Annotated in this window: 74 protein-coding genes; 46 read left to right on the top strand and 28 right to left on the bottom strand. The window is 66.3% G+C overall.

From position 1 onward, the window contains the following. From BS38_RS0117935 to BS38_RS0117945, 3 genes are all read left to right on the top strand, one after another. The coding region (locus tag BS38_RS0117935) for an ATP-binding cassette domain-containing protein (protein WP_028272050.1) at window positions 1-533 on the top strand (533 nt) is incomplete at its 5' end. Window positions 534-644: 111 nt separating this feature from the next. Further along, window positions 645-1760: a Gfo/Idh/MocA family oxidoreductase gene (locus BS38_RS0117940; protein WP_028272051.1), complete on the top strand. Its 1116-nt coding sequence runs from the start codon at window positions 645-647 to the stop codon at window positions 1758-1760. Beyond that, window positions 1757-2791 carry a Gfo/Idh/MocA family oxidoreductase gene (locus BS38_RS0117945; RefSeq protein ID WP_028272052.1) on the top strand — a complete coding sequence of 345 codons (1035 nt, stop codon included), beginning with the start codon at window positions 1757-1759 and terminating at the stop codon, window positions 2789-2791. The genes BS38_RS0117940 and BS38_RS0117945 overlap by 4 nt, the downstream gene beginning before the upstream one ends. 85 nt (window positions 2792-2876) lie before the next feature. Here BS38_RS0117945 and iolB read toward each other — a convergent pair whose 3' ends face one another. Genes iolB through BS38_RS25595 form a run of 3 tightly spaced genes read right to left on the bottom strand, consistent with a single transcriptional unit; the run spans window position 2877 to window position 5505 of the window. Next, window positions 2877-3782 (bottom strand): 5-deoxy-glucuronate isomerase, encoded by a 906-nt coding sequence (iolB, locus tag BS38_RS0117950; RefSeq protein WP_028272053.1) that lies wholly within the window; start codon window positions 3780-3782, stop codon window positions 2877-2879. 53 nt (window positions 3783-3835) lie between these two features. Further along, a complete protein-coding gene (locus BS38_RS0117955; RefSeq protein WP_028272054.1) occupies window positions 3836-4576 on the bottom strand; it encodes a GntR family transcriptional regulator in 741 nt (246 codons plus the stop codon). 53 nt (window positions 4577-4629) lie between these two features. Beyond that, window positions 4630-5505 (bottom strand): gamma-glutamyl-gamma-aminobutyrate hydrolase family protein, encoded by an 876-nt coding sequence (locus BS38_RS25595; protein WP_051629007.1) that lies wholly within the window; start codon window positions 5503-5505, stop codon window positions 4630-4632. A gap of 40 nt (window positions 5506-5545) precedes the next feature. On the opposite strand from BS38_RS25595, the gene BS38_RS0117965 reads away from it, so the two are divergent. From BS38_RS0117965 to BS38_RS0117985, 5 genes are all read left to right on the top strand, one after another. Next, window positions 5546-6034 (top strand): hypothetical protein, encoded by a 489-nt coding sequence (locus tag BS38_RS0117965; RefSeq protein ID WP_028272055.1) that lies wholly within the window; start codon window positions 5546-5548, stop codon window positions 6032-6034. A 48-nt stretch (window positions 6035-6082) separates the two neighbouring features. Beyond that, window positions 6083-6790, top strand: coding sequence for a FadR/GntR family transcriptional regulator (locus BS38_RS0117970; protein ID WP_028272056.1), 708 nt, complete (start codon window positions 6083-6085; stop codon window positions 6788-6790). 178 nt (window positions 6791-6968) lie between these two features. Continuing rightward, window positions 6969-8342, top strand: a complete 1374-nt coding sequence (locus tag BS38_RS0117975; RefSeq protein WP_043439188.1) for an MFS transporter — start codon at window positions 6969-6971, stop codon at window positions 8340-8342. Between the two features lie 40 nt (window positions 8343-8382). Beyond that, window positions 8383-9156, top strand: a complete 774-nt coding sequence (locus tag BS38_RS0117980) for an SDR family NAD(P)-dependent oxidoreductase (protein WP_028272058.1) — start codon at window positions 8383-8385, stop codon at window positions 9154-9156. Window positions 9157-9245: 89 nt separating this feature from the next. After that, window positions 9246-10379, top strand: coding sequence for an LOG family protein (locus BS38_RS0117985; RefSeq protein WP_028272059.1), 1134 nt, complete (start codon window positions 9246-9248; stop codon window positions 10377-10379). Window positions 10380-10404: 25 nt separating this feature from the next. Here BS38_RS0117985 and BS38_RS0117990 read toward each other — a convergent pair whose 3' ends face one another. After that, window positions 10405-11259 carry a matrixin family metalloprotease gene (locus tag BS38_RS0117990; RefSeq protein ID WP_043439172.1) on the bottom strand — a complete coding sequence of 285 codons (855 nt, stop codon included), beginning with the start codon at window positions 11257-11259 and terminating at the stop codon, window positions 10405-10407. Between the two features lie 56 nt (window positions 11260-11315). Continuing rightward, on the bottom strand, window positions 11316-12509 hold the full coding sequence (locus BS38_RS0117995; RefSeq protein WP_028272061.1) for a VIT1/CCC1 transporter family protein: 1194 nt from the start codon (window positions 12507-12509) through the stop codon (window positions 11316-11318). A gap of 281 nt (window positions 12510-12790) precedes the next feature. Between BS38_RS0117995 and BS38_RS0118000 the strand changes: the two genes are divergently transcribed. Then, window positions 12791-13027 (top strand): hypothetical protein, encoded by a 237-nt coding sequence (locus tag BS38_RS0118000; protein ID WP_028272062.1) that lies wholly within the window; start codon window positions 12791-12793, stop codon window positions 13025-13027. 91 nt (window positions 13028-13118) lie between these two features. Here BS38_RS0118000 and BS38_RS0118005 read toward each other — a convergent pair whose 3' ends face one another. After that, on the bottom strand, window positions 13119-14642 hold the full coding sequence (locus BS38_RS0118005) for a sodium:solute symporter (protein ID WP_028272063.1): 1524 nt from the start codon (window positions 14640-14642) through the stop codon (window positions 13119-13121). A 308-nt stretch (window positions 14643-14950) separates the two neighbouring features. Between BS38_RS0118005 and BS38_RS0118010 the strand changes: the two genes are divergently transcribed. Then, the gene (locus tag BS38_RS0118010; RefSeq protein WP_028272064.1) at window positions 14951-15526 is read left to right on the top strand and encodes a helix-turn-helix domain-containing protein; all 576 of its coding nucleotides are present in this window, start codon (window positions 14951-14953) and stop codon (window positions 15524-15526) included. A gap of 86 nt (window positions 15527-15612) precedes the next feature. Here the strand turns inward: BS38_RS0118010 and BS38_RS0118015 are convergent, their stop codons facing one another. Next, window positions 15613-17589, bottom strand: a complete 1977-nt coding sequence (locus tag BS38_RS0118015) for an APC family permease (protein ID WP_028272065.1) — start codon at window positions 17587-17589, stop codon at window positions 15613-15615. A 393-nt stretch (window positions 17590-17982) separates the two neighbouring features. Between BS38_RS0118015 and BS38_RS0118020 the strand changes: the two genes are divergently transcribed. From BS38_RS0118020 to BS38_RS0118045, 6 genes are all read left to right on the top strand, one after another. Then, complete coding sequence (locus tag BS38_RS0118020; protein ID WP_028272066.1) at window positions 17983-19416, top strand: ammonium transporter; 1434 nt, start codon at window positions 17983-17985, stop codon at window positions 19414-19416. Further along, a complete protein-coding gene (locus tag BS38_RS0118025; protein ID WP_028272067.1) occupies window positions 19413-19754 on the top strand; it encodes a P-II family nitrogen regulator in 342 nt (113 codons plus the stop codon). Before BS38_RS0118020 ends, BS38_RS0118025 begins: the two co-directional genes overlap by 4 nt. A 99-nt stretch (window positions 19755-19853) precedes the next feature. Then, window positions 19854-20957: an agmatinase gene (gene speB / locus BS38_RS25600; RefSeq protein WP_043439174.1), complete on the top strand. Its 1104-nt coding sequence runs from the start codon at window positions 19854-19856 to the stop codon at window positions 20955-20957. After that, window positions 20954-22648 carry a thiamine pyrophosphate-binding protein gene (locus BS38_RS0118035; RefSeq protein WP_028272068.1) on the top strand — a complete coding sequence of 565 codons (1695 nt, stop codon included), beginning with the start codon at window positions 20954-20956 and terminating at the stop codon, window positions 22646-22648. The genes speB and BS38_RS0118035 overlap by 4 nt, the downstream gene beginning before the upstream one ends. A gap of 231 nt (window positions 22649-22879) precedes the next feature. Next, window positions 22880-23359, top strand: coding sequence for a MarR family winged helix-turn-helix transcriptional regulator (locus BS38_RS0118040; RefSeq protein ID WP_028272069.1), 480 nt, complete (start codon window positions 22880-22882; stop codon window positions 23357-23359). A gap of 103 nt (window positions 23360-23462) precedes the next feature. Further along, window positions 23463-25511, top strand: coding sequence for an MFS transporter (locus BS38_RS0118045; protein ID WP_231511325.1), 2049 nt, complete (start codon window positions 23463-23465; stop codon window positions 25509-25511). Window positions 25512-25624: 113 nt separating this feature from the next. Here BS38_RS0118045 and BS38_RS0118050 read toward each other — a convergent pair whose 3' ends face one another. Together BS38_RS0118050 and BS38_RS25605 are read right to left on the bottom strand one after the other, a co-directional pair. Further along, entirely contained in the window at window positions 25625-26533 is a 909-nt protein-coding gene (locus BS38_RS0118050; RefSeq protein ID WP_081818962.1) for a class F sortase, read from the bottom strand. Between the two features lie 79 nt (window positions 26534-26612). Further along, entirely contained in the window at window positions 26613-27380 is a 768-nt protein-coding gene (locus tag BS38_RS25605) for a hypothetical protein (protein WP_051629008.1), read from the bottom strand. Window positions 27381-27886: 506 nt separating this feature from the next. On the opposite strand from BS38_RS25605, the gene BS38_RS0118060 reads away from it, so the two are divergent. From BS38_RS0118060 to BS38_RS0118075, 4 genes are all read left to right on the top strand, one after another. Next, window positions 27887-29620 (top strand): ABC transporter ATP-binding protein, encoded by a 1734-nt coding sequence (locus BS38_RS0118060; protein WP_028272072.1) that lies wholly within the window; start codon window positions 27887-27889, stop codon window positions 29618-29620. Further along, window positions 29617-31659 (top strand): ABC transporter ATP-binding protein, encoded by a 2043-nt coding sequence (locus BS38_RS0118065; protein WP_028272073.1) that lies wholly within the window; start codon window positions 29617-29619, stop codon window positions 31657-31659. The genes BS38_RS0118060 and BS38_RS0118065 overlap by 4 nt, the downstream gene beginning before the upstream one ends. A 53-nt stretch (window positions 31660-31712) precedes the next feature. Then, a complete protein-coding gene (locus BS38_RS0118070) occupies window positions 31713-32129 on the top strand; it encodes an acyl-CoA thioesterase (RefSeq protein WP_028272074.1) in 417 nt (138 codons plus the stop codon). A gap of 151 nt (window positions 32130-32280) precedes the next feature. Beyond that, window positions 32281-32529, top strand: a complete 249-nt coding sequence (locus BS38_RS0118075) for a membrane protein (RefSeq protein WP_028272075.1) — start codon at window positions 32281-32283, stop codon at window positions 32527-32529. Between the two features lie 94 nt (window positions 32530-32623). On the opposite strand, the gene BS38_RS0118080 is transcribed toward BS38_RS0118075, so the two are convergent. Beyond that, window positions 32624-32896 (bottom strand): PspC domain-containing protein, encoded by a 273-nt coding sequence (locus BS38_RS0118080; RefSeq protein ID WP_028272076.1) that lies wholly within the window; start codon window positions 32894-32896, stop codon window positions 32624-32626. Window positions 32897-33110: 214 nt separating this feature from the next. Between BS38_RS0118080 and BS38_RS0118085 the strand changes: the two genes are divergently transcribed. The 3 genes from BS38_RS0118085 (at window position 33111) to BS38_RS0118100 (ending at window position 37665) form a co-directional block, all read left to right on the top strand. Next, window positions 33111-35342 carry an McrB family protein gene (locus BS38_RS0118085; RefSeq protein WP_028272077.1) on the top strand — a complete coding sequence of 744 codons (2232 nt, stop codon included), beginning with the start codon at window positions 33111-33113 and terminating at the stop codon, window positions 35340-35342. A gap of 100 nt (window positions 35343-35442) precedes the next feature. Beyond that, window positions 35443-36639: an McrC family protein gene (locus BS38_RS0118090; RefSeq protein WP_043439192.1), complete on the top strand. Its 1197-nt coding sequence runs from the start codon at window positions 35443-35445 to the stop codon at window positions 36637-36639. Between the two features lie 462 nt (window positions 36640-37101). Continuing rightward, window positions 37102-37665, top strand: a complete 564-nt coding sequence (locus BS38_RS0118100) for a TetR/AcrR family transcriptional regulator (protein ID WP_043439195.1) — start codon at window positions 37102-37104, stop codon at window positions 37663-37665. Window positions 37666-37739: 74 nt separating this feature from the next. Here BS38_RS0118100 and BS38_RS0118105 read toward each other — a convergent pair whose 3' ends face one another. Next, complete coding sequence (locus tag BS38_RS0118105; protein WP_028272081.1) at window positions 37740-39407, bottom strand: sensor histidine kinase; 1668 nt, start codon at window positions 39405-39407, stop codon at window positions 37740-37742. 101 nt (window positions 39408-39508) lie between these two features. Here BS38_RS0118105 and BS38_RS0118110 point away from each other — a divergent pair, with 101 nt between their 5' ends. Next, window positions 39509-40264, top strand: a complete 756-nt coding sequence (locus tag BS38_RS0118110; RefSeq protein WP_028272082.1) for a response regulator transcription factor — start codon at window positions 39509-39511, stop codon at window positions 40262-40264. A gap of 91 nt (window positions 40265-40355) precedes the next feature. Here the strand turns inward: BS38_RS0118110 and BS38_RS0118115 are convergent, their stop codons facing one another. Beyond that, window positions 40356-40757, bottom strand: a complete 402-nt coding sequence (locus tag BS38_RS0118115) for an Hpt domain-containing protein (RefSeq protein ID WP_028272083.1) — start codon at window positions 40755-40757, stop codon at window positions 40356-40358. Between the two features lie 242 nt (window positions 40758-40999). Here BS38_RS0118115 and BS38_RS0118120 point away from each other — a divergent pair, with 242 nt between their 5' ends. Beyond that, entirely contained in the window at window positions 41000-42208 is a 1209-nt protein-coding gene (locus BS38_RS0118120; RefSeq protein WP_043439180.1) for a glycosyl hydrolase, read from the top strand. 30 nt (window positions 42209-42238) lie between these two features. Here the strand turns inward: BS38_RS0118120 and BS38_RS0118125 are convergent, their stop codons facing one another. From BS38_RS0118125 to bioB, 4 genes are read right to left on the bottom strand one after another with little or no spacing between them, the layout of a single operon-like run. Then, the gene (locus tag BS38_RS0118125) at window positions 42239-42658 is read right to left on the bottom strand and encodes a very short patch repair endonuclease (protein WP_028272085.1); all 420 of its coding nucleotides are present in this window, start codon (window positions 42656-42658) and stop codon (window positions 42239-42241) included. Window positions 42659-42684: 26 nt separating this feature from the next. Then, a complete protein-coding gene (locus BS38_RS0118130) occupies window positions 42685-43119 on the bottom strand; it encodes a pyridoxamine 5'-phosphate oxidase family protein (protein ID WP_028272086.1) in 435 nt (144 codons plus the stop codon). A gap of 41 nt (window positions 43120-43160) precedes the next feature. Next, window positions 43161-43430, bottom strand: a complete 270-nt coding sequence (gene bsaP / locus BS38_RS0118135; protein WP_028272087.1) for a biotin synthase auxiliary protein BsaP — start codon at window positions 43428-43430, stop codon at window positions 43161-43163. Continuing rightward, entirely contained in the window at window positions 43427-44461 is a 1035-nt protein-coding gene (gene bioB, locus BS38_RS0118140) for a biotin synthase BioB (RefSeq protein ID WP_028272088.1), read from the bottom strand. Before bioB ends, bsaP begins: the two co-directional genes overlap by 4 nt. A gap of 282 nt (window positions 44462-44743) precedes the next feature. On the opposite strand from bioB, the gene BS38_RS27200 reads away from it, so the two are divergent. Both BS38_RS27200 and BS38_RS27205 read left to right on the top strand, forming a co-directional pair. Further along, a complete protein-coding gene (locus tag BS38_RS27200; RefSeq protein ID WP_028272089.1) occupies window positions 44744-45406 on the top strand; it encodes a DUF6318 family protein in 663 nt (220 codons plus the stop codon). Window positions 45407-45714: 308 nt separating this feature from the next. Continuing rightward, a complete protein-coding gene (locus BS38_RS27205; protein WP_231511323.1) occupies window positions 45715-46371 on the top strand; it encodes a hypothetical protein in 657 nt (218 codons plus the stop codon). Window positions 46372-46423: 52 nt separating this feature from the next. Here the strand turns inward: BS38_RS27205 and BS38_RS0118155 are convergent, their stop codons facing one another. Beyond that, a complete protein-coding gene (locus BS38_RS0118155) occupies window positions 46424-47734 on the bottom strand; it encodes a helix-turn-helix domain-containing protein (protein ID WP_028272090.1) in 1311 nt (436 codons plus the stop codon). A gap of 172 nt (window positions 47735-47906) precedes the next feature. On the opposite strand from BS38_RS0118155, the gene BS38_RS0118160 reads away from it, so the two are divergent. From BS38_RS0118160 to BS38_RS0118215, 12 genes are all read left to right on the top strand, one after another. Further along, entirely contained in the window at window positions 47907-49697 is a 1791-nt protein-coding gene (locus BS38_RS0118160; RefSeq protein WP_028272091.1) for an NAD(P)/FAD-dependent oxidoreductase, read from the top strand. Window positions 49698-49840: 143 nt separating this feature from the next. Beyond that, window positions 49841-50896 carry a 2,3-butanediol dehydrogenase gene (locus BS38_RS0118165; protein ID WP_028272092.1) on the top strand — a complete coding sequence of 352 codons (1056 nt, stop codon included), beginning with the start codon at window positions 49841-49843 and terminating at the stop codon, window positions 50894-50896. Between the two features lie 82 nt (window positions 50897-50978). Next, window positions 50979-52058, top strand: a complete 1080-nt coding sequence (locus tag BS38_RS0118170) for an alkene reductase (RefSeq protein WP_028272093.1) — start codon at window positions 50979-50981, stop codon at window positions 52056-52058. Window positions 52059-52199: 141 nt separating this feature from the next. Beyond that, window positions 52200-52907: a GntR family transcriptional regulator gene (locus BS38_RS0118175; protein ID WP_028272094.1), complete on the top strand. Its 708-nt coding sequence runs from the start codon at window positions 52200-52202 to the stop codon at window positions 52905-52907. Window positions 52908-53070: 163 nt separating this feature from the next. Beyond that, window positions 53071-54072 (top strand): sugar phosphate isomerase/epimerase family protein, encoded by a 1002-nt coding sequence (locus tag BS38_RS0118180; protein WP_028272095.1) that lies wholly within the window; start codon window positions 53071-53073, stop codon window positions 54070-54072. 69 nt (window positions 54073-54141) lie between these two features. Beyond that, window positions 54142-55920: a dihydroxyacetone kinase subunit DhaL gene (gene dhaL / locus BS38_RS0118185; RefSeq protein WP_028272096.1), complete on the top strand. Its 1779-nt coding sequence runs from the start codon at window positions 54142-54144 to the stop codon at window positions 55918-55920. Then, window positions 55917-56438, top strand: a complete 522-nt coding sequence (locus BS38_RS0118190) for a ribose-5-phosphate isomerase (protein WP_051629010.1) — start codon at window positions 55917-55919, stop codon at window positions 56436-56438. The genes dhaL and BS38_RS0118190 overlap by 4 nt, the downstream gene beginning before the upstream one ends. Before the next feature lie 2 nt (window positions 56439-56440). Beyond that, window positions 56441-57433, top strand: a complete 993-nt coding sequence (locus BS38_RS0118195) for a 3-hydroxyacyl-CoA dehydrogenase family protein (protein WP_028272098.1) — start codon at window positions 56441-56443, stop codon at window positions 57431-57433. Between the two features lie 34 nt (window positions 57434-57467). Then, on the top strand, window positions 57468-58235 hold the full coding sequence (locus BS38_RS0118200) for an SDR family NAD(P)-dependent oxidoreductase (RefSeq protein WP_028272099.1): 768 nt from the start codon (window positions 57468-57470) through the stop codon (window positions 58233-58235). A gap of 12 nt (window positions 58236-58247) precedes the next feature. Next, the gene (locus BS38_RS27210) at window positions 58248-58412 is read left to right on the top strand and encodes a hypothetical protein (protein ID WP_156037175.1); all 165 of its coding nucleotides are present in this window, start codon (window positions 58248-58250) and stop codon (window positions 58410-58412) included. Window positions 58413-58463: 51 nt separating this feature from the next. Continuing rightward, window positions 58464-59813, top strand: a complete 1350-nt coding sequence (locus BS38_RS0118210) for an MFS transporter (RefSeq protein WP_028272100.1) — start codon at window positions 58464-58466, stop codon at window positions 59811-59813. A gap of 28 nt (window positions 59814-59841) precedes the next feature. After that, window positions 59842-60588, top strand: a complete 747-nt coding sequence (locus BS38_RS0118215; protein WP_331280061.1) for a triose-phosphate isomerase family protein — start codon at window positions 59842-59844, stop codon at window positions 60586-60588. 18 nt (window positions 60589-60606) lie between these two features. On the opposite strand, the gene BS38_RS0118220 is transcribed toward BS38_RS0118215, so the two are convergent. Next, window positions 60607-64419 (bottom strand): TM0106 family RecB-like putative nuclease, encoded by a 3813-nt coding sequence (locus BS38_RS0118220; RefSeq protein WP_028272102.1) that lies wholly within the window; start codon window positions 64417-64419, stop codon window positions 60607-60609. 189 nt (window positions 64420-64608) lie between these two features. Between BS38_RS0118220 and BS38_RS0118225 the strand changes: the two genes are divergently transcribed. The 3 genes from BS38_RS0118225 to BS38_RS0118235 are packed head-to-tail and all read left to right on the top strand — an operon-like array spanning window position 64609 to window position 66108. Further along, a complete protein-coding gene (locus BS38_RS0118225; RefSeq protein ID WP_028272103.1) occupies window positions 64609-65208 on the top strand; it encodes an SOUL family heme-binding protein in 600 nt (199 codons plus the stop codon). After that, on the top strand, window positions 65205-65690 hold the full coding sequence (locus BS38_RS0118230) for a nucleoside deaminase (RefSeq protein WP_028272104.1): 486 nt from the start codon (window positions 65205-65207) through the stop codon (window positions 65688-65690). Before BS38_RS0118225 ends, BS38_RS0118230 begins: the two co-directional genes overlap by 4 nt. A 28-nt stretch (window positions 65691-65718) precedes the next feature. After that, on the top strand, window positions 65719-66108 hold the full coding sequence (locus tag BS38_RS0118235; RefSeq protein ID WP_028272105.1) for a hypothetical protein: 390 nt from the start codon (window positions 65719-65721) through the stop codon (window positions 66106-66108). Between the two features lie 45 nt (window positions 66109-66153). On the opposite strand, the gene BS38_RS0118240 is transcribed toward BS38_RS0118235, so the two are convergent. Beyond that, window positions 66154-66450: a hypothetical protein gene (locus BS38_RS0118240; protein ID WP_028272106.1), complete on the bottom strand. Its 297-nt coding sequence runs from the start codon at window positions 66448-66450 to the stop codon at window positions 66154-66156. Between the two features lie 142 nt (window positions 66451-66592). On the opposite strand from BS38_RS0118240, the gene BS38_RS0118245 reads away from it, so the two are divergent. Together BS38_RS0118245 and BS38_RS0118250 are read left to right on the top strand one after the other, a co-directional pair. Next, window positions 66593-69172: a Tex family protein gene (locus BS38_RS0118245; RefSeq protein WP_442853352.1), complete on the top strand. Its 2580-nt coding sequence runs from the start codon at window positions 66593-66595 to the stop codon at window positions 69170-69172. 63 nt (window positions 69173-69235) lie between these two features. Next, window positions 69236-71071, top strand: coding sequence for a gamma-glutamyltransferase family protein (locus BS38_RS0118250; protein ID WP_028272108.1), 1836 nt, complete (start codon window positions 69236-69238; stop codon window positions 71069-71071). Between the two features lie 34 nt (window positions 71072-71105). On the opposite strand, the gene BS38_RS0118255 is transcribed toward BS38_RS0118250, so the two are convergent. From BS38_RS0118255 to BS38_RS0118275, 5 genes are all read right to left on the bottom strand, one after another. Further along, window positions 71106-71450 (bottom strand): cupin domain-containing protein, encoded by a 345-nt coding sequence (locus tag BS38_RS0118255; protein WP_028272109.1) that lies wholly within the window; start codon window positions 71448-71450, stop codon window positions 71106-71108. A 290-nt stretch (window positions 71451-71740) separates the two neighbouring features. Next, a complete protein-coding gene (locus tag BS38_RS0118260) occupies window positions 71741-72418 on the bottom strand; it encodes a DUF2071 domain-containing protein (RefSeq protein ID WP_028272110.1) in 678 nt (225 codons plus the stop codon). Window positions 72419-72486: 68 nt separating this feature from the next. Next, window positions 72487-72894, bottom strand: coding sequence for a DUF1622 domain-containing protein (locus BS38_RS0118265; RefSeq protein ID WP_028272111.1), 408 nt, complete (start codon window positions 72892-72894; stop codon window positions 72487-72489). 61 nt (window positions 72895-72955) lie between these two features. Next, on the bottom strand, window positions 72956-73861 hold the full coding sequence (locus BS38_RS0118270) for an NAD-dependent epimerase/dehydratase family protein (RefSeq protein ID WP_028272112.1): 906 nt from the start codon (window positions 73859-73861) through the stop codon (window positions 72956-72958). 50 nt (window positions 73862-73911) lie between these two features. After that, window positions 73912-74817 carry an MSMEG_6728 family protein gene (locus tag BS38_RS0118275; protein WP_028272113.1) on the bottom strand — a complete coding sequence of 302 codons (906 nt, stop codon included), beginning with the start codon at window positions 74815-74817 and terminating at the stop codon, window positions 73912-73914. A 219-nt stretch (window positions 74818-75036) separates the two neighbouring features. On the opposite strand from BS38_RS0118275, the gene BS38_RS0118280 reads away from it, so the two are divergent. Continuing rightward, complete coding sequence (locus BS38_RS0118280; protein WP_028272114.1) at window positions 75037-75624, top strand: hypothetical protein; 588 nt, start codon at window positions 75037-75039, stop codon at window positions 75622-75624. A gap of 98 nt (window positions 75625-75722) precedes the next feature. Here BS38_RS0118280 and BS38_RS0118285 read toward each other — a convergent pair whose 3' ends face one another. Together BS38_RS0118285 and BS38_RS0118290 are read right to left on the bottom strand one after the other, a co-directional pair. Then, window positions 75723-76406: a LysM peptidoglycan-binding domain-containing protein gene (locus tag BS38_RS0118285; protein WP_156037176.1), complete on the bottom strand. Its 684-nt coding sequence runs from the start codon at window positions 76404-76406 to the stop codon at window positions 75723-75725. Window positions 76407-76659: 253 nt separating this feature from the next. Further along, entirely contained in the window at window positions 76660-79233 is a 2574-nt protein-coding gene (locus BS38_RS0118290; RefSeq protein ID WP_028272116.1) for an excinuclease ABC subunit UvrA, read from the bottom strand. Between the two features lie 48 nt (window positions 79234-79281). Here BS38_RS0118290 and BS38_RS0118295 point away from each other — a divergent pair, with 48 nt between their 5' ends. Next, window positions 79282-80430 carry an adenosine deaminase gene (locus BS38_RS0118295; protein ID WP_231511324.1) on the top strand — a complete coding sequence of 383 codons (1149 nt, stop codon included), beginning with the start codon at window positions 79282-79284 and terminating at the stop codon, window positions 80428-80430. Between the two features lie 21 nt (window positions 80431-80451). Here the strand turns inward: BS38_RS0118295 and BS38_RS0118300 are convergent, their stop codons facing one another. Both BS38_RS0118300 and BS38_RS26520 read right to left on the bottom strand, forming a co-directional pair. Further along, on the bottom strand, window positions 80452-81066 hold the full coding sequence (locus BS38_RS0118300) for a hypothetical protein (protein WP_028272118.1): 615 nt from the start codon (window positions 81064-81066) through the stop codon (window positions 80452-80454). 40 nt (window positions 81067-81106) lie between these two features. Next, window positions 81107-81685: CPBP family intramembrane glutamic endopeptidase (locus tag BS38_RS26520; protein ID WP_028272119.1), on the bottom strand; the 579-nt coding region annotated here is incomplete at its 5' end.

The raw sequence follows: 81685 nt of genomic DNA on the forward strand, positions 1-81685 counted from the left end.
CCTCCGGGTTCGGGCCGTTCAAGAGCCTGGATGTGCAGCAGATGAAGGACATCACCAAGCATGAACTGGCCGAGATGGGCATCGACCTCCGGGACGTGGAGCAGCCCATCGGCCAGCTCTCCGGCGGTGAACGCCAGTGCGTCGCGATCGCCCGCGCCGTGTACTTCGGCGCGAAGGTCCTGATCCTGGACGAACCCACCGCGGCCCTGGGCGTGAAGCAGTCCGGCGTGGTGCTCCGCTACATCCTGCAGGCCCGCGACCGCGGCCTGGGCGTCATCTTCATCACCCACAACCCGCACCACGCCTTTCCCGTCGGTGACCGGTTCCTGCTCCTCAAACGCGGCAAGTCCATCGGCTACTACGACAAGAAGGACATCACCCTCGACGAGCTCACCGCGCAGATGGCCGGCGGCGCGGAACTGGCCGAACTCGCCCACGAACTCGAACAACTCGGCGGCCACAGCGAGGTTGTCAAGGAAGTCAAGAGCGAAGTGGCCGACGTCGCCCAGACCACCGGCAAAGCGTACAGCTGACCCAACGCCACGGGCAGGGCCCGCCCACCCGGGCCGGCCCTGCTCAGCCATGCAATGGCCAGGCAGCAGCCGGGCAGAAGCATCTTCGGACCAATTGAAAGGACCGGCCACTTGGCCTACATCACTCAACACTCTGCCGGAGTCCCGGCGCCGGTGCGGATCGGACTCATCGGCTCGGGCTGGATGGGGGCATTCCACGCCGACAGCATCGCCCGCCGCGTTCCGGGCGCCGTCCTTGCGGCCATCGCCGACCCCAACGTGGAATCCGCGGAAGCCCTGGCCCGGTCCCTGGGCGCCGCCAAGGTCACCCCCAACGCCGAGGACATCCTGGCGGATCCCGAGATTGACGCAGTGATCATCGCGAGCCCGGCGCGTTTCCATTCCTCCCTCATCGCCCAGGCAGCCGCCGCCGGCAAGCACGTGTTCTGCGAGAAGCCCGCCGGCCAGGGGCTTGAGGAGCTGGACGCCGCCCTCGCCGCGGTGCAAGCATCGGGGGTCCACTTCCAGGTCGGTTTCAACCGCCGGTACGCGGAGGATTTCCTGGCCGCCAAGAAGGACCTTTCCGCCGGCGTGGCCGGAACACCGCAGCTCCTGCGGTCGCTGACCAGGGATCCCGGGAACGGAAGCATCCCGAACGCAGCCAGGGTCCCGGCCTGGACCATTTTCCTTGAAACCCTCATCCACGATTTCGACACGCTCAACTGGTTCAACGAAGGCGCCGAGCCCGTGGAGGTCTACGCCGTTGCCGACGCCCTCGTGGAGCCAGGGCTGCGGGACCAGGGCTTCCTGGATACAGCCGTTGTGACCATCCGCTACAGCAACGGCGCCATCGCCGTGGCTGAGGCAAACTTCAGCGCACTGTACGGGTACGACATCCGCGGCGAGGTCTTCGGCTCAAAGGGGATGGTGCAGGCCGGCCGTGCCACGGAAACGGCGGCCCGCCGCTTCACGTCCGAGGGAATGTCCGCCGACACGCCGCGGCTCAACGTTGAACTGTTCCGGCAGGCCTACACGGATGAACTAGCTGACTTCGCTGCTGCGGTGCGTGCCAGGCGCGACGGCCTGCCGCCGTCGTCGTCCGACGTCACCCTCACACCCGGTGCATCGGACGCGAGGCGTGCGCTGGCGATGGCGCTGGCCTGCATCGAATCGGTCAAACACGGCGCCCCGGCGCCCGTGCCGGCTCCGGCAGCATCAACCGTCGCATATGCAGGGGAGAAATCATGAAGGACGTCATTCTTGGCCTGGTCGGAGTGGGCCGGATCGGCGTTATGCACGCCAACAACATCGCCGCGCTGAACGGCGTCCTCAATCCGGGCGGCATCAACGTGAGGCTCCGGCTCACCGACGTGGCCGAAGACCACGCGCGGACCGTTGCAGCAGGGCTGGGCGCCGAGTTCCTGCCCTCGGTGGAAGCGCTTTTGTCCTCCGGGCTGGACGGCCTGGTCATTGCCACGGGAACGGCCACGCACCCTGAGCTGATCAAGGCGGGCGTGGATGCCGGGATTCCGGTCTTCTGCGAGAAACCGGTGGCATTGAACGTGGCGGATGCCGTATCGGTACTCGACTACGTCCGCGACAACAACGGCGTGGTCCAGATCGGCCACCAGCGCCGCTTCGACGCCGGCTACCTGGAGGCGCGGCGCGCCTTCCAGGCCGGCGAGCTGGGCTGGATCCATTCGCTGCGCGCCGTCACCTGCGATATGGCACCCCCGCCGGTGGAGTTCCTGGCCAGCTCCGGCGGCCTCTTCCGGGACTGCTCGGTCCACGACTTCGACATCCTGCGCTGGCTGACCGGCCGCGAAATCGTCGAGGTGTATGCCAGGGGATCGAACAACGGCGACCCCGCCATCGGGGAGGTGGGGGACGTGGACACCGCCCTCGCGCTGGTGACGTTCGACGACGGCACGGTGGGGACCGTCTCTGCCACCCGGTACAACGGGGCAGGCCATGACGTCCGCCTCGAAATCCAGGGTTCGCGCCGTTCGCTGATGGTGGGGCTGGACGACAAGACCGCGATCGCCTCGGCCGAACCCGGCGTCGGTTTCCCGGCGGGTGAGCCGCACAAGACCTTCGCCGAACGCTTCGACCAGGCATACCGGTCCGAGATGGAAGCCTTCGTGGAGCTGATCCTGGGCCGCCGGGAGAACCCGTGCACCCCGGAAGACGCCGTCGCGGCCTCACGAGTGGCCGACGCCGCCCAGGAGTCGCTGGCAACGGGCGTCCCGGTCCGCGTGGCGCAGAAAGTCGCCAGCTGAGCCGTGCCGGCTGCGCCAACAGGCCGCGCCAGACAACTGATGCCCCCACCGCGTGCGGTGGGGGCATCAGTAGTTTTGCCGGAACCTAGGCGCCGAAGGGAAGCCGCGGGTCCACGTCCTGGCCGTCCCAGGTCTGGCGAATCCAGCCGTGGTGGGGGTCGTCGCTGATGAGCCATTCCCGGACCGGGCCGGGGCCGGCCATCACGTTCAGGTAGTACAGGTCGTACCCCGGGGCGGCCATCGCGGGCCCGTGCCAGCCGTAGGGAACCAGGACGACGTCGCCCGTGCGGACCTCCGCCGAGACGTCGATGGGCCGTTCGTCGGAGGCGTACACGCGCTGGTAGCCGATCGCGTCGCCCTGCACGCCTGAGCCGGCGGCGGCCGGTCCGTCCGGCGCCACACGGGTCTCGAAGTAATAGATTTCCTCGAGGTTGGTCTCGCCGTCCTTTTCCTCGTCGTGCTTGTGCGGGGGATAGGAGGACCAGTTACCGGCCGGAGTGAGGACTTCGCAGACGATAAAGCGGTCGGCCTCCAGTGCGGCGGGGGTGCCGAAGTTGTGCACCTGGCGGGAGCAGTTGCCGGCGCCCCTTAGCTCCACCGGCGTCTCGGAGGCTGTGACGAGGCGGGTGGGGTAGGAGGCCTTTGCCGGTGCCGTGGCCACGGCAACCCTGCCGCCGGCGTCCGAGCTGATGGTGACTGCCGTGTCTGTGCCCGTGTACAGGACGTCGCTGGGACCGTGGAAGACGCTCGCCCTGCCGGCCAGCCGGTAGTCCTGGCCGTCGACGGTGGCGGTGAAGGATCCGCTGAGCGGAACCACGATGCGCTCCTCGCCGGCAGCGGGGAGTTCGACGGCGGCACCTGGTGCCAGCGTCGCGACTTTGATTCCGGTGTGGGCCCAGCCGTCCACCTCAAGGGCGGAATCGGAGGTTCCCAGGGAGACGTCCCACTTGCCGTCGGCGGCGGAACCCAGCGGATATACCCAGTTGGCCATAGATTTTGTTCTTTCGTTTAAGTGCTTGCTGCCGCAGCGGTTAGCGCTGGCGCCTATCGCTGGACAAGGGTCATTTCAAAGCTGTACGAGTCTGCCCGGTAGACGTGGTGGCCGGTTTCCACCATGCGCCCCGTATCGTCCACGGCCGTGCGTTCCATGGTGACCAAGGCCAGCCCGGGTTCGGTGTCCAGCAGCGGTGCCTGGTAGTCGTTCGCCACCATGGCGCCGATGCGCTGCGAGGCCAGGCGGAAGTTCACTCCGCCGTTGCGCAGGATCGCGTACAGGCCCTGGGCGGCGAGCTGGGCTTCATCGATGGTGGTGATGTCGTCGCGGACCCAGTTTTCCATCAGGGCCAGCGGCTTGCCGCCCACTTTGCGCAGGCGCGTGAAGTGGTAGACCTTCGCACCGGCCGGGAGCTGCAGGGCTGTGCGTGTGGCGGCGTCGGCCTCGATGTGGGAGAAGCTGAGCACCTCGGTGGTGGGCTTGCTCCCGTTGTTGGTGAGGTCGTCGTAAAGGCTGGAGAGTTCCAGCGGCCGCCGGACCTGGCTGGAAACCACCTGTGTTCCCACCCCGCGCTTGCGCACCAGGAGCCCGGAACGCACCAGCTCGTCCATGGCCTTGCGCATGGTGGGCCGGGACAGGTTGAGCTGGGCGGCGAGGTCGATCTCGTTGTCCAGCCGGCTGCCCGGCGGGAGGAGTCCGGTGTGGATGGCGGCCTCGATGCCCTGAACCACCTGATGGTAGAGGGGCACCGGCGAAGAGCGGTCGATGCTGAGATTAAGTTGATTCGCCACTGAGCGCTCCCTTGTGCTCCGCGGCCTCCGAGGGTGCCCGGGTGCCGCGTATGTCAGCCTATGTTCTCTTGATAGGACATACTGCCGTTTTGACGATAATAGCAGGCATCCACGAATGCCCGGAAGGGTGCAACACGTTCCTCGGCCGGGAGTTCCAGGACTTCGGGGTGCCACTGAACGGATGCCACCCAGCGGGCGGGATCCTCCAATGCTTCCACGGTGCCGTCGCCGGCGACCGCCGTGACGATCAGCCCGTCGGCCACCCGCGCCACGGCCTGGTGGTGGCCGGAGGCGATCCTGACCGTCAGGCCGTGCGCCGTGCCTTGCGATGCGTAGAGGCGTCCCACCTTGGACCCGGGAATAATGTCCACGTCGTGCCAGGCCCACGCTCCCGCGCCCCCGCCTTCACCGCCGCCGACCGCCGCGTCACCCGCCGCCGGCTCGTGGTGCGTTACGGGACCGTCCGCCATGTCCTGCACCAGGGTGCCGCCGTAGAGGACGTTGAGGAGCTGGTGGCCGCGGCAGATCCCGAGCAGGGGCAGGCCGGCATCGATGGTTCCCCGCGCCACCGCCACATCCAGCGCGTCCTGTGCGACGTTGACGTCATAGCAGGCGGCGCCCGGCTCTTCCCCGTAAAGTCGCGGGTCCAGGTCCCCGCCGCCGGGAAGTACGACGCCGTCCAGCTCCTTGAGCTGTTCGGCCAGCCCGCCGCCGTCGGAACCGCCGTGGTCTGAACCGCCGTCGGAACCGCCGTCGGAATCGGGGGTGAGCAGCACAGGCTCCCCGCCGCCGTCACGGACCAGATCCACGATGTAAGCGAACAGCTCGTTGGCCTCCCCGACCCGCGGGTCGGCGTCCCGGGAATTGCTCAGGCGGACCGGGATTCCGATCCGGGTACGGCCGGGCGGGGGCGGGGGAGGAGTGCGCATGACTCATTCTGCAACAGCCTGGAACGGTTAGGCTTGCCGGATGAACAACAGATACCTTGTGTCCCGCCAGCGCTTCGTTGCGGCCTCACCCGAGGCCATTTTCGAAGTGCTGGCAACGCCCGCGCTGCACAGCGTGATCGACGGGTCGGACACGGTGAAGGCGGCGCAGCCTCGCGGTCCGGAGCGGCTGTCCGCCGGGGCCAGGTTCGGCATGGAGATGAACGTGATGGTGGACTACAAGATCCTCAACACCGTCTGTGAGTTCGAGGAAGGCAAACGCATTGCCTGGCGGCATTTCTTCGGGCATGTGTGGCGCTATGTGCTTGAGCCCGCCACCAACGCCGCCGGCACTCCGGGCACGCTGGTCACCGAGCAATGGGACGCGCGGAACGTCCGCGGAAAGCTGTTCCTCCGGCTGGCCGGCTACCTGCGCCGCCACCCCGCCAACCTGGAGGCAACCTTGGCGAAGCTGGACCAGTATGTCGCCGGTTCAGGCCATGATGCTGATCAGGACCGCATCCGACAGTAATGTTGAAGGGACCCGAACCGCGGGACAAAACCGAGGGCAGGAGCCAGGATGGGCCGCAGGACACTCGTTGACGACCTCGTCGACGGCCTGCTCGATGACATCCTCGACGGCAAGCTGAAGCCACACGATGCCATCCCTCCGGAAGCTGACATTGCGAAGGCCTACGACGTCAGCAGGCTGACCGTCCGCGAGGCCCTTAAGGCCCTGAGGGCGCAGAACATCCTCTACGTCAAGGCCGGCCGCGGAACATTCGTCAATCCCTCGGACAACTGGACCGGGCTGGACGCGATCTTCAAGGCCGCCTCGCATGGAAACGGTGCGGACCAGGTTTCCGTGGGGCTGATCGAAATGCGGCGCATGGTGGAAACCGGTGCCGCTTCCCTGGCCGCCAGGCGGCATACTCCCGAGCATGCAGAACAGATGCGCGGGTGCATCGCGGACATGAAGCGCTTCCATGAGGCCGGGGACCTGGACCGCTTCGTCGAAGCTGACATCGCGTTCCACGACGTGGTGCTGAAGGCCTCGGGGAACCCCTTCGTCCGGGCGCTGTTCGCCCAGCTGGGACAGTTGCTCTATATGACCCGGCGGGAAACGTCCGCCGTCCCCGAAATCCAGCTCCACGCCATCGAGTACCACCAGAAGGTCATGGACAGCATCCTCAGCGGAGACGCCGAATTGTCCCGGCGAACCATGGATGAACACATGGAGCAGACGTACCGCGACTACGAACGCTACGTCCACCACTCCCAGCCCTGACGCCGCAGCCCCCGCGGGCTTGACGTAACCCAGATCACGCTTCTATGATCTTTTTCATGTTCTTCCGTCAGATGTCAGACATCAGACTTAGCTAGTCGCCCGACGGATTCCCCCCACATTTCCATCGGACCGCGCCGCCCGTACCCGGGTGCCGCCTCCGTCAAACAGAAGGTCGATGATGACTTCACTCTCCATGCAGTCCGCAGGGCTCGGCGAGCTCGGTGAGCGCACGCTCCGCAAGGTCCGCCGCCGCGTTATGCCGCTGATCGTCCTGCTCTACTTCGTTGCCTACCTTGACCGTAACAACGTGGGCTTCGCCAAACTCACCATGAGCGAGGACATCGGCCTCAGCGCTGCGGCCTACGGGCTTGGCGCCGGCATCTTCTTCCTCGGCTACGCCCTGCTGGAGGTTCCGAGCAATGCCGGCATGTACCGCTTCGGCGCTCGCAAATGGCTCGCCCGGATCCTGATCACCTGGGGCATCTTCGCCACGGCCATGTGCCTGGTCAACGGGGAAAGCACCTACTACATCATCCGGTTCCTGCTGGGTGCGGCCGAGGCCGGGTTCTTCCCCGCCATCCTGTTCTACCTGACGCTGTGGTTCCCGGCCGCGCAGCGCGTCACCGTCCTGGGTATCTTCATCCTGGCCCAGCCCGTGTCCAACGCACTCGGCGCTCCGGTGTCCGGACTGCTGCTGCAGATGGAGGGAATTCTTGGCCTGCACGGCTGGCAGTGGCTCTACATCATCGAAGGCATCCCCGCGATCCTGCTGGGCCTGCTGACCCCGATCCTCATGACCGACCGACCGCGCGACGCCAAGTGGCTCAATACTGACGAGCGCGAATGGCTCGCCACCACCATGGATGCCGAACTGGCCGCCAAGTCCAAGGGCGGAAACCACAACTTCCTGGCCGGCCTCAAGGACAAGCGCACGCTGGTCTACTCGGCCCTGTACTTCGGCCTGGTCTGCGGCATCTACGGCCTCGGCCTCTGGATGCCCACCATTGTTGCCGCCCTGGGCAAGTTCTCCACCGCCGAAGTGGGATTCATTGTCTTCATTCCCTACGCCATCGCCGCGGTCTTTGTGTACTTCTGGAGCAAGCGAGCGGACCGGACCGGAAAGCGCGCCTGGCACACCGCCGTCAGCATGATCCTCGCCGGCATGGGCCTGCTTGCTGCCGGGTACCTCCTCCCGGTCAACCCTGTCCTGGCCCTGATCGCACTGACCGCGTCAGCAATGGGGATCTACGGCGCCATCGCCCCCTTCCTGTCGATGCCGTCCGCGGCGCTCACCGGCGCAGCAGCTGCGTCCGGGCTGGCCCTGGTCAACTCGCTCGGCAACCTGGGCGGATTCGTGGCTCCCTACGCCGTCGGCATGCTCAAGGACGCCACGGGCAACAACCAGAGCGGCCTGCTGTTCCTGTCCTTCTGCCTGTGCGTCACCGCGGTGGCCACGTACCTCTACGCCCGGAAGCGGCCTGAAGGTGATGCCGCCCTGGATCCCGCAGTGGCTGCCGCAGCGGCCGTGAACGCAGCAAAAGCCCGCTCCTGACCGACCGACCATCGACCTGACACCCGACGAAAGACACATCATGACAATCACCCCGTTTCCCGCTGAACGCACCGTTGTACTGACCGGGGCGGCGTCAGCCCGCGGCATTGGCCGGGCGGCAGCAGACCGGATGGCCAGCGAAGGCTGGTCCATCGCCATCCTGGACATCAACGCCGAGGACGCCAAGGCCGCCGCCGCCGAAATCGGCTCCAACCGTGCCGTCAAGGCCATCGGCGTCGGCGCCGACGTTTCCGACGCCGCCTCTGTGGACCGTGCCATCAGCGAAATCGAAGAGTCCCTGCCGCCGATCGTCGCCCTCGCGAACCTGGCGGGAATCAGCTCGCCGACGACGTTCATGGAGACCACCGTGGAGGAATGGGACAAGGTTTTCGCCATCAACATGCGCGGCACCTTCATCGTCTCCCAGCGCGTGCTCAAGGGCATGATCGAACGCAAGCTCGGACGCATCGTGAGCATCTCCTCAATTTCCGCCCAGCGCGGCGGCGGTACGTACTCCAAGGTTGCGTACAGCGCATCGAAGGCCGGAATCATCGGCTTCACCCGTGCGCTGGCCCGGGAAGTGGGCGAGTTCGGCGTCACCGTCAACGCGATCGCACCGGGCCCCATCGACACCGACATCATGGGCGGTACCCTGTCCGACGAACGCAAGGCCCAGATGTCCGAGGGCATCATGATGGGGCGCGTGGGTAGCCGTGAGGAAGTCGCGGCACTGATCTCCTTCCTGCTCGGCCAGGATTCCGGCTACATCACCGCTGCCACATACGACATCAACGGCGGCCTGCAGGTCTCCTGATCCGCAGCTGAAAATGTCCGCACAGGAGTGCCCCCGGTGAATTTCACCGGGGGCACTCCTGTGTGTTTGTTGCGGACTAGGCTGGCAGCATGAACGCCGCCCGCAGCCTCAGTCCCAGCCCCAGAACGCTTGAGGTTGAAAGCCTGGACAGCTTCGACCTGCTGGTGAAGGCGGGAGTCCGCAGCATGCAGGGCTGGCACGCCCAGTCCCTGGACCTTCGCGGCCGCTCCGCGCCGCTGCAAGCCATGGACGCGCAGGGCGCCATCTTCCTCGGCTGCACGTTCGACGACGGTGTGGAGGACACGCTCCGCGGCCGGGGTGCGCTCATCTTCCCCAAGCTGGCCAGCGTGCCGTTCAATCCGTACCGCGGGCAGCTCTATTCGCCGCAGGAGCTCTACTCCGGTCCCGCCGGCGGGCGGTACGAATCAACACTGGACGCCCGGATCTACCAGTGGAGCATCCGGCCCGGCCAGCGGCATCGGCTGGATGCCACGCTCGCCGCAGCCCTGCATGACCACTCGGTCGGTGACGCCCTGGATGAGCTGACCCGCTCGGAGCTATGCCGCGGCCGCCCGATGGTGGGCGTGATGGGCGGCCACACCGCAAGGCGCGGGACACCGGCCTTCGAGGAGGCCGCCATCGCAGGCCGGCTCCTTGCCGCAAGCGGCAGGGTAGTGGCCACCGGCGGCGGGCCAGGTGCCATGGAGGCCGCCAACATGGGCGCCTACCTCAGCGAACTGCCGGACGCGGACTTCCACGCAGCGCTGGCGCAGCTCGAAGCCGTACCCGGGTTCCGCCCCTCGGTGTCGGCGTGGGCGCGGACTGCGGCCGCCGTCGTCGAACGCTATCCGGACGGGACGCCGTCGCTGGGGGTTCCCACCTGGTACTACGGCCACGAGCCGCCCAACTTTTTCGCCACCCATATCGCCAAGTATTTCGCCAACGCCATCCGGGAGGCGGTCCTGCTGGAGCTGTGCAACGGCGGTGTGATCTTCCTGCCGGGGTCCGCCGGCACCCTGCAGGAAATCTTCCAGGACGCCTGCGAAAACTACTACGGTGCCTCCGAAACCATCACGCCCATGGTCCTCGTGGGCGTCGAGCACTGGCAGCGCCGGTATCCCGCCTGGCCGCTGCTGCAAAGCCTGGCCGCGGGCAAGGCAATGGCAGGCCGGATCTTCCTGGTGGAGACGGTAGAGGAAGCGCTCGAGGTCGTGTCAGGCTAGCAGCGGCCGGCCGGCAGCGGCGGGCTTACAGGTCTTTACGGCAGGTGGTCTTGCCCAGCTGGTAGAGGCCATTGAGGTCGCCCGCGGCAAGCCCGTCCGGGGTGCCGATCTCCGGGTACATCAGCTGCCGGGGGTCATCGACATGTTCGAGCCCCATGACGTGGGACAGCTCGTGCAGGATCACGGCGGTGGCGTACGCGGAGCCTTGCGGCCGCTCGAGTTCCCCGGTGATTTGCGGGGCGTCGAGGTCCAGGCTGCCGGTGACGAAGGTCTTCGCGCCGCCGTCGAAACTGTAGTGGGTGCTGCCGCCGGTGCCGATCACCTGGCCCTTCAGCTTGGGGGAGGCCTCCGGAGTGGTCCATGCGATGAGGAGCGGCGCCCATCGCTCGCCGTACCTCTCAGGCTGGTAGGGGTCCCGGTCCTCGGAGGGGGCTTCGGTGGAGGGGCCGTCGTTGATGAACCTGATCCCTGTGGCACGGGAAATCGTGCCGACGGCATCTTCCACCAGGTTTTCCGCGCCCGCCGGAGCCAGCGCGGCATTGACAACATAGTGCAGCGGGCGGCATGGCGAATAGCCCACCGGTGTGCCGTCGTCGTTCGTGGCCAGGAACTCAAAGGAATCGCTCGGCGCGGGAGGCTCCTCCGCGACCAGAAGCGGCGAGTCCGCTTCTTCCAGTCCCGGGGGAGGCGCGTCCGAACTGACTCCCTCGGCGGCGGCGGTTCCGGGCTGCTGGGCGGCCGCCTGTCCGTTGGGGACCGTGCTGTTCCGGAGCTGGAAGAGCCCCACGAAACGGGGGTCGCCGTAGAACAGGCCGGCAGCCGTGAAGGCAGCGGCGGCGATCACGGCCGTGAGCGCCGCTGTTCGAAGGATGCGGGCCACCGTGCCCGGCCCGCCGGCATGCCGTGGCCGTCGTTGTTCCGGCCGCGGACCCTCCACTAGGCGACCACCGCGCCAAAGGCCATCCCGAGGAGGTAGGTGACAGCGGCCGCGCCAATGCCGATGGCGAGTTGCCGGAAACCGCGGCTGGTGGGCGACGTCCCGGACAGCAGGCCGACGACGCCGCCCGTCACGAGGAGCGCGATGCCCACAAGGACCGCCGAAACCGCCAGTGCCGCGACGCCGGTCATGCCGAGAAGGAAGGGAATGATGGGAATGATGGCGCCGGAGGCGAAGAAGCAGAAGCTTGAGGCGGCCGCACTCCACGCGGTGCCCACGGCTTCGTGCTGGTCCTGCGCCTCAGGGAGTTCGGGCTGCAGCGACAGGCTGGGATCGCAGTCGCAGCTCAGCAGGCCCATGCGTTCAGCGACGCGGTGTTCGGCGGCTTCCCGGGACATCCCGCGGGCCAGGTACACCAGCAGCAGTTCGTTGTGCTCAATGTCCAGCCGTGGAGCGGCGGACAGGGTGATCTGGGTGGGCCGCGTTGCGGCCAGCAGTTCCCGCTGGGAACGGACGGAAATGAATTCGCCCGCCCCCATGGACAGGGCGCCGGCAAGGAGGCCCGCCACGCCGCTCAGGAGTACCACCTGGCTGCCGACGCCGGACGCGGCCATGCCCATCACCAGGGAAAGGTTGCTGACCAGGCCGTCGTTGGCTCCGAACACGGCGGCCCGGAAGGAACCGGCCAGCCGGTTCCGGCCGCGGGTGGCGAGTCCGCGGACAACTTCCTCGTGGATCTGTTCGTCGGCCACCATGGCAGGCGTCGCCGTGGGGTCCGAGGCATACGGGGAGCGGCCCTCCGCGCGCTGGGCCAGCGCCAGGACGAACACCGAGCCGAAGTGGCGCGCCAGGAATCCCAGGAGCTGGCTGCGCAGGGACGCCTGCCGCGGCTTCCCGGCGTGGTCGCCGAGGAGCCGGAGCCAGTGGGCTTCGTGGCGTCCCTCGGCCTCGGCGAGGGCAAGGAGGATGTCCCGTTCCTCGCCGCGGCGGTTCTGGGCGAGGTCGCGGTAGACGCGGGCCTCGGCGCGTTCGTCGGCGAGGTACTGGCGCCACCGCTTAATGTCGGCCGGGCTGGCGCTGGTCCCTGCGGGTCCGGCTGCTGCGGCTCCTGCTGCGGTGGTTTCGGGGATGCCTGCTGCCGGCTTGTCGGCGGGAAGGGCATGGCTGCGGTCAGATTTAGCGTGCTGAGACACGAACACTCCTGGGCTTGATAGGGCATGAATCGGCCCCATTGCAGCTCCAGCCTACCGCGTATTTCCGCGGATTTTCGGCTGGTATTCCTCACCGGCAGGTTTAGGCGGACCTCAAACCGGGCCCGGTCCGGCGCCTCCGGCCGCGGGCACTGGAGGCGTTGCGCAGGCCGGCAACGGACCGCCTATTGACCGCGGCGGATGCCGGTGTTGTGATGATTGCCAGGGCAGGTGCTTCCGTAGCCCGGCACCTGGCCGCACAACCAGACACGGAGGTTTGCACCATGGACACCACCGGATCACACCCCACCCAGCCGGAACGGGACACCCTCGAATCCGATCCCGCCTACGACTTTGCCGAGGACGCTCCCGTCGACGACGCCGGGGAGAGCGAGGAAGAGGAACTGTTCGAAGAGGCCGACCGGCTGGTTCCCCTGGGCGCGGAGGATTTCCTCGGCGACGAGAAGCCCGTGGTGCCGTTGGCGGAGGAAGAATTTCGTGAGCCCGGGGAAGCCGAATAGGTAGCTTCCGTTCCCAACGCACGACGGCGGTGCCTCCCCGCGCCGGGAGGCACCGCCGTCGTGCGTTTTTCTGCAGTACTGGTTGGCCGTATTAGTTGGCCGGAACCGGAACCTGTTCTTCTTCGGGGACGTTTCCGGCCACGCGGTCCTGCCAGTTCTTCATGACCTTGGGGTCGGTGGGCTTGGTAGCGACGGACACCACGAGGTACACCAGCGCCGAGGCAATGAGGCCGTAGTAGATGGGCTCGTTTGCGTAGATGCCGTCCAGTGGCGCCGCGGCGTTGATCTCAAGGTAGATCATGGTGCCGAGCGTGATGACCGAACCGACGGCCATCGAAGCTGCCGCGGCTGCGCCCGTGCCCCGCTTCCAGACGAGGCCGCCGAGGATCGCGACCAGGAGCCCGCCCACCAGGATGTCGTAGGCGATGGTCAGGGCCGCCACGACGTCCTTGGTGATGATCGCGATGAGGATGGCCACGATGCCCAGGCCCAGGACCCACATGCGGTTGGCCTTGACGTCGTGCTCGGGGTTGTCGGTGTCGTCAGTGTTGATGTCCTTGCCGAACCAGCTGGCCACGAAGGGCAGGACGTCGGCGCGGGCAACTGTTGCAGCGGCGATCAGGGCGCCGGAAGCGGTGGACATCATGGCCGCGACGGCCGCTGCGAGCACCAGGCCGCCGATGCCGATGGGCAGCAGGTTCTGGGCCACTTCAGCGTAGACAACGTCCTTGCCTGCAGTGGCCACGTCGATTTCCGGGAGCGCCACGCGTGCGCCCAGGCCGATCAGGGCGCCGGCCGCGCCGTACAGGATGCAGTAGATGCCGGCAGTTGCGCCGCCCCAGCGTGCAACGGTGGGGGTCTTGGCGGTGAACACGCGCTGCCAGATGTCCTGGCCGATCAGCAGGCCCAGGGTGTAGACCACGAAGTAGGTGATGATGGTCTGGATCCCGATGCCGTCGATCTGGAAGAAGCTGTCCTCCACGCGGCTGCGGATCCCGTCCAGGCCGCCCGCGGCGTTGAGCGTGAACGGCAGCATCAGGAAGAAGATTCCCACCGTCTTGATGACGAACTGGACCTGGTCGGCGAGCGTGATGGACCACATGCCGCCGATGGTGGAGTACACCAGGACGATGGCGCCGCCGATGGCGATGGCCAGGGCCCGGTCCCACCCGAACAGCACCACGAAAATGGTGGCGTAGGCGCCGGTGGAGGTGGCGCACAGCATCAGCGTGTAGGCCAGCATGACGATGCCGGATGTCTGGGTGGCGCGGCTGCCGTAACGAAGCGTCAGCATCTGGGACACCGTGTAGATCTTCAGTTTCTGGATGGTGCCGGCAAACAGCAGGCTCAGGAGCAGCACGCCGGCGCCGATGGCCACCACGAGCCACATGCCGGAGATGCCGAACTTGTAGCCGAGGCCCACGCCGCCCACCGTTGAGGCTCCGCCAAGCACGACGGCCGCCATGGTTCCGGTGTAAAGGAAGGGGCCCAGCCTGCGGCCGGCCACCAGGAAGTCGCTGTTGTTCTTTGTGCGGGATTTGCCCCACCAGCCGAAGGCCAGCATGGCGATCAGGTACACCACCACAATGGCGATGTTGACGAAGTTTGCGTCCATTTAATGGGCTCCTTGGAGCGAGTCGGCAGCAGGGCGGGAATTCGCGGCAAGTACGTGGGCCACGCCGGAATTCCGCTGCTATAGAGCGGGGATGCAGGGGGAGATCCCTGATGATGACAGGCTGACTGTCGTAGTGTTTACCTAGGGGATTGCCTATTAGACAACACTTGTTGCCTCAAAGGTTATGCTGTGATCCGGGTAACAGTCAAGCGGATGACACCATGGTCCGTTCCGGCGTCACAAGGTAGGTATCCCGCTAGGATGGCTCCAGCAATGGGGCCGTGCGGCCGGCTGTGAAAGGTTCGTAAATGAAGGCTCTACCAGTTGAACCGAGCAACATCCCGGTTGCCATCGGTTCGCGCATCCGCGCTGCCCGCCAGTCACAGCGGCTCACCATTGAACAGGTTGCAGACGCGACGGGCCTCACCAAGGGATTCCTCAGCAGGGTGGAACGCGACCTGACGTCACCGTCGGTGGCTTCCCTGGTGACCCTCTGCCAGGTCCTGTCGATCTCGATCGGAGACCTGTTTGCCGCACCGGAAACCCACCTTACGAAGAAGGACGAGGGGCCCCGGATTTCGCTGGGCGGCGAAGGCATCATCGAGCGCCTCCTGACCGCCCGCTCGGAACGCCGCGTCCAGATCATCCAGGCCGTGATCGAACCGCGCGGCCGCGGCGAATCCGAACTCTACGCCGTGGACTGCGACGTCGACGTCCTCCATGTCATCAAGGGCCGGATCCGGCTGATCCTCACCAACGAGGAATACGAGCTCAGCACCGGCGACACCGTCACGTTCCCCGGCCGGGAGCCGCACACCTGGATCAATCCCACCGACGACGCCGTCGAGGTGCTCTGGGTGCTGGTCCCCGCCGCCAGCCGCTGACGTAGCCGGGTTCGCGAGGCAGTCGGGGTCCGCGGACAGGCGGGGTCCGTGGACAGGCGCGGCAGGCGGGCCGGGCGCGCCGGGCCTCAGCCCACGTGGACCCAGGGCCGGCGGGTGACGTCAGGCTCCGCCTCGCGCAGCACTTCCCGGGTGACGGGGGCGATCTCACCCTCGCCGAAGAGCAGGAAACGCGTCAGGTTGGTGAGCGGGTTGCCCTCGGTCCAGCGGAAGTAGATGTGCGGCATCAGGCCGGTGACATCGCGGAGGTGCAGCAGGACGGCCGCCAGCGTGTTGGGCACGTTGTTGCTGTGGACTTCCAGAATGCGGAAGCCGTGCCGGATCTTCCCGGTGACCAGGAGCTCCTGTTCGAAGTCCGAGCTGTCGTCCACCAGGATCTCGATGAAGATCGCGTCGCTGTCCGCGGGAAGGTGGTTGGCCAGCTCGGCGTGCTCCAGCTTGGCCCGGTATCGCGCGGCGCTAAGGCGTTTGGGCTCGTGCGCGATCAGCCGGATGGGCCCCTCTTCGCTGGCGGCCATGAATTCCAGGGCACGTTCGTCCAGCCGGATGTGCGTGGCGCGCAGTTCGAAGGACCGCCGGACGCGGGACGCGAAGCTGACCATCACAATGCCCAGGATGAACAGGGCCGCGATCTTCAGGCCGTCGGGACGCTCCACCACATTCGCCACCGTGGTGTAAAGGAAGACGACGGCGATCGCGCAGAAAGCGGCCGTGCGGCCGCGTTGCTGCTTGCGCCGCGCGGACAACGTGACGGCGATCGACGCGGACGTCATCAGCACCAGGACGCCGGTGGCGTAGGCGCCGCCCTGGGCCTCGACGTCGGCCTCGAACACCACCGTGATGAGGAAGGCGACGGCGGTGAACACCAGTACCAGCGGCCGCACGGCCCGGGTCCATGCCGGCGCCATGCCAAAGCGCGGAAGGTAGCGCGGCACCAGGTTGAGCAGGCCGGCCATGGCGGAGGCCCCGGCGAACCAGAGGATGGCGATCGTGCTGAGGTCGTACACGGTCCCGAATCCGTCGCCCAGGTACTGGTGCGCCAGGAATGCCAGGGCCCGGCCGTTGGCCTTGCCTCCCGGCTGGAACTCGGCTGCCGGGATGAGGAAGGTGGTGATGAAGCTGGACGCGATGAGGAATGCGCTCATGATCAGGGCGGCCGTTGTCAGGAGTTTGTGCGCGCCGCGGATCCGGCCGGCCGGCTTGGCCTCAGTGTCGTCGGGGCTGCCCTGGATCTGCGGCATGACGGCCACACCCGTTTCGAAGCCGGAGAGTCCCAGGGCGAGTTTGGGGAAGACCAGCAGGGCGATGCCGATCATCACCAGCGGGTTGCCGTGCTGCTGGTTGAGGGCGGTCCACCAGTCCGTCACCACGTGGGCTTCGCTGTACACATGCGCGAGGCCCACCAGCACCACCACCGCGTTGAGGAGGAGGAACACTGCCACCAGGACAACGGCCACGTTGATGGCTTCCTTGAAGCCGCGGAGGAACACAATGCCCAGGCCCGCAATCAACGCCAGCGTAATGGCCACTTCCTGGCCATGGAGGAACTCCGGCGCAAACGGGTTTTCGATGGCGTGCGCGCTGGCATCGGCGGCGGAGAGCGTAATGGTGATCATGAAGTCCGTTGCCGCGAACCCCAGGAGAGCAAGGACGAACAGTTTGCCGCCCCAGCGCGGCAGGAGCCGTTCGAGCATGGCGATGGAGCCTTCGCCGCGCGGGCTTTCCGAAGCCACCCTGCGATACACCGGAAGGGCGCCGAGGAGCGTGACTGCCACCAGGACAACGGTGGCCAGCGGCGAGACCATGCCTGCGGCGAGCGCGGCGATGGCCGGCTGGTATCCCAGCGTGGAAAAATAGTCCACGCCCGTCAGGCACATGACCTTCCACCAGGGCTGGGGCGTATGGTTCGCCTGCGGCTGGCCGTGCGGCCCCTGGCGCTTCCCGGATCCTTCGGGCATGCCCTCCAGCAGCCAGCTCTTCAGGCTGTGGGGCTTGCGGTTGTACCTGTCCGAAGGGTCGGCGGGCGGCCTGGTCAGCGTGGTCACGGTTTCCTTTCGCGCAGCGTTCCCTGCGGCCGTGCGGGCCCGGTGTGCTGCTCCTGTTGGGAGCGTAGGCCCGGAAAAGGGTGCGGAACGGCGGCTTTAACGAAACCTTTACGCAACCCGTGACGGCCATCACCAGCCGGTGAGATGTACGTCACATTTTGGAAACCTGCCGGAAACCAGGAATTCATCCCCGGCGCCGCTGTTTAACGTGCCGGAAAAACAGCTCGGCCCTGGCGGTAACACCGCCGTTGTAGCGTCGGATAACGAGCGGCTGAGGAGCCCTGAAAGCTGTCGATGCTCAATGGCTGTCTCGTTGTGTTGAATGGTCTCGTTTTGATTGGTCTCGCCGTAGTTGGCGCCTAGGAGCGCCACTTCCAGAGGAAGGCTCCCAAAATGAACATCTCCCTACTCAGCGTGGGCATGGCAGTGGATCCCACGGCGCTGGACCCCGGCGCCACGGCGTGGATGCTGGCGGCGTCCGCCTTGGTCCTGCTGATGACTCCCGGCCTGGCGTTTTTCTACGGCGGCCTCGTGCGGATGAAATCCGTCCTGAACATCATGATGATGAGCTTCGGTGCCATGGGTGTTGTTGCCGTGGTCTGGGCACTGTGGGGCTACGGGCTGGCGTTCGGCCCTGACACGATGGCCGGACTCGTCGGGGACCCCTTTGCCAACCCCGGCCTGAGTGGCCTGACCAGCAGCATCGGCGGAAAAGCGCCGGGCCTCCCGGATATGGTGTTCATCGGTTTCCAGGCCACGTTCGCCATCATCACCGTCGCTCTGATCAGCGGAGCTGTGGCGGAGCGGGTCAGGTTCGGGCCGTGGCTGCTGTTCGCCGCCTTGTGGGTGACCCTTGTCTACGCCCCGATCGCGCACTGGGTCTGGGGCGGCGGGCTCTTCGGCGCCACCGGCATCGTGGGCAGCAAAATCTCGGCGCTCGACTTCGCCGGGGGAACCGTTGTGCACATGAATGCCGGCATCGCGGGGCTGATGCTCGCCGTCGTGCTTGGAAAGCGCCTTGGATTCATGAAGGATCCCAACATCCGTCCGCACAACCTGCCGTTCGTGATGCTCGGCGCCGGGCTCCTGTGGTTCGGCTGGTTCGGCTTCAATGCGGGCTCTGAACTCGCCGCCGATGCCACCGCGGGACTGGCCTGGACCAACACCCTGCTGGCCACGAGTGCGGCACTCCTGGGCTGGCTGCTCGTCGAGCGGCTTCGGGACGGCCATGCCACCTCCCTCGGCGCCGCCTCGGGAGCCGTGGCGGGCCTGGTTGCCGTGACGCCGGCCTGCGGCTTCGTTGACCCCGTCGGCGCCATCCTGATCGGGGCGGTGGCCGGAGTGCTCTGTGCGCTCGCGGTGGGCCTCAAGTTCCGGATCGGCCTCGACGACTCCCTTGACGTAGTGGCCGTCCACTTTGTTGGCGGGCTGTGGGGGACGCTCTCGCTGGGATTCTTCGCCGTGCCGTCGGCCAAGACCGAAGGCGGGCTCTTCTATGGCGGAGGCCTGGCGCAGTTCTGGCCCCAGTTCCTCACCGCGGTGATTGTCACAGCCTGGAGCGCCATCATGACCACGCTGATCGGTTATGCCATCCACAAGACGATGGGCATGCGCGTAACCGAAGCCAGCGAGCGGAACGGCATTGACGTCACGGAGCATGCCGAAACCGCGTACGAGCTCCTCATGGTGGGGGGCACCTTCCACCCCGGCGAACACCACGCCAAGGCCGCACCCGGTGGCGCAGACCCTGCCGCGGACATTCCGGCGGAACTCCCGGCGGGTGTCCCGGCGGCCAGCCAGGGCGATCGGGGCAAGGTGCGGACATGAAACTCATCACGGCCATCGTCCGGCCGGAAAAGGTTGAAACGGTCCGTGCCGCCCTGGAAGGGTTCGGCGTCAGTGGCATGACCGTCAGCCAGGCCAGCGGCTACGGGCAGCAGCGCGGTCATGTGGAGGTGTACCGCGGAACCGAATACAGCTCGGACCTGCTGCCGAAGGTCCGGGTGGAAGTCCTGGTGACCGAGGATGCCATGGACGGTGTCATGGCGGCCATCGAAGCGGGTGCCAGCACCGGCCGGTTCGGGGACGGCAAGATCTGGACCGTCTCCGTTTCCGATGCCGTCCGGGTGCGGACGGGGGAGCGGGGCGTGTCCGCGATCGACTGACCTGCGCGCTGGATTGGTAAACACCTGATGCACACTAGGAAACTAGCGTGTATGATGGTTGTCACACTACCGATCCATCCTCGAAGGAGAGGCGTTCCTTTGGAAGAGCTGCGCATCGAGGCCAACGGCAACCTTGGCCCCATCGATTCATCCCGCATCCCCCGCTATGCAGGGGCCGCAACCTACGCCCGCCTGCCGCGCCTGGACCAGGTGGCCAAGGCGGACATCACGGTGGTGGGAGTGCCCTTCGACTCCGGCGTCTCCTACCGCCCCGGTGCCCGCTTCGGCGCCAACCATGTGCGCGAGGCCAGCCGGCTGCTGCGCCCGTACAACCCCGCCTGGGACGTCAGCCCCTTCGAGAATGTCCAGGTGGCGGACGCCGGCGACATGGCCGTCAACCCGTTCAACATCAACGAGGCCATCGAAACCATCCAGCAGAATGCCCTGGACCTGACGGCCGGCGGCAGCAAGCTGGTCACCCTTGGCGGGGACCACACCATTGCCCTGCCGCTCCTCCGGGCCGCCGCTGAGCGCGCCGGCGAGCCAGTGGCCATGCTGCACTTCGATGCGCACCTGGACACCTGGGACACCTACTTCGGTGCCGAATACACCCACGGCACCCCGTTCCGCCGCGCTGTTGAGGAAGGAATCCTGGACACCGAAGCCATCAGCCACATCGGAACCCGCGGTCCGCTCTACGGCAAGAAGGACCTCGACGACGACCACCGCTTCGGCTTCGGCATCGTGACCTCCGCGGATGTCTACTACCAGGGTGTCCTGGAGACGGTGGCCAAGGTCCGGGACCGCATCGGCAACCGTCCGCTCTACATCTCCGTGGACATCGACGTCCTGGACCCCGCGCACGCGCCGGGTACGGGCACGCCGGAGGCCGGCGGCATCACCAGCCGTGAACTGCTGGAGATCATCCGCGGCTTCCGCGGCATGAACCTCGTCGGTGCGGACATTGTTGAAGTGGCGCCGGCCTACGACCACGCAGAAATCACCGGGGTGGCTGCCAGCCACGTCGCCTACGAGCTGGTTACCCTCATGGCGGACTCCGCCGTCGAAGGCAACAGGTTCGGCGCGGCCAACGGCTACGCCGCCCAGGCCCTCGGGCAGGAGAAGAGGCACCAGGCCGGCTTCGCCGCCGCTGCCCAGTCCGCCGGAATCATCCGACCGGCCGTCGAGGAGTTCTCCAAGTGATCGATTTTGATCCGGGCGCGGCGGCCGCCACCGGCGTCCGCAACGGCGGGGATCTCGTCGTCGAAACCCTCGAAGCGCTGGGCGCCAAGACGGTCTTCGGCATCCCGGGCCAGCACGCGCTGGGCCTCTTTGATGCCATGGGCCGGGGAAACCTGCACTTCGTCTCCTCCCGCGTGGAAAACAATTCCGCGTTCGCGGCCGACGGCTACTCCCGCGCCACGGGCGAAGTGGGCGTGCTGTTCCTGTCCACCGGTCCCGGTGCGCTGACGTCCCTGGCCGGGCTGCAGGAAGCCTATGCCACGGGTGTGCCCATGGTGGTGGTGGCCAGCCAGATTCCGCTGGACGGCCTGGGCGCACGCCGCAAGGGCATGCTGCACCAGCTCGACGACCAGAAGGCCTCGGCCGCCAACGTCACCAAGAGCCAGCGCCTGATCCAGCACGCGTCCGGCATCCCCTCGGCCATCCAGGATGCCTGGACCGAGGCGATTTCCTCCCCGCAGGGACCTGTCTGGCTGGAGATCCCGCAAAACGTGCTCCTGGATCCCATCATGGTCCCGCCGGTTGAAGACGCCCTTGCCGAAGCGGCGGACAACCCGCCGCGTGTGGAACTGGTCCGCGAGGCAGTGAAATGGCTGTCGACGGCGGAACGTCCGGCGATCATCGCCGGCGGCGGGACGCGCCGCGGCCGGGCGGAGAAGTCACTGCTGTCCATCGCGGAAAAGCTGCGCGCACCGGTGATCTGCACTCCCGGCGGCAACGGCGCCTTCCCGTGGAACCACGAGTTGTCGCTGCAGTCCTGGATCGAGGACCGGTACATGACGGACCTGCTCGAGGACGCGGACGTGCTGATTGTCATCGGCTCCTCCCTCGGCGAAGTCACGTCCAACTACTTCACGTTCGAACCGCGCGGCCGGATCATCCAGATCGACGCCGAACCCCGGGTCCTGGAGTCCAACCGGCCCGGCCTGGGCATCCGTGCCGACGCCGGACAGGCCCTCGCTGCGCTGGACGCCGCGCTGACCGAACCGCACGGGGAACGGGCCGACTGGCACGGCACCTCACCGGAAGCGCTGGTCAAGGAATCCCTGGCCAAGGTCAAGGCCCGGCTGGAGTCCCAGGACCTCGGCAAGGAACTGAAATTCATGGCCGACATCCGGGAAGCCGTCCCCGCGGACATGCAGACCTTCTGGGACATGACCATCTCCGCGTACTGGGCCTGGAGCTGCTGGGACGCCCGCGAGGGGCAGTTCCATTCCGCCCAGGGCGCCGGCGGGCTGGGCTTCGGCTTCCCCGCGGCCATCGGCGGGGCCGTGGGACTGGAGACCACGGGAAGGTCCGGCCGGTCAGCCCGTGTCCTTGCTGTTTCCGGTGACGGTTCGGCCATGTACTCCATTTCCGAACTAGCCACGGCCAAGCAGCACAACGTCCCGGTCACCTGGCTGATCGTGGACGACGGCGGATACGGCATCCTGCGCGAATACATGGTGGGCGCCTTCGGCAAGGCCACCGCAACGGAACTGGCCCGGCCCGACTTCGTCAAACTCGCCGAAGCGTTCGGTGTCCCGGCCGTCCGGGTGACCCCGGAGAACGTGGGGGACGCACTGAAGGCGGGCTTCGCCGCGGAGGGGCCCAACGTCGTCGTCGTCGAAACCCTGCTCAAGATGTTCGGCCCCACCCACCTGGGCGTCTAAGCAGCAGGCCCCAACCCAGCCAGCACCACCAGCCAGCACCACCACTAGCCAGCACCACCACATAGCGCGAACGTACAGTTGAGGCCCCAAAAGCGGGGGCCTCAACTGTACGTTCGCGCTTGGCGTTTAAGGTGCCGCTTGCCCCGGCCGCACCGGCCGCTCGCTGGTTAGTTTCCCAAAGCAACCATTTTCGGATATAGTTGCTTAGGGCAAGCAAAGGGGTTATTCGCCATGGCAGTCGCACCAGAAACCGCAGCCGATCTCGTGTACCAGATCTTCGACCTCCAACGGGCTGTCCGCTGCGTCGCCATCTCCAGCACGCGCGGGCAGGACACCGGGGTGGCGCTCCAGGGCGTCCTGCGGTTCGTGGGGGAGGGGGAGTCCCGGGCCACGAAGCTTGCCGCCAGGCTCGGCGTCAGCGCTCCCGTCCTGAGCCGGCATATCGCCGATCTGGAAGAGCAGGGCCTGGTGGTCCGCCGTCCGGATCCTGAGGACGGGCGTGCCCAGCTGGTGGCGCTCTCGGAAGCGGGGGAGGGCAAGCTGCACGAAATAGAACAGCAGCGCACGGCAACGCTTCAGGGCTACCTGCAGGACTGGAGCCAGTTCGACGCCGAGGAGACCGCGAAAATCCTGAAAAAACTTGCTGAATCCCTCAGGGACTCAGCCCGGGCAACGACGGCCGGATCCACCGAAACAATTCCAACCGTTTAAGGAGCTGCACATGGCCAGCCACGCTACAGCCACCGGTCCGTCCCGGGCCCTGTCCACGACACCAACACCATCGCAGCCGTCGGCACCGGCGCCCCAAGCGGCGATGAGCCACCGCCAGATCATGGAGGCCCTCACCGGCCTGCTGGCCGCATTCTTTACCGCCATCATCAGCAGCACCATCGTCGCGAATGCGCTGCCCACCATCATGTCCGAGCTCAAGGGCACCCAGACGGACTTCGCCTGGGTCATCACGGCGGCCCTGCTGGCCAACGCGGCCACCACACCGATCTGGGGAAAGCTCGCCGACCTCTTCGACAAGAAAGTGCTCGTCCAGCTGAGCATTGTGATCTTCGTGGCCGGTTCCGTCATGGCGGGCCTGTCCGAAACGATCCCGCTCCTCTTGACTGCCCGCGTCATCCAGGGTGTCGCCATGGGCGGCCTGACGGCTTTGGCGCAGGCCATCATCGGCTCCATCATCCCGCCCCGCGACCGCGGCAAGTACTCCGGTTACATGGGCGGCGTGATGGCCGTGGGTACCGCCGGCGGCCCGCTGCTGGGCGGATTCATCGTGGACAGTCCGCTCGGCTGGCGCTGGACCTTCTTCGTCTGCGTACCGTTGGCCGTCATCGCCCTGATACTGCTGCAGATCACGCTGAAGCTACCCCACGTCAAACGCCACGCGAAGATCGACTGGCTCGGGTCCATCCTGCTCACCTCCGGCGTCAGCCTGCTCCTGATCTGGGTGTCCTTCGCCGGCAACCCGGACTACTACGACTGGTGGTCCTGGCAGACAGCGGCCATGGTGGGCGGCGGCGTACTGCTCCTGGCCCTCCTGGTCGTCGTCGAATCCAGGGTGGAGCAGCCCATCATCCCGCTCAAGATCATCAGCGAACGCACCACGGCCCTGGCCATCCTGGCCTCCGTCGCAGTGGGCGTCGGCATGTTCGGATCCTCCGCCTTCCTGGGCCAGTACTTCCAGGTGGCCCGCGGGGCCACCCCCACCGAAGCCGGCCTGCTGACACTGCCCATGATCGCCGGCAACCTGATCGGCTCGGTACTGTCCGGCCAGCTGATCAGCCGGACCGGCAAATGGAAGCGCTACCTGATTGCCGGTTCCATCCTGTTGATCGGCGGCCTGGGACTGGCCGGCACCATCGACCACACCACCGAACTCTGGCTCACCGGCGTCTACACCGCAGTCCTTGGCCTGGGCCTCGGCCTGCTGATGCAGAACCTCGTGCTGGCGGTGCAGAACACCGTCCGCGCCACGGACATCGGCACTGCCAGCGCCTCCGTGGCATTCTTCCGCTCGGTGGGCGGCGCGATCGGCGTGTCGGTGCTCGGCGCCGTCCTGGCCAACCGTGTCAAGGAACTGGCTGCCGAAGGCCTCGCCGCCGCCGGGATTCCTGTTACGGGCGGATCAGCCGGTGCCAGCATGGACCTTCAGGACATGCCCGCCCCGGTCCGGGACATCATGCGGGCGGCCTACGGCGACGCGACGGCCGAGATCTTCCTGATCTCCGCGGCCATCGGCATCATTGCCCTGGTTGCCATCCTGTTCATCAAGGAGCAGCCGCTGCGCCGCACCGTGGACATCGTGCCGGCAGCAACCGCGGCCAACGCCGCTGGGAGCAAAGCCCCTGAGGCCAACGCCTCTGAGGCCAACGCCCCTGTTGCCAATGCCGAGCCGGGCACGGCAGGCGGGCCCGGAATCGTGGACCTGGACCGGGAGTTCATCGAGGTCCTGAGCAGGCAGCGCGCCCAGGAATCCCGGTTCCCCGACGCCGCACGCCTGGACCGAGACGTTACTCGCGACGAGCACGGCCTCCGCGGCGGCGACACCCCGGCGGCAGGCAGGGAAGGCTTCCGGGAGCGTTCCCGGACCATGGTGGCGGACCCGCGGCCTGAAGCTGCCGACGTCTTCCCGCTCCTCCTGCAGACCCAGCAGTTGCTGGCGGAGCAGCAGCTCCAGCTGGCAGAGGCATTGCGGGCCGTCCACGAGCAGTCGGCGGAGCAGCGTGAGATCGCTGCCGAACAGTCACGCATCAGCGAGCAGCTCACCACCCTGCGGCGGCAGCTTGCCAAGGAGCGGAAGCTGCAGCGGGCGGCGGCGGACTACATCGCAACGCACGGGCGGCACCGGAGCGAGTAGCAGCAGCCACTAACGTCCGACGGCGACGGCGGCTGAGTGCCGCCGTCGCCGTTGCGATGTGGTTGCCATGCCGTCGTCGTCAGGGCTCAGGATTCAGGCTCAGGGCTCAGGGCTCAGGGTTCCGGGACCGGGGACGCGACCACCACCACGTTCTTGCCCCAGGGGTCTTCCGTGTAGCAGCTGATGAGGACCAGGCGGTTGGGAAAACCGGTCCAGATGGGACTGTCCTTCAGGCTTGACTTCACGTAGGTGTCCACCGAATCCACCCGGTACCGCATGGTTCCCGTTGCTGTGGTGACTTCCAGGATGTCCCCCGGGGAACTCGATGCGCTGAGCCGGTTGAACGGGGCGTCGCGGCCCTCCCAGCTGTGTCCGAGGATGTAGGTGCTGTTGGTGGACCCGGCGCCGGGCATGCCGAAGTTAGTCACCCAGTAACCGTCCACAGTGATCGGCGGCACGATCGCCTGGGATTCCAGTTCCTCCGGCGCCGGGGTGAGCGGATGGATGGTGACGTCCAGCCCTGCAGAGGGATACACGATCCGGGTGGGCGCCGCGGCCGGTGGATAGTTGGGAACGGCCGGCGTGGGCTGCTGTGCCGCGGGCGCCGCAGCCGGTGATTTCCTGCCAGCCTGGGCCGCCGAGCCCTTGCCGCTCCAGGCGAACGTATCCGGCGGGACGGCATTCCCCGGGATGGCGGACCGTGAATACGGAGCAGCTTCCAGATGGAGTCCGGTCCCGCCAGAGGAGTTCCCGGCGCTGAGGAGGCCCGGCAGGAACGTCAGGGCGAAGAAGGCCGCAACGCCGGCAAGCAGCAACAGCCGGTCGCCACGGTTAAGTGACAGGCGTTTCAGGAAGGGCAGCTTGCGGGCAAGATGGCTGAGCCGCCAGCCTGCGGCGGATTGGCGCTCGCCGGCAGCGGGGCTAGGAATAGCCGTGGGGGATTGGCTCTCGCCCGCCTCCGGGACAGCGGTCCGGCTGCCAAGGGGCGGGCTGTCTGCGGGCTTGTTGCCGGGGAAGGACATCTGAACTCCTCCAGGGAGAGTGGTATGGACGGGCATCGCACCGCGATGGCGGATGCCCGTCCTCACCGCAGGATCGGCCCTATTTGGATCCGGGCACGTCCTGCAGGCGTCCCCGCTGCCTCAGGGCAATCAGCCCCGTCGCCCCGAGGAGCGCTGCCAGGCCGCCGAACCAGGCCGGCATTCCGGCGTCGGGCTGGCTTCCGGCCGCAGTCTGGGCGTTAAAGCCCCGGTTGACCACGGGTACCGCTGCAGCCGCCCCGACCGGTGCCGCTGCAGCTCCTGTTGGAACCTGTGCCGGCGGAGCCACTGCTGGTGGTGTCACTGCCGGTGGTGTCACTTCCGGAGGTGTTACCACCGGCGGGACTACGACGGGCGGTACAACGACCGGCGGCTTCTCTTCCTCTTCCTCTTCATCTGCGACGCAACCACCGGCCGGGACCGGGTAGATGTCGGCGCGGCCGTTGTGTCCGTCCTTGTGGCCGTGCCACCAGGCCTTTTCCGGAATCGTGATGACAACGTACGGGTTCTTCTCGGATCCCGTGGCGTGGCAGATCGTGATCTTGTCCGGACCGTGGCCCGAGTCGTCGTCGTCATCATCCTTGCCGCCCGGGCAGCCGTACGCCGGCGCCGGAATCAGGTCGCCTTCATGCGAAGCATGGCCGCCGTTTCCGTTGACCGCGTTTTCGCTGACGGTGATGTGGGCATACGGGTTCGATTCCGAGCCCGTTGCGTGGCAAATACTGACTTTTTTGTCGTTGTCATCGCCCTTGTCGCCGGCATTTGCCGGCGCCGTGACGCCAATTAACGCAATGCCGGCAACTCCGGCAGTTGCGAGGATTCTCTTCATGGGATTCTCCATCTGGATCATTTTGGACTGACCAGACTGCGGGAACGGGAGGCCCATGGAGGAGCCGACCGTTGTTCGTAGATGCCCAGATCACCTGCGACTCTCCTGCAGAGTTGTCAACTATCTGACCACTTCACGCTAAGCCTCAAACACTGCGTAATCGCGAGTGGCCGGTACTTGACTGGGCACTCGTTTTTCACAGCCAATCCCCTTTGAACCGAGGGGTGACACCCGTTTCTCCCGTAACAGGGTGCACGTGTGCACGCTGCACTGCGACTGCGACTGCGACTGCGACCGCGACTGCGCCTGGGGCTGCAGCGGCGCTGCGGCCCCTGCAAACCGGCCGACAAGACGGCCCTTGGCCGGTACGCCGTTCGGATGATATTTCCCGGGCGTTGTTTCGCCGAGGCAACGAATTTCGTAGAGTGGGAAGGCTGAGAGTGTCAGTCCCCGCTGGTATTACTTTCTTGCATACACTTCGCGCACTTTCCAAAGGACTCCCGGGCATGCTTGTCACCCTCATACGGCGCTATTCCAAGCCGTATTTGCCGTATATCGCGGCAGTCATTCTTTTCCAGCTGGCATCCACCATCGCTGCCCTCTACCTGCCCAGCCTGAACGCCCAGATCATCGATGAGGGCGTCTCCCGCGGCGACACCGACTACATCTGGAGGACGGGCGGGCTGATGCTCGGCGTTGCGCTGGTCCAGGTGGCCACCGCCATCACCGGCGTCTACTTCGGTTCCAAGGCAGCCATGGCATTCGGCCGGGACCTCCGCCGCGGTGTCTTCCGCAAAGTGACCAGCTTTTCGGCCAAGGACGTCAACGTTTTCGGCGCGCCCACCCTGATCACGCGCGGCACGAACGATGTCCAGCAAGTGCAGATGCTCGTGCTGATGGGCCTGAACTTCATGGTGGCAACGCCCATCATGTGCATCGGCGGCATCATCATGGCCCTGCGCGAGGACCTGAGCCTGTCCTGGCTGGTCTGGGTTTCCGTCCCCGTCCTGATTGCCGTGGTGGGCTACCTGGTGGTCCGCCTGATGCCGCTCTTCCGCTCCATGCAGACGAAAATCGACCGCATCAACGGCATTCTCCGCGAGCAGATCATTGGCATCCGCGTGGTCCGGGCCTTCGTCCGTGAACCGCACGAGACGGAGCGTTTCGGCGAAGCCAACCGCGATCTCACCGACGTCTCGCTGAAGATTGGCTCCCTGTTCGTCCTCATGTTCCCGGCCATCGGCATGATCCTGCACGTCTCCACCGCAGCCGTGCTGTGGTTCGGCGGCCAGCGCGTGGATGCGGGGGACATGCAGGTGGGCTCGCTGACCGCCTTCCTGCAGTACCTGCTGCAGATCCTCATGGCGGTCATGATGGGCACATTCATGGCCATGATGATTCCGCGGGCCTCGGTCTGCGCGGACCGCATCGGTGAAGTGCTCGACGTCGAGCCCTCCATCCATGAACCGGCCGTGCCCGTCGCGCCCGCCCGGCGGACGGGACGCGTGGAGTATCGCAACGTCTCCTTCGCCTACCCGGGAGCCGAGGAACCTGTCCTGAGTAACATCAGCTTCACGGCCGAGCCCGGCCAGACCGTGGCCATCGTCGGGTCAACCGGGTCGGGCAAGACCAGCCTGCTGTCGCTGCTGCCGCGGCTCTACGACGTCGAGTCGGGTGAAGTACTGCTCGACGGCGTCCCCATCACCAACCTGGAACGCTCCGAAATCACCGGCCGGGTGGCCATGGTGCCGCAGCGCCCATACCTCTTTTCCGGGACCATCGAGCACAATCTGCGGTTCGGCAAGACGGAGGCCACGGACCAGGAGCTGTGGGACGCCCTCACGGTGGCCCAGGCTGCCGACTTCGTCCGGGACAAGAAAAACGGGCTCGAATCCCGGATCGCCCAGGGCGGCACCAACGTCTCGGGCGGCCAGCGCCAGCGCCTGTGCATCGCCAGAGCCCTGGTGACCCAGCCCAAGGTGTACTTGTTCGACGACTCCTTCTCGGCGCTCGACGTCGCCACGGATGCCCGGCTGCGCCGTGCGCTCAAGGCAAAGACGGCGGACGCCACCGTCATCATTGTGGGCCAGCGCGTGTCCACCATTGCCGATGCCGACCAGATCCTGGTGCTGGACAACGGCCGGATCGTGGACCGGGGAACGCACGATGAACTGCTGCTGAGTTCCACCACCTACCAGGAAATCGTCGAGTCCCAGCTGACCGCGGAGGAAGTGGCATGAGCACCAACGAAAAACTCGCGGCCGGCCAGGACACGGTTCCCGCGGAAGAGGACGATTTCTACGAAGAGGAATACAAGCCCACGGAGGCCGACGGCGACATGTTCGGCGGGACGCCGGCGAAGAAGGCAGAGCACTTCTGGCCCTCCGCCAAGCGACTGATGGGCTTGCTGAAACCCGAGGCCGCCGGCATCGCCGTGGTCCTCGCAATGGTGACAGTCGCCGTCGTGCTGAACGTCGTTGCCCCGAAAATCCTGGGGCAGGCCATGGACGTCATCTTCGGGGGAGTGGTGGGCAAGCAACTGCCCTCCGGAGTCAGCAAGGACCAGTTTGTCGACGGTCTGCGCGCCCAGGGCGAGAACAACTTTGCGGACATGATCGCCAAGATGGAACTCGTCCCCGGTGTGGGAATCGACTTCCAGAAGCTGTCGTTCCTGATCAGCGTGGTGCTGGTGATGTACTTCGTGGCGAACATCTTCACCTGGCTGCAGGGCTACGTTTTGAACGTGCTCGTGATGCGGGTGGTCCGCAAATTGCGTGACGACACCGAGAAAAAGCTCAACCGGCTCCCGTTGAACTACTTCGACACCCGCCAGCGTGGCGACACCCTGTCCCGCGTCACCAACGACGTCGACAACATCCAGCAGGCGCTGCAGCAGGCCTTCGCGCAACTTCTCAGTTCCGCGCTGACGGTGCTCGGCATCGTGATCATGATGTTCGTTGTGTCGTGGCAGCTGGCCTTCATCGCCCTGGTCGCCCTCCCTCTGTCCGGCGTGGCCGCCGGCATCATCGGCTCGCGCAGCCAGAAGCTGTTCGCCGCGCAATGGAAGAACACCGGCCAGCTCAACGGCCAGATCGAGGAATCGTTCTCCGGCCACGACCTCGTGCGGGTCTTCGGCCGCGACGCGGACATCCTGGCAAGCTTCGACGAACGGAACGAAGCCCTCTACAAGGCCAGCTTCGGCGCCCAGTTCGTCTCCGGCATGATCATGCCGGTCATGCAGTTCGTCTCCTACCTCAGCTACGTGGGCATCGCGGTGGTCGGCGGGTTGCGGGTGGCTTCCGGCGGTATGAGCCTGGGTGACGCCACCGCCTTCATCCAGTACTCGCGGGAGTTCACGCAGCCGCTGGGCCAGATGGCAGGCATGGCCAACATGCTGCAGTCCGGCGTTGCCTCGGCGGAACGCGTCTTCGAATTCCTGGATGCGGACGAACAGGATGCCGAAACCGCCACCGAGCACCTGCCCGCCAAGACCGACGGCCACGTCGATTTCAGGCACGTGACGTTCAGCTACTCGGCGGACAAGCCCTTGATCGAGGACCTTTCGTTCACCGCCGAGCCGGGTCACACCGTGGCCATCGTCGGACCCACCGGCGCAGGCAAGACCACCCTGGTCAACCTGGTGATGCGGTTCTACGAGCTCAGTTCGGGAAGCATCACGCTGGACGGCGTGGACATCACGCACCTGAGCCGTTCCGAGCTGCGCGCCAAGGTGGGCATGGTGCTGCAGGACGCATGGCTGTTCGGCGGCAGCATCTACGACAACATCAAATACGGAAACCTCAACGCCACCGAGGACCAGGTCATGGAGGCCGCCCGGGCAACGTTCGTCGACCGGTTCGTCCGGGCACTGCCGGACGGCTACAACACGGTCATCGATGAGGAAGGCAACAACGTCAGCGCAGGTGAGAAGCAGCTCATCACCATCGCACGGGCTTTTGTGGCCAACCCGTCCCTGCTCATCCTGGACGAGGCAACCAGCTCCGTGGACACCCGTACGGAAGTCCTGGTCCAGAAAGCCATGGCAGCACTGAGGACGGACCGCACCAGCTTTGTGATTGCGCACCGACTGTCCACCATCCGCGACGCCGACACCATCCTGGTCATGGAGGCCGGGCGGATCGTGGAACAGGGCAACCACCACGACCTGCTCGAACTCAAGGGCGCCTACCACCGCCTCTACATGTCCCAGTTCGCCGGCGAGGACGCGGGCGCCGCTTTGGCGGATTCCGCGGACAACACGACGGCGGTCCGAAGCTGAGCGCCGCCGCCCGGACCGTGACAGGCGGCCGGCGCATCGAGGTCCAGGTGCCCATGCGCTGGGGAGACATGGATGCCTACGGCCATGTCAACAATGTGCAGATCGTGCGGATCCTGGAGGAAGCCCGCATCGCGGCCTTCGGACCGCCCCGCGGCGCCGGCCTGCCCGGCATCGAGCCGCAGGTGTCCCTCTTCAACGACGTGGCAGAGGGCACCATGGCTTTGGTGGTGGAGCACAAGATCCGGTACGTCAGGACGCTCGACTACCGGAATGTTCCGGCTGTGGTCCAGCTGTGGATCGGTGCCGTCAAAGGTGCCAGCTTCGACATCCACTACCTGCTGCAGGACCCGGTGACCAGGGAGGACTGCGTCAAGGCCACCACGCATCTGGCCTTCGTGGATGAGGCTACCGGCAGGGTGCTGCGGCTGACCCCGGAACAGAAGGAGCGCCTGGCCCCGTACACGGCCTGAGCCCAAAGCCCCTACCTTGGGGCGGGGCGGCGTCCCTATGATCGTCACTACAGGGGCGCCAGGACAACGCACCAAGTCCACCAACGGATCCAGTCCAACAACGCACCAAGTCCAACAACGCAACAAATCCACGAGCAAGGGAGCATCGGCCATGGCCACTCAGAAAAAGAAGAAGTCCTGGAAGGAAATGCCGCCGCTCGCACGGTTCGGGACCCTGGTGGCGGCGGCCGTGCAACTCTCCCTCCTGATCGCGGCCCAGCGGGACATTTCCCGGCGGCCCGCGGAGCAGATCCGCGGCAGCAAGGCGTTGTGGCGTGCGGTCACGCTGATCAACTTCGTCGGTCCGGGGAGCTACTTCGCGTTCGGACGCAAGAACCTGCCCGCCAGCGCTAAGCGCTGACGTCCCGGATCAACCGGCACCGCGCCGCGCCGTCAGAGTCACGCGCCGCGCCGCAGCGTCTGCGCAACCGCGCCGCAGCGCGGCTTAGGTCGGTTTACGTCCTCGAGTCGTTGCTCAGCCACGACTCGAGGTAGATGCGGTTTGTGGTGCCGTCCGGCAGGAGGATCCAGGCCCAGATGTAGAACGTGACGGCAGGGCCCGGTATCAGGGACAGCACCAGGAAAACGATCCTGGCCGCGTTGGGGTCCACGCCAAGCTTGGCTGCGATTCCGCCGCAGACGCCGCCGATCCACCTGTCCGGTCCACGGCTGAGCCCCGTTGCCCGGATCGCCGCGAATGTCTTCTGGGTCAGCTCGTTAAAAGTCATGGCACGCTCCTCGTAGTGCCGCCAGACTATGGCCGTCCCCGCCGCCCTTCCTAGGGCCGAAAGCCACGGATGCCGGGCGTGGCCAAGGACGCTAACCAGGCGCGACCCGGCGGCGCCGCCATGTAAACATACATAATGGCCAAAGCCCTACCGGGCAGTAACTTATAGTGCCCCGTGGTGCTGCCGTTCAGGTTAAGCCTGTAAATTTGAACGCATGACCCCCACCGCGAAGCCTGCCATGACCCGCGCCCCCGGAATCTCCAAGGAGATCGAGGACGCGGCGTGGTTTGTCCTCGGGGCAGGCCTGCAGGGAAAGCCGTCAGCACTGGACGGACGGACCCAGACATGGACCACCGCAGCTGCCGGCGAACTGCTGGAGCGGCTGGAGCGGGGCGTCGCGGATTCCAAGGCGCCCATGATGACCAACCTGCGGCAAAACCTCTCGGATGCCTCCCGCGCAGCCAAGCAGCTGGCGGTCGAGCTGCTGTTCCTGCAGTCGCTGCCGCTGGCGCACGAGGTCAAGTCGCTGAAGGTCAAGCGTGCCCGCGTGGCTGAAGCGGCCTCCTGGCTGGAGCCTCCGCTGGAACTCCCGGACGAGCTCTACGAAGGCATGACGGACCACGGCGTTATCCGCGACCGCACCGCCGAGTTCAACTGGACCATCTGGGACCACCTGAAGTGGCTGTGCCGCTTCGTGCAGCATGTTGACCAGCAGTCCACGAATGCCGTGACCAAGGCCTTGAAGGACCCCCTCGCATTCCATCAGCTCGCGTCCGGAACCCCGGACGACCAGCCGGCCATCCGCCGCAGCATTGAGTACCTGGCCTGGCCCAGTTACTTCGAGCCGGTGGTGGCTGACGTGGAGCGGCAGGAAATCCGGGACGCGTTCGCCTCCCTGGTGGGAGGCGCCAAGGGTGACAGCGAAGCCGAAATTACCGCTGATATCCACCGTATCCGCCTCTACCTGGACAAGCAGGCCGGCCAGCGCATCGACTGGTACGCCCGCCAGCTGGTGAGCCAGTGGCGCAAGGTGGGGGACCCGGGCCGCCGTGCCTGGCTGCTGCGCACGCACCATGACGTGAAGGACCTCCTGGCGGCGTGGCACGGGGAGGAGAAGGTGACGCTCGACGTCGAGCATCTGCGCCTCCTGGATGCCGGCGTCACTGCGGGCGTCGTGCAGCACGCCGTGGACGAGGACTACAAGCACCTCGGCTATGTGGAGCGCGAGGACAACAAGACCGCCGTCTTCGCCTTCCTCACCGTCATGAAGCCGGGCGACCTGGTCCTGTACCAGCACGCCGGTGCCGTCCGACTGGGCGGGGTGCTCGGCGAGCCCGAGCACAACGAGGACAACCGCCGGATGCGCCGCAAGGTCCGCTGGTTCGACGACGCGCACAGCATGGCGGACCTTCCCCGCCACGTCCAGCGCCAGCTGGCCACGCCCGGGGTCATCGTCGATGTCACCCGGGTAGTGCAGGCGCTGCAGGCGCTGCTGCCCGCCGAAGCGGAAGCGGAGGCCGACGACGCCGCCGAGCCGGCCGCCGTCGTCGAACCCGTCCCGGAGGGGTTCCGTCCGCTAACGGAGGAGTTCGCCGCGTCCCTGCACATGGACCTGGAACCGCTGCAGGAAATTGCCGAACTCCTGGAGGAGAACCGGCAACTGGTGCTCTACGGTCCGCCCGGAACAGGCAAGACCTACCTGGCCAAGCACCTCGCCGCCGAACTTGCCGGGGACAGCACCGACGAGCGCGTCAAGCTGGTGCAGTTCCACCCGTCATACGCCTATGAGGACTTCTTCGAAGGCTTCCGGCCGGACAAAACGGACGAGGGGCAGGTTTCCTTCAAGCTGGTGGCCGGCCCGCTGCGCCGCCTCGCGGAAGAGGCTGCCAAACCCGGCAACGAGAAGAAGCCCTACTTCCTGATCATCGATGAGATGAACCGTGCCAACCTGGCCAAGGTGTTCGGCGAGCTCTACTTCCTGCTGGAGTACCGCGACGACCGGATTTACCTGCAGTACAGCCCCAACGAGCCGTTCACGCTGCCGGACAACCTGTACATCATCGGCACCATGAACACCGCGGACCGGTCCATCGCCATGATGGATGCGGCCATCCGCCGGCGGTTCTCCTTCATTGAGCTGCACCCCAAGACTGAACCGGTGAAGGGTTCTTTGCTTCGCTTCCTGCAGGCCCGGAACCTGGACACCACCCCGGCGCTCCTCCTGGACGCCCTCAACGACGCGATTGATGAGTGGGACCGCGACCTCATGATCGGGCCGTCCTACTTCATGAAGAAGGCCGCCCAGACTCCCGCGGGCCTGCGCCGGATCTGGAAATACGAGCTCATGCCGCTCCTTGAAGAGCACTACCATGGCCAGCTGAACCGGGCCCAGCTGCAGGAGCGCTTCGGGCTGGAGCAGCTGCTGGGCCGCCTTGCGTCCCGCTAACGAGTTGCTGCCGGCTCAAGGCTTAAGGCCCGCCGTCGCGGTACCGCCACTGCCAGCGCGCCAGCCGTCCAGTGCCGGCAAGGCCGTCCGCCACATTGTCCTGGACGAGCTGTCCGGCGGCGTGGTGGACAAGCTTGACGCCGCCAGTGCCGCGTTCCTGAACGCCAGCGGCCTGGCCAAGGCGTCCCCCATGGGCATGGGCCTGTTCAGGATCGAGCCGGTGGGCATGGTGGGGTCCGTGCGGACGCCCACGGTGCAGCTGGAAGTGCGGCCCAAAGACCGCCTGGGCCTCAGCCGGCTGCTGTTCCTCCTCAGCTATGCCGGGAACCAGGGCTTCCGCGATGACCCCGTGGCCGCCGTCGAGGACTCGGACCTGTGGAGTGCGCTGGCTGAATCGCTGGCACAGTTGGCGGACCGCGCCCTGAGCCGCGGGGTCCTGCAGGGCTACCTCACAGTGGACGAATCGCTGCGGACCGTGAAGGGCAGGATCCGGATCTCGGACCAGATCTCGCGCCGCCCCGGCATGCTGGTGCCGCTGGAAGTTTCGTATGACGAATTCACCGAAGACATCGCCGAGAACCGCATCCTGCGGGCCGCCCTGGAGCGCATGGCCCAGGTTCCGCGCGTGCGGCCGGACGTCCAGAGCCGCCTGCGGCAGCTGAAGGGAAAGCTCGACGCCGTCACGCGGCTTCAGTCCGGAGCGCCCCTGCCGCCGTGGCAGGCGACGAGGATGAACGCGCGGTACCACGCGGTGCTCCGCCTCTCCGAGGTGATCCTGCGCAACGCCTCAGCCGAAGCCGGCGACGGAAAGCAGCAGACGGCGTCGTTCGTTGTGGACATGGGCCAGGTTTTCGAAGACTTTGTGGGCACTGCCCTTCGCGAAGCCATGGCTGCGTATCCCGGCGAGATGCGGCTGCAGTACAACGCCCTGCTGAACGAGGCGGTGCGCGACTCGGACCGGCTTACCGTGAATCCGGACGCAGTCCACCTCCTGGGCGGCCGCCCCGTGGTGGTCTACGACACCAAGTACCGGGCGGCCACGGACCAGGGCGCGTCATTGTCCGCTGACCACTTCCAGATGCTGGCCTACTGTACGGCCCTACGCGTGCCCACTGCCTGGCTTGTGTACGCAGGCTCGGGGGAAATGAAACTCCGCCGCATCCTTCACACGGACATCGACGTGGTGGAGTACCCGCTTGATCTGTCCCTGCCGCCGTCGGACATCCTGGCAGCTGTTGCTGACCTGGCACAACAGTCCTGGGGCGAAGTGGTGCGGCAGGCAGGACTTAATCAATGACTGCGGGCGCGGAGCGGCCCGGCATTGACATGAGGTGCATGAGCAAGGCCCTCTCAGGGTTGCCCCGGTTTTTGTTGAGGCAACGGCGCAGCTGATTGCGGTTTTCTGACCCCTCCGGGTCATTGTCCGTCAGGATTGCATTGATGATTTCCCACGATTGGTGGCGAATCGGCTCAAGATTCACGCGCCCGCGTACGGGCCCCCCAACGGCATGGATCCCGGACCGCGCCTGCCACGGATCCCCCTGATGGGACTCTGCGGCTGACAGCAATTTCTTCGGCATCTCTTACCCTCCTGTGGCACAAGCGCTCTGGCTCAAACGCCTGGGAATTCGACCGACCGGAATGTAAAGAATTTTATCTCAGACAGACAAGTCTGTCTCCCCTTTGCGCTAGACTATTTGTAGTGAACCCCACGCCAGACCACTCAGTGATTGAGCCTGCCCCGGAGGCCGAGGCTGCGATCAGCCTCGCCGACGCGAGGCAGCGGATCGTGGACACGGCATACCAGCTGTTCGCACGCCGGGGTATCCGCGATGTGGGCGTCAACGAGCTGATCAGCAGCGCGGGCGTAGCCAAGGCAACGTTCTACCGGCACTTTGCCTCCAAAGATGAACTCGTACTTGCCTTCCTGGAGCAGCGCGACCGAGTCTGGACCGTGGACATGATCGTCGCGGACGCACGGCGCCGCGGCGGCACGCCCACCGAGCAGCTACTGGCCATCTTCGACGTCTTCGGCGACTGGTTCAGTCGCGACGATTTTGAAGCATGCTCCTTCATCAACGTCCTGCTGGAAATGGGCGCCAACCATCCGCTGGGACGGGCAAGCATCGACTATCTTGCCAGGATCCGCGGCCACGTCCAGCAGCTCGCCGAGGAGGCGGGACTCCGCGACACCGAGGATTTCTCCCGCTCGTGGCACATCCTTATGAAGGGGTCCATCATCTCCGCGACGGAAGGCGATGCCGGCGCCGCCAAGCGTGCGCAGGCGATGGCCCGGACTCTGATTGAGCAGTACCGGCCGTAGGCCTGACCGCGGCCAGCAGGCCGGCGGTCGGAGCGCCGTGTCCGGCGGTCTCGGACGCCCGGGTAGGCAGGCCGCTAGACCGGCACCCTGACCGTGAACGTGGTTCCTTCTCCCAGCGTGCTCCGCAACTGGATGCTGCCGCCATGTGCTTCAACAATGGCCTTGCTGATGGACAGGCCCAGCCCCACTCCGGGGATGGACGTGTTCCGCACGTTGCCGGTCCGGAAGAACTTCGTAAACACCTCGGCCTGGTCCTTCGCGCTCATTCCCATGCCTGTATCGCTGACCCGGCACACCAGGTCCGGTCCGTCCGAGTCCAGCGACACCACAACGTCGCCACCGTTTGGCGAGTACTTGATGGCATTGGACACGAGGTTGTCCAGGACCTGTGACATGCGCCCCGAATCGACGTGGGCATCCAGCCGGTCGGGGGCGTCGGCGACGAGCCGTACCTTGGCGGCAGCGGCGCGGGGGAGGGCGGCACTGACGCTGCCGCGCACGAGCTCGGCCACATTCACGGCCTGCGGGCTGACGATGAGTTGCCCGTTCCGGCTGGACAGCAAGTCCGATACAAGCCCCAACAGCCGCTGGGAGTTGCGGCGGATGATCATGAGCGCCTCACGGTGCGAATCGGGTACACCGTCGTGGTCGTCCAGCAGGAGCTCCACGTAGCCCAGGATCGAGGTCAGCGGAGTGCGGAATTCGTGGGAAACGTTGGCCACGAAGTCGTCCTTGGCGGCAAGGGCGTTGACCAGGTCGGTGACGTCGCTGAACACGATCACCGAGCCGGCGAAGGTGCCGTCCTGGTCCCGCATGGCGCGGGCGCTGGTGGTGATGGCCCGCTGGTCACTGCCGCTGCCAAGCCACACCAGATTGTCCGTGAAACTTTCGCCCATCACGGCGCGGCGGACCGGCCGCTCGTCGACCGGGACGGTGGTGGTCCGGTCCGCTCGGAACACCAGGAGCTGGGACTCGTTGGGGTCGCCGTTTCCCGCCGGCGCGGCGAGCCGGTGGTTCTCCCGCTGTTTGCGGTTCATCAGGATGTCGTGCCCGTCGGCGTCCACAGCCAGCACGCCCAGGTGAACCGTCTCCAGCACGGAATTCAGCAGTTCTTCCTGCCGTTTGCTCTCCTTGAGTGTGACCCGCAGCTGAGCGTCCTTCTCTTCCAGGTCCCGCTGCTGCCGGACCATGCTCAGCGTCAAGACGCTCACCGAGACACCGATCCCCAGCATCATCACCGGCAGCAGCAGGGTCCGCGCCAGGTCCTGCCCGGTGACGTCGCCGCGAAGGAACAACGGCACCCAGATAATGCCCAGGGGGCCGAGGAGCGAGACCAGCAGCGAAGCCCGGGGGTACAGCCCTGAGGCGCATAGCCAGATGACGGGAAAGACCGCCAACAGGCTGATGCCCGTCAGGCTCTCTTGCCCACCCTCCCGGCCCAGCGCGATCGAGATGAAGTCAAGGATGGGAATCACCAGGAAGCTGGTAAACGGCAACCGGTCCCAGGGAGTGAAGTAGCACAGCGCAAGGATCAGGACCTGCGTGGCCAGGAACGCGAGGAACAGGGGATTACCCAGTGTGACCGGAAAAAACAACAACATCAGGACGGCCGTGAGCGCCGCCGTGATGGACAGCGGCATCTGGCTCAGGGTGACACGTCCCCGCAGGGAGTACTCGTGAAACGGCCGGCGGAAGAACAGGATCCGGCCAGACTTGATGTCCCAGGTGACGTTGCCGCTCATGGCAAGCTAAATTTCGACGTGCGGTTTACTGGACGCATACCCCCACGATATCCGGCGGGCGCTATACTTCTGACGGTATCGAGCGGACTGAGGGGGCTGCGATGAGTGAATCACGTGTGGGTCTGGTTATCGAGGATGATCACGACATCCGTGAACTGGTGCGGGTTGTGCTTGTCCAGGCCGGGTTCGATGTCCAAGTGGCCAGTAGCGGGGCGGCCGGCGTGGTTGCCGCCAAGGAGCTCAATCCCGCAGTCATCACCCTGGACCTGGGCCTCCCTGACATTGACGGCTTTGAAGTCGCCCGCCAGATCAGGGAATTCTCCGACGCCTATATTGTGATGCTGACCGCGCGGGCGGAGGAACTGGACACCCTCATCGGCCTGGAATCGGGCGCGGACGACTACCTGACGAAGCCCTTCCGTCCCCGCGAACTGCGCGCACGAGTCGCCGCCATGATGCGCCGTCCGCGTTCGACGTCGGACTCCGCCTCCGGTGGCAAGGCACCTGCCGTGGCTGCCGGCAACGGCCGGACGCTGACGCACAACGGGCTTGAGTTCAGCTACGACGCGCGGACCGTGAGTGTGGACGGACGCGAATTGCATCTGACCCGCACCGAGTTCGACCTGCTGCACGCGCTTCTTGAGGCGGGCCGGATGGTGCGGACCAAATCCGAACTGGTGAAGCGGCTGCGCGACGAACCGTACGACGTCGGAGGCTACATCTCCGAGGCGGACGAGCGGTCCGTGGAAGTGCACATGGGTAACCTCCGCAAGAAGCTGGGCGACAGTCCGCAGAACCCGCGCTGGCTGCAGACTGTGCGCGGTGTGGGTTACCGCCTGGCTCCTGCCGAGCGCTGATACGCGGAGCTGGACCCGGGTGGCCGGGACTGCGGGCTGGGCCAGGCCGCTGCGGCGGGTGCTGGGTTAGGCCGCTGCGGCAGGTGCTGGGCTAGGCCGCTGCGGCGGCCGAGAGGCCGGCCACAGTCTGGTCGGTGCACGCGTCCATGCTTTCCAGGAGCGCGAGCTGAAGCCGGGGCGGATGCTCCGGCACGGCTTCCGGATGGGATTCCAAGTGCTTGAGGATGGTTTCGAGCTCATCCGCGAGCCGGCCCAGGTACGCCGCGCCCACCATCATGCTGGACGTTTTCACGCTCAGGACGGCGTCCATGGCTGCGTCGAGGTCCATGGCTTCCACGGCGTGGCGGAGCCGGTCGAGCCGCCGGGGCAACTGCTGGATGTAGCTGTTCACGAACACGGTGCAGTACTCGGCGTCGGGCTCGAGTTCACAGCGGAGTGTTTGCAGCACGGAGGGGTCGACGTACGGCTGGCCGGCGCCATCCTGTCCATCCATTGGACACCCCTTCCCTTGGGCCTGCACAACCGGGATAACGGGTGCGGGACACATCCTTGCCTCTTTTACAGTAGGGCTCCCACGGAGCTGGAATGCGCTTTCCGGAAAAATTTGCGCCAATCTTGATCGGGGAAGGCCGGTTGAGCTTTAGGATCGGGACAAGTGTCTGCCGGCACTGAACTGACCTGTGGCTTCTCAGGCCACCAGCCGATTGCGGGGACGCTGTGTTCAGGATAGTGAAAATGCTTGTTTCGGGCCTGGCGGTGGCACTGGGCCTCAGCTTGGCGGCCATTCAGCCCGTCCAGGCAGCACCGGCTGCCGCCCAGGTGTACCTGAACCCCAATACCGGGCCCGTCGGATCGGCGGTGACAGTGAGCGGAACAGGATTCAAGGCTTCCACCACGGGAACCGTGATAATAGGCTCCACCACGTTTTCCTTCAAGACGGCGGCAGCGGGCACCTTCAGCACCTCAATCACCATCCCCGAGGCGGCCACGGGGGCGTTGACCATTACAGCGAAAACCTCCTCCATCAAGTCCTCGGCAGTGTTCACCGTGACTTCTTCGGCCCCGGCCATTCCTCCGGTGAGCACGGCGGCGCTCCGCTTTGGGGCGGCCACGCCGGGCGGCCCGCTGGCTGGAGCCGAGCTGGACGAAGTGGCGCGGATATCGGGGGAGAGCCCGTCCACCGTGTTGTTCTACAAAGACTTCCTGCAGGCACCGCCCATCGCGGAGTTGAATGCAGTGCGGTCCCGCGGAGCCGTCCCCTTGATCACGTGGGAACCGTGGGCCTGGGGCGGCGGCCTGGCGCAGCCAGCGTACGCCCTGGACAGGATCGCCGCGGGCGACTTTGACGCCTACATAACGCAGTGGGGGCAGGCGCTGGCATCGTGGGGTCAGCCGGTCCAGCTACGGTTCGCCCACGAGATGAACGGCAACTGGTACCCGTGGGCGGAGGGTGTGAACGGCAACCAGCCCGGCGACTATGTACAGGCGTGGCGGCACGTGCACGACGTCGTTGCAGCAACCGGCGCCAGCAACGTGGACTGGGTATGGAGCCCGAACGTTCCGTACTTTGGCTCGACCGATCTTGCCGGACTGTTCCCGGGCGCCGGCTACGTGAACGTTGTTGCCCTCGACGGCTATAACTGGGGGACGTCGGCGTCGTGGAGCAGTTGGATGTCGCCGCAGGATCTCTTCGCGCCAGGCATTGCGAAATTGCGGACACTTGCGCCCGGACTCCCGATCCTGATCGCAGAGGTTGCGTCGGCCGAAGCCGGCGGCTCCAAAGCGCAGTGGAATACCGACCTGGTGAGCTATCTGGCAGCCCAGGCGGACGTGGAGGGATTCGTCTGGTTCCATATGCAGAAAGAAACGGACTGGCGCATCAACAGCAGCGACGCGTCGGCGGCAGCGTTCAACGCTGCGTTGGCAGCCCGCCGCGCGTCGTAGGGCGGTTTCTGGGGCGGGGTAGGGCCCGCGTCAGGCGAGGAACTGCTCCAGCTGTTCTTCCAGGGCAGAGGCGTTCTTGAGTTCGCATTCCCAGACGGTGAGTACTTTCCAGCCGGAGGCTTCCAGGAGCCGGCGCTGTTCGGCGTCGCGGTTCCTGGTGCGGGTCCGTTTCGCCTCCCAGAACTCCGCGTTCGCCTTGGGAGCGTGTTGCCCGGCCTTGCAGTCGTGGAAATGCCAGAAACAGCCGTTGACGAAGATGACCTTATGCCGCCCCGCGAACACCAGGTCCGGATTGCCCGGGAGTTTGCCGCCGCGGGCGCTGCCGTGCAACCGGTAGCGGTAGCCCTTGGCGTGCAGGAGGCTCCGCACGAGCAGCTCCGGTTTGGTGTTCTTGCCCCGGATCCTGGACATGTTCCAGCTGCGCCGTTCGGGAGTCAGCTGGTCAGCCATGAATTAAGTTTAGGCGGCTGCCGTCCCTAGATTTCGCGCTCCGGATGTTCCCCGAACTGGAAGTGCCGTCCGCTGACCGCAACCGGCTCGATCTCAACGTAGAAGTCCTTCAGCGTGGGCACCCAAGGCTTCAAGCCGAGCGATTCCGCCACCGCGATGTCGGCCGACTGGTCCAGGACCCGCGCTGTTCCGCGAAGCACCACGGACCAGGCCTCGTCTGACATGATGCCGTCCGTCTCAAAGAGGACTTTGGCGTTGATGGTCAGCTCTGCAAGCTTGTTCCCCGGAGCTGTCCGGAGATACAGCTTGCGGCCGCCCACGGCGTAGTTGACCGGGAAGATATCCGGTTCGCCGCCCACGGTCACAACCAGCCGGCCGTGCTTGGTGCCCTCCAGGAGCTTCCACGACTGGTCATCGTCAAGGTTCAGAATGGGATTGCCGTCTTCGTGTGTGAACATCATGAGCCCTATTGTTCAGCCGGCGGCAGGCGATGGCCAGTGTCTTAAGGACGCATTCTCATTACGGTGACGCCGTGCCGGGAGCATTCTGCGGTCCAGCCGAGCGGTGTCACCTGCACCTTCATGCGGCGCCGGCAGGCGGCGCAGTAGCGCGGCGGTTCCAGCGTGAGCCGCTCACCGCAGCGGAGGTGAACGTCCGACGTCGGGCCGGCGCCGCCGTCGGACGGCTCGCCGCAGTGTCCGCAATACTGTGCCGGATCGCTGGTTGGGCTGGTGGAAACCCCGGTGGTTGAGTTCGTCTGCACGGCGGTCATAGTGTCTTTTGGAGTTCCTTGATGGGCATGTTCAGCTCCACGAGGAGGTTGAGGTCGGCGGTGGCGGGGCGGCCGAGGGTGGTGAGGTAGTTGCCGACGATGACGGCGTTGATGCCGCCGAGGAGGCCTTCGCGGGTGCCGAGGTCGCCGAGGGTCAGTTCCCGGCCGCCGGCGTAGCGCAGCACGGTGCGGGGCATGGCGAGGCGGAACGCGGCAATCGCGCGGAGGGCGTCCTTGCCGTCCATGATGCCCTGGTTTTCCAGCGGGGTGCCGGGGCGGGGGTTGAGGAAGTTCAGCGGGACTTCGTGGGGTTCGAGGGCTGCGAGCTGGGCTGCGAGTTCGGCCCGCTGTTCGAGGGTTTCGCCCATGCCGATCAGGGCGCCGCAGCACAGTTCCATGCCGGCGGCCTTGACCATGTTGCAGGTCTCGAGGCGTTCTTCGTAGCTGTGGGTGGTGACGACTTCGGGGAAGTAGCTGCGGGCGGTTTCGAGGTTGTGGTTGTAGCGGTGCACGCCCCATTCGGCGAGCTGTTCCACTTGGCGCTGGGTGAGCATGCCCAGGGAGCAGGCGATGTTGATGTCCACGGCTTCGTTGATGCGGTCGATCGCGAACTTGATCTGGTTCATGAGTTTGATGTCGGGGCCGCGGACGGCGGCGACGATGCAGAACTCGGTGGCCCCCGTCGCGGCGGTTTCCTTGGCGGCTTTGACGAGTTCGGGAATGTCGAGCCAGACGCCTCTTACCGGGCTGTCAAAGAGGCCGGACTGGCTGCAGAAGTGGCAGTCCTCGGGGCAACCGCCGGTCTTGATCGAGATGATGCCTTCCACTTCGACGTCCTCCCCGCAGTGCTTGAGGCGCACTTCGTGGGCCAGCTGCAGCGCGGCGGGAAGGGCGGCGTCCGGGAGGCGGAGGATCTCTTCGAGCTGCGGCTGGGTCAGGCCGATGCCGTCTTCGAGGACCTGACGGCGGGCGGTTTCAAGGATTTTCGCGCTTGTTTCGTCGATGGTTGGAACGGCTGCCTGAATCGTCATTGAGGGGTCCTTTTCGCGGGGACGGCTGGTCGCCTCTGACGCTAGTTTGGCTTTTTGTTGGCTTTTTTGTGGGAAGTAAACAAAGAGCAGGCGCTGAACTTGGGCAGCTGTTTTCGGGGTGGAGTCTGGGCGGTGTGACTTCCTAACGGAAGCAGCGGGTGATACACCGGAGGCTGTGGATAACTTTGAGCGCCAAAGTGTGACCTCAGTTACCCTTTAACCATCGTCCGGATTTATTGCGGGCGTTCGGACGTCTTGAAACTATCGGGGGAATAGCTGCCCATGACATCTCGTACTTTGCCTTCCGCACGGTTGCGCTATTCCGCCGCTGCAGTTTTTGTCGCTTCTGTCCTGGTTTTGTCGGCGTGCAACGGGGGCGGCACTACGCCCGGGAATGAGGGTACGTCGGCGTCCGCCTCGGCTTCCGCTTCTGCCTCGTCCACGCCAAGCCCGACGCCGACTCCCACCGCGGCCTACAAGCCCGCCGACGCCAAGGGAAAAGCCCAGAACGTTCCCGTTCCGGTGCTGCCCGAAGCCGCCAAGGCGGAGACGAAGGAAGGGCTGGAAGCTTTCGCTCACTATTGGTACTCGACGCTTAGCTATGCCTACGAGACCGGCGACACGTCTGTAATGGATGAAATTACTATGACCGGCTGCGCCAACTGCGAAGAGGCAAGAAAGGTCATAGCTAACTGGAACTCAGGTGGCCGATGGCTTGAGGGCGGCAAGATCACAACCCCGGCGATTGAAACGACCTTCAAAGTGGCTTCGGATGGAAACTATCAGGTGATAGTTCAAGTCCAGCAAACGGAAATTCGGGCTTACAAATCAGATGGCTCTCAGTCGGACAGTGTGATTCCTGCTTCGGATGTCGCTCAGATTTTTATGGCCAATAGGTCCCCTAATGGCTGGCAGCTTGCCGACGTGCAACGTCTCAACGGTTAGCCGAATCCATGACAGGGGGAGCGTGGACGAAGAGACTTATTGTTTCCGTGCTGCTAGCGGCAATGGCCCATGTCGCCACATACACGCCGCTAGCGGCGTCCGAGGGATCTGATGAGGGGCCACTAGCGGGCTTCGCCCCTGGCGGCGTTGATGTCGGAGGATCTAAGACAATCTGGGTGGTCGACCCAGAAACTGGAACCTACGTTCCATCTACGACCGGAATCGCAACTGACCCCAACCAGTACAAATACGAACTCCAGTGCCACTTAGGCGGCGCCGATTTCGATACACCCTGTTTAGCCCGGCAGTTGGAATGCAAGAACGGCCCCGATGGCAAGGACGGCATCCCCGTCGTCTGGCTCAAAGCCCCGAAGGGCGTGGAGAACCCCGCCTGGACGTTCCATTCAGGCCCCACCTGCCTTTTCGATCCGCGACCCGAGGACCTGCTTCCGCGCATTGCGGCATTGATTCAGAACGAGTTCCAGAAGCTTCCCGTGGCCGCAGGAACCGTCACGGCGCAACCGAGCCCGCATACCCTTCGCGGAGCCGAGACGAATTTCTTCACGGACTCGGCAGAGCAGACTTTCGACATCACCATCCTGGCCCAGAAGGTGCACGTCGTGGCGACCCCGGCCCAATACACCTGGAGCTACGGCGACGGAACAACACTTGGCCCCCAGCAATCCGCAGGCGGCCCGCTGCCACAGGACCGCTGGGGTGAAAGGACCCGCACCAGCCACGTCTACACGCAGACCGGCGACTTCCAAGTGGTGCTCACGACGCACTTCCAGGGAACTTACTCCGTCAACAACGGCCCGCCACTGCCAATCCCTGGTCAAGGCCAGTTCAGTTCGCCGCCTCAGACCATCAGTGTGTGGCGTTCCATCACCCGCAACTACGCCGACGACTGCATCAAAAACCCGCAAGGCCAAGGCTGCCCGGGAGCCGCGCCGCCTACCCCCTAGCCGGCCACCTCCTGGCTAGACCAACCCCTAGCCAGCCCAGTCCGCCCCCCGTCTAGGACTGCAGTTCCCGGTCGACCCGCTCCATCCGGGCCCGGACCAGCTGAAAGCGAGGATCGCCGGGCCCGATCAAGCTGGCAATGGCCGCCGCGCCTTCGGTATCTGACGCACCCATGTCGCTGGCACACCACTGCATGATGAGTTGCGCGTCGCCGCTGGAGCGGACCGACGCGCCCACGGCCTCATTCAGCTCGTCCCGCATCAGCTCGATGGACAGGTTCACCGAACGGTTGAGCAGCTTCGCAGGGTAGGCGCCCAGTGCCTGGGCCACCCGGCCTTCCCTCAGGTGGCCGGCAACGACCGATGCGTCCGTGACCACATGAACTGCCGACGAGAAGCGGTACGGGTTTGGTTCCACCACGTTGCCGAGGATCCCGCGGATTCGATGCATCTCGGTCCGGATAGCCGTGGCCGCGCCGTCCTCGCCGTGCAATCGGTACGCCAGCTCATCGGCACTCCACCCCTGGGACCTGGATGCGAGCAGGGCCAGGATCTCTGCACGGCGCAGCGTCAGCGGAAGGCGGGTGCCGCCGTCGAGCTCGGCGCTGGGAGCGTCACCCAGCAACCTCAGCATCAGCGTCGAACGTACCCCGCCCGTATGCGTGCCGCCGATCTGCTCCCGGGCCGCCGGAGCGCCGGCAGACTTCAACAACTCCTCCGCCAGCCGCACCCCGCAGCGCACCATGCGGAGGCTGTCCGGTGTCACCGATTCGAAGGGGCCGGAAACATCGAGTACTCCCACCACTTCGCCCGTGAACGGGTCGCGGATGGGTGCAGCCGTGCACGCCCAGTCGTGATGCGTGCGCACCAGGTGTTCGGCGGAGAATAACTGCGCCGGCGCGCCGGTCACGAGGGCCTCGCTGATGGCGTTGGTCCCGACGCCGGATTCGGACCAGTCGGCGCCCTCCACAAACTCGAGCGAGTCGGCCAGCCTCAGCGCTTGCCGGCTGCCCACCCGCCACAGCACCTCACCCTGCCGGTCCGTGACGATCAGCAGGTGGCGCCCCGCCGACGACTCGTCTGCCAGCAGCTGGGACAACGCCGGCATCACGGTGGCCAACCGGTGCCCGGCGCTGAGCGAGCGTGCCTCGGATACGTCGTGCCGGTGAACCGGCCTGTGTTGATCAGGGTCGATGCCCAGCGCCAGCGAACGCTGCCAGGACTTGATCAGTCCCGGAGAAATTGAGGGATCGGGGTTGCCCGAAATGGTGGCTTCGTGGGCTTTGCGCAGCGTGCGCGCATACTCCGCCGGAGCAGTAAACCGCAGGTCGCGAAGATGGGTGATCGCGCCGGTGCCCGTCCGCATCCGCAATCTCCCAACTCGTCTTCGAATCGTGCTCGGACCGCCCGAAGAAATCGGGGAGGAGGCCGTGTCACTCGATTGTAACCCTAGGGGGCTTTTACTTGTGATGCGGGTCACGGCCGGGCGGGGCGACAAAACCGGTCGCGGCCCACCGCAAGCAACGGAAAGAGGAATCATGCCTGAGACACCAAACGGCATCGTGGAGGCCTGGCTGGCGCAGTTCGATGAGGCGCTGCGCAGCAAGGACACCGACGCCGCAGTACAGCTGTTTGAAGACGAACCCTATTGGCGCGACTTTGTATCCTTCACCTGGAACCTCAAGACGCTCGAGGGCAGGGCCGAGATCAAACGCATGCTGGATGCCACGCTCGCGGACGTTCAGCCCACTAACTGGGCGCTCGCCGAGGATGCCACCGGGGACGCAGCGAACACCGAGGCCTGGGTGGACTTCGAAACCTCCCAGGCGCGGGGCTACGCCCACTTGCGTCTCCGCGACGGCAAGTGCTGGACGCTTCTCACCACCATGAAAGAGCTGAAGGGCTTCGAGGAGAAAAAGGGCCCCAACCGCGAGAAGGGTGTGGCGCACCAGATCAGCAAGGGCCGTAAATCGTGGCTGGAACTCAAGGAGGAGGAGGAAGCCCGCCTGGGATACGAAGACCAGCCATACACCGTGATCATCGGCGGAGGCCAAGGCGGCATTGGACTCGGCGCACGGCTGCGACGGCTGGGTGTGCCCACCATCATCATCGAGAAGAACGAAAAACCCGGCGACTCCTGGCGGAACCGGTACAAGTCCCTCCACCTGCACGATCCCGTCTGGTACGACCACCTTCCCTACATGAAGTTCCCTGATGACTGGCCCGTTTTCGCGGCCAAGGACAAGATCGGCGACTGGCTCGAGAACTACACCCGGATCATGGAACTCAACTACTGGTCCAAGACCGAGTGCACCAACGCCCGCTTCGATGAAGCGTCCCAGGAGTGGATCGTGCAGGTAATGCGCGACGGCGAACCGGTCACCTTGCGTCCCAAGCAGCTGGTCTTCGCCCTGGGCGTCTCCGGATATCCGAACGTTCCAACGTTCGACGGTGCCGAGTCCTTCCTGGGACAGCAGTACCACTCGTCCAAGCACCCGGGCGGCGGAGACTGGACCGGCAAGAAGGCCGTGGTGATCGGGTCCAACAACTCGGCGCACGACATCTGCGCCGACCTGTGGGAACACGGCGCGGAGGTCACCATGGTCCAGCGGTCGTCAACACACATTGCCCGGAGCGAGTCACTCATGGACCTGGCCCTTGGCGACCTGTATTCGGAGAAGGCGTTAGCCAACGGTGTCACCACGGAGAAGGCCGATCTCCTCTTCGCGTCCTTGCCGTACCGGATCCTGCCCGAAGCCCAAATCCCCGTTTACGAGGAAATGGCCAGGCGCGACGCCGACTTCTACTCGCAGCTTGAGGCTGCCGGTTTCGACCTGGACTTCGGGGTGGACGGTTCGGGCCTGTTCCTCAAGTACCTGAGGCGCGGCTCGGGCTACTACATCGACGTCGGCGCCTCCCAACTGATCATTGACGGCCGGGTCAAGCTCGCTAACGGGCAAGTCACCAAAATCACCGGGAACGCCGTGGTCATGGACAGCGGAGCGGAGCTCGAAGCCGACGTCATCATCTATGCCACCGGCTACGGATCCATGAACGGCTGGCTGGCCGACCTCGTCTCACCCGAGGTGGCTGACGCCGTCGGCAAATGCTGGGGCTTCGGCTCGGACACGCCCAAGGACCCAGGGCCGTGGGAGGGGGAGCTGCGCAACATGTGGAAGCCCACCAACGTTGAGAATCTCTGGATTCACGGCGGCAACCTGCACCAGAGCCGCCACTATTCCAACTACCTCGCCCTGCAGCTCAAGGCGCGGATGGAGGGACTGCCCACGCCGGTTTACGAGCTCCAGCCCACACACCACACGCGCTGACCAAACTGAGCAGGGGGGCCGTGACAACCACAGTTCCCCGGGACCACACTGGGGTGACGGACCCCTGCTGTGACAGTCCAACGACATGCCGTGGATGCGCCTGACCGGGTGCATCCACGGCCCCGTAAGCGAAGGAAAACACCATGAAAGCAGCACGTTTCCACGCCCGCGAAGATCTCCGGATCGAAGACGTTCCGGAGCCGGAACTGCGGCCCGGTGCCGTGAAGATCGCCGTCGCCTGGTGCGGTATCTGCGGTACGGACCTCCACGAATTCCTGGAAGGCCCCATCTTCACCCCGCCGCCCGGACACCCCCACGGGCTCTCCCACGAGGAAGCCCCGGTCACCCTGGGACATGAGTTCTCCGGAACGGTTGAGGAACTGGGCGACGGCGTTACCGGCCTGTCCGTCGGAGACAGCGTGGTGGTGGAGCCCTACTTCGTTTGTGACGAGTGCGGTCCGTGCCGGGCGGGCAACTACAACCTGTGCACCAAGCTGGGCTTCATCGGGCTTGCCGGCGGCGGCGGGGGACTCAGCGAAAAGATCGTGGTTGATACGCGCTGGGTCCACCCGGTCGGCGATATTCCGCTCGACGAAGCCGCGCTCATCGAACCCCTCGCCGTGGCCTATCACGCAGTGGGCCGAAGCGACGTCAAAGCCGGGGACGTCGCCGTCGTCGGCGGTGCGGGTCCCATCGGGCTGCTCACGGCGGCGGTCCTGAAAGGGCTGGGAGTCACCACTGTGGTGACCGAACTGTCCGCCGCGCGCAAAGAAAAAGCCACGTCATCCGGCGTCGCGGATCATGTACTCGACCCCAGCGCCGTCGACGTCAAGGCACGGGTGCTGGAACTGACCGGGGGAGCAGGGGCGGACGCAGCGTTCGAATGCGCCGGTGTGAATGCGGTGCTGGACACTATGCTCGACGTCGTGAAGCCCGCAGGTGTGGTGGTCAACGTGTCCATCTGGGGACGCCCGGCCACCGTGGACATGCAGAAGATCGTCCTCAAGGAGATCGACCTGCGCGGAACGATTGCCTACCGCGGCGACCACGCGGCCGCCATCAAACTTGTCCAGGATGGAAAAGTCGACCTCAAACCCTTCATCACGGGACGGATTGCCCTGGACGATCTCGTGGACAAGGGCTTCGACACCTTGATCCACCACAACGACACGGCGGTGAAAATCATCGTGCATCCGTAGTGATCCGAGTCTCATCCGGAATAGTTGCAGGCGCCTCGCAGTTGGGCTCAGTGGACCCAATCCGCTTTGAAAGGAACTGCGCATGCTGTTTTCCCCGTTGACTCTCGGCGAGCTCGAACTGCCCAACCGCCTGGTGATGGCCCCGCTTACCCGTCTCCGCTCCGGCGAAGCGGGGGTACCCGCCCCCATCGTTGTCGAGCACTACCGCCAGCGCGCCTCGCTTGGCCTGATCGTCAGCGAAGGCACGTACCCGAGCCCTGCAGGACGCTCCTACCCGGGGCAGCCAGGCATCGTCACGCCCGAGCAGATTGCCGGCTGGAAAACGGTCACGGACGCCGTGCATGCCGAAGGCGGTCGGATCTTCGCGCAGATCATGCACGGTGGCCGGGTTTCGCACGAGGACATCAACGGCGGCCACCAGGTGGTCGCGCCGAGTGCCATCGCCGTTGAGGCAGAGTCCCGCACGTACAAGGGCAAGCAGCCACACCCCGTGCCGCACGCCCTGACCACCGCTGAGCTGCCCGGCGTCCTCCAGGAAATTGTCCAGGGATCGCTGAACGCGATCGAGGCAGGGTTCGACGGCGTTGAGCTGCACTCCGCCAACGGTTACCTGCTGCACGAATTCCTTGCGCCGTCGTCGAACCAGCGCGACGACATCTATGGCGGCTCACCCGAGAACCGGGCGCGCTTCGTCATCGAGGTTGTGCAGGCAGTGGTTGCGGCCATCGGTGCCGACCGCGTCGGCATCCGGATCTCGCCCGAGCACAACGTCCAGGGTGCCCTCGAAACGGATGCCGCGGACGTCCGCGCAACGTACTCCCGGTTGGTGGACGCCATCTCGCCGCTGAACCTGGCCTACCTGAGCATCCTGCACAAGGAGCCCGCCGGCGACCTGGTCCAGTACCTGCGTTCCCGGTTCAACGGACCCTTCCTGGTCAACACCGGCTTCGGCGTGATCACCACCCGCGAAGAGGCCATCGCACTGGTTGCCGACGGCCATGCCGACGCCGTGGTGGTGGGCCGTCCTGCCATCGCCAACCCCGACCTTGTGCGCCGCTGGCGAGAAGACCTGCCGGTCAACGAACCGAACCAGGCCACGTTCTACGCCGACGGAGCCGAAGGCTACACGGACTACCCGTTCTACGAGGAGTCCGCGAACTAGCCACTTCGGGTCCCCGGGCCCTGGCATAACAGACTGGTACCACAGGCGGGCGCAACCCCTTTGCGCCCGCCTGTTGTGTTGTCCGCTGCTTTGTGACCGGCCGTGCAGGCCGCGTCGGAGGCTGGCCTATAGGATCTGAACATGCAGCGTCCGTCCCAAAGCACCAGTCCCGGCAGTCGAAAAGGCAAGCCCGTGAGCCGTCAGGTGCTGGCCGACCACGTCTATGAGGAACTGCTGGAATCCCTGATGGACGGCCGGCTTGAACCGGGCGCCACCGTCAGCATTGACGGCACGGCGCGTGACCTTGACGTTTCGCCCACCCCCGTTCGCGAGGCCCTGGCCCGGCTGGAACACACCGGAATGGTCCGCCGCGTTGCCCTCAAGGGCTACCGGGTGGCGCCCGTCTTCACCCGCGAGGACTTCGCCGAGCTGATGGAAGCGCGGCTCGCCATCGAGCCGGTGAATGCCCGGCTTGCCTGCGCGCGGCTGACCCCGGAAAGCCTGGCCCAGCTGGAACAGGCAGTGACTGACCTGAAAACCGCACCGCGAGGGCCGTCCTTCGCAGAATTCCGTGACTACCTGGAGGCCGACGAGCGGTTCCACCGCCTCATCGCCGAGCAGACCGGAAACCAGTTCATGGTGGCCGCCTACGCGGCGCTGGGAGGCCAGGTGCAGCGGTTCCGGCTCTTCGGCGGCGTGGGCATCACGGATGCGGAGAACGCCATCGCCGAACATCAGGCCGTCCTTGATGCGATGGCCTCGGGAGACCCCGAGTCGGCTGCGGCTGCCATGGCCGAGCACGTGAGCAAGGTCCGCGGCCGCGCCATAGCTGACGCCCCTGAGGCCTGATCCCCGCACCCCCAACTGAGTAGCAGCAGGTGTCGTTTTGGAGCGTCAAAACGACACCTGCTGCTACCTAGTTGGGCCACAACCACCAGAAATGTGACCTTGACAACTTTGTGTCGATAGTAAATCCTATAGGAAACAGGATTCGCACAAAGGAGTGAACACCATGTCCTACACCGCCGAGAACTGGCCCATTACTGCGGCCCTGCTTCAGTTCCCGGGCACCGACGCCCAGGGAACCCACATCAACGACGCCGACGCATCGGCCTGGGCCAACGTCCTCACTGAGGTCAAGGAAGCCGGCTTCGCCCACGCGGACCTCACGGACAGCTGGGTGCGCCCCGGCGATCTCAGCACGGAGCGCCTGGCCGAGTTCAAGCAGACGGCAGACGCCGTGGGCATCGGCGTACCGGTCATCTCCGCCATCCGCCGCAGCGTCATCGAAGAAGGCAACTGGGAAGCCAACCTTGCCTACAGCCACCGCACCATCGACGCCGCCGCCGAGCTGGGCTGCGAAGTCGTCTCGTTCGGACTCCACCAGGCCATTACGCCCGAGCAGCAGAAACAGCTCTGGTTCTGGACCGTCGAAGGCTACAAGGACCCGGCCGGAAACAAGGAAGCCTGGGGCAACGCCGTCAGCCGCCTCCGCGAACTTGGCCGGCACGCAGCCGAAGTCGGCGTCCTGCTCTCGCTCGAAATGTATGAAGACACCTACCTGGGCACCGCGGATTCCTCGGTGCAGCTGGTCCAGGACATCGGACTGTCCAACGTCGGCCTCAACCCGGACCTCGGCAACCTGATCCGGCTCCACCGGCCCATCGAGGACTGGCGCGAGATGGTGGCCAAGACCCTGCCGTACTCCAACTACTGGCACATGAAGAACTACATCCGGGATGAGGACGCGGCCCGCGACATGTACGTCGCCATGCCGGCGCCGATGGAAAGCGGCCTCATCAACTACCGCGAAGCCTTCAAGCTCGCGCTGTCCGTCGGGTTCCAGGGCATCCTCTGCACCGAGCACTACGGCGGCGACGGCCTCAGCGTGACGGCCAGCAACCAGGACTACCTCCGCCGCCACGTCCTCCCCAAGACGGACGGCTACGCGCTGGGCCAGAGCCAGGTGGCCCAGGGCCGGCAGCAGCCGGCCGCCGCACTCGCCGTCGTCTAAGCAGGCCTTCGTCTAAGCAGGGCGTGAGCCCGACACCGCTTTTCCCAACACGGATTCGATGAGGAAACCATGACCCAGATCTTCGACAACCCCGCTGATTTCGCGGATGAGGCACTGGAAGGCTTTGTCGCAGCCAACCGCGGCTACGTTGCCCGCGTTGACGGCGGCGTGGTCCGCTCCACCGAGGTGCCCGCCGGGCAGGTGGCCCTGGTGGTGGGCGGCGGCTCCGGCCACTACCCGGCCTTCGCCGGACTGGTGGGGCCGGGCCTCGCCACCGGCTCCGCCTGCGGCAACATGTTCGCGTCCCCGGCGGCCGGCCAGGTCTACCGGGTGGCCAAGGCGTCCAACGCCGGCGGCGGCGTGCTGCTGAGCTACGGCAACTACGCCGGCGACGTGCTCCACTTCGGCCAGGCCCAGCTGCGTCTCAACGCCGAAGGCATCGAAACCCGCACCGTCCTCGTCACGGACGACATCGCCAGCGCACCGCTGGACCAGATCGAGAAACGCCGCGGCATCGCCGGCGACCTGACGGTCTTCAAGATCGCCGGCGCCGCGGCCGAAGCGGGACTGGACCTCGACGCCGTCGAACGCCTGGCCATCCGCACCAATTACCGCACCCGTTCCCTGGGCGTGGCATTCGACGGCTGCACCCTCCCGGGAGCGGACACCCCGCTGTTCCACGTGCCCGCCGGCCAGATGTCGCTGGGCCTGGGCATCCACGGCGAACCGGGCATCTCCGAACACCCCATGCCCACCGCCTCCGAACTCGCCGAGCTGCTTGTCTCCCGGCTCCTGGCGGACAAGCCCGACGACGCCGGGAACCGCGTGGTGGCCATCGTCAACGGCCTGGGCACGGTCAAATACGATGAGCTGTTCCTGCTGTTCGGCAAGATCGACAAGCTCCTCACCGCTGCGGGCCTGACCGTGGTGGAACCGGAATGCGGCGAGCTGGTCACCAGCCTGGACATGTCCGGGCTTTCCCTGACTTTGCTCTGGCTGGACGACGAACTCGAGAAGTTCTGGGCCGCCCCGGCCGACACGCCCGCCTTCCGCAAAGGCAACCTCGCCCCGCGCGCACGCCGCGAGCTGGCCGGACCGGAAGACGCCGTGGCCGGCGAAGTGGAAAACACGACGGCGGCAGCAGCTGAGCTGGGCCGGCTGGCAGCCGCCGTGCTCGCCCAGGTGCAGGGCGTCGTCGTCGAGCATGAAGAGGAACTGGGCAACCTGGACGCCATTGCCGGCGACGGCGACCATGGCATCGGCATGCGCCGCGGCGTGGACGCGGCAGCCGCGGCAGCACAGGAAACCTCGGCAGCCGGGGCTTCGGTGGAACGCGTTCTCACCGCAGCAGGGGAGGCCTGGAGCGAACGCGCCGGCGGAACCTCAGGTGCGCTGTGGGGATCCGCGGTCATCGCTGCCGGGCTCGCCCTCGGCAACAAGGATTCGTACCGCGGAGAGGATGCGGCGGCCGCCGTCACCGCCTTCGTGGACGCCATCACCGAACTCGGCAAGGCCGAGCCGGGGGACAAGACCATGGTGGACGCGCTGCTTCCCTTCCGGGACACATTCCGCACAGCGTTCGACGGCGGAGCCCCGGCACGCGGGGCGCTCGCCTCGGCAGCGGCTGCTGCTGTAACCGCAGCCGACGCCACCGCGGCGCTCCGGCCGCTCAAGGGCCGCGCGCGTCCCCTCGCCGAAAAGAGCCTGGGCCATCCCGATCCCGGCGCCGTCTCCTTCGGGCTGATCGCCACCCGGATCTCGAACTACCTCGATCCTGAACTGAATAATTCCGCCCTGACGGATTCACAACTTGCCGCGTCCGCGGCCGGAAATGGAGCACCAGCATGAGCACCACCCCGGGCACCAGCCCCAGCAACACGACTTCCGGGAGCACCGCAGGCTGGCGGATCGTCGTCGGAAACGACGAAGCCGGCGTCGAATACAAGGAAGCGCTGAAGTCCCTGCTCGAAGCCGACAGCCGCGTCGCGTCCGTGCTGGACATCGGCGTGGGCGCCAACGACTCCACCGCGTACCCGCACGTCGCCGTCGATGCCGCCCGCAAAGTGGCCGACGGCGAAGCGGACCGTGCGCTGCTGATCTGCGGCACGGGGCTGGGGGTGGCCATCGCGGCCAACAAAGTCCCCGGGATCCGCGCCGTCACGGCCCACGACGGCTACTCCGTGGAGCGCTCGGTCCTGAGCAACAACGCCCAGGTCCTCACCATGGGCCAGCGCGTCATCGGCCTGGAGCTGGCCATGAAGCTGGTGGGCGAGTGGCTCGACTACCGTTTCGACGAGACCTCATCCTCCGCCGCCAAGGTGGACGCCATCTGCTCCTACGAGCCCGACTACACGAAGGCAGTCTGATCATGACCGAAACAGTAAGCACCCCCAACGCGGCAGCCGTAAACAGCGCCCGGAAGATCGCCGTCGTCGGCTCCGGCTACATGGGCGGCGGGATCGCGCAGGTCCTGGCGCTCGGCGGAGCCCGCGTGGCACTCGCCGATGTGTCCGCCGAAGTAGCGCAGAGCAACTACGACCGTCTCCTGACGGAATCTGACCAGTTCGTGGCCGACGGCCTGTTCCCCGCCGGTTCCACCGAAATCCTGAAGCAGAACCTATGGGCCGCCAAGGACATCGAGGAAGCCGTGGCCGACGCGGACTTCATTGAGGAAGCCGTCCCCGAAGTCATCGCCATCAAGCACCAGACGCTGGCCCGCATCAGCGCCGCGGCCAGGCCGGACGCCATCATCGGCTCCAACACCTCCACCATCTCCATCTCCGAACTGTCCGAGCCGGTCACCAACCCGGAGCGGTTCCTCGGGGTGCACTTCTCCAACCCCTCACCGTTCATCCCCGGCGTCGAGATCATCCCCCACGCCGGTACGTCGGCAACCACCGTCGGCGCGGTCCGCGACCTGGTGCACGCAGCAGGCAAGCAGACCGCCGTCGTCAAGGACGTCACCGGCTTCGTTCTCAACCGCCTGCAGTACGCGCTCTTCCACGAAGCCGCGCAGTTGGTGGAGCAGGGCATCGCCACCGCGGACGACGTGGACACCCTGGTCCGCACCACGTTCGGCTTTCGGCTGCCGTTCTTCGGTCCTTTCGCGATTGCCGACATGGCCGGGCTGGACGTTTACAACTTCTGCTACAAGTCGCTCCAGACCGACTTCCCGGAGCGGTTCGCCACCCCGAAGATCCTCACGGACCTGGTGGAAGCGGGAAAGCTGGGCACCAAGACCGGCGCGGGCTTCCTCAACGTTCCGGCAGAGCGCACGCCTGAGCTGATCGCCTACCGCAATAAGGCCTACGTGGCCATGCAGCAGCTGCTCGAAGACCTCGGCCCCGCGCCCATCAACTAACTCCGCCCCTTTACTTCACCCAGGAGCCACCCACATGAGCATCTTCCCCGCAGAACGCACGGCAATCGTCACAGGAGCCGTCTCCGAGCGCGGTATCGGCCGGGCCACTGTCAACTACCTGGCCGCGCAAGGCTGGAACATCGGCATCATCGACCTTGACGACGCACTCTGCAAAGCCACCGCCAAGGAACTCGCAGCCCAGTACGGCGTGCAGGCCCACGGCGTCGGCGCCAACGTCGGCGATGAAGCATCGGTCCGCAGCGCGATCGACGAGATCGAAGCCGAACTGCCGCAAATTGTGGCCCTCGCCAATGTGGCCGGGGTCAGTTCACCCGTTCCGTATCTGGAACTGGACGCGGCCGAATGGGACCGCGTCCTGAATATCAACCTCAACGGCGTCCACTACGCCACCCGCCGCGTAGCCGAGTCCATGGTGAAGAACCGGATCGGGCGCATCGTGAACATCTCCTCCGTGTCGGCCCAGCGCGGCGGCGGCACCTTCTCCAAGACGCCCTACTCGGTGGCGAAGGCCGGCGTGATCGGGCTGACCCGTTCCACTGCCCGGGAACTGGGGGAGTACGACATCACAGTCAACGCGATCTCCCCGGGCCCGATCGACACCGACATCATGGGCGGCACGCTCAGCCAGGAACGCAAGGACGAACTCACCAAGGACCTCGTCGTCAACCGGGTCGGGTCCACCCGCGACATCGCAGCAGCCATCGCCTTCCTCATCAGCGAGGACGCCGGCTACATCTCCGGCCAGACGCTGAATGTGGATGGCGGACTCTACATGCACTAGGGAAGGCCAGCCATGGCACAGCACAGCAACCCCGCAGGACTGTCCGCAAAAGCACGGCCGGCAACGCCACGGCCCGCAACGGGGCTCAGGTCCTGGAGCCGCGGACGCCAGATCTACCTCGCCGTGGGCATCCTCGCCTGCCTCGCCGGGATCATGATCATCGCGTTCTCCCGCTAGGACCCGAAGTACCCCTTCGTTCGCAACTGATTTACTCAAAGAGGAGTTTTGATGTCCCTAACAGCAACGTCCACGAAGGAGCTCCTGGATTCGCCGGTCCTCAAATCGGCGATTTCCAAAGCTTCGTTCCGGCTCATGCCCATGCTCGTCATCCTGTACATCGTGGCCTTCCTGGACCGCACCAACGTGGGCTTCGCCGAAGCGGCGCTCGGTGTGGACCGCGGAGTCACGGCCGGGGCCTACGCCCTTGGCGCCGGCATTTTCTTCATCGGCTACGCCCTGTTCGAAATCCCCAGCAACCTGCTCCTGACCAAGTTCGGCGCCAAAGTGTGGCTGGCCCGCATCGCCATCACCTGGGGCATCGTGTCCGCGTGCTTCGCCTTCGTCCAGGGCGAGACGTCCTTCATCATCCTGCGCTTCCTGCTCGGCGTGACTGAGGCGGGCCTGTTCCCGGGCGTCATCATGTTCCTGGCGGCCTGGTTCCCGAACAAGGTGCGCGTGAAGATGTTCGCCATCTTCTACCTCGCCCAGCCGTTCTCCCAGATGATGGGCGCCCCGCTGTCCGGCTGGCTGATCAACATCGGCGACCAGGTCCCCGGCGTGGCCGGCTGGCAGGTCATGTTCTTCGTCGAAGGCATGCTTGCAGTCGTGGCCGGCATCGCCGCATACTTCTTCCTGATCAACAGCCCGCAGGACGCAAAGTTCCTGAACCCCGGGGAAAAGAAGGCGCTGCTGGATGTCATGGCCCTGGAGGACACCGTCAAGGAAGAAACCGGTCCCCGCGGCGTGCTCGCGGCCATGAAGAACCGCAAGGTCTGGTACTTCACCGTCATCTACTTCTGCCTCCAGGTGGCGGTCTACGGCGTGACGTTCTACCTGCCGCAGCAGGTGGCCCAGCTGACCGGCCAGAAGGTGGGATTCGCCGTCGGCCTGCTGGCGGCCATCCCGTGGTTCTTCGGCATCTTCGCCTGCTACTTCATCGGCAAAGCCGCCAACACCATCGTCCGCCGCCGGGTGTGGGGCACGGGGCTGTTCATCTCCACCGGCCTCTGCATCTTCGGCTCGGCCTGGGCCGGCGCCAACCATATCCCGGCACTGGGCATCATCTTCATCACGCTGGCGGTGTGCAGCTTCCTGTCGATCGGGCCCATCGCCTGGTCCTACCCGACGGCGTTCCTCACCGGCACGGCGGCGGCTGCGGGTATCGGCCTGATCAACTCCCTGGGCAACCTGGGCGGCTTCGTGGCCCCGATCCTGCGCACCACGGTGAACCAGGTGACGGCGTCCGACACCGGAACGATGGGTGTTTACGCCCTGGGTGTGCTGCCGTTCCTGGCGGCCGCGATGATGTTCGCGACCAAGCGGTTCCAGAACAAGGCAGACGAACTGCTTGAGAAGTAGCAACAGCTTGGAAAGTAAAAACAGCTCCGTGACGTATGTCGGGGTCAGCACCAAGATGTACCTGGGTTACCGGGACAGCCTGGAATGGCTCGAGCGCCTGCGGTACGAAGTGGACTCCCGTCCGGCCCTCGCGGCCGGGCGGGTTGTCCCGTTTGTGATCCCGTCCTTCCCGGTGCTCCCTGCGGCCGCCGCCATGGTGGAGGGCTCGCCGTTGCTCCTCGGCGCGCAGAACTGCAGCTGGGCGGACGGCCCGTGGACCGGTGAAGTGGCCCCGTCGATGCTCGCCGAGCTGGGCGTCCGGCTGGTGGAGATCGGCCATGCCGAGCGCCGTGCGCACTTCGGCGAAGACGACGCCGTGGCGGCGCTCAAGGTCCGGGCAGCGGACGACGCCGGGCTGACGCCGCTGCTGTGCGTTGGCGAAGACTCCGCCGCTGCTGCCGGTGATGCGGCCGATTATGTGTTCCGTCAGATCGAGGCTGCCGTCGGGGGCGACTGGGCGCTGGCCTCGCGCATCGTCATTGCCTACGAGCCGGTCTGGGCCATCGGTGCCGCCGAGCCCGCGGACGCGGGCTACGTGTCCGACGTCGTGAGTCACCTCCGTGGCCTACTCGCCCGGCCCGGGCTTCAGGGACTCCCGGTCATTTACGGCGGTTCAGCGAAACCCGGCCTGCTTCCTAGGCTGGGCGGCGTTTCCGGACTGTTCCTGGGCCGGTTCGCACACGACGCCACGAACTTCGGCAGGGTACTGGATGAGGCCCTGCTCCCTGTTTCCTAGTTTGTGGCGGACCGCCGCCTAGCTGGTAGCCGACCGCTGGCACAATCCGATGAAACCGCCCAGCTGTTCGAGCCCTTCCGGATGGGTGGGCAGGTAGTTGGTCAGTTCCGGGGCCCGCACCACCACGGCCCGCCATTTGCCGCGGGATACCGCCACGTTGATCCGGTTCCGGGAGAGCAGGAATTCCATCCCGCGCGGAGCCTCGGCCACCGCAGAGCAGGCCATGGACACTATCACTACGGCAGCTTCCTGGCCTTGGAATTTGTCCACGGTGCCCACTCGGACCGCCGTGTGGCCGGCTGCGTCGAGGGCGTCCCTGATCAGGTTTACTTGGGCGTTGTAAGCCGCCACCACCAGGATGTCCTGCTGCCCCAGCGGGCGGCCGCCGGATTCATCGTGCCACATCAGGCCAAGGTGCCTCTCCACCTGATGAACCACTTCAGCTGCTTCCTCCGGGGAGGACGTGATGTTGCCGCCGTGCGGGACCATCACGGTTTCGATTCCGGCAGGAACGCCCTCCAGGCTCCGCAGGTCCGCCGCGTGTGCTGAGCGCAGCCTGCCCTCGTAGGAGAGCTCCGAAACGGCTTCGCACAGGGGGGACGCCATCCGCCACGAGTCGGCCAGGAAATACCCCAGCTCCGGCGGAAGCGTGGCACGGCCCGCGGAGATCCAGCCGAGCGCGGATTCGTTGACCGGCTCCGGGTGGGTGCCCTGGCTGACCTGGGGGAGCTGCTGCGGGTCTCCGAGCAGCAGCAGCCGCGGGCTCGCCTGGGCAACAGCGAGGGTATTCGCAAGGGAGAACTGCCCGGCCTCATCGATCACCAGAAGATCGAGTGAGCCGGCGGGAACCGTGGAGCCGGTCATGGTCCAGGCCGTGCCGCCCACCAGCGCTCCGCCCGGCGAACTGAGCAGCCGTTCAACGTCTGCGGCGTCCCGGTGGTGCCACGGAAGGGCACCGTCGTGTTTCACGTCCTTGGCGACACGGCGCGGGTCCACTCCGGCTTTTGCCACGGCAGTGCAGAGCAGGTTCTCCACCACTGCGTGCGACTGGGCAACCACGCCCACTTTCCAGCCGCGGGCCACGAGCCGCGCGATGACGTGCGAGCCGACGTGCGTTTTGCCGGTGCCAGGCGGCCCCTGGACCGCGAGGTACGAATGGTCGAGCGCCTCCACCGCGGAAGTGATGGCGTCAATGAAGCGGTCCGGTCCGCCAGCCGGTGCGGGGAGCGGGCCGCCTGTCACCAGCCGCGGCGGAACCCGGCGCACCAGGTCCAACGCCGGGTGCTTCCGGAAGATTGGTCTGCCCGGCGCCCCGGCCTTTGACGGTGCGGCCTTTGGTTTTGCCCCGACCTTTGACGGTGCGCCTGCTAGACCCGCGGCGTCTGCCGAGCTGTCCGGAAGGCCCGCAGCGACCTGGTCCGCCAGCAGGGCCAGCGCTTCCTCCAGGCTCTTGGTGGCGACGGGCTGGTCTTCGGTCAGGGCGATGGGCAGGCTGTTGTGCGGTTCGATTTTCCGGTGCAGCCTGTCCCGGATCACCACGGTGTCCCGCCCGTCTTCATGACCGATCTCCAGGACCTCCGTCCCGAACCATCCGTTGCGCCCCGACCCGTCGCTGCCCGTGCCCTCAAGCCCTGCCGGCAACGGACGGTCGTACATCCGGAACCACTTGCTGCCCTCGCGGAGGTCCGAGCCGGCGGTCACGTTTCCGGTCAGCTGCACCCTGCGTTCCGGGAGCCTGGTGCCCACCTTGTGCCAGTCATCGAGGATCCGGGCTTCCTCCACGAGGAAGACGTTACGGTCCTGCTGGTGGGTGTCGGGGCCGTTTTCGCAGCGGTCAAAGTGTGCCCACCAAAATGCCTTGCGCTCGCGGCGGTGGTAGCTCACGGCCGCATCCACCATGGCGACAGCCTGAATATCGGAATCGGGGCCGCTGACCCCACCCTCTGCGGCGCGTAAGTCACCTCCTGCGGCGCGTAAGTCACCTCCTGCGGTGCGTGACTCCGCCGCCCGGGCGAGGAACGCCCGGATGGCCAGTTCAGAACGCCTAAGCGCGGCACCGTCGTCGGACTCAGATGCCGCCCGCCCTAAATTTCCGGAGCGCCCCGTGCTTCCGGGTGCCCTATCACTTCCAGGTGCCCCATCGTTTCCGGCAGGCCAGTCGTTTCCCGGGGCCGGGCGGATTCCCCGCTCGGCGGCACGCCCCAGCAGCCAGTCGCGGAGCTCCAGCGTGGAGAGGCAATCGTATTGGTTGTAGTCGGAGATCCCGGCGAGGATGGCCGCGGCGTCCTCGGACAATCCGGCGTCGCGCGCTTCGCAATAATCGGCGTATGCCACCACGGACGCGCCGGCGTCCTTCACCTCCCCGGAGCGGAGGTTGCTGCCCATGTACAGCGGCTCGAGTTTCTTGATGCTGTACGAGTTCTCGGAGATGCGGATGCTGTTCCGCACGGTCTGGTACAGGTCCACGAGGAGTCCGTCCCGCAGCCAGTTGTCCACCACGTCCTCACCGGCGACATGCATCACCGACAGTTTGCGGAGCGCCGTCTTCTCGTAGGCGGCGTAGTGGTAGACGTGCATGTCCGGGTAGTGGCGCCGCCTATCTTCCACGTAGTCCAGGAAATCGAGGAAGGCCTGCTTCTCGGCAGCGCGGTTGTGGGCCCAGAAGGGCTTGAACACGGTACTGCGATCCGGTTCCAGCGGCGCTTCGATAACTCCGAACAGGTACTCGAGCCCCCAGACCCCGGTGGCGCTGTCCTGCCACAGCGGATCCCCTTCGAAGTCGAAAAAGATGTCGCCGGGGCTCGGCGGGGGCAGTTCCGCCAGCGTGTTCTCCGGGATCACCCGGTAGCTGATGCTGTGCTGTTCGCCGTCCTTGACGTAAGTTACGGAACCGTCTGCGGTGCCGGTGTTGCTTTGCATCCTGGCGTGGTCCTGCATCCGCAGCAGGGAGGGGCTGGCGCCGGGCAGCGCGGCATCGGCCAGCTGCTTGACCGTGAAGATACCTTCCGCGTGGAGCTTCTTCCGCTGCGCCGAGTTCATCCGAGCGACCTGGAGGAGGTCGTCCGTCGCTTTGACCTGTTCCTGGCAGTAATCGCACCTGCCGCAGGCAACGACGCCGGATGCACCCCAGCTGACGGCGTCGGGCTGGTTGCGGTGGCCGGTGGTCAGCGCAAGGAACCTGTCCCGGCGCTCGCGGAACACCGGGAGGATGTCGGCGAGCTTGTGGCTGCTACGGACGTAGTCGAAGCCGCCTCCCGCAGTTTCCACGGTGGCACCAAGGATGAGGGTGACCGCGGGGTCCGGCGTGATTCCGGCGTGCAGCAGCTGGTCGCCGTACGCTGCAAGCTGGAGCAACGCGGTCACCTTGGCATGGCGGGCCAGTTTGGTGTCGTACACGGCGTAGCTGCCGTCATCCTGTTTGACCAGGAAGTCGGAGCGGCCGTGGAAGCGGCCGTCGAAGAAGGCGGCCTGGAAGACGACGTCCGCCCCGGCCCGCAGCGCATCGATGGATTCGGCATGCTTGGCCTGCAGGGTGGCGCGGTCCATTGCGGTGGCGGCTGCGACGTCGTACACACCGCGGCCGGTGGCGGGATCCCACGGGCCGAACTCATCAAGGAACTTGTCCAGGACCTTGTGCTCGTGGACGTCACCAAGCTTCGCCGTGCGGGCCAGCATCTCGTCGGGCTCGAATTCGGCTTTGGGGGACCTGCCCAGTTTTTCATCGAGTTTTCGCAGCAACTGGTACTCGCAGGTGGCCGCGGTCACCAGATCGCTCGCGGAGAAGACCAGATCCTGTGCCAGATCCGGTACTTCCGGTTCAAGAAGAAACACTGCGCCTCGTTGCTGTAGATGTTGCGGTGCCGGTTGTTGTGAGTTGCCGCTGATGCCTTATTGCCAAGCTACCAAAGGGCCCTGACAATTTGGCTTGGGCTCTCCCTGTTCGGCTCCGGCGCCGACAGCTGGCCGCTGCGCGCCAGCCTCTGGCCCGGGCAGGTACGGTCGGCGTAAAGTCTGAGGAACATGACTGAACAGCAGCCTTTTGACGTCGTCCAACGGTTTCCGGATTTTGAAGTGCGCCGTTACCCGGCGCACGCCGTCGCCGAAGTAAAGGTGAACGCGACCTTCGACAGTGCGGGCAACGCTGCCTTTCGGCTTCTATTCGGGTACATCAGCGGTAACAACACCGCACGCGAGCCCGTGTCCATGACCGCCCCGGTCCTGCAAAGTCCCGCCCCATCGCGAAAACTGGCAATGACGGCGCCCGTGGTCCAGAGCGGTGCCCCCGGCGACAGCGAATTCGTTGTTGCGTTCGTTCTTCCCGCCAGCATCACCGCGGCAACAGCTCCCGTTCCGAATAATCCACAAGTGGAAATCCGGGCCGTACCCGGCTCGGTGGCTGCCGTCCTGGGATTCTCCGGCCGGGGGACCGAAGCTGCGTTCGAGAAGCGGAACAGTGTCCTGCAGGAAGCCCTGGCCCAGGCCGGCCTCAGGCCAGTCGGAACGCCGCGGTTCGCACGCTTCGACCCGCCTTTCAAACCCTGGTTCCTCAGGAAGAATGAAGTGGTCCAGGATATCGAGGAGTCGGCGGGACTTGCCGGCCAGAGGGAAGGGGCCTCATGAACGGTCAGCCCAGTGAGTACGCCGCCTACAACGAAGACGCGTTCGAAGCTGCAGTCCGGGCAGCGCAGAAGAGCCTTAGTGAAGGCGGCATCCCCATCGGCGCCGCCCTGGCGAGGGGCAACGAAGTGATCGCCAGCGGTCATAACGAGCGCGTGCAGCACGGCGATCCGATTGCACACGGCGAGATGTCCGCACTCCGCGCAGCAGGGCGCCAGCGGAGCTACCGGGACACAACCCTCTACACCACGCTTGCCCCGTGCGCCATGTGCACCGGAACGATCATCCAGTTCAAGATCCCGCGGGTTGTGGTGGGCGAGGCGCGCACCTTCCCGGGCGAATTCGAGCTGCTCCGTTCGCGCGGCGTGGAAGTGCTGGTGCTGGACGACCAGCGCAGCTTCGACATGATGCGCAGCTTCCAGCAGGATCACCCGGAGCTGTGGGCGGAGGACATCGCCGAGGACGCGCTGCCGGAACCGGCCTAGGGCCTGTAACTCTCAAGGTGGCGGAGAAATGGACCGAAATCACGCAGCGCTGAGGGCAGTGAAGGCATTCCACACGCTGGCCTGGTTCCTGATTGAAGCCTGCATGGTCTACCTCCTCTATGCCGGCGTCCGCGGGCAGACGGACAAGCGTTCCGGGGTGGCCGCGTGCGTCGTGGCCGGTGAAACGATGATCTTTGCCGCCAACGGCTTCCACTGCCCGCTGACCGCCGTGGCCAAAAACCTGGGAGACGAGACGGGGTCGGTGACTGACATTTACCTGCCCAAATGGTTCGCGAGGAACCTCCCGGCGATCCACGTTCCGTTGCTCTTGCTGGCGGTGGCGCTGCACCGCCGGAACATCATCGCCGCGCGGGCACGCAAACAGGCCGCGCTCCTGACCGGGCGGCCCGCCCGGTAACCAAGCAGCCCGGTAACCAAGCCCGTTGGTAACCAATCCCGCCGGCTACAGGAACGCCTCGCGGCCGGTCCCTTCCCGCAGCAGGAGTTTGCCGTTCTCGATGGACACAAGGAGGCTCTTGGGCCTGCCGCTGAGCTTGACGCCCCCGGACAAGCCCCGGCTGGTGACATCGACGCCGATGGTGGCACCGCGCGCCGGAACCTCGATCGCGACCTCTTCGGCGATGCCAAGCAGCGGATTCGTGGAAAGTTCGGTGTCACGCCTGGCCTGCTTGCCGTTGACGAAAACAGTGACGTTGTCCTCCTCAAAGCCGCCCTGAAGGATGATGAGCAACTCCTGCATCGTGGACCGCCTCCGTAGATCGTCGGGCTCCCCCAACTGCCACTACATCACTTCTTTTCGCCTGTGGATAGCCCCAGTTTTGGCTGTCGCGGGGAGGGCACAGAGAGGACACAGCGGCACAGTGTCGGTCCGATAAGGCAAAATGATCTGGGTGAACCACATCCCGCAGCGCCCGTCCCCTTCCCCGGCCACAACACCGGCCAGCCCGGCCGCCACCATGTCTGCCGACTCTACTGCCGAGCACATCGCAGCCCAGATTGCCGGTGAGCTGGGGGTCAAGGCTTGGCAGGTCAAGGCCGCGGTGGAACTGCTCGACGGCGGCTCGACCGTTCCCTTCATCGCCCGGTACCGCAAGGAAGCCACCGGGACGCTGGACGACACCCAGCTCCGCGACCTCGAGGAGCGGCTCCGGTACCTCCGCGAACTGGAGGACCGCCGTCGGGCCGTCCTGGAAGCGATCGCCGCCCAAGGCAAGCTGACACCGGAACTGCAGGCCGCCGTCGTCGGCGCCGACACCAAATCCCGGTTGGAAGACATCTACCTTCCCTTCAAAACCAAGCGGCGGACCAAGGCGCAGATCGCCCGTGAGGCGGGGCTCGAGCCCCTCGCGGATGCCCTCCTCAAGCGCCCGGAACTGCACCCGGAGCGCGAGGCCGCCAAGTACTTGAACACTGAACATTCCATCGAGGATGCCGCGGCAGCGCTGGCGGGTGCCCGGGCCATCCTCGTTGAGCGGGTGGCCCAGGACCCTGATCTCGCCGCGACCCTCCGCGAACGGCTCTGGACCCAGGGCCGCATGGTGTCGCGGGTGAAGAAGGGCCAGGAGGCCGAGGGGCAGAAGTTCAAGGACTACTTCGAGTTTTCGCAGGCGCCGTCGGGGATGCCGTCGCACCGGGTCCTGGCGTTGCTCCGCGGGGAAAAGGACGGGGTGCTGGAGCTGGATCTCGCCGAGGCGGAGCCGTCCGACGACGACGCCCTCGCCGCCGCCCGCGGCCGGTATGAATCCGCTGTGGCCAGGTTCCTCGGGGTTGCGGACCGCGGGCGGCCCGCCGATGAGTGGCTGCTGCAGACCGCGCAGGTGGCGTGGCGCTCGCGGGTGCTGGCCCGGCTGACGGCCGACCTGAGGGGAAAGATGTTCGCCGCGGCCGAGGACGAAGCCGTGCGGGTTTTCGCCGCCAACCTCCGCGACGTGCTGCTCGCCGCGCCGGCAGGCAACCGGGCAACGCTTGGATTGGACCCGGGGCTGCGCACCGGCGTGAAGGTGGCGGTGGTGGACGGAACCGGCAAGGTGGTGGCCACCGACACGGTCTACCCGCATGCCCCGGCGCGCAAGTGGGACGAAGCCCTGGCCACGCTGGTCCGGCTGGCGCGCCAGCACGCCGTGGAACTCGTGGCGATCGGCAACGGGACGGCGTCCCGCGAGACCGACAAGCTTGCCCTCGAACTGATCAAGAAGCTGTCCGCGTCCGGAGCCGCGGGGCCGGAAAAGCTGGTGGTGTCCGAAGCCGGTGCGTCGGTGTATTCGGCGTCGGCCCTTGCTGCGGCGGAGCTGCCCGGCATGGACGTCTCCCTGCGCGGGGCGGTCTCCATCGCCCGGCGGCTGCAGGATCCGCTGGCCGAGCTGGTGAAGATCGAGCCGAAGTCGATCGGCGTCGGGCAGTACCAGCACGACGTCACGGCGGCGAAGCTGGACCGCAGCCTGGATGCCGTGGTGGAGGACTGCGTGAATGCCGTGGGCGTGGACGTCAACACGGCGTCGCCTGCGCTGCTGAGCCGTGTGGCCGGCGTCGGGCCGCTGCTGAGCGAGAACATCGTGGCGTACCGGAACGAGCACGGACCGTTCGCCAAGCGCAGCGATCTGAAGAAGGTGCCGCGGCTGGGGGCCAAGGCGTTTGAGCAGTGCGCCGGGTTCCTCCGGATCACCGGTGGAGCGGAGCCGCTGGACGCTTCAAGCGTGCACCCGGAAGCTTATCCGGTGGCGCGGAAGATTCTGGCGGCCGCTGCCGGCGGGAAGTCAGTTGCCGGGAAGTCAGTTGCCGGGAAGGCAGCCCTTGGCGGGTCAGGTACCGGCAGCCTCGCCTCCCTCAACGCGCAGGATTTCGTGGAAGGCTCCTTCGGACTGCCCACGGTGCAGGACATCATGGCCGAACTGGAGAAGCCGGGCCGGGACCCTCGGCCGGCCTTCGCGGCGGCAAAGTTCTCGGAGGGGATCGAGAAGATCTCCGATCTCCGGCCGGGCATGATCCTGGAGGGAACCGTCACCAACGTGGCCGCATTCGGGGCGTTCGTGGATGTCGGAGTGCACCAGGACGGACTGGTGCACGTGTCCGCGCTGGCCAACCGCTTCGTCTCCGATCCGCGCGAAGTGGTGAAGTCAGGACAAGTGGTGCGCGTGAAGGTCCTCGAAGCCGATCCGGAGCGGAAGCGCATTTCGCTCACGTTGAGGCTCGACGATGAACCGGCACCTGCCAGTGGACAGGCGGCTGGAAGTGGGCGGGCGGCTGCCGGCGGCCGGCAGGGCAACAGTGAACCGCGGCAGGGGAACGACGCCCGTCCGCCGAGGACTGACGCCAGGTCGCCGCGGAGCAACGACCGCCAGCCCCGGAGCAACGACCGCCAGCCCCGGAGAGACGGCGCCGACGCCAAGCGGACGCCGCCAAAGCCCGCGCCAGTCAACACGGCCATGGCAGAGGCGCTGCGGAAGGCGGGCCTGGGCAAGTAGCCGGCAATCCGCCGTCGCGGTTCATCCGTCCCACCGCAGACGGCCGTGGCTACAGTGGTCCCCATGACCTTTACCCGGCCTGAGCCGTTCACCACGCGCCCCACCCTGCAGGGTACCTTCGGGATGTCCGCTTCGACGCACTGGCTTGCGACGGCGGCTGCCCAGGCGGTGCTGGAACGTGGCGGGAACGCGTTCGACGCCGCCACCGCCGGGGCGTTTGTACTCCACGTCGTAGAGCCGCACCTGAACGGTCCGGGCGGTGACATGACCGCGGTGTTTGTCACCGCTGCGGAACCGGGTCAACCGGTGGTCCTGATGGGGCAGGGCCCCGCCCCGGCGGGAGCGACGCCCGAACACTATCGTTCGGAGGGCCTGGAATTGGTGCCCGGTTCGGGCGCCCTGGCCGCAGCGGTGCCTGCCGCCGTCGATACCTGGCTGCTTCTGCTGCGCGACCACGGGACCTGGGAGTTGCCGGCGGTGCTGGAGTTCGCGATCGGCTACGCGCGCGACGGCCATCCGGTGCTGGGACGGGTGGGCGCAACAATTGCGGCGGTTTCCGAACTGTTCCGGGAACATTGGCCCACGTCGGCCGACCTGTGGATGCCGGGGGGACGAATCCCCTCTGAAGGGGAACTGGTCCGCAATCCGGCCTACGCGCAGACCCTTGAACGGCTGATGGAGGCGGGGGCGGCAGAGCCCGCCCGTGAGGCACGCATCGACGCCGCACGCCATGAATGGCGCGCGGGTTTCGTCGCGGCAGCGATGGTGCAGTCCGTGCAGATCCCGCACCGGCATTCGTCCGGCACCGACCATCGGGGCGTGCTGGCACTGAGTGACCTGGCGGACTTCGAGGCAGGCTACGAGGCCGCTGCGACTTGTGAATTCCGCGGGTACACCGTCGCCAAGACAGGTCCGTGGGGCCAAGGGCCGGCGCTGCTGCAGACCCTCGCGATCCTGGACGGATTCGCGGACGAGTACCTCGATCCGTCCACCGAACTCGGCGCGCACACCATCCTGGAGGCCCAGAAGCTGGCGCTCGCGGACCGGGAGGCGTACTACGGCGACTCTGAGGTTCCGCTCGACTACCTGCTGTCCGCCGAGTACGCCGCGGAGCGCAGGCAGTTGATCTCGGAGCGTGCGTCGCATGAGTTCCGGCCCGGCCGGGTTCCCGGACGAGACCCGTTTACCCCGCCGCTCCGGACGGAGTACGTGCCGCCGGCACTTGCGAACGACGACGACGGGACTCGCGTTGGCGGGCACGGCGTCGGCCCGGGAGTGGGGGAGCCGACCGTGCTCGCCACCGGCGAGACACGCGGTGACACCTGCCACCTGGACGTGGTGGACCGCTGGGGAAATATGATTTCGGCGACTCCGTCAGGCGGGTGGCTGCAGTCCTCCCCGGCGATTCCCGAGTTGGGTTTCTGCCTGGGAACGCGGTTGCAGATGACCTGGCTCGAACCTGGGACGCCGTCGACACTCACGCCCGGGAAGCGGCCGCGCACCACGCTGACGCCGACCCTGGTGCTGCGGAACGGCTCGGCTATCAGCGCGCTGGGATCACCCGGCGGCGACCAGCAGGACCAGTGGCAGTTGCCGTACCTGCTGAGGACCATCGTGGGCGGCTACTCCCCGCAACAGGCCATCGATGCGCCGACGTTCCATACGACGTCGATGCCGGGGTCGTTCTGGCCCCGCACTTGGGAACCGGGCGGCGCCGTCGTCGAGGACAGGCTGGGTGAGGACGTCATTGCGGGCCTGGAACGCCGTGGCCACCGGATCACGCGCGCCGGCGACTGGACGCTGGGACGGCTGTCCGCCGTCGTACGCGATCCACTGACGGGAGTCCTGCAGGCCGCAGCGAACCCCCGCGGCGCGCAGGGCTACGCGGCGGGGCGGTAGCCGCCAGGGTGGCCGATCCTGCGGCTGCCGTGGTTCAGCCCCGGCTGACGATATCCACCGAAATCTCCACCGCCGGAACGGTTCCCCTGTTCTCGAGCCAGTGGGTGGTGTTCCGGTCCTCGGGCCATCCCACTCCCGGCCCGTAGTCCGTGGCGACCCCGTTTCGATGGTCGGTGATGGTGCCCTGCAGGATGTAAACGGTGCCGGGCCGGCCCACGTGGTCGTGAACCGGGCCGAAGACTCCGCCTGGATCGATGGTCACCTTACGCGTTCGAAGTTGGCGCCCCTCCATGCCGTCGATCTCTCCATCAAGGTCAACCGTTGCAAGGACCTCCACGGTGACGCCTTTCGTCTCAGGTGCCACTCGATCGTTGCTCATTGTGCTCCCATCCTTGTGCGTCCATACCTAATGCTGGTGGTCCAAACCAGCGTGCGCCCTAAGACACACCGAAGCAACGGGGGTCCCTCTGCAACCGGCTCCCTCAGGTCGCTCGGCGTCAGGCCGAAAGCAAGGTTGTGAAGTAGTTGTTTCTTCGCGGCACTTCGGCCGTACGCGAAGCCGCGGAAGTTTCCTGAGCACTCGCCGCGCAGAGAAGCGCGAACGGACACTTGCGGCCCCAGGCCCCAGGCCCCAGGCTCCAGCCCCGACCCCCGCCGCCCGGCCATCCCCTATGCCCGCAGCACCCGCGGCTTGCCGAACTGGGTCCGGACGCCGGGGGAGAACAACACGGACTCGGGTGGCCCCGCCACCTCGAGGCCGGCCGCGCTGATCAGCCCGTCCTCAAGCACCGTCAGCTCAGCGCGGTACAGCGGCCAGGCTGTGTGTGTATTGGGGATGTACAGCGTGCGGCCGCGGAAGCGGGAGTGCAGCCCGAATCTCGCTGTGAGATGGATGGATAGCGGATCCGCGGCCACGTCGTCGAGCGCCGGAACAACCGCAAAGTCGCTCGTCGCCCCGCGGCGGTACCGGCGCACCGAATAGCCAGTTGACGGGTCTTCTGGACCGCCCCGGCGGAAGCGCGCGTGCGACCAGACATAGGGAATCCCGGCGGCGCGTGCGGCCAGCACTACAGCCAGCCGGTCCGCGTCCAGGCTCAGGAAGACGACGCCGCGGGTGCCGTCAGGTTCCCTCGAATAGAGCCGGACGTTGATCTCGTTGAAATCCCCGAAGAACGGCACCCCCGGGCCTCGGCCGATACCCGCCTGCTGCATGCGGAAGCCGATCAGCCCCACCCACGCTGATCCGTCGAATTCGTCCGGCACCACCCCGGGCGGCATGAACGCTGCAGCCGCCCCAACGGGGATGCGCCAGTGCAGGAACACTGCATCCGTCCACCGCTGGTCCATGATCACGGGAGAGGGCAGCTCCGGCGGCTCCGGCCAGGGGTCACGGAATTCCACGGCGGACAAGAGCTTCAGCCGTCCGTGGATGAGCTCGACGAGCCTGCGGAGGCCGCAGCACCCGCGGGCTGTTTCTGCCAGGGCCAGCGGCCCGTGATTTCGAGCTCCAGAGAGAAGCTCAGGAAGGTCCGGATGAGCACGATGATCGCCAGCACGCCCACACTCTCGAAGGTAGGCGTCACGGCCACCGTGCGGATGATGTCCGCCGCCACCAGGAGTTCGAGCCCCAGCAGGATGGAGCGGCCCAGCAACTGCCGGTAGGAACGGTAGACGGAGAGCGGTTCGGAGCCTTCCGGCAGGCGCTTCGGCTGGAAGCCGCGTAATGCCATGGGGATGGAGACGACGGCGCCGATCACCATGACGGCGACGCCGGCAAAGTCCATGAACCTGCCGACCGATTCGATGATGTGCTGGAAATCCACTGTTCCCCCTACGAGGTCTCGGACACGATCAGGGATTCGGAACCACATAAGTGCGGCTGCATCACGGGTGCCTCACGCCCTCGCCGGCGAGGATGGCCCGGTACCCTTCACGGAAGGTGGGGTACGCAAATTCGAACCCGGTGCTGCGGAGCAGTGCGTTGCTGCACCGTTTGTTCCCGCCCCGGGAAGGCTCGCCCCCGCCGGAACCAGCCGAAACGCCCGACGGCGGCAGCGGCAGTCCCAGCTCGTCGGCCAGGAAACGCTGGACCTCGCCGAGCTCCGCGGGATCGTTGTCCACGCCGAGGTAGACGGGAGCGGGCTCGGCGGCCATGGTGCACAGGTGCACGATCGCCGCGGCAGCGTCGTCCCGGTGGATGCGGTTGGTGTAGCGGGGTTCCGCCGGCGCTGTGGCCGCCGTTCCCGAGCGCACCTGATCGATCAGCCGTGTCCGCCCCGGCCCGTAAATGCCTCCCAGCCGCAGAACCACGGGAGAGATTCCGGTGCCGAGCAGCCGCTGGCGCAGCAGATCCTCCGCCTCGCGGATGATGCGGCCGGAGAATCCGCCGGGTTCCGGCGTCGTGCGTTCATCCACCCAGCCGCCTCCGGCGTCGCCGTACACGGCGGTGGACGAGACGAACAACACGCGCCGAAGCCGCGACGGTGACGCCGCGCCGTCGCGCTTCCGGTCGAGGTCCAGTGCGTCCAGGACGTTCGACAGCCCGTCCACGTAGGCGGCCCGGTAGGCCGCCTCCGTGGGGGAGTCAGCCGCGACGGCGACGACGACGGCGGTGGTGTCCGCCGGGATGGGCGGCAGCGGCGGGGGGGGCAGGTCAGCCCGGGCACCTTCGATGGCGGCCGGAAGCTTGTCGGGCGAGCGGCGCCAGCCCACCACGCGGTGTCCGGCCGCCGCGAAACGCAGCCCGGCCTCGGTACCAAGATCGCCGCAACCGGCCAAAAGAACAGTCATACCGGCCAGTCTGCCAGAGCGGCGCCGAAGGCTTAGCTACCGACGCTTGCCTACGGCGCCGGAACCGGGAAGAACAGCCGCGGGTCCTGCAGCAGGGCGGGGTAGTCGAACGACGAACGTTCCACGACCTCGGTGACCTGGAAGTTCCGGGCGAAGCGGCCGTCCACCGTAATGGGACGTCCCTGCACCTTGCCCAGAGCAAACGTGGCGCCGCCATTGAACGGGACCGCGAGGGCCGTGTTGCCGGGCAGCGTGCGGAAGGCTTCTTCCTGCTGCTGGCGTTTTTTCGTGGGCTTCTTCACGAGCTGCTTCGGGGGCCGCTTCTTGGGGTTCTTGGCCGGGCGGCGGGAGGTGTCGTCCGCGTAAACGAATTCGTAGTCGTCGGCCTGGGCCGCTGCCTTGGCGGCCCGGCCAACCTCCGGCAGGCTGACGATATCCAGCTTGTCGGGGTCGGTGTCGCCCACGTTGGCCCGCAGGATCCAGAGCCGGTCGCCTACAGGATCTTCCGGGAGGAACTCGTGCCGGGGTTCGGGCCAGACATACTCCAGGTCCGCCGGCGTTCCGGGGAACAGTTCGCTATAGAAGCGGGGTTCCTTCTGCAGCAGCCGGGAGCGGTGGCTGAGGTGCACGTCCGGCTCGCCGAGCCATGGCGGCATGGGGATCTTGGCCGCGTAGGCAGCGTGGTCCGCCTGCGGCGCGAATTCAAGGATCTTGGCGCGGGTGGTGTCTTCGCCGCCGCGGGCGATCCACTCGTCGGCCATGGCCAGGCCGTACATGGTCAGCGCGGGGACGTAGCCCATCCACATGCGGATGGCCGGGTGCGATTGCCAGCCGTACTCCGGGATCACCAGCGCACGCAGTGTTTGCAGCGCCTCGACACGCTGCTTGCCGAGCCGGACGCGGTCCAGGACCGCGGCGCTCTGCTGGAAATCTGGATAGGGAAGGAAAGTCTGCATCCTTCAAGTGTGGAGGTGCCGGGGTCCCAGACCAAATGCCGACGACGGCGGCGCACCGCCCCCGCGCCGGCCGTTGACCGGGTAGGCTGTCAGCGGCTGGCGGGAAGTGCGGCGTAGTCTACTGGACCGTATGGTGAGACGACGGAGACAACACGGTCACAATTTGACTAAGATGACCGCAATCAAAACACCCCTCAGCCACCCTCCGGAAGATACGAAATGACACTTACCCAAGCAGTTCCGTTCACGCCGAAGTTCGGACAAATGCTGAGCCCGGAAGCCAACGGCATCCTGGTGCTTGATGAATTCACGCTGGACCCGGAAGCGGCCCGCAAGGAGCAGCACGGTTTCCGCGCCGCCCTTGGTTCTGTGGCCCTCACCCTCCGCCGCATCGTTGCCCTCCGCCTGTTCATTGCGGTGGTGGCCATCGCCAACCTTCCGCTGTTCCTCCTCTCCACCGGCTGGTGGATTTACGCAGTGTCCCTGACCGTTGTGGTGGCAGTGCACGCGGCCGTTTCCTGGCTGAACAGCCATGAACCGAAGGTCCGCCAGCGGCACTCCCTGGAACTGCACATGCACCGGGAACGCAGCGACAACTACCGCAAGGTGCGCGACGCCGTGAAGTTCGTGATCGATTCGCCGGCGCGCATGAACGAGCACCTGTACCTGGAACTCCTGGCCGCCAAGCGGGTTGCCCTGCACCTGCACATCGGCACCGTGGCCGTCTTGGACACCAGCGACGACTCTGCCTGGAAAGTCCGGATCGTCCGCGAACTGCCGCAGACGGCATTTACGCAGGCCGCCTAGAAAGCAGCAGGAACCAACCAACTTAAGAAACAACGACGCCGGAGCTCCCCGCCAAGGGGAGGCTCCGGCGTCATTGTTAACGCTGTGCTGCTTGAACGCTAGGCAGGCAGCTGCAGGACCTGGCCTTCAAGCACCAGGTCGGGATCCACGATGGTGTCCGTGTTGGCGTCGGCAAGGGTCTGCCAGCCGCCGGTGATGTTGAGCTTCTCCGCGATGGTGCTCAGTGTGTCGCCGGCCTCGACCGTGTAGGTCTCGCCACTCAGCGGAACCTGCGCTGCGTGCCGGGGCTCGGCCTGGACGGGCGCGGCCTGGACGGGCGCCGGCGCGGCCTGGACCTGGACTTCGGCGGGCGCCGCCGGAGTGACCGGAACGCTCGGGGCGGGTGCTCCGCCGCCGCCGCTCAGGCCCAGCTTGGCGGCGCAGGCGGGCCAGGCGCCCCAGCCCTGGCTGGCCTGGACGTTTTCGGCGACGGCGATCTGCTGCTCGCGGGTGGCGTTTGCCGCCGATCCGGTGCCGCCGTAGGCCGCCCACGTGCTGTCCGTGAACTGCAGGCCACCACTGAAACCGTTGCCCGTATTGGTGCTCCAGTTGCCGCCGCTCTCACACTGGGCGAGGGCGTCCCAGGTGCTGCCGCTGGTGGCGGTGGGCACGGCCGCGTTGGCGGCTGTGGCGGACAATGCGAGTCCTGCCGCTGAAACGGCGGCCAGCGTGACTCCGCGGCGCGCGGCGGTCCCCAGTTTGGATTTGCCCATGGACGTGTTCATGCGAGTGGAAGTGTTCATGAAAGTGGATGCTCCTGAGGGCCACCTGCGCTCGGTCCGTCCCCGGACGTTGTCGCGCCACTGCCCGCCCCTGACGAACTAGAGGTCATTTACGGTGTCTGCCGGCCGGGCAGTTACTGGTGGTGGCAGCACCGGGCATTCGTTGTCCCGCATGGCGGGATTACGTTCCACGCTAAGACAGTGCCGCCCCGTTATCAAATCGAAATAGATACCGGGGGCCGGCTGCCAGTCTGGGCGTGAGCACCGGCGCCGGTCAGTGCTGCAGCGCCGTGGCCAGGTATGGCGCCGTCCGGCTCTGCTTGGAACGCGCGACGGCGGCCGGCGTCCCGGACGCCACGATCTCACCACCGGCATCGCCACCGGCCGGGCCGAGGTCGATGACCCAGTCCGCGGCAGCCACCACGTCCATTTCGTGCTCCACCACAATGACCGTATTTCCGGCGTCCACCAGGCAATGCAGCTGCACCATGAGCAGCTGGACGTCCGCCGGGTGGAGTCCCGTCGTGGGCTCATCCAGCAGGTACAGGGTGTGGCCGCGGCGGGCGCGCTGGAGTTCCGTGGCCAGTTTGATCCGCTGCGCCTCGCCGCCGGAGAGCTCGGTGGCGGGCTGGCCCAGCCGGAGGTAGCCCAGGCCAACGTCGCGCAGGGTCTGCAGGCTGCGGGCGGCGGCCGGAACGCCGGCCAGGAATTCAGCCGCGGCGTCCACGGTCATGGCCAGTACTTCGGCCACGTTTTTGCCGTTGTAGCTGACCTCAAGGGTCTCCGGGTTGTAGCGCGAACCCGCGCATTCGGGGCAGGGGCCGTAGCTGCCCGGAAGGAACAGGAGCTCCACGGCCACGAATCCTTCGCCCAGGCAGGTCTCGCAGCGTCCGCCGGCCACGTTGAAGGAAAACCGCCCGGCGCCGAAACCCCGGGCACGGGCCTGCTCGGTGGCGGCGAATTCCTTGCGCACCGCGTCGAAGAGCCCGGTGTAGGTGGCGAGGTTGGACCTCGGGGTGCGGCCGATCGGTTTCTGGTCCACCCGGACCAGCCGGTCAATCCGTTCCAGCCCGGAGACCGGGCCCACTGCTTCGGAAACATCCAGCGGCTCGCCGGACCCGGCGTCCGCGGAGCCCGGGAACCCGGCGGCATCCGAGGTGTCCGCAGTGTCCGCGGCGGCGCCGCCTTCGGGTTTCAGCCGTGCTCCGACCACTTCGGCGAGAACTTGGCTGACCAGGGTCGATTTGCCGGAGCCGGACACGCCTGTGACGGCGGTCAGGATGCCCAGCGGGAACTCCGCGTCGAGGCTGCGCAGGTTGTGGCGGGTGATGTCGCGCAGCTCCAGCCAGCCGTCCGCCTCCCTGCGGGTGGATTTGGGGACTGCGGCTTTGCCCTCCGGGAACAGGAACGGCCTCGTGACGGACGCATCCACGTCCGCGAGCCCGGCCACGGGCCCGCTGTACAGGATCTCGCCGCCGCCTTCACCGGCACGCGGGCCAACGTCCACCAGCCAGTCGGCGCGGCGCACCACATCCATGTTGTGTTCCACCACGAACACCGAATTCCCCGAGGACTTGAGCGCTTCGAGCACGGCCTGCAGGGGTTCGGCGTCCGCGGGGTGAAGCCCTGCGGAGGGTTCGTCCAGCACGTACACCACGCCGAACAGCCCGGAGCGGAGCTGGGTGGCGATCCGCAGGCGCTGCATTTCACCGGGGGAGAGCGTGGGAGTCGCCCGGCCCAGGGCGAGGTAGCCAAGGCCCAGCTCCAGCAACACGGTGATCCGCAGCAGGAGGTCGCGAGTGATGGCCACCGCCACTTCATTGGTCTCGCCCGATGCCGCGGCTCGGCTGGCTGTCCCTGCGTCCGTGACCTGGCTGGTGGGCCGGATCAGCTCCGCCAGTTCACTCATCGGCACGGCGTTTAGGTCGGCGATGGTGTGGCCCGCAAAGGTCACGGCGAGGGCCTCCGGGGTGAGGCCGCTGCCGCTGCAGCGCTCGCACGGACCCGTCTCCATGAACCTGAGGACGCGCTGGCGCATGGTGTCGCTCTTGGAGTCGGCCAGGGTGTGGAGCACGTAGCTCTTGGCACTCCAGAAACGTCCCTTGTACGGCTTGGCCACGCGGTCCCGCCTCGGCGTCACCTCCACTACCGGCTGCTCCTCGGTGAAGAGGATCCAGTCACGGTCCTTCCTGGGCAGCTTCCGCCACGGAATGTTGACGTCGTAGCCGAGGTGGCTGAGGATGTCGCGGAGGTTCTTGCCCTGCCACGCGCCGGGCCAGGCGGCGATGGCACCGTCGGCGATGCTCAGCGAGGTGTCCGGCACCAGGGACGATTCGCTGACTGTGTGGGCAACACCGAGGCCGTGGCACACAGGGCAGGCGCCTGCAGCGGTGTTGGGCGAGAAGGCGTCAGAATCCAGTTGCGCCACACCGTCCGGGTAGGTTCCGGCACGGGAGAACAGCATGCGCAGCGAGTTGGACAGTGTGGTGACCGTGCCCACCGTGGAACGGCTGCTCGGTGTGCCGCGCCGCTGTTGAAGCGCGACGGCGGGAGGCAGCCCGGTGATCAGCTCCACCTTGGGGTTGTGCCCCTGCTGGATGAGGCGCCGCGCGTACGGGGCCACGGACTCGAAGTAGCGGCGCTGGGCCTCGGCATAAATGGTGCCGAAGGCGAGGGATGACTTGCCGGAACCGGAGACGCCGGTGAACGCCACGATGGCATCGCGCGGCACGTCCACATCCACGTTGCGAAGGTTGTTTTCGCGGGCTCCGCGCACGCGGACGAATCCATCGGTGGGGTGGTCCGGGGTCAGGAAGGGCACATCGGAAGCCTGCTTGTTGTGTTGCATTGGTTCGACTCTATCGGTGCGGGGGCGCCGCGGGCATATCCTTACCGGATGGAAACTTACGACGGCGCACCCGAACCCGGCGGCGCGCCAGCACTCAGCGATGCACCCCTACCCACTGCTGAAGAGGCCAACCCGGAACACGCTGCGAAGGACCGGCCTGCGGAGGATCAGACCGTCACCGAAGCAGCGGCCGACGAGCCGGTCGTTGAGCAGCCTGTCAAGCTGTTGCCGGTGGCGGAGCTGCACCTCCACATCGAGGGAACGCTGGAGCCGGAGCTGATATTCGCCCTCGCAGAACGGAACGGCATCGAGCTGCCGTATGCGGACCTCGACGAGCTGCGGGCCCGTTACGAGTTCACTGACCTGCAGTCCTTCCTGGACCTGTACTACGCCAACATGGCCGTACTGCAGACGGAGCAGGACTTCGCGGACATGACCCGCGCCTACCTGGAACGTGCGGCGGCCGCGGGAGTGCGGCACGCCGAAATCATGATGGACCCGCAGGCGCACGTATCCCGCGGAATCCCGCTGGAAACCTGCGTCAACGGGGTTGCCTCCGTGCTGGCGAACTCCCTGGCGGAGTTCGGCGTGTCCACCCTGCTCATCGCCGCGTTCCTGCGCGACCTGTCCGAGGAATCGGCCCTCGGCGTCCTGGAGCAGCTGTTGGCCATGAACGCGCCCATCGCCGGAATCGGCCTGGACTCGGCCGAGGTGGGCAACCCCCCGGCCAAATTCGAACGGCTGTTTGCGCGGGCGAAGGAAGCCGGGCTGCACCGCATTGCGCACGCCGGCGAGGAGGGCCCGCCGTCGTACATTATCGATGCGCTGGAACTGCTGGACGTGGAGCGGATCGACCACGGCATCCGCTGCATGGAGGACCCCGACCTGGTGGAACACCTCGTCGCGGAGCGCGTGCCGCTGACCGTGTGCCCCCTGTCCAACGTCCGGCTCCGCGCCGTGGACACCCTGGCCGAGCACCCGCTGCCGGCCATGCTGGCCGCGGGACTGAACGTCAGCGTGAACTCGGACGACCCCGCCTACTTTGGCGGATATGTGGACGACAACTTCGTGCAGCTGCAGACCGTCCTGGGGCTGTCCGAGTTCGACCGCGTCCGGCTGGCATCGAACTCCATCCGGTCCTCCTTCGCGGACGACGAGCGTAAGACCGAACTGCTGGCGGAGCTCGGTTACTCCTAACCCCGTGCGTAGGCCCGGGCCCTAGGCCCGGGCGGCCGGTGCCGCCAGGCTGCGGGCGCTGCGGGTGGTGATCCACCACCCCAGTGCCGCCATGGCCAGGCCGATCGGGATTCCGTAGGGCGGCAGGCCGGCGTTGTAGCCCAGGACGCCGGCCACAACGAAGGCCGCACCCACCCAGGCCGGGAACATGCGGGCCCGCCAGCCGGCAATCCCGAAAACCATCCAGCCAAGGGCAAAAAGGACGTAGCTGGAGAACCCGCCGATCACCAGCATTCCCGACCCGCCGGCCAGGATGGCCCCGGGCGCGACGTCGGCGATCCACGGGCCGGCGAAACCGTCGAACCACATGTTGCCCGCCATGTCCATGGTGCCCACCAGGGCAAAGCAGAAGGCGACGGCGCCCAGGGCCCCGGCCTCGGCGTGGACCCTCAGGTAGACGCAAACCAGCGCCAGGAGCAGCCCGATGAAGACCACAAAGTAGAGCGCGTTGGTCACCTGGAACGGGGTTTCGCGCATCATCGCGATCCGTTCCTTGCTGGTGTCGGCCGCGAGGAGCCGCGAAACGTCGACGGCCGCGAAGGTGAGGCCCGCAGCCACGGCGATCGGGCCGGCGCCGGAGGCGAGTGGTGATGACATGACTTCTCCAATCAGGGCCGGGGTGGCGGCGCCGGGATGCTCATGGCGCCGGCGGCCCGGGGACGGTGCGGCCGGAGCGCACGGGGAGGGGGCGGACGTCGGTCGCTTCCCTGGGTGCAGTGCGCCAGGCCGGGCGGTCCAACAGAACGGTGCCGAGGACGGAGGCGGTGACCACCGCAAGGTAGATCACTTCCGCCCTGGTTAGGTCGGACCCCGTGAATCCGTACGAGCCCATGGTGAACGTGCCCTGGCTGTTGTGGAAGAGCAGCGTCAGCAGCACGCTCCCGCCGGTGCGGTTGAACAGCCAGACGTAGAGGAAGGTGATCACGAAGGTTATCGGCAGGCCGATAATGCTCAGGCCGCCGAAGATGATCAACGGCAGGTGCCAGACGGCCACCGCCACCCCGAGCAGCGTTGCTGACAGCAGCGGGGTCCGGGCGGCCTGGAGCAGCGGGACGGCGTAGCCGCGGAATCCAGGTTCTTCGCCCAGCGGCCCGTCCATCGGATTGATCAGGCGCACCCCGAAAACCATCAGCAGCCCGGACCAGGTCAACTGGGACAGCCCCGGTGCCGCGGCGCCGAAGACGATATTGAGGGAGCCAATGACCAGTACCAGCAG

The sequence above is a fragment of the Arthrobacter sp. UNC362MFTsu5.1 genome, assembly GCF_000685965.1.
In the GTDB taxonomy this organism is placed as follows: domain Bacteria; phylum Actinomycetota; class Actinomycetes; order Actinomycetales; family Micrococcaceae; genus Arthrobacter.

What these genes read in the sequence shown, in the direction of transcription:
- BS38_RS0117945 (WP_028272052.1), top strand. Translation starts at nt 1,757, where the DNA reads ATGAAGGACGTCATTCTTGGCCTGGTCGGAGTGGGCCGGATCGGCGTT.
- iolB (WP_028272053.1), bottom strand. Translation starts at nt 3,782, where the DNA reads ATGGCCAACTGGGTATATCCGCTGGGTTCCGCCGCCGACGGCAAGTGG.
- BS38_RS25595 (WP_051629007.1), bottom strand. Translation starts at nt 5,505, where the DNA reads ATGCGCACTCCTCCCCCGCCCCCGCCCGGCCGTACCCGGATCGGAATC.
- BS38_RS0117965 (WP_028272055.1), top strand. Translation starts at nt 5,546, where the DNA reads ATGAACAACAGATACCTTGTGTCCCGCCAGCGCTTCGTTGCGGCCTCA.
- BS38_RS0117970 (WP_028272056.1), top strand. Translation starts at nt 6,083, where the DNA reads ATGGGCCGCAGGACACTCGTTGACGACCTCGTCGACGGCCTGCTCGAT.
- BS38_RS0117975 (WP_043439188.1), top strand. Translation starts at nt 6,969, where the DNA reads ATGACTTCACTCTCCATGCAGTCCGCAGGGCTCGGCGAGCTCGGTGAG.
- BS38_RS0117980 (WP_028272058.1), top strand. Translation starts at nt 8,383, where the DNA reads ATGACAATCACCCCGTTTCCCGCTGAACGCACCGTTGTACTGACCGGG.
- BS38_RS0117985 (WP_028272059.1), top strand. Translation starts at nt 9,246, where the DNA reads ATGAACGCCGCCCGCAGCCTCAGTCCCAGCCCCAGAACGCTTGAGGTT.
- BS38_RS0118000 (WP_028272062.1), top strand. Translation starts at nt 12,791, where the DNA reads ATGGACACCACCGGATCACACCCCACCCAGCCGGAACGGGACACCCTC.
- BS38_RS0118005 (WP_028272063.1), bottom strand. Translation starts at nt 14,642, where the DNA reads ATGGACGCAAACTTCGTCAACATCGCCATTGTGGTGGTGTACCTGATC.
- BS38_RS0118010 (WP_028272064.1), top strand. Translation starts at nt 14,951, where the DNA reads ATGAAGGCTCTACCAGTTGAACCGAGCAACATCCCGGTTGCCATCGGT.
- BS38_RS0118020 (WP_028272066.1), top strand. Translation starts at nt 17,983, where the DNA reads ATGAACATCTCCCTACTCAGCGTGGGCATGGCAGTGGATCCCACGGCG.
- BS38_RS0118025 (WP_028272067.1), top strand. Translation starts at nt 19,413, where the DNA reads ATGAAACTCATCACGGCCATCGTCCGGCCGGAAAAGGTTGAAACGGTC.
- BS38_RS0118040 (WP_028272069.1), top strand. Translation starts at nt 22,880, where the DNA reads ATGGCAGTCGCACCAGAAACCGCAGCCGATCTCGTGTACCAGATCTTC.
- BS38_RS0118045 (WP_231511325.1), top strand. Translation starts at nt 23,463, where the DNA reads ATGAGCCACCGCCAGATCATGGAGGCCCTCACCGGCCTGCTGGCCGCA.
- BS38_RS0118050 (WP_081818962.1), bottom strand. Translation starts at nt 26,533, where the DNA reads ATGTCCTTCCCCGGCAACAAGCCCGCAGACAGCCCGCCCCTTGGCAGC.
- BS38_RS25605 (WP_051629008.1), bottom strand. Translation starts at nt 27,380, where the DNA reads ATGAAGAGAATCCTCGCAACTGCCGGAGTTGCCGGCATTGCGTTAATT.
- BS38_RS0118060 (WP_028272072.1), top strand. Translation starts at nt 27,887, where the DNA reads ATGCTTGTCACCCTCATACGGCGCTATTCCAAGCCGTATTTGCCGTAT.
- BS38_RS0118065 (WP_028272073.1), top strand. Translation starts at nt 29,617, where the DNA reads ATGAGCACCAACGAAAAACTCGCGGCCGGCCAGGACACGGTTCCCGCG.
- BS38_RS0118070 (WP_028272074.1), top strand. Translation starts at nt 31,713, where the DNA reads ATGCGCTGGGGAGACATGGATGCCTACGGCCATGTCAACAATGTGCAG.
- BS38_RS0118075 (WP_028272075.1), top strand. Translation starts at nt 32,281, where the DNA reads ATGGCCACTCAGAAAAAGAAGAAGTCCTGGAAGGAAATGCCGCCGCTC.
- BS38_RS0118080 (WP_028272076.1), bottom strand. Translation starts at nt 32,896, where the DNA reads ATGACTTTTAACGAGCTGACCCAGAAGACATTCGCGGCGATCCGGGCA.
- BS38_RS0118085 (WP_028272077.1), top strand. Translation starts at nt 33,111, where the DNA reads ATGACCCCCACCGCGAAGCCTGCCATGACCCGCGCCCCCGGAATCTCC.
- BS38_RS0118105 (WP_028272081.1), bottom strand. Translation starts at nt 39,407, where the DNA reads ATGAGCGGCAACGTCACCTGGGACATCAAGTCTGGCCGGATCCTGTTC.
- BS38_RS0118110 (WP_028272082.1), top strand. Translation starts at nt 39,509, where the DNA reads ATGAGTGAATCACGTGTGGGTCTGGTTATCGAGGATGATCACGACATC.
- BS38_RS0118115 (WP_028272083.1), bottom strand. Translation starts at nt 40,757, where the DNA reads ATGGATGGACAGGATGGCGCCGGCCAGCCGTACGTCGACCCCTCCGTG.
- BS38_RS0118120 (WP_043439180.1), top strand. Translation starts at nt 41,000, where the DNA reads ATGCTTGTTTCGGGCCTGGCGGTGGCACTGGGCCTCAGCTTGGCGGCC.
- BS38_RS0118125 (WP_028272085.1), bottom strand. Translation starts at nt 42,658, where the DNA reads ATGGCTGACCAGCTGACTCCCGAACGGCGCAGCTGGAACATGTCCAGG.
- BS38_RS0118130 (WP_028272086.1), bottom strand. Translation starts at nt 43,119, where the DNA reads ATGATGTTCACACACGAAGACGGCAATCCCATTCTGAACCTTGACGAT.
- bsaP (WP_028272087.1), bottom strand. Translation starts at nt 43,430, where the DNA reads ATGACCGCCGTGCAGACGAACTCAACCACCGGGGTTTCCACCAGCCCA.
- bioB (WP_028272088.1), bottom strand. Translation starts at nt 44,461, where the DNA reads ATGACGATTCAGGCAGCCGTTCCAACCATCGACGAAACAAGCGCGAAA.
- BS38_RS27200 (WP_028272089.1), top strand. Translation starts at nt 44,744, where the DNA reads ATGACATCTCGTACTTTGCCTTCCGCACGGTTGCGCTATTCCGCCGCT.
- BS38_RS0118155 (WP_028272090.1), bottom strand. Translation starts at nt 47,734, where the DNA reads ATGCGGACGGGCACCGGCGCGATCACCCATCTTCGCGACCTGCGGTTT.
- BS38_RS0118160 (WP_028272091.1), top strand. Translation starts at nt 47,907, where the DNA reads ATGCCTGAGACACCAAACGGCATCGTGGAGGCCTGGCTGGCGCAGTTC.
- BS38_RS0118165 (WP_028272092.1), top strand. Translation starts at nt 49,841, where the DNA reads ATGAAAGCAGCACGTTTCCACGCCCGCGAAGATCTCCGGATCGAAGAC.
- BS38_RS0118170 (WP_028272093.1), top strand. Translation starts at nt 50,979, where the DNA reads ATGCTGTTTTCCCCGTTGACTCTCGGCGAGCTCGAACTGCCCAACCGC.
- BS38_RS0118175 (WP_028272094.1), top strand. Translation starts at nt 52,200, where the DNA reads ATGCAGCGTCCGTCCCAAAGCACCAGTCCCGGCAGTCGAAAAGGCAAG.
- BS38_RS0118180 (WP_028272095.1), top strand. Translation starts at nt 53,071, where the DNA reads ATGTCCTACACCGCCGAGAACTGGCCCATTACTGCGGCCCTGCTTCAG.
- dhaL (WP_028272096.1), top strand. Translation starts at nt 54,142, where the DNA reads ATGACCCAGATCTTCGACAACCCCGCTGATTTCGCGGATGAGGCACTG.
- BS38_RS0118190 (WP_051629010.1), top strand. Translation starts at nt 55,917, where the DNA reads ATGAGCACCACCCCGGGCACCAGCCCCAGCAACACGACTTCCGGGAGC.
- BS38_RS0118195 (WP_028272098.1), top strand. Translation starts at nt 56,441, where the DNA reads ATGACCGAAACAGTAAGCACCCCCAACGCGGCAGCCGTAAACAGCGCC.
- BS38_RS0118200 (WP_028272099.1), top strand. Translation starts at nt 57,468, where the DNA reads ATGAGCATCTTCCCCGCAGAACGCACGGCAATCGTCACAGGAGCCGTC.
- BS38_RS27210 (WP_156037175.1), top strand. Translation starts at nt 58,248, where the DNA reads ATGGCACAGCACAGCAACCCCGCAGGACTGTCCGCAAAAGCACGGCCG.
- BS38_RS0118210 (WP_028272100.1), top strand. Translation starts at nt 58,464, where the DNA reads ATGTCCCTAACAGCAACGTCCACGAAGGAGCTCCTGGATTCGCCGGTC.
- BS38_RS0118225 (WP_028272103.1), top strand. Translation starts at nt 64,609, where the DNA reads ATGACTGAACAGCAGCCTTTTGACGTCGTCCAACGGTTTCCGGATTTT.
- BS38_RS0118230 (WP_028272104.1), top strand. Translation starts at nt 65,205, where the DNA reads ATGAACGGTCAGCCCAGTGAGTACGCCGCCTACAACGAAGACGCGTTC.
- BS38_RS0118235 (WP_028272105.1), top strand. Translation starts at nt 65,719, where the DNA reads ATGGACCGAAATCACGCAGCGCTGAGGGCAGTGAAGGCATTCCACACG.
- BS38_RS0118240 (WP_028272106.1), bottom strand. Translation starts at nt 66,450, where the DNA reads ATGCAGGAGTTGCTCATCATCCTTCAGGGCGGCTTTGAGGAGGACAAC.
- BS38_RS0118245 (WP_442853352.1), top strand. Translation starts at nt 66,593, where the DNA reads ATGATCTGGGTGAACCACATCCCGCAGCGCCCGTCCCCTTCCCCGGCC.
- BS38_RS0118250 (WP_028272108.1), top strand. Translation starts at nt 69,236, where the DNA reads ATGACCTTTACCCGGCCTGAGCCGTTCACCACGCGCCCCACCCTGCAG.
- BS38_RS0118255 (WP_028272109.1), bottom strand. Translation starts at nt 71,450, where the DNA reads ATGAGCAACGATCGAGTGGCACCTGAGACGAAAGGCGTCACCGTGGAG.
- BS38_RS0118260 (WP_028272110.1), bottom strand. Translation starts at nt 72,418, where the DNA reads ATGGACCAGCGGTGGACGGATGCAGTGTTCCTGCACTGGCGCATCCCC.
- BS38_RS0118270 (WP_028272112.1), bottom strand. Translation starts at nt 73,861, where the DNA reads ATGACTGTTCTTTTGGCCGGTTGCGGCGATCTTGGTACCGAGGCCGGG.
- BS38_RS0118275 (WP_028272113.1), bottom strand. Translation starts at nt 74,817, where the DNA reads ATGCAGACTTTCCTTCCCTATCCAGATTTCCAGCAGAGCGCCGCGGTC.
- BS38_RS0118280 (WP_028272114.1), top strand. Translation starts at nt 75,037, where the DNA reads ATGACACTTACCCAAGCAGTTCCGTTCACGCCGAAGTTCGGACAAATG.
- BS38_RS0118285 (WP_156037176.1), bottom strand. Translation starts at nt 76,406, where the DNA reads ATGAACACTTCCACTCGCATGAACACGTCCATGGGCAAATCCAAACTG.
- BS38_RS0118290 (WP_028272116.1), bottom strand. Translation starts at nt 79,233, where the DNA reads ATGCAACACAACAAGCAGGCTTCCGATGTGCCCTTCCTGACCCCGGAC.
- BS38_RS0118295 (WP_231511324.1), top strand. Translation starts at nt 79,282, where the DNA reads ATGGAAACTTACGACGGCGCACCCGAACCCGGCGGCGCGCCAGCACTC.
- BS38_RS0118300 (WP_028272118.1), bottom strand. Translation starts at nt 81,066, where the DNA reads ATGTCATCACCACTCGCCTCCGGCGCCGGCCCGATCGCCGTGGCTGCG.